Annotated in this window: 89 protein-coding genes and 3 pseudogenes; 49 read left to right on the top strand and 43 right to left on the bottom strand. The window is 72.3% G+C overall.

Going from position 1 to position 110,132, the window contains the following annotated elements; genetic code table 11:
* A pseudogene (locus IE274_RS39850) lies at nucleotides 1–358 on the bottom strand (hypothetical protein); the annotation flags it as partial.
* Between the two features lie 235 nt (nucleotides 359–593).
* On the opposite strand from IE274_RS39850, the gene IE274_RS36285 reads away from it, so the two are divergent.
* The 3 genes from IE274_RS36285 to IE274_RS36275 all read left to right on the top strand — a co-directional run bounded on the left by IE274_RS36285 (nucleotide 594) and on the right by IE274_RS36275 (nucleotide 4,787).
* Nucleotides 594–1,577, top strand: coding sequence for an SCO0930 family lipoprotein (locus IE274_RS36285; RefSeq protein ID WP_190120206.1), 984 nt, complete (start codon nucleotides 594–596; stop codon nucleotides 1,575–1,577).
* A 223-nt stretch (nucleotides 1,578–1,800) separates the two neighbouring features.
* Complete coding sequence (locus tag IE274_RS36280) at nucleotides 1,801–2,613, top strand: SAM-dependent methyltransferase (protein WP_190120205.1); 813 nt, start codon at nucleotides 1,801–1,803, stop codon at nucleotides 2,611–2,613.
* Nucleotides 2,610–4,787, top strand: a complete 2,178-nt coding sequence (locus IE274_RS36275; protein WP_190120204.1) for a putative bifunctional diguanylate cyclase/phosphodiesterase — start codon at nucleotides 2,610–2,612, stop codon at nucleotides 4,785–4,787. Before IE274_RS36280 ends, IE274_RS36275 begins: the two co-directional genes overlap by 4 nt.
* Before the next feature lie 235 nt (nucleotides 4,788–5,022).
* Here IE274_RS36275 and IE274_RS36270 read toward each other — a convergent pair whose 3' ends face one another.
* Together IE274_RS36270 and IE274_RS36265 are read right to left on the bottom strand one after the other, a co-directional pair.
* Complete coding sequence (locus tag IE274_RS36270; RefSeq protein WP_190120203.1) at nucleotides 5,023–7,854, bottom strand: hypothetical protein; 2,832 nt, start codon at nucleotides 7,852–7,854, stop codon at nucleotides 5,023–5,025.
* A 162-nt stretch (nucleotides 7,855–8,016) separates the two neighbouring features.
* Nucleotides 8,017–8,892 carry a LysR family transcriptional regulator gene (locus tag IE274_RS36265; RefSeq protein WP_190120202.1) on the bottom strand — a complete coding sequence of 292 codons (876 nt, stop codon included), beginning with the start codon at nucleotides 8,890–8,892 and terminating at the stop codon, nucleotides 8,017–8,019.
* 95 nt (nucleotides 8,893–8,987) lie between these two features.
* Between IE274_RS36265 and IE274_RS36260 the strand changes: the two genes are divergently transcribed.
* The 3 genes from IE274_RS36260 to IE274_RS36250 are packed head-to-tail and all read left to right on the top strand — an operon-like array spanning nucleotide 8,988 to nucleotide 12,388.
* Nucleotides 8,988–9,695, top strand: a complete 708-nt coding sequence (locus IE274_RS36260) for a succinate dehydrogenase (RefSeq protein WP_190120201.1) — start codon at nucleotides 8,988–8,990, stop codon at nucleotides 9,693–9,695.
* A gap of 3 nt (nucleotides 9,696–9,698) precedes the next feature.
* Nucleotides 9,699–11,648, top strand: coding sequence for a fumarate reductase/succinate dehydrogenase flavoprotein subunit (locus tag IE274_RS36255; RefSeq protein WP_190120200.1), 1,950 nt, complete (start codon nucleotides 9,699–9,701; stop codon nucleotides 11,646–11,648).
* Nucleotides 11,645–12,388 (top strand): succinate dehydrogenase/fumarate reductase iron-sulfur subunit, encoded by a 744-nt coding sequence (locus tag IE274_RS36250; RefSeq protein ID WP_190120199.1) that lies wholly within the window; start codon nucleotides 11,645–11,647, stop codon nucleotides 12,386–12,388. Before IE274_RS36255 ends, IE274_RS36250 begins: the two co-directional genes overlap by 4 nt.
* A gap of 32 nt (nucleotides 12,389–12,420) precedes the next feature.
* Here the strand turns inward: IE274_RS36250 and IE274_RS36245 are convergent, their stop codons facing one another.
* From IE274_RS36245 to IE274_RS36190, 12 genes are all read right to left on the bottom strand, one after another.
* Nucleotides 12,421–13,437 carry an MBL fold metallo-hydrolase gene (locus tag IE274_RS36245; RefSeq protein WP_229910041.1) on the bottom strand — a complete coding sequence of 339 codons (1,017 nt, stop codon included), beginning with the start codon at nucleotides 13,435–13,437 and terminating at the stop codon, nucleotides 12,421–12,423.
* Between the two features lie 122 nt (nucleotides 13,438–13,559).
* Nucleotides 13,560–13,778: a winged helix-turn-helix transcriptional regulator gene (locus IE274_RS36240; RefSeq protein WP_307822189.1), complete on the bottom strand. Its 219-nt coding sequence runs from the start codon at nucleotides 13,776–13,778 to the stop codon at nucleotides 13,560–13,562.
* Between the two features lie 268 nt (nucleotides 13,779–14,046).
* Nucleotides 14,047–16,428, bottom strand: coding sequence for an excinuclease ABC subunit UvrA (locus IE274_RS36235; RefSeq protein WP_190120198.1), 2,382 nt, complete (start codon nucleotides 16,426–16,428; stop codon nucleotides 14,047–14,049).
* Nucleotides 16,429–16,515: 87 nt separating this feature from the next.
* On the bottom strand, nucleotides 16,516–17,640 hold the full coding sequence (locus tag IE274_RS36230; RefSeq protein WP_190120197.1) for an LLM class flavin-dependent oxidoreductase: 1,125 nt from the start codon (nucleotides 17,638–17,640) through the stop codon (nucleotides 16,516–16,518).
* A 70-nt stretch (nucleotides 17,641–17,710) separates the two neighbouring features.
* Nucleotides 17,711–18,922, bottom strand: coding sequence for a cytochrome P450 (locus IE274_RS36225; protein ID WP_190120196.1), 1,212 nt, complete (start codon nucleotides 18,920–18,922; stop codon nucleotides 17,711–17,713).
* A gap of 112 nt (nucleotides 18,923–19,034) precedes the next feature.
* Nucleotides 19,035–20,150, bottom strand: a complete 1,116-nt coding sequence (locus IE274_RS36220; protein WP_190120195.1) for a methyltransferase — start codon at nucleotides 20,148–20,150, stop codon at nucleotides 19,035–19,037.
* A gap of 60 nt (nucleotides 20,151–20,210) precedes the next feature.
* Nucleotides 20,211–21,902, bottom strand: coding sequence for a serine hydrolase domain-containing protein (locus IE274_RS36215; RefSeq protein ID WP_229910040.1), 1,692 nt, complete (start codon nucleotides 21,900–21,902; stop codon nucleotides 20,211–20,213).
* Nucleotides 21,899–22,840: a class I SAM-dependent methyltransferase gene (locus IE274_RS36210; protein WP_190120194.1), complete on the bottom strand. Its 942-nt coding sequence runs from the start codon at nucleotides 22,838–22,840 to the stop codon at nucleotides 21,899–21,901. Before IE274_RS36210 ends, IE274_RS36215 begins: the two co-directional genes overlap by 4 nt.
* A complete protein-coding gene (locus IE274_RS36205; protein WP_190120193.1) occupies nucleotides 22,837–24,012 on the bottom strand; it encodes a Gfo/Idh/MocA family protein in 1,176 nt (391 codons plus the stop codon). The genes IE274_RS36210 and IE274_RS36205 overlap by 4 nt, the downstream gene beginning before the upstream one ends.
* Before the next feature lie 5 nt (nucleotides 24,013–24,017).
* Nucleotides 24,018–25,328: a B12-binding domain-containing radical SAM protein gene (locus tag IE274_RS36200; protein WP_190120192.1), complete on the bottom strand. Its 1,311-nt coding sequence runs from the start codon at nucleotides 25,326–25,328 to the stop codon at nucleotides 24,018–24,020.
* Nucleotides 25,325–26,443, bottom strand: coding sequence for a Gfo/Idh/MocA family oxidoreductase (locus IE274_RS36195; RefSeq protein WP_190120191.1), 1,119 nt, complete (start codon nucleotides 26,441–26,443; stop codon nucleotides 25,325–25,327). Before IE274_RS36195 ends, IE274_RS36200 begins: the two co-directional genes overlap by 4 nt.
* Nucleotides 26,433–28,163, bottom strand: coding sequence for a Rossmann-fold NAD(P)-binding domain-containing protein (locus tag IE274_RS36190; RefSeq protein WP_229910039.1), 1,731 nt, complete (start codon nucleotides 28,161–28,163; stop codon nucleotides 26,433–26,435). The genes IE274_RS36195 and IE274_RS36190 overlap by 11 nt, the downstream gene beginning before the upstream one ends.
* Before the next feature lie 307 nt (nucleotides 28,164–28,470).
* Between IE274_RS36190 and IE274_RS40160 the strand changes: the two genes are divergently transcribed.
* The 3 genes from IE274_RS40160 to IE274_RS36175 all read left to right on the top strand — a co-directional run bounded on the left by IE274_RS40160 (nucleotide 28,471) and on the right by IE274_RS36175 (nucleotide 34,834).
* Nucleotides 28,471–31,383, top strand: coding sequence for a helix-turn-helix transcriptional regulator (locus IE274_RS40160; RefSeq protein WP_190120189.1), 2,913 nt, complete (start codon nucleotides 28,471–28,473; stop codon nucleotides 31,381–31,383).
* Nucleotides 31,384–31,578: 195 nt separating this feature from the next.
* Nucleotides 31,579–31,890: a trypco2 family protein gene (locus tag IE274_RS36180; RefSeq protein WP_190120188.1), complete on the top strand. Its 312-nt coding sequence runs from the start codon at nucleotides 31,579–31,581 to the stop codon at nucleotides 31,888–31,890.
* The gene (locus IE274_RS36175; protein ID WP_190120187.1) at nucleotides 31,880–34,834 is read left to right on the top strand and encodes a trypsin-like peptidase domain-containing protein; all 2,955 of its coding nucleotides are present in this window, start codon (nucleotides 31,880–31,882) and stop codon (nucleotides 34,832–34,834) included. Before IE274_RS36180 ends, IE274_RS36175 begins: the two co-directional genes overlap by 11 nt.
* A 20-nt stretch (nucleotides 34,835–34,854) precedes the next feature.
* On the opposite strand, the gene IE274_RS36170 is transcribed toward IE274_RS36175, so the two are convergent.
* Nucleotides 34,855–35,322 (bottom strand): nitroreductase family deazaflavin-dependent oxidoreductase, encoded by a 468-nt coding sequence (locus IE274_RS36170; RefSeq protein ID WP_190120186.1) that lies wholly within the window; start codon nucleotides 35,320–35,322, stop codon nucleotides 34,855–34,857.
* A 224-nt stretch (nucleotides 35,323–35,546) separates the two neighbouring features.
* On the opposite strand from IE274_RS36170, the gene IE274_RS36165 reads away from it, so the two are divergent.
* From IE274_RS36165 to IE274_RS36145, 5 genes are all read left to right on the top strand, one after another.
* Nucleotides 35,547–36,371: an SGNH/GDSL hydrolase family protein gene (locus IE274_RS36165; protein WP_190120185.1), complete on the top strand. Its 825-nt coding sequence runs from the start codon at nucleotides 35,547–35,549 to the stop codon at nucleotides 36,369–36,371.
* A 127-nt stretch (nucleotides 36,372–36,498) separates the two neighbouring features.
* Entirely contained in the window at nucleotides 36,499–37,656 is a 1,158-nt protein-coding gene (locus IE274_RS36160; protein WP_372447258.1) for an acyltransferase family protein, read from the top strand.
* Nucleotides 37,657–37,852: 196 nt separating this feature from the next.
* Nucleotides 37,853–38,551, top strand: a complete 699-nt coding sequence (locus IE274_RS36155; RefSeq protein ID WP_190120183.1) for a response regulator transcription factor — start codon at nucleotides 37,853–37,855, stop codon at nucleotides 38,549–38,551.
* Nucleotides 38,548–40,056 (top strand): sensor histidine kinase, encoded by a 1,509-nt coding sequence (locus IE274_RS36150; RefSeq protein WP_190120182.1) that lies wholly within the window; start codon nucleotides 38,548–38,550, stop codon nucleotides 40,054–40,056. Before IE274_RS36155 ends, IE274_RS36150 begins: the two co-directional genes overlap by 4 nt.
* 26 nt (nucleotides 40,057–40,082) lie before the next feature.
* The gene (locus tag IE274_RS36145) at nucleotides 40,083–40,616 is read left to right on the top strand and encodes a hypothetical protein (RefSeq protein WP_229910037.1); all 534 of its coding nucleotides are present in this window, start codon (nucleotides 40,083–40,085) and stop codon (nucleotides 40,614–40,616) included.
* Between the two features lie 5 nt (nucleotides 40,617–40,621).
* Here the strand turns inward: IE274_RS36145 and IE274_RS39835 are convergent, their stop codons facing one another.
* Nucleotides 40,622–41,335, bottom strand: a complete 714-nt coding sequence (locus IE274_RS39835; RefSeq protein WP_198897921.1) for a styrene monooxygenase/indole monooxygenase family protein — start codon at nucleotides 41,333–41,335, stop codon at nucleotides 40,622–40,624.
* 632 nt (nucleotides 41,336–41,967) lie between these two features.
* On the opposite strand from IE274_RS39835, the gene IE274_RS36135 reads away from it, so the two are divergent.
* Nucleotides 41,968–42,486, top strand: coding sequence for a phosphatase domain-containing protein (locus tag IE274_RS36135; protein ID WP_190120180.1), 519 nt, complete (start codon nucleotides 41,968–41,970; stop codon nucleotides 42,484–42,486).
* A gap of 88 nt (nucleotides 42,487–42,574) precedes the next feature.
* Here IE274_RS36135 and IE274_RS36130 read toward each other — a convergent pair whose 3' ends face one another.
* Entirely contained in the window at nucleotides 42,575–42,790 is a 216-nt protein-coding gene (locus tag IE274_RS36130; RefSeq protein ID WP_190120179.1) for a dodecin, read from the bottom strand.
* A 275-nt stretch (nucleotides 42,791–43,065) separates the two neighbouring features.
* On the opposite strand from IE274_RS36130, the gene IE274_RS36125 reads away from it, so the two are divergent.
* Entirely contained in the window at nucleotides 43,066–44,340 is a 1,275-nt protein-coding gene (locus IE274_RS36125) for an extracellular solute-binding protein (protein ID WP_443732150.1), read from the top strand.
* 101 nt (nucleotides 44,341–44,441) lie between these two features.
* Here IE274_RS36125 and egtD read toward each other — a convergent pair whose 3' ends face one another.
* From egtD to egtA, 4 genes are read right to left on the bottom strand one after another with little or no spacing between them, the layout of a single operon-like run.
* On the bottom strand, nucleotides 44,442–45,404 hold the full coding sequence (gene egtD / locus IE274_RS36120) for an L-histidine N(alpha)-methyltransferase (RefSeq protein ID WP_190120178.1): 963 nt from the start codon (nucleotides 45,402–45,404) through the stop codon (nucleotides 44,442–44,444).
* Nucleotides 45,401–46,156 (bottom strand): ergothioneine biosynthesis protein EgtC, encoded by a 756-nt coding sequence (gene egtC / locus IE274_RS36115; RefSeq protein WP_190120177.1) that lies wholly within the window; start codon nucleotides 46,154–46,156, stop codon nucleotides 45,401–45,403. Before egtC ends, egtD begins: the two co-directional genes overlap by 4 nt.
* On the bottom strand, nucleotides 46,156–47,520 hold the full coding sequence (egtB, locus tag IE274_RS36110) for an ergothioneine biosynthesis protein EgtB (RefSeq protein WP_190120176.1): 1,365 nt from the start codon (nucleotides 47,518–47,520) through the stop codon (nucleotides 46,156–46,158). The genes egtC and egtB overlap by 1 nt, the downstream gene beginning before the upstream one ends.
* Nucleotides 47,517–48,893, bottom strand: a complete 1,377-nt coding sequence (egtA, locus tag IE274_RS36105) for an ergothioneine biosynthesis glutamate--cysteine ligase EgtA (protein ID WP_190120175.1) — start codon at nucleotides 48,891–48,893, stop codon at nucleotides 47,517–47,519. The genes egtB and egtA overlap by 4 nt, the downstream gene beginning before the upstream one ends.
* 149 nt (nucleotides 48,894–49,042) lie before the next feature.
* On the opposite strand from egtA, the gene IE274_RS40155 reads away from it, so the two are divergent.
* Both IE274_RS40155 and IE274_RS36100 read left to right on the top strand, forming a co-directional pair.
* Nucleotides 49,043–49,171 carry a hypothetical protein gene (locus tag IE274_RS40155; protein ID WP_268255607.1) on the top strand — a complete coding sequence of 43 codons (129 nt, stop codon included), beginning with the start codon at nucleotides 49,043–49,045 and terminating at the stop codon, nucleotides 49,169–49,171.
* Complete coding sequence (locus IE274_RS36100; protein WP_190120174.1) at nucleotides 49,168–50,010, top strand: TIGR02452 family protein; 843 nt, start codon at nucleotides 49,168–49,170, stop codon at nucleotides 50,008–50,010. The genes IE274_RS40155 and IE274_RS36100 overlap by 4 nt, the downstream gene beginning before the upstream one ends.
* 36 nt (nucleotides 50,011–50,046) lie before the next feature.
* Here the strand turns inward: IE274_RS36100 and IE274_RS36095 are convergent, their stop codons facing one another.
* Entirely contained in the window at nucleotides 50,047–50,382 is a 336-nt protein-coding gene (locus IE274_RS36095) for a hypothetical protein (protein ID WP_190120173.1), read from the bottom strand.
* A 206-nt stretch (nucleotides 50,383–50,588) separates the two neighbouring features.
* Nucleotides 50,589–52,010: an amidase gene (locus tag IE274_RS36090; RefSeq protein WP_190120172.1), complete on the bottom strand. Its 1,422-nt coding sequence runs from the start codon at nucleotides 52,008–52,010 to the stop codon at nucleotides 50,589–50,591.
* A gap of 363 nt (nucleotides 52,011–52,373) precedes the next feature.
* On the opposite strand from IE274_RS36090, the gene IE274_RS36085 reads away from it, so the two are divergent.
* Complete coding sequence (locus IE274_RS36085; RefSeq protein WP_229910036.1) at nucleotides 52,374–53,459, top strand: LacI family DNA-binding transcriptional regulator; 1,086 nt, start codon at nucleotides 52,374–52,376, stop codon at nucleotides 53,457–53,459.
* A gap of 101 nt (nucleotides 53,460–53,560) precedes the next feature.
* Here the strand turns inward: IE274_RS36085 and trxA are convergent, their stop codons facing one another.
* On the bottom strand, nucleotides 53,561–53,944 hold the full coding sequence (gene trxA, locus IE274_RS36080; protein WP_190120171.1) for a thioredoxin: 384 nt from the start codon (nucleotides 53,942–53,944) through the stop codon (nucleotides 53,561–53,563).
* 117 nt (nucleotides 53,945–54,061) lie between these two features.
* Between trxA and IE274_RS36075 the strand changes: the two genes are divergently transcribed.
* Nucleotides 54,062–55,504: a dihydrolipoyl dehydrogenase family protein gene (locus IE274_RS36075; RefSeq protein WP_190120170.1), complete on the top strand. Its 1,443-nt coding sequence runs from the start codon at nucleotides 54,062–54,064 to the stop codon at nucleotides 55,502–55,504.
* Between the two features lie 689 nt (nucleotides 55,505–56,193).
* On the opposite strand, the gene IE274_RS36070 is transcribed toward IE274_RS36075, so the two are convergent.
* Together IE274_RS36070 and IE274_RS36065 are read right to left on the bottom strand one after the other, a co-directional pair.
* Nucleotides 56,194–56,853 carry a hypothetical protein gene (locus tag IE274_RS36070; protein ID WP_190120169.1) on the bottom strand — a complete coding sequence of 220 codons (660 nt, stop codon included), beginning with the start codon at nucleotides 56,851–56,853 and terminating at the stop codon, nucleotides 56,194–56,196.
* A 149-nt stretch (nucleotides 56,854–57,002) separates the two neighbouring features.
* A complete protein-coding gene (locus tag IE274_RS36065; RefSeq protein WP_190120168.1) occupies nucleotides 57,003–57,287 on the bottom strand; it encodes a WhiB family transcriptional regulator in 285 nt (94 codons plus the stop codon).
* A gap of 136 nt (nucleotides 57,288–57,423) precedes the next feature.
* On the opposite strand from IE274_RS36065, the gene IE274_RS36060 reads away from it, so the two are divergent.
* Complete coding sequence (locus tag IE274_RS36060) at nucleotides 57,424–57,747, top strand: plasmid stabilization protein (RefSeq protein ID WP_190120167.1); 324 nt, start codon at nucleotides 57,424–57,426, stop codon at nucleotides 57,745–57,747.
* A gap of 60 nt (nucleotides 57,748–57,807) precedes the next feature.
* On the opposite strand, the gene IE274_RS36055 is transcribed toward IE274_RS36060, so the two are convergent.
* Complete coding sequence (locus IE274_RS36055) at nucleotides 57,808–58,818, bottom strand: aminoglycoside phosphotransferase family protein (protein WP_190120166.1); 1,011 nt, start codon at nucleotides 58,816–58,818, stop codon at nucleotides 57,808–57,810.
* Between the two features lie 223 nt (nucleotides 58,819–59,041).
* On the opposite strand from IE274_RS36055, the gene IE274_RS36050 reads away from it, so the two are divergent.
* Together IE274_RS36050 and crcB are read left to right on the top strand one after the other, a co-directional pair.
* A complete protein-coding gene (locus IE274_RS36050) occupies nucleotides 59,042–59,479 on the top strand; it encodes a FluC/FEX family fluoride channel (protein WP_190120165.1) in 438 nt (145 codons plus the stop codon).
* The gene (gene crcB, locus IE274_RS36045; protein WP_190120164.1) at nucleotides 59,476–59,850 is read left to right on the top strand and encodes a fluoride efflux transporter CrcB; all 375 of its coding nucleotides are present in this window, start codon (nucleotides 59,476–59,478) and stop codon (nucleotides 59,848–59,850) included. Before IE274_RS36050 ends, crcB begins: the two co-directional genes overlap by 4 nt.
* A 44-nt stretch (nucleotides 59,851–59,894) precedes the next feature.
* Here crcB and IE274_RS36040 read toward each other — a convergent pair whose 3' ends face one another.
* A complete protein-coding gene (locus IE274_RS36040; RefSeq protein ID WP_190120163.1) occupies nucleotides 59,895–60,827 on the bottom strand; it encodes a glycoside hydrolase family 18 protein in 933 nt (310 codons plus the stop codon).
* A gap of 157 nt (nucleotides 60,828–60,984) precedes the next feature.
* Nucleotides 60,985–61,329 carry a tetratricopeptide repeat protein gene (locus IE274_RS36035; protein ID WP_190120162.1) on the bottom strand — a complete coding sequence of 115 codons (345 nt, stop codon included), beginning with the start codon at nucleotides 61,327–61,329 and terminating at the stop codon, nucleotides 60,985–60,987.
* 298 nt (nucleotides 61,330–61,627) lie between these two features.
* Between IE274_RS36035 and IE274_RS36030 the strand changes: the two genes are divergently transcribed.
* A complete protein-coding gene (locus IE274_RS36030; RefSeq protein ID WP_190120161.1) occupies nucleotides 61,628–61,993 on the top strand; it encodes a PRC-barrel domain containing protein in 366 nt (121 codons plus the stop codon).
* Nucleotides 61,994–62,085: 92 nt separating this feature from the next.
* Nucleotides 62,086–63,051, top strand: coding sequence for a pirin family protein (locus IE274_RS36025; RefSeq protein WP_190120160.1), 966 nt, complete (start codon nucleotides 62,086–62,088; stop codon nucleotides 63,049–63,051).
* Nucleotides 63,052–63,459: 408 nt separating this feature from the next.
* Here IE274_RS36025 and IE274_RS40495 read toward each other — a convergent pair whose 3' ends face one another.
* The gene (locus IE274_RS40495) at nucleotides 63,460–63,801 is read right to left on the bottom strand and encodes an STAS domain-containing protein (protein WP_190120159.1); all 342 of its coding nucleotides are present in this window, start codon (nucleotides 63,799–63,801) and stop codon (nucleotides 63,460–63,462) included.
* A gap of 862 nt (nucleotides 63,802–64,663) precedes the next feature.
* Here IE274_RS40495 and IE274_RS36015 point away from each other — a divergent pair.
* From IE274_RS36015 to IE274_RS35985, 7 genes and pseudogenes are all read left to right on the top strand, one after another.
* Nucleotides 64,664–65,005, top strand: coding sequence for a CBS domain-containing protein (locus IE274_RS36015; protein ID WP_307822188.1), 342 nt, complete (start codon nucleotides 64,664–64,666; stop codon nucleotides 65,003–65,005).
* A gap of 138 nt (nucleotides 65,006–65,143) precedes the next feature.
* Nucleotides 65,144–65,427: pseudogene (locus IE274_RS36010) on the top strand (SDR family oxidoreductase); the annotation flags it as partial.
* A 439-nt stretch (nucleotides 65,428–65,866) separates the two neighbouring features.
* Nucleotides 65,867–67,966: a catalase gene (locus IE274_RS36005; RefSeq protein ID WP_190120158.1), complete on the top strand. Its 2,100-nt coding sequence runs from the start codon at nucleotides 65,867–65,869 to the stop codon at nucleotides 67,964–67,966.
* 121 nt (nucleotides 67,967–68,087) lie between these two features.
* Complete coding sequence (locus IE274_RS36000) at nucleotides 68,088–68,513, top strand: CBS domain-containing protein (RefSeq protein WP_229910035.1); 426 nt, start codon at nucleotides 68,088–68,090, stop codon at nucleotides 68,511–68,513.
* A 713-nt stretch (nucleotides 68,514–69,226) separates the two neighbouring features.
* On the top strand, nucleotides 69,227–70,108 hold the full coding sequence (locus IE274_RS35995; protein WP_190120157.1) for an SDR family oxidoreductase: 882 nt from the start codon (nucleotides 69,227–69,229) through the stop codon (nucleotides 70,106–70,108).
* A gap of 102 nt (nucleotides 70,109–70,210) precedes the next feature.
* Nucleotides 70,211–71,092 (top strand): non-homologous end-joining DNA ligase, encoded by an 882-nt coding sequence (gene ligD, locus IE274_RS35990; protein ID WP_190120210.1) that lies wholly within the window; start codon nucleotides 70,211–70,213, stop codon nucleotides 71,090–71,092.
* 236 nt (nucleotides 71,093–71,328) lie between these two features.
* Complete coding sequence (locus IE274_RS35985; protein WP_190120209.1) at nucleotides 71,329–72,795, top strand: aminotransferase class I/II-fold pyridoxal phosphate-dependent enzyme; 1,467 nt, start codon at nucleotides 71,329–71,331, stop codon at nucleotides 72,793–72,795.
* Between the two features lie 95 nt (nucleotides 72,796–72,890).
* Here IE274_RS35985 and IE274_RS35980 read toward each other — a convergent pair whose 3' ends face one another.
* Nucleotides 72,891–73,112 carry a hypothetical protein gene (locus IE274_RS35980; protein WP_190120156.1) on the bottom strand — a complete coding sequence of 74 codons (222 nt, stop codon included), beginning with the start codon at nucleotides 73,110–73,112 and terminating at the stop codon, nucleotides 72,891–72,893.
* Nucleotides 73,113–73,126: 14 nt separating this feature from the next.
* Nucleotides 73,127–74,947: a thiamine pyrophosphate-requiring protein gene (locus IE274_RS35975; protein ID WP_190120155.1), complete on the bottom strand. Its 1,821-nt coding sequence runs from the start codon at nucleotides 74,945–74,947 to the stop codon at nucleotides 73,127–73,129.
* A gap of 543 nt (nucleotides 74,948–75,490) precedes the next feature.
* Between IE274_RS35975 and IE274_RS35970 the strand changes: the two genes are divergently transcribed.
* Nucleotides 75,491–76,450 (top strand): TIGR03557 family F420-dependent LLM class oxidoreductase, encoded by a 960-nt coding sequence (locus IE274_RS35970; RefSeq protein WP_190120154.1) that lies wholly within the window; start codon nucleotides 75,491–75,493, stop codon nucleotides 76,448–76,450.
* Nucleotides 76,451–76,522: 72 nt separating this feature from the next.
* On the opposite strand, the gene IE274_RS35965 is transcribed toward IE274_RS35970, so the two are convergent.
* Together IE274_RS35965 and IE274_RS35960 are read right to left on the bottom strand one after the other, a co-directional pair.
* The gene (locus IE274_RS35965; protein ID WP_190120208.1) at nucleotides 76,523–76,849 is read right to left on the bottom strand and encodes a plasmid stabilization protein; all 327 of its coding nucleotides are present in this window, start codon (nucleotides 76,847–76,849) and stop codon (nucleotides 76,523–76,525) included.
* Between the two features lie 217 nt (nucleotides 76,850–77,066).
* Nucleotides 77,067–77,596 (bottom strand): annotated as a pseudogene (locus IE274_RS35960) (DUF6328 family protein).
* A 179-nt stretch (nucleotides 77,597–77,775) separates the two neighbouring features.
* Between IE274_RS35960 and IE274_RS35955 the strand changes: the two are divergent.
* From IE274_RS35955 to IE274_RS35945, 3 genes are all read left to right on the top strand, one after another.
* A complete protein-coding gene (locus IE274_RS35955) occupies nucleotides 77,776–78,021 on the top strand; it encodes a DUF6479 family protein (RefSeq protein ID WP_190120153.1) in 246 nt (81 codons plus the stop codon).
* Between the two features lie 518 nt (nucleotides 78,022–78,539).
* A complete protein-coding gene (locus IE274_RS35950) occupies nucleotides 78,540–80,666 on the top strand; it encodes a xanthine dehydrogenase family protein molybdopterin-binding subunit (protein WP_229910034.1) in 2,127 nt (708 codons plus the stop codon).
* Nucleotides 80,667–80,676: 10 nt separating this feature from the next.
* On the top strand, nucleotides 80,677–81,132 hold the full coding sequence (locus IE274_RS35945; RefSeq protein ID WP_190120152.1) for a (2Fe-2S)-binding protein: 456 nt from the start codon (nucleotides 80,677–80,679) through the stop codon (nucleotides 81,130–81,132).
* Between the two features lie 36 nt (nucleotides 81,133–81,168).
* Here the strand turns inward: IE274_RS35945 and IE274_RS35940 are convergent, their stop codons facing one another.
* Nucleotides 81,169–81,549 carry a hypothetical protein gene (locus IE274_RS35940; protein WP_229910033.1) on the bottom strand — a complete coding sequence of 127 codons (381 nt, stop codon included), beginning with the start codon at nucleotides 81,547–81,549 and terminating at the stop codon, nucleotides 81,169–81,171.
* A 127-nt stretch (nucleotides 81,550–81,676) separates the two neighbouring features.
* Between IE274_RS35940 and IE274_RS35935 the strand changes: the two genes are divergently transcribed.
* Complete coding sequence (locus tag IE274_RS35935; RefSeq protein WP_190120150.1) at nucleotides 81,677–82,270, top strand: sensor histidine kinase; 594 nt, start codon at nucleotides 81,677–81,679, stop codon at nucleotides 82,268–82,270.
* A gap of 104 nt (nucleotides 82,271–82,374) precedes the next feature.
* Here the strand turns inward: IE274_RS35935 and IE274_RS35930 are convergent, their stop codons facing one another.
* Nucleotides 82,375–83,034 carry an MSMEG_1061 family FMN-dependent PPOX-type flavoprotein gene (locus IE274_RS35930; protein WP_190120149.1) on the bottom strand — a complete coding sequence of 220 codons (660 nt, stop codon included), beginning with the start codon at nucleotides 83,032–83,034 and terminating at the stop codon, nucleotides 82,375–82,377.
* Between the two features lie 453 nt (nucleotides 83,035–83,487).
* Between IE274_RS35930 and IE274_RS35925 the strand changes: the two genes are divergently transcribed.
* The 5 genes from IE274_RS35925 (at nucleotide 83,488) to IE274_RS35905 (ending at nucleotide 88,502) form a co-directional block, all read left to right on the top strand.
* The gene (locus tag IE274_RS35925) at nucleotides 83,488–84,090 is read left to right on the top strand and encodes a carbonic anhydrase (RefSeq protein ID WP_190120148.1); all 603 of its coding nucleotides are present in this window, start codon (nucleotides 83,488–83,490) and stop codon (nucleotides 84,088–84,090) included.
* A 78-nt stretch (nucleotides 84,091–84,168) separates the two neighbouring features.
* On the top strand, nucleotides 84,169–85,701 hold the full coding sequence (locus IE274_RS35920; RefSeq protein ID WP_190120147.1) for a SulP family inorganic anion transporter: 1,533 nt from the start codon (nucleotides 84,169–84,171) through the stop codon (nucleotides 85,699–85,701).
* A gap of 292 nt (nucleotides 85,702–85,993) precedes the next feature.
* Complete coding sequence (locus IE274_RS35915) at nucleotides 85,994–86,275, top strand: hypothetical protein (protein WP_190120216.1); 282 nt, start codon at nucleotides 85,994–85,996, stop codon at nucleotides 86,273–86,275.
* An 82-nt stretch (nucleotides 86,276–86,357) separates the two neighbouring features.
* Nucleotides 86,358–87,599, top strand: coding sequence for an FAD-dependent monooxygenase (locus IE274_RS35910; protein WP_190120146.1), 1,242 nt, complete (start codon nucleotides 86,358–86,360; stop codon nucleotides 87,597–87,599).
* Between the two features lie 168 nt (nucleotides 87,600–87,767).
* Nucleotides 87,768–88,502 carry a S1 family peptidase gene (locus IE274_RS35905; RefSeq protein ID WP_190120145.1) on the top strand — a complete coding sequence of 245 codons (735 nt, stop codon included), beginning with the start codon at nucleotides 87,768–87,770 and terminating at the stop codon, nucleotides 88,500–88,502.
* Nucleotides 88,503–88,635: 133 nt separating this feature from the next.
* On the opposite strand, the gene IE274_RS35900 is transcribed toward IE274_RS35905, so the two are convergent.
* Nucleotides 88,636–89,394 (bottom strand): YqjF family protein, encoded by a 759-nt coding sequence (locus IE274_RS35900; RefSeq protein ID WP_190120144.1) that lies wholly within the window; start codon nucleotides 89,392–89,394, stop codon nucleotides 88,636–88,638.
* Nucleotides 89,395–89,542: 148 nt separating this feature from the next.
* On the bottom strand, nucleotides 89,543–90,226 hold the full coding sequence (locus IE274_RS35895; RefSeq protein WP_190120143.1) for a GntR family transcriptional regulator: 684 nt from the start codon (nucleotides 90,224–90,226) through the stop codon (nucleotides 89,543–89,545).
* Between the two features lie 239 nt (nucleotides 90,227–90,465).
* On the opposite strand from IE274_RS35895, the gene IE274_RS35890 reads away from it, so the two are divergent.
* The gene (locus IE274_RS35890) at nucleotides 90,466–90,888 is read left to right on the top strand and encodes a VOC family protein (protein WP_190120142.1); all 423 of its coding nucleotides are present in this window, start codon (nucleotides 90,466–90,468) and stop codon (nucleotides 90,886–90,888) included.
* A gap of 11 nt (nucleotides 90,889–90,899) precedes the next feature.
* Nucleotides 90,900–91,646 carry an SDR family NAD(P)-dependent oxidoreductase gene (locus IE274_RS35885; protein ID WP_229910032.1) on the top strand — a complete coding sequence of 249 codons (747 nt, stop codon included), beginning with the start codon at nucleotides 90,900–90,902 and terminating at the stop codon, nucleotides 91,644–91,646.
* Between the two features lie 116 nt (nucleotides 91,647–91,762).
* Here the strand turns inward: IE274_RS35885 and IE274_RS35880 are convergent, their stop codons facing one another.
* Nucleotides 91,763–92,338, bottom strand: a complete 576-nt coding sequence (locus tag IE274_RS35880) for a helix-turn-helix domain-containing protein (protein WP_190120140.1) — start codon at nucleotides 92,336–92,338, stop codon at nucleotides 91,763–91,765.
* A gap of 214 nt (nucleotides 92,339–92,552) precedes the next feature.
* Here IE274_RS35880 and IE274_RS35875 point away from each other — a divergent pair, with 214 nt between their 5' ends.
* Genes IE274_RS35875 through IE274_RS35865 form a run of 3 tightly spaced genes read left to right on the top strand, consistent with a single transcriptional unit; the run spans nucleotide 92,553 to nucleotide 94,987 of the window.
* Nucleotides 92,553–93,350, top strand: a complete 798-nt coding sequence (locus IE274_RS35875) for an aldolase (protein ID WP_190120139.1) — start codon at nucleotides 92,553–92,555, stop codon at nucleotides 93,348–93,350.
* Nucleotides 93,350–94,282, top strand: coding sequence for a dihydrodipicolinate synthase family protein (locus tag IE274_RS35870; protein ID WP_190120138.1), 933 nt, complete (start codon nucleotides 93,350–93,352; stop codon nucleotides 94,280–94,282). The genes IE274_RS35875 and IE274_RS35870 overlap by 1 nt, the downstream gene beginning before the upstream one ends.
* Before the next feature lie 39 nt (nucleotides 94,283–94,321).
* Complete coding sequence (locus IE274_RS35865; protein ID WP_190120137.1) at nucleotides 94,322–94,987, top strand: nitroreductase; 666 nt, start codon at nucleotides 94,322–94,324, stop codon at nucleotides 94,985–94,987.
* A gap of 33 nt (nucleotides 94,988–95,020) precedes the next feature.
* On the opposite strand, the gene IE274_RS35860 is transcribed toward IE274_RS35865, so the two are convergent.
* On the bottom strand, nucleotides 95,021–95,470 hold the full coding sequence (locus IE274_RS35860) for an SRPBCC family protein (RefSeq protein ID WP_190120136.1): 450 nt from the start codon (nucleotides 95,468–95,470) through the stop codon (nucleotides 95,021–95,023).
* 57 nt (nucleotides 95,471–95,527) lie between these two features.
* Entirely contained in the window at nucleotides 95,528–96,568 is a 1,041-nt protein-coding gene (locus IE274_RS35855) for an alpha/beta fold hydrolase (RefSeq protein WP_190120135.1), read from the bottom strand.
* A 623-nt stretch (nucleotides 96,569–97,191) separates the two neighbouring features.
* Between IE274_RS35855 and IE274_RS35850 the strand changes: the two genes are divergently transcribed.
* Nucleotides 97,192–98,820 carry a class I adenylate-forming enzyme family protein gene (locus IE274_RS35850; RefSeq protein ID WP_229910030.1) on the top strand — a complete coding sequence of 543 codons (1,629 nt, stop codon included), beginning with the start codon at nucleotides 97,192–97,194 and terminating at the stop codon, nucleotides 98,818–98,820.
* Nucleotides 98,821–98,852: 32 nt separating this feature from the next.
* On the opposite strand, the gene IE274_RS35845 is transcribed toward IE274_RS35850, so the two are convergent.
* On the bottom strand, nucleotides 98,853–99,938 hold the full coding sequence (locus IE274_RS35845; RefSeq protein ID WP_190120133.1) for a methyltransferase: 1,086 nt from the start codon (nucleotides 99,936–99,938) through the stop codon (nucleotides 98,853–98,855).
* Between the two features lie 929 nt (nucleotides 99,939–100,867).
* Here IE274_RS35845 and IE274_RS35840 point away from each other — a divergent pair.
* Nucleotides 100,868–110,132: non-ribosomal peptide synthetase (locus IE274_RS35840; RefSeq protein WP_190120132.1), on the top strand; the 9,265-nt coding region annotated here is incomplete at its 3' end.

The raw sequence follows: 110,132 nt of genomic DNA, 5'->3' as shown, positions 1-110,132 counted from the left end.
GTGACGGCTCGGGTGGCGGCGTGGGTGCGGGGGGCGGGGTCGGGGTGGGTGAGGGGGTCGGCTTCGGGGGTGTCGGCTTGGGGGTGGGCGTGGGTTTGGGGGGATGCGTCGGCTTGGGGGGTTTCGTGGTGGGTTTCGGCTTCGGCGGGAGTGTGGGCGGCGGCGTGCACCACGAGCCGCTGCCCGCGATGGCCGTCGCGGTCCCGCCCGGGCCGGTCGACGCGGACGCGCACGCGTCGGCGGGCGCCGCCGCGGCACCCGCCGGTGCGCCGAGGAGCCAGGCCAGAGTGAGGGTCGCGAGGGCGCGCGTGACGGGGGCCGTACGGCCCCTGGAGGATCCGGGCACGATGGAGATCATGGCCCGCGCGCCCCCTCGCGCGGGCGCGAGCGGGCGGCCAATCGTCCGAACGTGGGAGCGGCCGTACGCGGGTTCGCGCGCCCCCGGTCGCGCGAGGGCGGCGCCGCACCCGTTTCCGTACCGCCGGAAAGATTTTTGAGGCCGCGTTGAACGCTGCGCCCGGTCCCACCCGTACCTAGGGCCATGGGTGACGCAGCAGGCGTCGCAACAGCCAAGCAGATCACGGGAGTTCACAATGAAGACCTGGCGGAGCGCCTCGCTCGTAGCGACAGCTGCGGCCATGCTGGCGCTGACGACGGCGTGCGGTCAGGAGAAGGGGGAGCAGACCCCCAAGGGCCAGAACGTGGGCAACGAGGCCCCGGTCAAGGACGGGGCGGGCGCGGGCGACGGCTACGGCTCGGGCGGTGACTACGGCTCGGACTCCGGCAGCGGCGCGGGCAAGGCGAAGTCCGCCGGGCAGCTGGCCGTGTGGGACAGCAAGAAACTCGGCAAGGTCGTCACCGACAGCGCGGGCTTCACGCTCTACCGCTTCGACAAGGACACCGCACAGCCCCCCAAGTCCACCTGCGACGGCGCCTGCGAGAAGGCCTGGCCCGTGGTGGCCGCCAAGGGCGCCGAGGCCGCCCCCGGCGTCGACAAGTCCCTGCTCGGCGAGGTCACCCGGTCCGACGGCACCAAGCAGCTCACCATCGACGGCTGGCCGATGTACCGGTTCGCCAAGGACGCCAAGCCCGGCGACGCCAAGGGCCAGGGCGTGGGCGGCACCTGGTACGCCGCCGCGCCCGACGGGAAGAAGGCCGCGCCCGCCGCCGACTCGGGCGCGGACACCGGCGGCGACGCCGCCCAACCCGCCGACCTGGCCGGACTCTCCACCCGCAACGACCCGAAGCTCGGCGAGATCGTCGTCGACAAGAACGGCATGACCGTCTACCGCTTCACCAAGGACTCCGCCTGGCCCATGAAGTCCGCCTGCACCGGCCCCTGCCTGGAGAAGTGGCCCGTGGTCAAGCCGGTGGCGAAGAACGACACCAAGGGCATCCTGAAGAAGGGATTCGTCACCTTCAACCGTCCGGACGGCCTCAAGCAGCAGACGATCGACTGCTGGCCGCTGTACACCTTCGCCGGTGACAAGAAGCCCGGCGACACCAACGGTCAGGGCGTCGGCGGCACCTGGTACGCCGCCGCCCCCACCGGCAAGGCGGTGGGCGCCACGAAGTAGCCAATCCCGCAGCGGCAGCCGCCCCCCGCGCCGACCGGTCCGTTCCTTCCGTACCAAAGGGAAGGAATGGACCGGTTCTTTGGGCTGTGTGCGGCACTTGCCAACGGCAGTGACCGAGAACGGACGGCCAATTTCCGTTTTGACTCGCTCCGTTGGCTGACGATCAGTAGCCTCACCTTCGAACACCGGCTCGCCTTGACTACGCCTAAGCCTTGGAGTGTTGATGGAGCGTCCCGACTGGGCCCCGCCGGGCATCGACATCACGATGCCGAGCGTGGCCCGGATGTACGACCACTATCTGGGCGGCTCGCACAACTTCGAGGTGGACCGGGAGGCCGCCCGCAGGGCGATGGAGTTCATGCCGGGGCTCCCCAAGATCATGCAGGCGAATCGTGCCTTCATGCGCCGAGCAGTGCGTTTCTGTGTCGACGAGGGCGTCTCGCAGTTCCTCGACATCGGCTCAGGGATCCCCACGTTCGGCAATGTGCACGAGGTCGCGCAGCGGGCCGACAGCGCCGCACGCGTCGTGTACGTCGACCACGACCCGGTCGCCGTGGCGCACGGGCGTGCGGTACTCGAAGGCAATGACCAGGCCGCGGCGGCCTACGCGGATCTGCGGAAACCCCGCGAAATCCTGGGCAGTTCCGAGGTCGCGGCCCAGTTGGACCTCGAGCGGCCGGTGGCGCTTTTGCTGGTGGCCATACTCCACTTCGTCGAGGACGCGTACGATCCCTACGCGGCGGTCGCCGAGCTGCGGGACGCGCTGCCGCCCGGCAGCCTGATCGCCGTGACGCACGCCTCGTACGAAGGGATACCGGTCCCGCAGGAGCAGGCCGACGGGACCGTCGGCGTGTACAAGGACATCCGCAATCCATTGATCATGCGATCGCGTGCAGAGATCGCGCGGTTCTTCGAGGGATACGACATGGTGGAACCCGGCCTCGTGCCGATGCCGCACTGGCGGGCCGACACGGAGCTCGCGGAGGAGGACCCCTGGTCCTTCTCCGGGTTCGCCGGCGTGGGGCGCAAGCGTTGAGCGCGGACCAGGACGGGCCGGAGGACAGACTGCGCAGGTTCGCCACGATCTGGAGCCGCGCGCTGTTCCCGGTGACCGCCACCTCGCTCACCCGCCCCGAGTTCGAAAGCCAATTGACGCCGCTCGCCCAGCAGTTGCGGGCGGCCCTGGGCGAGCGGGTGTTCCGCGCCGCCGACAGCGAGGCCGTGGGCGCGGCCCTGGTCGCGACGCACTGCACCGAGCCGGAGGCGCTCAGCCGCACGCTCGACGTCGTGGACGCCTATCTGGTGCTGTACTGCGGCGCCTCCGCCGCCGACGGGACAGCCGCGGCGGAAGCCGGTGCCGGTGGGCGCGAGGAGCTGCGGGCGCGCTGCTCCCGGATCCAGCACGCCGTCGCCGCCGGGTTCGCCCGGGCGCTGCGCGAGCGCACCCGCACCGAGCAGGAGGCCATATCCCGGGCGGCCCTCGACGCGCGCGGCACCGTCGCCGAGGCCCTGCACGCCAGCGAGGCGCGGTTCCGCGCGGTCTTCCACGGCGCCGCCATCGGCATCGGCATCGCCGACCTCCGCGGCACCGTCCTGGAGGTCAACGACGCCCTGATCCGCATGTTCGGCGGCCTGGAGCACCAGCTGCGCGGGCGCAACGTGGCCGAGTGGACGCACCCCGACGACTCGCCGCACGTATGGCGCCTCTACGAGGAGCTGGTGCGCGGCGACCGCGAGCACTACCGCGTCGAGAAGGCCTTCTACCGCCCCGACGGCACCGTCCTGTGGACCAATCTGACGGTGTCCCTGCTGCGCGACGCCGACGGCGTGCCGCAGTACCAGCTCGCGCTGATGGAGGACACCACCGAGCGCCGCCTGCTCAACCTGCGCCTGCGCTACGAGGCCACGCACGACGCGCTCACCGGACTGCCCAACCGGACGCTGTTCTTCGAGCGCCTGGAGAAGGCCCTGTCGGCGGGCGAGGGCGCCCGGTTCGGGCTCTGCTACCTGGACCTCGACGGCTTCAAGACCGTCAACGACAGCCTCGGGCACGCGGCGGGCGACCGCCTCCTGGTCGAGGTCGCCGACCGCCTGCAGTCCTGCGCGACCGCGCCCGGCGAGATGGTGGCGCGGCTCGGCGGCGACGAGTTCGTCGCGCTGACCACCGGCCCGGACACCGAGCACGAGGTCGACGAGCTGGCCGGGCGTATCATGCACGCGCTCGCCACCCCCATCCGCGTGGAGGGGCGCGAACTGACGGTGCGCGGCTCCATCGGCATCGTCGAGGGACCCGCCGCCGAGCGCGGCGCGGCCGAGGTGCTGCGCAGCGCCGACATCACGATGTACCGCGCCAAGCACGCGGGCGGCAACCGCTACGAGCTGGCCGACCCGGAGGCCGACGCCCGCGCCATCACCCGGCACGGCCTGACCACGGCCCTGCCGGTGGCCCTGGAGCGCGGCGAGTTCTTCATCGAGTACCAGCCGCTCGTGCACCTCGGCGACGGCAGCGTGCGCGGCGCCGAGGCGCTGGTGCGGTGGCTGCACCCGCAGCACGGCGTCATCAGCCCGGACCGCTTCATTCCGCTCGCCGAGCACACCGGTCTCATCGTGCCGCTCGGACGCTGGGTCCTGGAGCAGTCGGTACGCCAGGCGCGCGCCTGGGAGGCGGGGGCCGGGGCCGATCCGGCCGCGGGTCCGCTGCGCGTCAACGTGAACCTGTCGCCGTGCCAGCTCACCCACCCCGGCCTGGTCTCCGACACCGTCGAGATCCTGGAGCGCGCGGGCCTCGCGCCCGGCTCGCTGTGCCTGGAGGTCACCGAGTCCGCGCTGATCGGCGCCGACGACGACCTGCTCAAGCCGCTGCGCAGGCTCGCCGAGATGGGCGTGGACATCGCGCTGGACGACTTCGGCACCGGCTACTCCAACCTCGCGAACCTGCGCCGCCTGCCCGTCAGCGTCCTCAAGCTCGACCGCGCCTTCACGCAGGGCATGCAGCACTTCCCCGCCGACCCCGTCGACCTGAAGATCATCGAGGGCATCGTGTCCCTCGCGCACAGCCTGGACCTGGCCGTCACGGTCGAGGGCGTCGAGACCGGCGCCCAGGCCGACCAGCTGCGCGAACTGGGCTGCGACACGGCCCAGGGCTGGTACTACGCCCGGCCGGGCCCGCCGGACCGGCTGCACGAGCTGGCGCTCGCGGACGCCACCTGAGCCGGCGGGGCGCCTTGGGGGTGTGGGGCGTTTCCCCGGTGCCGGGGGCGGCTCCGCCCCGGCGCTGACGTTGCGTGGCCCTGGCGCTGGGGGCTGCCGCTTGGTCCTGTGAGCGCGGCTGCGGGCGGTCTGTGGTTGTGCGCGCAGTTCCCCGCGCCCCTTCGGAGGTTGCCCGCCGTCGCGGGTGACGCGTGGGTTGTGGGCGCAGCCCCGCCCCTTCGGGGCCTTCCCGCTGTCACGGATGTTCGGGTGCCGACGATGTCGCCGATGGTGACGGGCTGGGGTTCTCGACGGGGGACGTGACGTTGTTCGCCCAGGTGGTCGCGAGCACGGTGGCCACGGCCGCCATGGTCGCGACCAGGACGGCGCTCAGCGGCGTGGCGAGCGACGACAGACGGCGGAAGTTGCGGATGTGGCCCCACAGCAGGTCCGCGCGGCGCACCAGGCGTATCTCCCAGTACAGGGCGAGCGCGAGGGCGAGGACGGTGCTCTGCGCGAGCAGCAGGAACACCGAGAGCGCGACCGGCCCCTGCGGCACCCGCAGCCGCGGCACGAGCAGCAGCACCTGCACCGAGGACATCACCAGCCACAGCCAACCCGCCTTGCCCACGGGGGTGTTGCCCCGCAGCCACGGATACAGGTATCCGTACACGAAGCCGTGCGCGAGCCACACGCAGGTCGGCGCGCCCGCGACGGTCACCGCCTCCGGCACCCCGCTGTAGCCCTGGGCCTGCCATGCTGTCCACGCCGTCCACGGCAGGGTGAGCAGCGCGGTGGCGGCCGCCGCGGTCAGGCCGTTGTTCCAGGCGGTGCGGCCCCCGGAGCCGCCGAGCGCGACTCCCTTGAGCCGCGCGGTCTCGTCCGCCGCGTCCCCCGCGGTGGGTCTGCGCAGGCTCTGCCACTTGTCCTCCCAGTCGTCGGCGGGCAGGGACGTGTCGGCGAGGGTGCCGCGGGACGACGTCAGGAAGCGGTGGCGGCCCTCGGCGAACAGCAGGGCGCGGGCCAGGGAGTTGAGCAGCCGGGCGTGCGCGGCGCCGGTCAGGCGGTGCAACCTCTTCGCGTGCTCCGCGCGGGCGGGCGGCAGTATCAGATGGGCGCCCGCCCAGGCCATGAACAGCGCGGCGGCGGTGGTCCAGTAGGGCAGCCAGCTGTCCGGGGCGCCGATCACGGTCGAGGCCGCGGCGAACAGGAGCAGGGTGACGCAGTCGCGGCGGGCGCCGGGGCCGAGGCGGCGCGGCTCGGTGCCGGTGGCGTAGAGGTGCGCGACGAGCACGACCACGGCCGCGCACCACATGATCTGGGCGCCGGGCGCGATGGTGCGCACCCCGTAGATGAAGTCGTCGCCGGGCCACTGGCCCGCGAGTTGGGCGAAGAGGTCGCTGGTGGGCGGGCGCTGCGGCTTGTGCAGGGTCGTCCACCACGGGAGCAGGGCGGTGACGAAGACCGCGCCCAGGGCGAGGCGGCCCCGCCAGCCGGGCCGGATCAGCGGCGGCAGCAGCGGGCAGGTCAGCAGGAGCAGGGCGGTCACCCAGGGCACGGGCAGCAGGAAGGCCAGGGGCCAGGAGACGCCGACGGTGCGGTCGTCGATCGTCCAGGCGTTGTCGGTGGGCGACCACTGGAAGTCCCAGGGCAGGACCTGCAGGACGACGGAGGTGGCCACGGCCGTCCAGGCCGCCACGGCGAGCGGCGTGGCCCAGGGGCGCGCGCCGCTCCCGCACAGGCCGAGCCGCAGTGCCGCGTACACGGCGCCGGCCGCGAGGGACGCGGTGGCCAGACAGGTCAGCACCGCCCGGGTCCAGCCGTCGGCGCCCATGAGCCAGGCCATCAGGACGAGGGCCACGGCGGGGGCGGCGAGCATGCACAGCTCCCCGGGGCGCGGGAAGCGTCCGGCGCGCAGGTGCAGGGTGACGGTGACCGCGAGTACCGGCAGGACGAACAGGACGGTGCCGAGGAGCGTGCCCTGGGTGCGGGACTCCAGCGGCAGGGTGTTGGGGATCAGCGCGTTGTGCGGGTAGCTGACGGACCCCCACAGCCAGAACAGGACCCGCCACTTGGCGGAGTAGGCGTGCAGGAGCAGCGCCCCGACGGCGAGGAGAAGCGCGGTGACGGTGACCGCGATGGCGGCGCGGGTCCGCCGGGGGCTCGCCGCGGAGCCGCCCGGCGCGGTGAGGAAGGCCGTGAGCGCCCCGCCGGTGACGGCGCCGAGGGCGAGCAGGGACAGCAGGGCCTCGGGGCTGCTGCCGGGGCGGACCTGCCAGACCGGCGGGCTCGTGTCCTTCTTCGGGGGCGCGGGGCGCACGAACTGGGCACCGACGACCGCCTGCTTCTTGCGCGGCTGGGGAAGGGCGAACTCGACGGTGCGGGCCGTCTGGAGGGAGGGCTGGCCGAAGGCGCTGAATCCCCAGCCGGGCGGTGCGTCCAGGCTCCAGCGCCATGGGCCCGGGGGGTTGGGCACCGGGCGCCCTTTGCTGTCGGGGGCCCGGGAGCTGAGCTGGAAGGAGAGCTGACGGCCGGGCACGACATCGGCGAGCGTGACGCTGTATGCGGCGGTGACCGTCACATTGCCGCGCGCGGACGCCTGGCTGACCGTGCAGCGCACGGGGTAGGCGGCGCCTTTGGCGGCGGGCTGCATCGCCAAGAGGGTGCCGTATCCGCCCGGGATGAGGACGGACACCCGGCTGAAGAGGCTCGGTGTGGCCCGGAGTCGTCCGGCGAGCGGGTCCGATTCGCGAAGGCGGAGCCGGTAGCGCGCGGTGACCTGCCAGTCGTCCCCCTTCGCCCGGCTGACGCGGACGGCGATCTCGCCGCTGCTGCCCTTGCCCGGCAGGTATTCCGCCGCTGCCACGGGCACGCCGGCGTTGCCCGGGGGCGCGGTCGCACCTGGCTGCGGCTGCGCGCGTTCGCGCAGCTGCGCGACCACCTGGCGACGAGTGGTGTCGCCCCACTCGTCCGACGCCCACACGGCACACCCCACGACCACCGCGCACAGCAGCACCACCGCCGCTGTCCGGCGCGCGGCGACCGCCTTCTGCCCCGTCGTCGTGCCCCCGCCCGCAGCTGTTGCCATGGGCGCCCCCTCCCGCTCACGGACGGCCAGGTTAGAGCCGGGCGCACACCTTGGGGGACCCGTCGGGTGGCCTGAAATACCCGGCGCACAGGGCAGGTTGGGGGCGCGTACTCGCGCTCGCGCCCCTGCGGGCGCCCCTCTCGCGGAGGGACCGAGGCTCGGCTACCTCGCCAGCAACATCCGTTGCAGCTCCCGCGCCGCTCGCGGCGGCGCCACGTCGCTGCGGTGGGCCAGCGCGATGGTGCGGCGCAGGCGCGGCCGGGACAGCGGGGTCATGCGCAGGCCACTGCCCGCGCGCTCCGCGACCATGCGGGGGACGACGGCGACGCCGAGGCCTGCCCGGACGAAGCCCAGCACGGCGTCCATCTCGCCCCCCTCGACCGCGAATTCGGGCTCGAAGCCCTCCGCGCGGCACGCGGCGACCGTCAGCTCCCGCAGGTCGTAGCCGTGCCGGAACATCACGAGGCGCTCGCCCTGGAGGTCGGCGACGCGCGCGGACGCGCCGAGGCCCGGCGCGTCCGGCGAGGACACCACCACCAGGTCCTCGCGCAGCAGCTCCACCGTGGTCAGAGCGGGCGACGGCGTCGGCAGCGGCAGCACCACCAGGGCCAGGTCGAGGGCCCCGCGCGCGAGCTGCCGGACGAGGTCGTGGCTGCCGCCCTCCTCGATCAGGAGCTGGATGCCGGGGTGCCGGTCGTGGAAGTCGCGCAGGACCTGCGGAAGCAGTCCCGTGCAGACGCTCGGGGTCGCCCCGAGCCGCACCCGGCCCCGGCGGAGCTGCGCCAGCTCCTGCACCTCGATGCGGGCCGTGTCGGCGTCGGCGAGGATGCGGCGGGCCAGCGGGAGCAGCGCCTCGCCCGCGTCGGTGAGCGCGATGTTCCCGCGCGCCCTGCTGAACAGTTCGGCGCCCAGCTCCTTCTCCAGGGCCCGCACCTGCTGCGAGAGCGACGGCTGGGAGACGTGCACCTGCTCGGCGGCGCGCGTGAAGTGGCGGGTCTCGGCGACCGCGACGAAGTACAGGAGCTGCTGGAACTGCATACGGGCCACGATACGGCACCGATAGGCCAAGCCTATGGAGATGAGCGCCACCATCTCTTGGACTGATCGGGACCTTCGGCCGTAGCGTTCCTGGCATGGCTCTGGCAACGCGGACGGACCGACGGCCGTCACTACCGCGCACGGTGTGGGACTCCACCGTCGGCAAGAAGACCGTGATGGCGGTGAGCGGCCTGATCATGCTGCTCTACCTGGTCGCCCACATGGTCGGGAACCTGAAGATCTTCTTCGGCCCCGGGGACTTCAACCACTACGCGCACTGGCTGCGCACCCTCGGCGAGCCCGTGATGCGCTGGGAGTGGACCCTGTGGGTCGTCCGCGTCGGCCTCGTCGCCGCCGTCGTCGCGCACGCCGTGTCCGCGTACCAGCTCAGCCGCCGCGACATCAAGGCGCGCCCGAGCAAGTACGTGCACAAGAAGCCGCGCTCCAGCTACGCGACCCGCACCATGCGCTGGGGCGGGATCATCCTGGCCCTGTTCATCGTGTGGCACATCCTCGACCTGACCACGGGCACCGTGCACCCGGGCGGCTACGAGCACCTGCACCCGTACCAGAACGTGATCGACACCTTCTCCACCTGGTACGGCAACGTGATCTACATCACGGCCGTCGTCGCCCTCGGCTTCCATGTCCGGCACGGTTTCTGGAGTGCCGCCCAGACCCTCGGCGTGGGCACCGCGGCCCGTGACCGCTTCCTGAAGACCTGCGCCAATGGCCTCGCGCTGCTGCTGACCGCGGGCTTCGTCTCCGTACCCGTCGGTGTCATGACCGGAGTGGTGAGCTGACCGATGAACGACTTCGCCGAATACACCACCGGTGCGCCCGTCGCCGACACCAAGGCGCCGCAAGGGCCCGTCGCCGACCGCTGGGACACCCGCCGCTTCGAGGCCAAGCTGGTCAACCCCGCCAACCGCCGCAAGCACACCGTGATCGTCGTCGGCACCGGCCTCGCGGGCGGCTCCGCGGGCGCCACGCTCGCCGAACAGGGCTACCACGTCGTGCAGTTCTGCTACTCGGACTCGCCGCGCCGCGCCCACTCCATCGCCGCGCAGGGCGGCATCAACGCCGCGAAGAACTACCGCAACGACGGCGACTCCGTGCACCGGCTGTTCTACGACACCGTCAAGGGCGGCGACTTCCGCGCCCGCGAGTCCAACGTGCACCGCCTGGCGCAGATCTCCGTCGAGATCATCGACCAGTGCGTGGCGCAGGGCGTGCCCTTCGCCCGCGAGTACGGCGGTCTGCTCGACACGCGTTCCTTCGGCGGCGTCCAGGTCTCCCGGACCTTCTACGCCCGCGGCCAGACGGGCCAGCAACTGCTGCTCGGCGCGTACCAGGCGCTGTCGCGGCAGATCGCGGCGGGCAACGTCGAGATGCATTCCCGTACGGAGATGCTGGACGTGATTGTCGTCGACGGCCGGGCCCGCGGCATCGTCGCCCGCGACCTCGTCACCGGGAAGATCGACACCTACTTCGCCGACGCCGTCGTCCTCGCGTCCGGCGGCTACGGCAACGTCTTCTACCTGTCGACGAACGCCATGAACTCCAACGCCACGGCCGTGTGGCGGGCCCACCGGCGCGGCGCGTACTTCGCCAACCCCTGCTTCACACAGATCCACCCCACCTGCATCCCGCGCACCGGCGACCACCAGTCCAAGCTCACCCTGATGAGCGAGTCGCTGCGCAACGACGGCCGCATCTGGGTGCCCAAGGCCAAGGGCGACACCCGCCCGGCGAACGAGATCCCCGAGGACGAGCGCGACTACTACCTGGAGCGCGTCTACCCGTCCTTCGGCAACCTCGTGCCCCGCGACATCGCCTCCCGCGCCGCCAAGAACGTCTGCGACGAGGGCAGGGGAGTGGGCCCCGGCGGCCAGGGCGTGTACCTGGACTTCGCCGACGCCATCCAGCGCATGGGCCGCGCCAAGGTCGAGGAGAAGTACGGCAACCTCTTCGACATGTACGAGCGGATCACCGCGGAGAACCCCTACGAGGTGCCAATGCGGATCTACCCCGCCGTGCACTACACGATGGGCGGCCTGTGGGTCGACTACGACCTCCAGACCACCGTCCCGGGCCTGTTCGCGATCGGCGAGGCCAACTTCTCCGACCACGGCGCGAACCGCCTCGGCGCCTCCGCCCTCATGCAGGGCCTCGCCGACGGCTACTTCGTCCTGCCGTCCACCATCAACGACTACCTCGCGCGGAACCCGCACAAGGACGAGGTCGGCGCCGACCACCCGGCCGTCCGCGAGGTGGTGGCGGAGACCGAGGACCGCCTGAACCTCCTCCTGGCCGTCGACGGCGACCGCACCCCCGACTCCTTCCACCGCGAACTCGGCGAGCTGATGTGGGAGTTCTGCGGCATGGCCCGCACCGACTCGGGGCTGCGCAAGGCCCTGGAGCGCATCCCGCAGATCCGCGAGGAGTTCTGGCGCCGCATCAAGGTGCCCGGCACCGGCGAGGAGTTCAACCAGTCCCTGGAGAAGGCGAACCGCATCGTCGACTACCTGGAACTGGCCGAGCTGATGTGTCTCGACGCGCTGCACCGCGCCGAGTCCTGCGGCGGCCACTTCCGCGAGGAGTCGCAGACCCCGGACGGCGAGGCCGCCCGCGTCGACGAGGCGTTCTCGTACGCCGCCGCCTGGGAGTTCACCGCGACCGGCGACGCCCCCGTCCTGCACAAGGAAGACCTCGTCTTCGAGTACGTCCACCCCACTCAGCGGAGCTACGCATGAAGCTCACCCTGCGCGTCTGGCGCCAGCAGAACCCCGACGCCGACGGCGCGATGTCCACGTACGAGGTGGACGACATCTCCTCGGACATGTCCTTCCTGGAGATGCTCGACACCCTCAACGAAGAGCTCATCGTCAAGGGCGAGGAGCCGGTCGCCTTCGACCACGACTGCCGCGAGGGCATCTGCGGCGCCTGCTCGCTCGTCATCAACGGCGACGCGCACGGCCCCGAGCGCACCACCACCTGCCAGTTGCACATGCGGTCCTTCAAGGACGGCGACACCATCGACATCGAGCCGTGGCGGGCGGCCGCCTTCCCGGTCATCAAGGACCTGGTAGTCGACCGCTCCGCCTTCGACCGCATCATCCAGTCCGGCGGCTACGTCAGCGCCCCCACCGGCGCCGCCCCGGAGGCCCACGCGACGCCGGTGCCGAAGCCGGACGCGGACTTCGCCTTCGAGCACGCCGAGTGCATCGGCTGCGGCGCCTGCGTCGCGGCCTGCCCCAACGGCTCGGCGATGCTCTTCACGTCCGCCAAGGTCAACCACCTCAACGTCCTTCCGCAGGGCGCCCCCGAGCGCGAGACCCGCGTCCTCGACATGGTCGCCCAGATGGACTCCGAGGGCTTCGGCGGCTGCACCCTCACCGGCGAGTGCGCGACGGCCTGCCCGAAGGGCATCCCGCTGCCGTCGATCGCGGCCATGAACAAGGAGTGGCTGCGGGCCACGCGCAAGGTGCGCTGACCCGGCTTCGGGGACGGCGTGCTGACGGTACGTCAGGGGGTGGGCCTGCGCGGTCGCAGGTCCGCCCCGTACGCCGTCTCGTAGTCCGGCACCACGAGCCGCGACGCGGGACTCGCCGCCCGCACCCGCGCGACGAAGTCGTCCAGCGCCGTGCCGTCCGCGCGCGGCGGCTCGCTCAGCGGCCGCTCGAAGTCGTCCCAGTGCACCGGCACGACCACGCCGGGACGGCCGAGCGCTGCGAGCAGGCGCGGCACATAGCGGTACGTCGACTCGGCCGACGCCACCGCGATCATCGCCAGGTCCGGCGCGAGCCCCGCGAAGGACCGCTCGTCGAAGTCGCTCGCCCCCATGAACAGCGCCGACGGCGCGCCGTCCGGCGTCACCTTGAAGGCCAGCGTGTCGCCCTCCGGCAGGTCCGCGACCGTCCGGGGCGCGGTCGCGGGCGGCGCGTTCAGGGTGCCGGGCGCGAAGTAGGAGTACGCGGCGTTGCGGCTGTGCCGCGAACTCGCGACCTCCACCACGTACCCGTCGAAGTCGAGTACCTCACCGCCCTTGACGACGCAGAGCTGCGCCGCGTCCACGCCGAAGGACCGCAGCACGTGGTACGTCGTCTCGGTCCCGATGACCCGGGCACCCGTGGCCCGCGCCAGGAAGGGCACGTCATTGAGGTGGTCCCAGTGGGTGTGCGTCACGCAGATGACCTCCGGTGTCCCCGCGTGCCTGCGGACCAGCGGCTTGTCGGTGCGCAGCCGGGTGGCGGGGTCGAAGGCGCCGCTGAACAGGCCGGTGGGGAAGCGCGTGACGTACGGATCGACGAGCACCGTCCGGTGCCGCCCGGCCCTCTTGCCCGCCGCGCCCAGGTCGACGCGCCAGCCGGACGTGCCGAGCCACCGGTACGTGACCTCGGAGCTGCCCCCGCCCGAGCGCGCGGCCGGTGCCGGGCTGTCGGCGGAGGCGGCGGCGGGTGTCAAGGGCGCGGCCGCGCCGAGGGCGGCGCCGCGCAGCAGGACCCGGCGGCCGGGTCGGATGGATCTCCCGTTGGTGTTCACGGCGGCAGCGAAGCAGGTGACACACCATCATGTCCAAGAGTGAAGAAGGCGCGGATCGATATGAGTTGAGATATCGCCGCAGGCCGGACGGGTTCGCGAGGCGCGGCCTACGGCCCGTGGCCCTAGGGAATCTCCGGTGCGTCCGTGGCGGCGGTGCCGGATTCGGCGGAGGGCTCGGTCAGTTCGGCGGCCCAGGTGACGGACCAGTCCACGAGAGGGGTGAGCGCCGTGTGGGCTTGTCGGCCCAGTGCGGTGAGGACGTAGTGGCCGTCGGGCGTCTGGTGCACCAGGCGTGCCTCGATCAGCTCGACGAGGCGTTGCCGCAGCACGCTGGAGGACATGTCGGCGCAGGGCACGGAACCCCGAGGCGCCTTCGCGCAGTTCCCACACCACGCGCAGACTCCCACGCCGCCCGAACAGATCGAGCGCGGCCATGTGCGGGCTTCCGGTGGCCGAGCCGCGCACCGGCCGCCCCGGTGTCGGTGTGGACACCGCGCCCCTCCCGCTCCTGGAGCCCTCGGCCCCTGGTGATGCGGATTTCGAAACACTGGCATCGCCACGCGATTCCCGGTGCGGGCGCGGGTGCCGGTGCCGGTACGGGGTGCTGGGCTAGCGCCCCAACGCCCGCGCCAGATACGGCCCCGTCCGGCTCCCGGTGGCCCGGGCCGCGTCGGCGGGTGTCCCCGTGGCGACCACCCGCCCCCCATCGGCGCCGCCCTCCGGCCCGAGATCCACCACCCAGTCCGCTCCGGCCACGACAGCCATGTCGTGCTCGACGACCACCACGGAATTGCCGCCGTCGACCAGCTCGTGCAGCCGCCCCACCAGGACCTCCACGTCCGCCGGGTGCAGCCCGGCGGTGGGCTCGTCCAGGAGGTACAGGGTGTGGCCGCGCCGCACCCGCTGCAGCTCGCTGGCCAGCTTGATGCGCTGGGCCTCGCCGCCGGACAGCTCCGTCGCGGGCTGCCCGAGGCGCAGGTAGCCGAGGCCGACGTCGAGGAGCGTGCGCAGGCTGCGCAGTGCGGCGGGGGTGTCGGCGAAGAAGTCGGCGGCGGCCTCGACGGTGAGGTCGAGGACGTCCGCGACGGTCAGCCCGGCATGCGTGACCTGCAGGGTCTCAGGGTTGTAGCGGGCGCCGCCGCAGTCGGGGCAGGGGGCGTACGTGCTGGGCAGGAACAGCAGTTCCACGCTCACGAAGCCCTCGCCCTGGCACGTCTCGCAGCGCCCGCCCGTCACGTTGAACGAGAAGCGGCCCACGCCGTAGCCGCGCGCCCGCGCCTCGTCCGTCTCCGCGAAGACCTTGCGGACGACGTCGAACAGGCCGGTGTACGTGGCGAGGTTGGAGCGTGGGGTGCGGCCGATCGGCTTCTGGTCCACGCACACCAGGCGGTCCACGCCCGCGAGGTCCGCCGGATCCTCGGCGAGCGCCCCGATCAGCGTGGACTTGCCCGAGCCCGAGACCCCCGTGACGGCGGTGAACGCGCCGAGCGGGAACTCCGCTGTCACGCCCCGCAGGTTGTGCCGCGTCACCGGCCCCACCTTCAACCAGCCGTGCGGCTCCCGTACCTGACGTACCGTCATCGGAGTCCGGTCGAAGAGGAAGCGGGCCGTCGCGGACTCCGCCACCGCCTCCAGGTCCGCCACCGGGCCGCTGTGCAGCACCTGCCCGCCGTGCTCGCCCGCGTGCGGGCCCACGTCGACGAGCCAGTCCGCGTGCCGCATCACGTCCAGGTGGTGCTCGACCACGAACACCGAGTTGCCCGCGGCCTTCAGCCGGTCCAGGACGGTGAGCAGCGACTCCGTGTCGGCGGGGTGCAGGCCGGCCGACGGCTCGTCCAGGACGTACACGACGCCGAACAGGCCGGAGCGCAACTGCGTGGCCAGGCGCAGGCGTTGCAGCTCACCGGAGGAGAGGGTGGGGGTCGGGCGGTCGGGGGAGAGGTAGCCGAGGCCCAGTTCGGTGATGGTGCCGATCCGCGCCAGGAGGTCGCCGGTCAGCACCTCGGCCGTCTCCGCCCCGGCCGCTCCCGCGCCCGAACCGGCCGCCGCTTCGAGGTGCTTGGTCAGCTCGGCGAGCGGCAGCGCCGAAAGATCCGCGATGGTGCGGCCCGCGAACGTGACCGCGAGCGCCTCCGGGCGCAGCCTGCTGCCGCCGCACGCCGGGCACGGCTCACTGGCCAGGAAGCGCTCGGCCTTCGTGCGCAGCGTCTGGCTCTTGGAGTCGGAGAACGTCTTCATGACGTAGCGCCGGGCGCTCATGTACGTGCCCTGATAGGGGCGTTGGATGCGGCCCGCCTCGCGCACCGGGTGCACGGTCACGACTGGCTGCTCGTCGGTGAACAGGATCCAGTCCCGGTCGGCCTGCGGCAGCTCCCGCCACGGCCGGTCCACGTCGTGGCCGAGGGTGTCGAGCACGTCCCGCAGGTTCTTGCCCTGCCAGGCGCCGGGCCAGGCGGCGATCGCACCCTCGCGGACGGACAGCGAGGGGTCGGGGACCAGCAGCTCCTCGGTGGTGCGGTGGACCCGGCCCAGGCCGTGGCACTCGGGGCAGGCCCCGGCCGCCGTGTTCGACGAGAACGCGTCGGAGTCCAGCCGCTCGGCGCCCGCCGGATAGTCGCCCGCGCGTGAGAACAGCATTCGCAGCGAGTTGGAGAGCGTCGTGACCGTGCCCACCGACGAGCGGGAGGTCGGCGCGGCGCGGCGCTGCTGGAGCGACACCGCGGGCGGCAGCCCGGTGATCTCCCCGACCTTCGGCGCGCCCACCTGGTGGATCAGACGGCGCGCGTACGGGGCGACCGACTCGAAGTAGCGCCGCTGGGCCTCCGCGTAGATCGTCCCGAAGGCCAGCGAGGACTTCCCGGAGCCGGACACCCCGGTGAAGACGGCGAGCACGTCACGCGGGACGTCCACGTCGACCCCGCGCAGATTGTGCTCGCGGGCACCCCGGACCCGTACGAAGGGGTCGTGCTCGTGGGCCGGGCGGCTGTGCATGGGCGGGCTCCGTACGAGGTCGGGGGCAAACCCCACGATTCTAGGCCGGAGCCCGTTCCGCACCCCGGGGCGGATCGGTCCGTGGCGTCACGGGGCCCCGGGGCCCCGCAGTCCGGTGATCCGCGCGAGCCGCCGGAAGGAGTCGCTGAGGCCCTCGCGGTCGTACGTGCTCGTGGTCACCAGGACCTCCTGCGCGCCGCTCTCCTTGATCAGCGTCTCCAGCTCGGCGGCGACCCGGTCCTCGGTGCCGTGGAGGTGTCCGCGCAGCCCCGACTCGTAGAAGCCCCGCTCCTTGTCCGTCATCGCCCCCGTCGCGGCGCGCTCCTCGACGCTCTCGGCGGACGGCAGCGGCGGGAACGTGCCGTGCGTGCGCGAGTACGCCAGGGACCAGGCCTCCGGTATGAGCAGTCGGCGCGCCGCCTCCTCGGAGCCGGCGACGGCGATGGAGCCCGAGATGACCACGTACGGCTCGTCGGACCAGGCGGAGGGCCGGAACGCGGCGCGATAGCGCTCGATGGCGGCGAGCATCTTCGCGCGGCTCCGGATGTCGCCGACGACCATCGGAAGCCCCGCCTCCGCCGCGATCCGGGCGCCCTCACCGATGGCGAGGACGTACGGCGGGACGCTCAGCCCCTCGGCCGGACGCGCGTGCACGCCCGTGTCCGAGGTGCCCCGGAACCAGCCGAGCAGTTCGTGCAGGTGCGCCGCGAAGTCGTCCGCGTCGTGCTTGTCGCGGCCGAGCGCCTTGCGCACCCCGTCCGTGAACCCGACCGAACGGCCGAGCCCCATGTCGATCCGCCCCGGGAACAGCGCCTCCAGTACCCCGAACTGCTCGGCCACCACCAGCGGTTGGTGGTTGGGCAGCATCACCCCGCCCGTGCCCACCCGGATCGTCCTGGTGGCCCCGGCGACCGCCGCCGCGAGCACCGTCGGCGCGGAACCCGCGACTCCGGGCACGCCGTGGTGCTCGGACACCCAGAAGCGGTGATAGCCGAGCGCCTCCAGCTCCTGGGCGAGCGCGACGGTGTCCCGCAGGGGCTGCGTGGGGTCGTGCCCCTCGCGGGTGCGGGAGCGATCGAGTACGGAGAACCGCGTCGCCCCCACGTCCGCTCTCGGAGCCTCTGACGCGTCTTGTCGCTGCTGGTCTTCCACGGCTGCTCCGGGTGAGTCGTTTCCGGCGGTGACCCGGATGATCTCCTCTGCTGTTTCCATGATCCGTCAGGTCCCCGGGGCGGGCAAAGTGATTCTGCTCTCCGTGGTGCGGAATCCTCCTGGGGCACCGTCACCCGGGAACGGCCCCCGCCCGGGTGGCGGTCAGGTGTACGGGCAGGGCGAGCGGGCCGCGCACGACCGCCTCGGGCTGCCGCCAGCGCAGGGCGGACAGAGGGGTGCGGGGCGTGAGGCCGGGGGCCGCCGCGGCCAGTTCCGCCAGGGCCACGCGCAGCTGGGTACGGGCCAGCTGGGCTCCCAGGCAGATGTGCGCGCCGTGGCCGAACGTCAAGTGGCGGGCGGGGCGGCGGGTGATGTCGAGGCGGGTGGGGTCGCGATGGGCGCGCGCGTCGAAGTTCGCGTGCAGCAGCGACACCACGAGCGCCTCCCCGGCCCGCACCACGACCGTGCCGAGCCGTACGTCCTGCCGGGCGACGCGTGTGAAGCTCATCGGCACGACCGGCGTGTGGCGAAGGAGCTCCTCCACCGCCGCGGCCGCCTCGCGGTGCGGCGCCGCCGCCAAGCGGTGCCACTGTTCGGGGTGTTCGAGCAAGGTGACGACAGCCAGGCCCAGTTGGCCGATGGACGTCTCGTAGCCCGCGTTGAGCAGCAGCTCGACCAGCGCCGTCAGCTCGTCGTGGCTCAGCGTGCCGTCTTCGTCGTACGCCGTGGCGAGGGCGCCGAGGACGTGCTCGCCGGGGGCGCGGCGGGCCCGGCTGATCAACTCGCCGATGTAGGCGCGCAGCGCGTCGCGGGCCGGGCCCTGCTCCGCGAAGTCGCCGGTGGTGACGCCGAGCGCGCGGTCCGCGAGGTCGGCGAAGTGCGTGTGCTCGGCCTTGGGTACGCCGAGGACGCGGCAGATGGTGGCGGCGGACAGCGGCATCGCGTACTGCGAGACGAGGTCGATCCGGTCCCGCCCGGCCAGGAGTCGGCGGGCCTGGCGCCGGATGCCCTCCTCCAGACCGGCCACGGCCCGGGGCGTGAACGGATGGTTCACCAGGCGCCGCAGCCGGGTGTGCTGGGGCGGGTCGAGACTGGTCAGGGCCGCCGGGTCCGGGCGCATCGGGTGGCTGGCCGGGGCCTCGGGTGCGGCGGCCGCGGCGCGGCTGAACCGCTCGTCGGTGAGGACCGAGCGGCCCAGGTCGAAGGCGGTGACCAACCAGATGCGGTCACCGGTGGGCGCGACGACGGGCACGACCTCGGCCGCGCCGTCCGCGGTGGGCAGGAAGTCGGGAAGCGGCCCGTGCTGGTGGGCCGTCCCGCTCGGCAGGTGCGGAGGATTCATCAGTCCGTGTGTGCTCCCGCTCAAGGGAGGGCGGCCGGTGCGGTACGGGAGTTCGCCCGGCCCGGCACCCGCCGCCCCTCCGGTGCTTCGTCAACTGGCGGCCAGGTGCGCGCTAGTCGGCCCTCTTGGTGCCGACGACGAGGTACTCCGGGCCGTCGAGATGACGTACGGACGTCTCGGCGAAACCGGATTCCGCCAGCCACGACCGGCAGTCGGCGCCCGTGTAGCCGAGGCCCCCGGCGGAGACCAGGGACACGTTCAGACTGATCAGCAGGCCGGTGGTGCGGTCCCTGCGGTCGTCGTCGATCAGGGACTCGTAGATGAGCAGCGAACCGCCCGCGGGCAGGGCCTCGTACGCCTTGCGGATCAGCATCTTCTTGATGTCCAGGTCCCAGTCGTGCAGGACGTGTCCCATGACGAGGACGTCGGCCGTGGGCAGCGGGCCGGTGAAGAAGTCGCCGCCCTCGAAGCGCGCCCGGTCGGCGATGCCCAACTGCTTGGTGTGCGCCGTGAATCCCTCCTCGACCACGGGCAGGTCGAAGCCGATGCCCTCCACGTGCTCGTGGCGGGTGAGGATCTGGGCGAGGAGGGAACCCTCGGCGCAGCCCACGTCCGCCACCGTGCGCACGTTCCGCCAGTCGTGCGTCTCGGCGAGCGCGTGGTTGGCGCCCATGCTGTAGCCGGTCATGGCCCGCAGGAATCCGCTCACCTGGTCCGGCGCGGCGAAGGCCTCGCCGAAGGTGTCGCTGTCGGCGTCGGCCTCGACCAGGGCGGGCTCGGTCGGCGCTTCGCCGGAGCCGTCGGTGTTGCCGGACGCGGCGAGGGCGCGGGTGAAGTCGAGCCGCCCGCCCGTGCGCAGCCCCTCCGTGAGACCGGCCCAGCAGGGGAAGCCCGCGTTGAGGAACTCCAGGTAGCCCGAGATGTCGGTGGCGGGCTTGGCCGGGTCCAGGTGCCGGTCGGCGAGCGGGGCGTTCTGGTACACGCCGTCCCGCCGCTCCAGGAGGCCCATCGAGACCAGGGCGTCGAGGAAGTCGGCGCCGCCGCGCCCGGTGATGCCGAGGCGGGCGCGCAACTCCGTGCCCGTCGCGGGCCGTTCGGCCAGGGCGGCGAAGACCTTCAGCTCCACGGCACTCAGCAGGACCTTGGACTTCCAGAAGGCGACGGCGAGATCGATGATGGCGTGCGGCGAGTCGGGCGCGCCGGGCCCGGGTGCGGCGGGGTCGGTCATGCGGAACTCCATTCAGGGGGAGGGGTGTTGGGGGTATTGGGGGGCGGCTGAATTGGTGGTCTACGTCAGGCCCAGATCCTTGTAGAGGGCGTCGCCGATCGCGATCATGCGTGTCTGGTGCTCCTCCTGCCAGGTCTTGCCGTTGAGGTGCAGTGCCACGACGAGCCCGGCGTCGGGGTCCGCGAAGGCCGACGAGGTCCACAGGCCGTAGTGGCCGAAGGTGCGCAGTGAGGCGTGGCGGCTGAAGGCCGTGCAGATCTCGCCCAGGTGGTGGGACTCGTTGCGGAAGCCGAGCCCCCAGTCCGCGTTGCCGAAGGCGTCGACCAGGCCCACCCGGTGGCGCGCGGTGAGCGCCAGCACCGTCTGGGGGCGAAGCACGCGGCCCTTCCGGCCCTGCCCGCCGTTCATCAGGGCCTCGAAGAACAGCGCCAGATCGGACATCGGGCCGCGGATGTTGAGTCCCGGGATGGGGCGGGTGCAGGACGCCTCGGTGGCGTACCAGTGCGTGGCCTGGACGGGGGCGCCGCCGCCGGCGAGGTGGATGAGCGGCAGCCGGTCGGCCGTGTCGCGGTACTCCCGCGGGCTGAGCACGACCCGGGTGGCGTCCATGCCGCAGGGCGCGAGGACCTCCTCGGTGAGATAGCGCTCGTAGTCGCGCCCGTCGAGGGCCCGGACCACCTCGGCGATCAGGAACCACGCCCACCACGGCGCGTACGCGATCCGGGTGCCCGGCCGCGCGTCGGGCGGCACCGTCATCGTGCGCAGCCGCTCCCGGCGCAGGGCGAGGGGAGCGGCCATGGTGCCGTGCAGCGGATCGAGGCCCATGGGCACGGCCGAGGTGTGGGTGAGGAGCTGGTACAGCGTGACGGTCTCCCGGCCGTCGCCGGTGAACCACGGCAGATACGCGCAGACGGGCGCCAGCGGATCGAGCAGGCCCCGCTCCCACAGCTGGCCCACGGCCACGGCGCCCACCGACTTGGAGCAGCAGTACCAGATGGGCAGGGCGGCGCGGGTGAAGGGGACACCGGGGCGGCAGTCGCCGAGCGCCACGGACAGGCGGGTGCCCGACGCGCGGTGGACGACGGCGAGCTGGGCGCCCGGGGTGCTGCGGCCGAGTTCCGCGCGCAGGACGGCCAGCGTGCCCGGCAGGATCCGCTCGGCCTGGCGGCGGGCCTCCTCCTCGTGCTCCTTCTCCTCGTACTCCTCCTGGGTGGCGTCGGCCCGGCCCGGCGCCGGGTGCGGGCGGCGGCCGTGCGGCGCGGCGTCCCCGGCCGGGGGCAGGCCCGCGGTCACCGCGCGCAGCCGCGCCAGGACACCGGACCGGTCCTGTTGGAGCATCCGGTCCAGGAAGAAGACGAACAGGAACACGCCCTCGAGGCGGACCCCGGCACGTTCGAAGAGCCGCACCCGCCGCACCCCGTCGCCGAAGAGGAACACGGCGGCGTCCGCGACGCTCAGCGTGAGCACCAGGGCGGGCCGCTCGCCCCAGTCCCCGTCGCTGAACCGCAGCCGCCCGGTGGGCAGGTCGGCCCGCACGAGGACCCGCTCCGCGGTCCCGGCGGGAGCGTCGGTCAGACACAGGCCGAGGCGCACCGCCGAGTCCCCGTCCGGCGGCTCGGCGGCCGTCACGTCGGCGGCGCACCGCAGCCACCGCGCGGAGAAGAGCGGGCTGGGCGCGGGCACGTCCACCCCCGTCCCCCTGTCGGCCCGCGGCGCGGCGTCGGCCCGCACCACGTCACCGACCCCGCTCACCGCATCGCCCCGGAGCCCGGCGACCGCTGCGCCCGTGCGACGGTGAAGCGCACCGCGGAGGTGCTGGTCAGGCTGCCGTCGGGGGCCCGGAGCCGGTCGAGTTCGGCGTTGACCGCCGCCTCGGCCCGCTCGCGCGACTCGGCGGGCACGCCCTCCCAGAACATCCGCCCCGCGGTGGACCAGACCCAGTCCCACCACTGGTGCGGTCCCCGGAAACGGGTCACGCACGGCTCCTCCACGGTCTCCACCGAGGCGTAACCGGCCTCCTCCAGCATCGCGTGCAGCGCCGCCACGGAACGGAAGGGGCTGTCCTCGGGCAGCGCGTGCGAGGAGCCTCCGCGCCCGTAGGGGGCGCTGGCCGCGAAGACCGGGTCCCAGCGGGGGTCGGGCCGTCCCCACCAGGACACGGCCAGGCGGCCGCCGGGGCCGAGCAACTCCCGGTAGCGGGACACGGCTTGGCGCGGGTGGGGGAGGAAGAACAGCGAGATGCCCGCGCACACGACGTCCAGCGTGCCGTCCGCGGGCGGGTGCACGCCGCCCTGGGCGTCCCAGTCGATCGTCTCGGCGTCCGCGACCACGGCGTGGGCGTGGGTGAGACCTGCCTCGCGCAGCGCCGCACGGGAGCGCGCGACCATACCGGCCGACAGGTCGACACCGACCGCGCTGCCGGTGGTGCCGGTGGCCCGGGCCGCGGGGACGAGCACGGCGCCGGTGCCGCACCCGATGTCGAGGATCCGGTCGCCGGGCAGCACGTCGGCGTGGCCGATCAGACGCTGCCCGAGGTCGGCGAAGTGGTTGACACCCACCCGCTCGTACGTGGGCGCGCTGCGGTCGAAGAGACCGGCGAGCGCGGCCTTGCGCTCGTCGGCGGTGGCGGGCCGCGCGACGGTCCGGGCGGAGCGGGTGGCGGGCGGGGGAGAGGCGGCGGTCTCGGTCACGGCGAGGTCCCTTCGGGGGCGGGCGAACCGCTGGGCGGAGCGGCACGGTTGGCGGGCACGGGCGTACTGGTGCGTGGGGGTGTGCCGGCGTGGACGGGGGCACCGGTGCGGACGGGCGTGCCGGTGCGGGCCGAGGCGTAGACGGCGGTCACCACCTCCAGGGCGCGGCGGGCGCTGTCCCCGTCGGCCAGCGGCGGGCGGCCCGCGCGCACGGCGGCGCAGAAGTCGGAGAGCTGGTCACGGTGCGGCTGGTAGAGCAGTCCGCCCTGGTCGCGCCGCGGCTCGGCCCGCTGCGGCGGCAGCACGTCGGCGACCTGGTTGCCCGCACCGAACGCGCCGTAGGCGGCGGCCCGTTCACCCTCGCGCGCCGCGTGGAAGTACACCAGCTCGTCGTTGTCGAGCACCGCGCTGCCGCGGTCCCCGTGCACCGCGAGGCGGGCGGTGCGCCCCGGGTAGGCGGCCGTGGTGGCGAGCAGCACCCCCAGGGCGCCCCCGGCGAAGCGCAGGCTGGCGCTGGCCACGTCCTCGACATCGATGTCGTGGTGGGCGAGCAGGCCGGTGTGCGCGGCCACCTCCGCGACCGGACCGGCCAGGTGCTGGGCCAGGTCCACCAGATGCACCGCCTGGTTGATCAGCGCGCCGCCGCCGTCCAGGTCCGGCGTGCCGCGCCAGGAGCCGGACGCGTAGTACGACTGCTCGCGCCACCACGGCAGCTCCACGACCAGGGAGGTCAGCCTCCCGAACCGGCCCTCGGCCACGGCGGACCTGACGAGGCGGACGGCCGGGTCGAAGCGGTGCTGGGAGACGACCCCCAAGGTCAGGCCGCTGCCCTGCGCGGCGGTGAGCAGCCGGTCGGCGGCGTCGAGCGTGACCTCGACCGGCTTCTCCACCAGCACGTGCTTGCCCGCCCGCAGCGCCCGCACGCCCAGGTCGGCGTGCGTGCCGCTCGGCGTGCAGACCACCACGGCGTCGACGTCGGTCCTGGCGAGCAGGTCGGTGACGGTCAGCGGATCGCAGCCCAGGGCCGCGGCTGTGTCCTTGGTGCGCCGCGGATCGCGACCGGCCACCGCGACCAGGCGGGCCACGCCGGGCAGGCCCTCCTGCTCGTGGGTGAGGAGACGCCCCAGGAACGAGCCGAGCACACCGCAGCCGATGATGCCGAAGCGCAGCACGTGCCTCACCCCGCCGTCGGGACGATGGAGTTGCCCAGGAAGTTCGGCAGCTCCGTCAGGCGCTGCTGCTGGGCGTCCAGGTCGATCGGGTAGGTGGCGCGGTAGTGCCGGGTGACCTCTTCCACCTCATGCCAGGTGGTCGGCATCCGGCCGCCGTTGTGCTCGGGCGCGAGCTGGTCGTACAGCGTGGTGCCGGGGCGCAGGTAGAGCTGGTTGATGCCGAACCAGGCGGGCATCTCGGCGGCCCAGTCGACGAGTCGGCCGGAGATGCACGCCTCGTCGCCCGGCAGGCCGATCAGGACGAACGCGAACGGCACGATGCCCGCGTCCCGCAGCTTCAGGACCGCCTGCTTGATCTGCTCCTCGGTGACCCGCTTGTGCACGCCGGTGTCGGCGATCGCGGGTGACTCGGCACCCAGCCACATGCCCTGGCAGCCCGCCCGCGCCCACTGCGTCACATCGCTCTTGAGCACGATCTCCGCCCGGGTCTGCCCCACCCAGCCCAGACCGCGACCGTCGAGGCGCTCGCACAGCCCGCTGTAGAAGCCGCGGTTGATGCCGAAGACGTAGTCCAGGAAGAACACGAACTCCAGGCCCGCGTTCTGCTGGGCGTCGATCTCCGCGACCACCCGGTCCAGGGGCTGGGTGCGCATGCGGGTGCCGAACGGCAGGTGGCAGTAGGTGCAGCCGTACGTGCAGCCGCGGGCGGCCAGGACCATGCCGCACGGGCCCGGCAGCGGCAGGCCGCCGGAGATGACCTCGGCGGTGTAGTCGGCGGTGGGCACCAGGTCGAAGGCGGGGAAGGCGAAGGAGTCCAGGGGCACGGCGGGGTAGGGCTTCGGGCGCGGCGCGGGGGAGTCGAGCAGGTTGTGCGGCGCGCTCCGGTCGCACAGGACCGGCTCCGTGACTCCCGCCAGCAGGTCGGTGACGGCGCCGACGGTCGCCGAGTCGGTCTCGCCGACGGCCACGTGGTCCACGGCGAGGTCGGCGCGGGTGGATTCGGGCAGTTGGGTGCCGTGCGGGCCGACCGCGACCGTACGGGCGTGCGGGAAGCGGGCGACGGCCCGCTCCACGGCCGCCCGCACCGGGCCGAGGTCCAGGGGGTAGCACTGGGCCCGGTCCGCGATGGCGCTGTAGACGACGAGGACGTCGAACGGTTCCGCGGCGGCCGGAGCGTCCTGCAGGCGCTGGTCCCAGATGGTCACGGAGTGGCCCGCGGCCCGCAGTTGCCCGGCGGCGGTCACCGCGTCCAGGGGCAGTTGGATGAAGTACCGGTCGAAGGGATTGCTGGGGATGACGAGGCAGACGCTGCTCATGACGGGTTCACTTCCACGGTCGGGGTTCGGAGCACCGGTGACGGCGCGCCGACGGGCAGCTGCTCCTGGGCGCGGGCCCGGTCCGCGAGCCGGCTGATGCGGGCGATGCCGCGCAGGTCCGGTGCGGAGCGCGGGCCCGGGGCGAAGAGCGTGGACAGGGCCCAGCGCAGGGCGTTCTCCATGGGCGAGTCGTGGATGAGCCACTCGCGGGCGCCCTCGGCCCGGCGCATGGTCAGGCGGTGCGTGTTGCGCGGCAGGGGAGTGCCGCCGGGCAGGCCGACCGGGTCGAGGTCGAGGCGGAAGGAGACCGGACCGGCGTCGACCCGGACGAGGCGCTGCCTGCTCTCCGCGCCGGTGGCCGTCCGCGGGTACCAGGCGGGGGCCGGGCAGCCGGGCCCCGCGTGCGGGCCGACGATCGTCGAGTACAGCTCCACCGCGGGCCCGCCCGGCGGGCGGGTCCGGTCGTGGGCCGCGACGCTCGTCAGCTCCGGCTCGTGGGCGACCCCGAGGTCGTGGCAGCCGGGGTCGGTGGCCAGGTAGCGGTCGTGCACGGCGGGCGGCAGGACCGTGCCGAGCAGGGCGAGCATGTGCAGCCACTCATAGCCGAACACGCCGTAGTCGCGGTCGACGAAGCGGCCCGAGGCGATGTCCGCGCGCCGGTCCTTGCCGAAGGCGACCCGCACCGCGTCGATCGGGTGGCCCGGCGCCCACTCCTCGCGCGCGGCCCTGAGGATGTCGGGCGCCGTGGCGTGCGCGTACTGGTCCATGACCACCAGGCGGCTCTCGTCGTACTTGGCGAGCAGCGCGGACAGGTCGGGGGCCTCCCAGGAGCGGCACACCGGCTTCTCGACGAGGAGACGGGCCGACGGGTCCCGGTCCAGGACGGCGGCGGCCGTCTCCACGTGTGCGGCGGTGGGCGTGCACACCGACCACACGTCGACCGGAGGATGGCGTGGCACGTCCTCGATCCGGGCATACGCGGGCAGGGACGGCGCGAGCCGGGCGGCCGCCGGGTCGACGACCGAGACGCGCACGCCGAGCCCGCCGAGCAGCCGGTGGTGCAGTTGTCCCGCGACGCCGTAGCCGACGATGCACACATGCGTCCTAGCGGACATAGGCGTCCCCCACGGGTGTCGTGGTGTCGTACGGGCCGGTGCCCGCTGGCCGCCCTTCGCGCAGGTAGCAGTCGTAGTACGCGGGGAAGAGACCGGCCTCGTCGATGAGTTCGTCGACGACGTCGAGGTGCACTCCCGGGGTGAGGGAGTCCACGTCCCGGCACAGGCGCTTGGCCGCGAGCAGGGTTCCGGCCCGGTAGGCGTCGTACCCGCGGTTGGCGATGCCCTCGTACTCGTACAGGTTGAGCGAGCGGCCGTCGCCGAGGAGCGTGACCGTCGCGCCGTGCGGCAGGTGGTGGCGCACGCCCACGTAGGGCACGGGCGTCGAGGTCGCGCCGCAGCGGCCCTCGCTGAGCACGCTGAAGTCCTTGGTCGCGAAACCGGCCAGGAGCGTGCCGTCGGCGAGCAGCGGGACGTCCCGCTCGGTGACGGCCGTGCCGCCGCTGCTGCCGATGACGAGGAAGGGGCGGTGGTCGGTGAGCGCCTCGGCGATGGTGCGGTGCGTCTCGAAGCCGTCCTCGGCGGCCGTGATGAGCGCCAGGATGTCGGTGTCCACGACGTGCACGCGACAGCCGAGCGCGCGCAGGGCGTGGGCCACGCGGTTGCCGAGCGTGCCGTAGCCGAGGACCAGCACATGGCGGCCGATGAACTTCTCGCCGGGCACGATGGCGCGCAGCCGGCGCACGCACGAGTCGGCGATCTCGTTGTAGCCCAGGCGCGACTTGAGCTGCGAGCGGGCCAGGTTCAGGACGGGCACGGCCAGTCGGCCCGGCGCGTCGTGGATGCGCTTGAGACCGCTGACGGTCAGCTCGATGGCCGCGTCCACCGGCTCGACCAGACCGTTGTCGCTGCCGCGCCCCTGGGCGAGCAGCCCGCCGTCGTCGATGACGAGGACCTTGCGGCCGACGGCGTGCGCCCGGCGGATGAAGTCCTCCACGCGGGCGTCGACGGCCAGCGCCTCGGCCCGGGCGGCCTCGTCCGCCGTCCCGTTGATCACCGAGTTGTCCAGCACGTCGCTGGCGTAGCCGCGGTGCAGGAACCAGGTGTGCACCCGGTCCCGGTGCAGCGTGCGGTCGCCCTTGGAGAGGGCGTAGATCCACTCGGGTGCGATTCCGGCCCGCTCCATGGCGAGCAGCAGGCCCACGCTGTTCTCCACGTAGTGGTCGCGGAAGATCAACGCCCAGTCGGCGAAGGCCGGTTCGGGAGCGTCGTAGCGGCCGAGCAGCGGCATCGCCGCCACGATCGTGTCGGCCTCGGCCTGGGTGTAGCACTGCGCGCGCCGCCCCAGCTCCGCGACGAGCGCGGCGAACACCGACTGTGCGCGCGGCGGCAGCGGTCCGGACGCCGACACCAGCACCCGGTGCGCGTACGCGGCGGATGCCACGGATCCTGTGTGCCCCGCGGACGCCACGGATCCCGTGTGCCCCACGGACGCCACGGACCCCGCGGGCCCTGCGGACGTCACGGCGTCGAGCGTTCCCGGTGGTCCCGCGGGCAAGGGGGCGCTGCGCACCGTCAGGACGACGCCCTCGACGCGCACCGTGCACCGGCCGGGCCCCTCCTCGTGCAGGCGGGCCGGTTCCCTGGGCCAGGTCTGCCCGGCGATGACCGTACGCACCGCCGTCAGGACGGCGTCGGGATCGAGACAGCCGTCCACCACTTCGAACGGGCCGGACGGCCCGCACTGCGACACCTCCTCCTCGTGTTGAACGTGATTCAAACCCACTTCAGATAGCGACATATGTCCACCCATGCCAGGCGTGCATTCCTTGTGAGAACAGCCTCACGCGGCCCCGCCGTTGCGCTGTGCGCAGCAGTTGCGGTCGGCCTCGGCGGTCAGTCTCCGCCGGGTGCGGGTGTCCGGGCATCTGTCGGGCGACGAGCTTCCCGCAAGCGACAAAAGGGATAAAAATTCCCCCAGTTGGTGGCATATACCTTCGGCCATCCGTCATACGGACGGGATAGATCGCGGAGCATCAGTCAATGCATCAGTCGATGGGGGCGGTCACAGCGGAGGGCAATCTGGCATGTTCGTCGGTCGGGAGCGGGAACAGCACAAACTCGGGCGCATCGCCGCCGCGTTGAACGAGGGGAGCAGCGGGTCCCTCGTCGTCCGAGGGGTGGCCGGGATCGGCAAGAGCGCGCTGCTGCAGCACCTGCGGAACACCCTGAACCCGGAGGTGCAGGTACTGACCGCGGTCGGCGTCGAGAGCGAGACCGAGCTCTCCTTCGCCGCCCTGCACCAGTTGCTGCTGCCCCTGCTCCCCGACGCGGACCGGCTGCCGCCGCCCCAGAGCGCCGCCCTGCGTTCGGCCTTCGGCCTGCAGAGCGCCCCCGCCGACCGGTTTCTGGTCGCCCTCGGCGCGCTGACCCTCCTGTCCGAGGCCTCCCGCGGCAACCCGCTGCTCGTCCTGATCGACGACGCGCAATGGCTCGACACCCCCTCCGCGGACGCCCTGCGGTTCGTCGCCCGCCGCCTGGGCGCGGAAGCCGTCGGCATCGTCTTCGCCGCCCGGGACGGCATCCGCCCCTTCGCCGCACCGGGCCTGCCCGAACTGCGCGTGGGCCCGCTGGACACGTCCGCCGCCCGCACCCTGCTCACCCACCACCTCCCGGCGGCCGCCCCCGTCACCCGCGACCGGCTGCTGCGCGAGGCCCACGGCAACCCCCTCGCCCTGGCCGAACTCCCGCGCGCCCTCAGCCGCCCCCAGCTCGACGGCGCCGCGGTCCTGCCCGAGGAACTCCCGCTCACCGAACGCCTGCAGCGCCTCTACCGGCACCGCGTCCACGGCCTGCTCGCCCGGCCCGGCAACGCCCTCGTCCTCGCCGCGACCGAGGGCGACGGCGACCTGGCCGTCATCCTGCGCGCCGCCGAGGACACCGACCGGGCCATGGACGAACTCGGCGCCGCGGAGAGCGCCGGACTGCTCGACCTCGACCAGCACCGCCTGCACTTCCGCCACCCCCTGGTCCGCTCCGCCTTCTACCAGGGCACCCCCCTCAACCACCGCCGCGCCGCCCACATCGCCCTGGCCGAGGCCCTCGACCCCGGCGACGACCGCCACGTCTGGCACCGGGCCGCCGCCGCGATGGCCCCCGACGGCCAGGTCTGCCACCTCCTGGCCGACCTCGCCGACCGGGTCCGGGACACGGGCGGCGTCGCCACCGCCACCAGGGCGCTGCGCCGCGCCGCCGACCTCGCGCCGTCCAGCCGCCTGCGCGCCCACCTGCTCATCGATGCCGCCGACTGCGCCTGGACCGCCGCCGAAACCACCCAGGCCCACGCCCTGCTCACCGAGGCCGAGCCGCTGGCCGACCACCCCACCCTGCGGGCCCGCCTCATGCGGGTGCGCGGCGCCATCGCGCACGCCTCCAGCGACCCGGCCAGGGCCTGCGCGACCCTCCTCGAAGGCGCCGCCCTCGTCCAGGACACCGACCCGCACCTCGCCCGCGAGTCCCTGGCCATGGCAGCCCGCGCCGCGTGGGTCGCCGACGACCCCGGACGGCTGGCGCAGATCGCCGGGGTCCTGGACGACCTGGCGGCGGCGGACGCCGCCGGTGTGGACGCCGCTGGAGTGGACGGCACCGGTGTGGACGGCACCGGTGCGGGCGCCGCTGGACTGGACGGCATCGCACCCGGCGCCGCTCGACTGGATGGCACCGCGCCGGGCGCCGCCGCACCGGGCGCCCCCGCAGAGGCCGCCCTCGCCGCGAGCGCCCCCCACGACGCCTTCGTCTCCCACCTGCGCTACCTCAGCGGCCTCGCCACCGACTCCACCACGGAGCTCGGGCCCGCTAGCCCGGAGGGCGCCGCCGACGTGCGCGGCGCCCGTATCCCCGAGACCTGGCTCGACCCCGACGACCCGCACCCCTGGGTGTGGCCCCCGACCTTCCTGCCCCACCTCCTGAACGCCACCCTGTCCTGGCGCGACGACCTGGAGCGGGCCGTGGGCACCCTGCGCCGCCACGGCGCGGTCGGCGCCCTGCCCATGTCCCTGGCCCCCCTCGTCGCCCTCCAACTGGTCACCGGACCCTGGCTCGAGGCCACCGCCCAGGGCAGCGAGGCGCTCGCCCTCGCCCAGGAGACCGGCCAGCTCGGCGCCGCGAGCCATCTGCGCGCCATGCTCGCCTGGATGGCCGCCGCCCAGGGCGACAGCGCCCGCTGCCAGATCCTGGCCCGGGAGTGCCTCGACGTCGCCGTGCCGCGCCGCATCGCCAGCGCGGTGACGCTCGCCCACTGGGCCCTCGGCCTGAACGGCCTGGCCGAACGCCGCCCCGGACACGCCGCTCAAGCCCTCGGCGAAGTCTGCAGCCCGGGCGGCGCGGCCCCACACTTCATGCTGCGCCGACTGGTCCTCCCCGACTACGTGGAGGCCGCCACCCGGGCGGGCCAGCACCAGCGTGCCGAGGAGGCGTTGCGCCGCCTGGGCGGTCCACAGGCACACGACGGACCGCACCTGCTCGCCGCCCGGCTGCGCTGCCAGGCCCTGCTCGCCCAGGGAGACCGGGCCGAGGAGCTCTTCACCACCGCCCTCGAAAAGGCCGACACCTCACCCTTCGAGGCGGGCCGCACCCGTCTCCTGTACGGCGAACGGCTGCGGCGCGACCGTCGCATCAAACTCGCCCGCGAGCAACTGCGCCTGGCCGAGATCCAGTTGCACCGGATCGGCGCGAGGCCCTGGGCCCAGCTGGCCCGCATGGAACTGGCCGCGGCGGGCGACCGGTCCGCCCAGGCCGCCGCCCCCGCCAGGACCTCCGACCACGCCGCCCTCACCGTCCGCGAACAACAGGTCGTACGCCTGGCGGCCCAGGGCCTGAGCAACGGAGAGATCGGCGCCCGCCTCTTCCTCAGCCCCCGCACCGTCGGCTACCACCTCTACAAGGCCTTCCCCAAGCTCGGCGTGACGTCCCGATCCCAACTCCTGCGTACGACGCAGTAACGCTCGCCGAGGACCGGCCCACGCCCCCTCCCTCCCAGAGCCCACGACTCGCTCGCCTAGGATCGCGGGAGCTCCTCCCCGTCGCTGGCAAGCCAGGCTGCTCGGCGCGCAGTTGACGGTCCGTAGGTATGCTCAGCGAGCGTGTGGCCGGTGGGGCCGGTCGCCGGTCGGTGCCTACGAGACGGGGAGCTGAGCGTGGACGACGCGGTGGAACTGGAGGTCATGATCGCCCAGTTGCGCGCCGCGTTGGGCCGGGCCATGGCCGACGGGGACGGCGAAGGAATTCGGTTCCAGGCCGAGAAGCTCGAACTCGAACTCACCGTGGGCGTGGAACGCAGCAAGGAGCCCGGCGCCAAGGTGCGGTTCTGGGTGTTCGACGTCCACCACTCCGCGCGCTCCGCGCACACCGCCACCCAGCGGATCACGCTCACCCTCCAGCCGGTGCGTGCCGACGCACCCGACCGGCCCGCGCTGATCTCGGACGCCGAGCTGCCCGATGAGCGCTGAGGCCGCGGACCCCGGGCCCGGGATCGACCCGCGGCGGATCGCCGAGATCATCGTCGAAACCGGAAGCGGCGGGCGGCGCGGTTCCGGCTATCTGATCTCCTCCGGCAGCGTACTGACCGCCGCCCATGTGGTCGCCGACGCGACCAGGACGGTCGTGCGGTGCTGCGCCGACCGCCCTGGCGAATGGTCGGCGCCGGCGGCCGTGACCTGGGCGCATGAGGACACCGACCTCGCCGTGCTGACCGTTGTGCCACCTGCGGGAGGTCTCCCGGTCACCGACCCGGCTCGTTTCGGGCGCATCGCCGACGACCGGCACGGCGTGGTCGGCGTGCACGCCGTCGGATTCCCGCTGTGGAAGCGGCGCCACCGTGACGGTGCGTACTTCCGTGAGCTGCACCAGGCGGACGGGACCGTGGCGGCCTTGTCCAATCTCCGTACCGGCACGCTGGAAATGACCGTGAAACCGGCCGATGCCGATCCCGACCCCGCCACATCGCCGTGGGCGGGCATGTCCGGCGCCGCGGTGTGGGCAGGCGGCACCATCATCGGCGTGGTCGCCGAACACCACCGCCCGGAAGGCCCGCGTCGGCTCACCGCTGTCCGCCTCGACTACGCGTTGCGCAGGCTCGGCGCCGCAGTCCGCGCAGAGCTCGCCCGGCTGTTGGGGCTCGCCGACCCCGAGGACCTGCCCCTCGCCCTGCCCGGGGACTCGGGCGACGAGGAGCCCGCTGCCGTCCGAGTGGTCGGAGTCCCCGTCGCGTACGGCATCGAGCTGTTCAAGAACCGCACCCGCGAACGCGACGAGATCGCCCGCCACTTGAGCGATCCCACCATCCGGATGGTGACCGTCATCGGACGGCGCGGTATCGGCAAGAGCGCGCTCGCCGCGAAGGTCATGGATCTCCTCGACCGAGGTGAATGGCCCGGCCCCACCCCGGGTCCGCAGCCGTCCGGCCTGGTGAACCTCTCCACCCGTACGTCCGGGATCTCCCTGGAACGCCTCTACTTCGGCTGCGCCCAGCTGCTCGGCTCCGAGCGGGAAGCACACCTGCGCACGGTCTGGGCCGCCGACGGGACGACACAGGACCGGCTCGACGCACTGCTCGCGGCCATGGGCGACCGGCTGATCGTCATCCTCATGGACAACCTGGAGGACCTGCTCCATGACGACTGCACCATCGCCGACGAGGAGCTGGCCGTCTTCCTCGACTGGCTGTTCCGGGCTCCCCGAGCCCCGCTGCGCCTCCTGGTCACCAGCCAGGAACCGGTGCGCCTCGCGCCCGAACTGCGTCGCTTCGCCGCCCACGTGGAACTCTCCGAGGGCCTGATGCCCGCTGAGGCAGCGGCGCTGCTGCGCGAACTCGACCGCGACGGAAGCCTCGGCATCGCCGGCCTGTCCGACGACGAACTGCTGCACGCCGCGGTCCGCGTGCACGGCGTCCCCCGCGCGCTGGAACTCCTCGTCGGTGTGCTCGCCGACGAAACGGAGCTGCTGCCCAGCCTGCGGGACGTACTCGAGGACTTCACCCGCCGCGAGAACGTCGTCGCGGACCTCGCCCAGGATCGCTACAAGCAGCTCGACGAACCGGCGCGTGCCGTCCTCGGCGTCCTGGCCGCGCTGCGCGCCCCCGCTGCGCCGAGCGCGGTCGAAGAGATCCTGCACGGCCTCGACCCGGATCTGCCCGCGTCCCCTGTCCTCACGTCCCTGGTGCGCGCGCATCTCGTCTCCCTGGACCGGGCGAGCCGCACGGTCGCCCTGCACCCTCTGGACGCCGACATAGCCTGCGCACGGATGCCCTGGCACGGACCCCTCGGGAGGCAAGCAGTGGAACGAGAGATCGCATCCTGGTACGCGCGCCAGGCCCGGCCCCAGGGCACCTGGCGGACACTGGAGGACATCGAGCCGCACCGGCGCCGGTTCGACCACCTCGTGCGGGCCGGTGACCACGACGCCGCCGCACGCGTGCTGTGCGACATCAGCGAATGGCTCGTCTGGCACGGCTCGGTGCTCGCCGCGGTCAAGATGCACCATGACGTCGACGGCCACATCGGTGACGAGCGGGTACGTCTCGCGCACACCGTCGCGTATGGACATGCCCGGCTCAGCGCGGGACCGATGAGGCAGGCGGCCGAGCTGTTCGCCGAAGCGGTGACCCTCGCCGAGAGTCTCGGCGACCGGCCCGCGCTCCAGAACGCGCTGTTCGGCCTCGGGGACGCCCACCGGCAGCTCGGCGATCTGGCGGCCACCGTCGCCTCGCTGGCCCGTGCCACCGAGCTGGCCCGTGAACTCGGCGACACCGAGCGCGAAGTGCACGCGCTGCTCTCCGCCAGCCTCGCGCACAGTTACCTCGGCGACGGCGAGCGTGCGCTGACCTGCGCCGACCAACTGGGCGCGAGGGCCGAGGCGAGCGGCGACCCGCTCACGACCGCCCGCGCGGGCAACGCGCGCACCATCGCCCTGCTCACGCTGGGCCGCTGGCGGGAGACCGCCGACGCGGGCGCCGAGACGGCCCGCGCCTACCGTGCCGCGGGCAGCCAGGAGGCGATCGCCTACGCGTTGAACGCCAGGGGCATCGCTCTGCTGGCTCTCGACGACGCGGCTCAGGCAGCCTCGGTCCTCGAAGAGGCCCGGCACGAGGCTTCGTGCATGGAGAACCCCCGGGCCGAAGGCGTCTGCCTGTTCAACCTCGCCTGGGCGTTCTGGTGCGACGACCGTCTGGAGGAGTGCGCCACGACCGCCGACCGCGCCTCGACCGCTCTGGAGATCGCCGGAGCGACCCAAGCCGCCGCGGCCCGTTCCCTGGCCGCGGCCGCCCGCGCCTGCCCCGACGACCCACGGTCCGCCGCCGAGTCCCTGACGCGAGGGGCTGCCGCACTCGACGGCAACGCCGAGGTCATCGCCCCCGCCTGGCTCGCCGACCACGCCCGCCGACTGGCGGGCTGAGCTCGCGCGGTGGCGGGAGGTCAGGCGGGGCCGTCCGGCCCTTCGGCGGGCACGGGCTCCAGTACGAAGACGGGGATCTCACGGTCGGCCTTCTCCTGGTACTCGGCGTACGGCGGATACGCGGCGACCGCGCGTTCCCACCACGCGGCCTTCTCGTCCCCGGTGACCTCACGGGCCGTCATGTCCTGGCGTACGGCCCCGTCCTGGAGCTTCACGTGCGGGTCGGCCTTGATGTTGTAGTACCACACCGGGTGGGTCGGGACGCCGCCGTTCGAGGCGACGGCCGCGTACCGCCCCTCGTGCTCCACGCGCATCAGCGGGATCTTGCGGATCTTGCCGCTGCGCACGCCGCGCGTCGTGGCGACCACGATGGGCAGACCGGTGTCCCGCAGCGTTCCGCCCTGCGCACCGTCCGAACTCTCGTACAGCTCGACCTGCTCGCGCACCCAGTGCACCGGACTCGGCTCGTACTCGCTCTCAACAGGCATCGTGGTCCCTTCGTCGTCGCTTGCCTTCGGCTCCTGCTAGGGCTTGCCTTCGTCGACCCGTCGACCACTGGGGTAACAGGGGGCGCGTGTTATTTCTTCCGAGCGGGTGCCGACCGCACGTGCCCCGGGGCGGGCGGCGGCCTTTATGAGCGCTCCTTGCCCGGAGTATGAGCAAACGATGACGGCGGACGGTCGGGCACTCGGGGGCTGTTGTGCTGGGAGGCATGAACAGCAAGCGCACGTTCCGTACCCGTTCCTCCCGCCGCTCGGCCCGCCACGCCTTGAGCGGGGTCGCCGCCGTCGCCGCGCTCGGCCTCGCCCTGGTCGGATGCGGGGGGAAGGACTCCGGCACCAGGGACGAGGGGAAGAGCAGGGCGACGGCGAGCACCGACACGAAGGTGCTGTGGCTGGGCGACTCCATCGCGGGTGCCGAGGCCCCCGCCCTGGGTGCGGCCCTGAAGGCCAGTGGGGTGGAGTTCAAGGACTCCTCCTCGGACGGCGGGGGCACGATCGTCGACAGCGGCGAGAAGATCACGCAGATGATCTCCGGCGACACCTGGAAGCAACTGGCCAAGGACATCAAGTCGTTCCGCCCCACCGTGGTCGCCTACCAGGTCACGACGTACGACTGGGGCAGCCCGGCGCGGCAGCGGGCCGCCTACGAGAAGGCCGTCGGCACGGTCGAGGACGCCGGGGCCAAGCTGGTGTTCGTGGCGCCCCCGCCCATCAAGATCGACGGGTTCTACAAGCCGCACGAGGCCCAGATGCGCACCGCCCCCAAGGTGGCCGCGGAAGTCGCCGGGAAGAGCGGTGGCGCGGCGGCGTTCTTCGACGCCTCGCAGGTGTGGGGCACCGACCACGCGGCGCAGGAGGCGCTGCGTGCCCCGGACGGGATCCACAACTGCCAGCAGGGCGCGGCCGCCTTCGCCAGGTGGTTCACCGGGACGCTGGGCAAGCAGGAGAAGTTCACGCCGGCGTCCGTGGACTCCTGGGCGCAGAAGTCCTGGACCGGCGACAAGCGCTACGGCAACCTTCGCTGTGCCGCGTGACGGAACGGCCACCGACCCCATGCCCGCGCGTCGTCCGTTGCCAGCGCCCACGCCCACGACCGCGCAGGACCGCACGGTGCCGGGTCGGCACCGTGCGGCGCGCCCCAGTGGCGTGGGCCGTGCCCATATCGCCGCCCTCGACGGGCTGCGCGGCTTCGCGGTCGTCGCCGTCCTGCTCTTCCACGCCGGGTACCTGAACGGCGGGTTCCTCGGCGTCGACCTGTTCTTCGTGCTCTCCGGATTCCTGATCACCGGGCTGCTGCTCGGCGAGGCGACGGGGCGCGGCCGGATCCCCCTGGCCGCGTTCTGGGTCCGCCGGGCCCGGCGGCTGCTGCCCGCCCTCTGCTGCGTGGTGGTCGTGACCGTGCTGGCCACGTGGGCGTGGGGGAGCACGGCGCAGCTCCGCTTCGCGCTCGACGACCTGCCCTGGGTCGGGGCCCAGGCGGTGAACTGGCACTACATCGCCGAGCAGGTCGGCTACTGGAACGCCTCCGACACCCGCGTCTTCGCCCACCTGTGGAGCATCGGTGTGGAGTGGCAGTTCTATCTGGCCTGGCCGCTGGTGGTGGCGGTGGCCGCCCGGGGCCGGTTCGGCGAGCGGATCGTGGCCTCGCTCGCCGGGGCGGGCGCCCTGGTCTCCCTCGCCCTGACCGTGTCGCTCGGCGCCGCGGTGGACACCACCCGCGCCTACGAGGGCACCGACACCCGCGCCGCGGCCCTGCTGCTCGGCGCGCTCGTGGCCACCGCGCCGGTACGCGACCTCGCGCGCCGGGTGCCGCGCCGTGCGGCCGACCTGGTGTGCCTGGCCCTGGCCTGCGGCCTCGCCGTGGCGTGGGCGGTGACCGAGGGCGAGAAGGCGCCCCTGCTCTTTGAGGGCGGGCTCTTCGTCCACTCGCTGGCCGCGGCCGTGTTGATCGTCCTGATGGCCCGGGTGCCGGGCACCTGGGCGGCCCGGATCGCGGGCAGCCGCCTGCCACGCGGCCTGGGCAAGCTCTCGTACAGCCTGTATCTGTGGCACTGGCCGGTGTACCTGCTGCTGTTGCCGAGGCTTTCGGCGCTGGGGGGCCCGGGCGGGACCGCCGTCGCCATCGGGGTTTCGCTGGTGGCCGCCGCGGTGACGACGCGGTTCGTCGAGGATCCGGTGCGGGCGCGGGCGGGGTGGGCCCGGGGCGGGCGGGGATGGATCGCGGTGGTCGCGCCTGCCGTGGCGGGAGTCGTGCTGTGGGCGGCGGTGCCGGAGCCGGTGACGGGGGCGGGGACGGTCGACGTCGATCAGTTGCGGTGACGCCCAGGAAGCCCACGCCTAGGAAGAGCCCAGCGGTACGCGTCGGCAAGCAGCGCCGAGCCGTGCGGCTCGCGCCGAGCCGCGCCGCCCGCGCCAAGCCGCGCACGCCCCGCCTCCCACCCGCCCGTACATTGGGCGATCCACCGGATGGCCCACCCGAGGCCGGGAAACCCGCCCACCGTGGAAGGACCCCTGTATGACCCGTGTCCTGCTGATCGAGGACGATCCGGCCGTGCGCCGCGGTGTCGTCCTGGGCCTGTCCCGCAACGGGCACGAGACCGAGGCGGTCGGCACCGGCGAGGACGGCCTGGAGGCACTGGCGGCCTTCAAGCCGGACCTCGTGCTCCTCGACCTGATGCTCCCCGGCATGAGCGGCCTGGACGTGTGCCACCGCATCCGCGAGACCAGCCGGGTCCCCCTCGTCATCCTCTCCGCACGCGGCGACGACATGGACGTCGTGATCGGCCTGGAGGCGGGCGCCGACGACTACGTGGTCAAGCCCGCCGGGGCCGCGGTCATCGAGGCCCGGATGCGCGCGGTGCTGCGCCGCGTCGCCCCCGCCCAGCCCGCCACCGCACCCGGCGCCGGACCCACCCGAGTGGGCGAACTCGAAATCGACCGCGACGCACTGATCGTCCGCAAGCGGGGCGAGGAACTCCCGCTCGCCCCCTCCGAGTTGAAGCTGCTGCTCTTCCTCAGTGCCGCCCCGGAGCGGACCTTCAGCCGCCAGCAGTTGCTGGAGGACATCTGGGAGCACAGCTACTACGGGGACGCCCGCCTGGTCGACGCCTGTGTGATGCGCCTGCGCGCCAAGGTCGAGGAGGACCCGCGCAGTCCGGTGTACGTCCAGACGGTGCGCGGCTTCGGCTACCGCTTCGGGCCGCTGCCCGCATGAAGCTCGCCCTGCCCCGCGGCCTGCGCCCGCGCCTGGTCGTCGCCTTCGTCCTCGTCGCCGCGCTCAGCGCGCTGATCACCGCCGCGCTCACCTTCCGGCAGGCCCGCAGCGCGATCCTGGACCGCACCCAGAACAGCGCCGTCCACGATCTGCGCCTCCAGATCGACTCGCTCGCCCCGAACCTGCCGCCCGACCCCACCGACACGGACCTGCGCACCTTCGCGCGCCAGCTCGACCGGGCCTCGGGCTCGCGCGCCTGGCACACGGCTGTCTCCCGCGACGGCGGGCCGCTCATCGGCACCGCGGGCGGCATCAGCGGCTCCCTGCGCGACGCGACCAGGAGCGGCGATGCCACCTTCTACGAGCGCGTGGAGCACGACGACGGCCCGCGCCTGCTGATCGGCATGCCGGTGAGCTACACCGGCGTCGGCAAGGAAACCGACCAGGGCAAGGGGACCGACCAGGGCAAGGGCAAGAGCACCGGCCAGGGCGAAGCCGCGGAGAAGCCGTCGGGCCTCGTCGCCTACGCCGTGCTCTCCCTGAAGGGCGAACGAGCCGACATCTCCGCCCTGATCACCGCCGCCTGGGCGGGTGCCGTCCCGGCCCTCGCCGTCGCCGTCGTACCCGCCCTGTTCGCGGCCCGCCGGGTGCTGCGTCCGGTACGCCGGTTGCGTACGGCCGCCGAGAAGATCACCTCGGGCGCCCTGGGCACGCGCCTCGACGTCGTCGGCAAGGACGAACTCGCCTCGCTGACCGGCACGTTCAACACCATGGCGGCCACGCTGGAGCGGGACGACGCCGAGCTGCGGCGGATGGAGGCCAACGCCCGCCGGTTCGCCGCCGACGTGTCGCACGAACTGCGGACCCCGCTCGCCGCGATGGCGGCCGTCACGGACGCCCTCGACGAGGACGCCCGCTCCGACACGCTGCCCCCGGACACCGCGGAGGCGGTGCTGCTCGTCAGCGGCGAGACCCGCAAGCTGACCGCCATGGTCGAGGACCTGATGGAGATCTCCCGCTTCGACGCGGGCGCGGCCGTGCTGCGCCTGGACGACGTGCGGCTCGGCACCGTCGTCCACAAGACGCTCCAACTGCGCGGCTGGCGCGAGCCGGACGAGGTGGTCACGGAGCTGCCCGACGAGGACCCGCGGATCCGGGTGGACGCGCGGCGCATCGACGTCGTCCTCGCCAACCTGATCGGCAACGCGCTGCGCCACGGCGCCGCTCCCGTCACCGTCCGGGCGACCGCCACGCGGGAGTTCCTGGTGATCGACGTCGCCGACGAAGGACCCGGCATCCCCGACGAGGTGCTGCCGCACGTCTTCGACCGCTTCTACAAGGCGGACGCCGCGCGCGTCCGATCCGAGGGCAGCGGTCTCGGCCTCGCCATCGCGAGGGAGAACGTACGACTTCACCACGGCACCCTCGTCGCCGCCAACCGCCCGGGCGGCGGCGCGGTGTTCACCCTCACCATCCCGCGCGCGCTCCGGCAGGAGGATCAGTAGTGAGGTGTCAACTTGCCTGTGTTGCCGTGGTGTTGGGTGTCCTTTCGGCGGGCTGCGGTGTCGGTTCCACCGGTCCGGTCCGGGCCGGGGCCCCGGCATCCGGCCTGCGCGAACCGGGATCCGCGGGCCACTTCGTCCAGCTCTACTTCGTCAGCCCGTACGGCATCCAGGCCGTCACCCGCGAGACCGACACCTCCGCGACCCCGCAACAGGCACTCGACCTGCTCCTCAAAGGCCCCGACGCCGCCGAACGCGCCCGCGGCCTGATCACCGAAGTACCCCCGATCCACGGGCGGTTGCTCGCGCGGGTCGCCGACGGTGCCGTGGATCTGCGGCTGCCGGTGCCGGTGGCACAGACGACCGGTGGCGGCGGTCTCGGCCTCAGCCAGATCATCTGCACCGCGGCCAACGCCCGGGTCGCCGACGGCAGACAACCCCCCGACGTGGACGTACGGGTCTACGAGGAGGGCTATGACGCGCCCTGGACCGTCCGCTGCAACGCGGCGGGCAACGTCGTTCCCGTATCCGAACCCACCCCGAAACGTGGGTCCACCAGGTAGGGCGGCTACGTGTCGAACCGGCCCGGATAGGCGGCGGCGCCGTCCGGATCCAGCAGCCACTCGCGGTACGTCGACGGATCGGCGTAGCCGTTGGCGAACCGGTGGGCGACCTCCGGGTGGTCGAAGGCGGTCTCGATGGCGCGCCGCACCTGCTCGGGCGGCGGCTCGCGCAGCATGAACTCGGTGAAGGCGTGCGTGTGCCGGGCGTCCGCCCAGTAGGTGGCGAAGGCCGCCCGCATCCACGGCTCGTCGAAGGGGCGGTCCCCGCGATCGAGGATGGCGGTGAGGTAACAGGCCGCCGCCCGCGCGGCGTTGTTCGCGCCCTGGCCGGTGATCGGGTCGTGGACGGCGAGGGCGTCCGCCATGCCGAGGACCGGGCGGCCGCCGTCCACGTGGGCCACGGGGCGGCGGACCGTCGGGGTGATCGCGCCGTACAGGGCGGCGCCGGGGTCGGTGGGTTCGGTGCGGCGGAAGCGCTCGCACTCCCACGGCGCGTACGTACGCAGCAGGTCGAGGGCGCGGCGCCGGCCCTCGGCGGCGCCGGGGCGGTCGCTCCAGCAGTCGTAGGCCCCGTCCCACCGTCCCTCGAACAGCACGATGTCGCAGGGCCCGCTGACCGTGAGCGCCCGCATGATGATGATGTCGCCCGCGGGCGGCACGCCGGTGGTCCGGACGCGGCCCGCGGCCGGGTCCGATGCGTCGTGTGCGACGCCGCGCACGTAGAAGCAGGCGAGGGTGCGCGGCGGGCGGTCGTTGGACCGGCCAGGACGGGTCCTGGCCGAAGAGCGCGGAGAGCTGCCCGCGCCCGGTGGCGAGCACGGTCAGGTCGTGGGCGGCGGCGAGGGCGGCCACGTCGGCGGGGCCGACGGACCGGTACTCCGCGCGCCCGCCCCGCTCTTCGAACAGTTCGAGCCAGGCGGCCGGCTTGACCCGCTGATCCACGGAGCGCACCTCGTCGTCGAACGGCGCGGTGAACCGGTGCACCGGCGCCTCCGGTTGCCCGTCCGGCTCCCAGTGGCTGAGCTCGAACCCCGGCATCACGGGCGCGGCGTCGTCCCAGAGCGCGAGCCCTGCCGCCCGTTCGATGCGCAGGGCCGGGCCGAACATGAGCTGGGTCGAGGTGACCCGCCCGCCCCGCACCTCCTCCGGGTGTCGCTCGGCGACCAGCGTGACCCGATGTCCGGCCGCCAGCAGCCCGAGCCCCAACTGCAGCCCCGCCTGCCCCGCCCCCACAATGGCGATCCCGCGCACCTCGTCCTCCGTCCCGCTCCCGCCGCGCCTGCCGGAGCACGGTTCAGTCGTCCCCACGCTCCGGGGCCACCAGCTGCGTTTCGTTCCGTACGCTGACGCCGTGACGCACGACAAGAGCCCGAAGCCCGACGGCACCGCGGCCGAGCGGCCCCTGGCCGTGTTCGACCTCGACGGCACCCTCGCGGACACCGCGCACCGCCAGCACTTCCTGGAGCGTCGGCCGCGTGACTGGGCGGCGTTCTTCGCCGCGGCCCCGCACGACCCGCCGCTGCCGCGCGGCGTGCGGCTCGCCCTGGACAGCGCCGAGGAGTGCGACCTCGTCTACCTCACCGGGCGGCCCGAGCGCTGCCGCGTCGACACCGAGGCGTGGCTGGCCGCGCAGGGGCTGCCCGCCGGGCCGATCCGGATGCGGCCCGACCACGACCGGCGGCCCGCGCGCCGCACCAAGCTGGAGGCGCTGCGCCGGCTCGCCCGCGACCGCGAGATCCGGATGCTCGTGGACGACGACGAGTTGGTGTGCGTCGATGCCGAGCGGGCCGGGTTCGCGGTGGTGCGGGCGCGGTGGGGCAGCGCGTCCGCGGAACTGCGGGACGCACAGGAGCGCGACGGCCGTACGTGACGGGCGGGCTGTACGTGACGCCCGGGCTGTACGTGATGTGCAGGCCGCGGGTGCGGGTGCGGGGCGGGTCGTGCCGGGGCCCGGTGGCTCAGGCCGAGTCCTCCAGGCGGAAACCGACCTTCAGGCCGACCTGGTAGTGCTTGATCTGACCGTCCTCGATGTGGCCGCGCACCTGGGTGACCTCGAACCAGTCCAGGCCGCGCAGGGTCTGTGAGGCGCGTTCGATGCCGTTGCGGATGGCCTGGTCGACGCCTTCGTGCGAGGTGCCGACGATCTCGGTGACCCGGTAGGTGTGGTCGGACATGAGCGGGCTTCTCCTCTCCGCGGCGTTGCGGTGCCCTCCACGGTAGTGCCGGGGGCGGGTGGGGGCCTGTCGGCGGACGGGCCGGATGTGTGTGGGGGACTCACGACGGAACTGCCGGGAATCTGTGTGCGCCTGTCCACCGAAGTGTCACGGATCGGTGCACACCCCTTGACCGAGGGGTTGGTCCATACCAAAATCCTGCACACCCGTTCGAGCTTCTGCTCTTCCCCACGTCGGGCTTCCCCCGCCCTGTCCGCAGGCAGAAAGTGACCGACGTGAACCGCCGCCGCCTCCGCATCTCCCTGTCCCTGACCCTGGCCCTCGCCGCCACCGCCCTGCTGCCCGGCTGCGGCCATCTGCCCGGCGGCGGGGACGACCGCAGCACCGTGCAGGTGTGGCTCATGCGGGGCAGCGCGTCGGACGCCTTCGTGAAGCGGTTCACGGCGGACTTCGAGAAGCGGCACGGCAGCCTCGACCTCGACGTCCGCGTCCAGGAGTGGACCGGCATCGGCGAGAAGGTCAAGGCCGCCCTGAAGGACGACGACGGGCCGGACGTCATCGAGGTCGGCAACACCCAGGTCGCCCAGTACGTCGACCAGGGCGGCCTGGAGGACCTCACCCTGGAGTCCGCCCGCGACCTCGGCATGGAGGACTGGCTGCCCGGCCTCGCCGAGCCGGGCCGCTACGACGGCGGCCAGTACGGCATCCCCTGGTACGCCGCCAACCGCGTCGTCATCTACCACAAGGACCTGTTCGCACAGGCCGGGATCAAGCAGCCCCCGAAGACGCGCCAGCAGTGGCTCGCCGACACCCGGCGGCTCGACTCCGGCGGCACCCAGGGGCTCTACCTGGCCGGTCAGGACTGGTACACGCTCGCCGGATTCATCTGGGACGAGGGCGGTGACCTCGCCAAGGGGGAGAAGTCCGGCTCCTGGCAGGGCACCCTCGACACGCCCGCCGCGCTGCGCGGGATGGAGTTCTACCGGCAGCTCCAGGCGCTCGGCGACGGGCCGCCCGACGCCGACGAGGAGCATCCGCCGCAGTCCGGGGTGTTCGCCAAGGGGGACGTCGCCCAGATCATCGCCGTGCCCGGCACCGCGCGTGCCATCGAGGCCAAGAACCCCGAGCTCAAGGGGAAGCTCGGGTACTTCCCCATCCCCGGCAAGACCGCCGGCAAGCCCGGTGCCGTCTTCACCGGAGGGTCCGATCTCGTCGTGCGTGACGGGACCGATGAGCGGAAGGGGGCGGTGGAGGTCGTCAAGGCCCTCGCGGGGGAGAAGTGGCAGACGGATCTGGCCCGGACGATGGACTACGTGCCGAACAAGACGACGTTGGCGTCCGTCGTCTCCGGGGAGGCCGGGGTTGCGGCGATGGCCGCGGGGGCGGCCCGGGGGCGGGCCACGCCCAAGTCGCCCGCGTGGGCGGCCGTGGAGGCGGACAATCCGATCAAGGCTTATATGTCCAAGGTGCTGGGCGGGGGTGATCCGGCCCGCGAGGCCAAGCTGGCCTCCGGCCGGATCACCAAGGCGTTGGACACGACCGGGTCGTGAGGCCGGTCAGCCGGGCGTGGCACGTGCCGCGCCCGGCACCGGCGGCTGTGCCCACCCGTGCCGCTCTGCGGCACGACTGCCCACCACGGTCGGCGGCAGAGCTACGCCGGTGTGCTCAGCGACAGCGCGAAGCGCGCGCGTTCGTCCGTCCACCAGTGCGTCAGCGACAAGTCCGCAGCCGCCAGTTCCGACTTCACCACCTCCTCGCGGAACTTCGCTGAGATCTCCGTGCGGAGGTCCTCGCCCTCCTCGAAGTGGACTGCCAGGTCGAGGGCCGGGACCTTGACCGTCTGGGCGGCGCGGGAACGCAGGCGCATTTCGATCCACTCCCGGGCGCGGTCCCAGACGGCGACGTGGGCGTACGCGTCGGGGTCGAAGTCGGCGCCCAGTTCGCGGTTGATGACGTGCAGGACGTTCTTGTTGAAGGCGGCGGTCACGCCCGTCGTGTCGTCGTACGCCGCTACGAGGACCCCCTCGTCCTTGACCAGGTCCGTGCCGAGGAGCAGCGCGTCGCCGGGGGAGAGGAGGCCGCGTACCGACGTCAGGAACGCGGCGCGCTCGGCGGGCAGGAGGTTGCCGATGGTGCCGCCGAGGAACGCGACCAGGCGCGGGCCCGGCGTGCCGGGCAGGGCGAGGCCGCGGGTGAAGTCGGCGATGAGGGCGTGCACGTCGAGGGCGGGCCGCTCGGCGATCAGTGTGTTCGCCGCGCCGGTGAGGGCGGACTCACTGACGTCGACCGGCACGTAGGTGTGCAGCTCGGGCATCGCGTCGATCAGGTGCCGGGTCTTGTCGGAGGAGCCCGAGCCCAGTTCGACCAGGGTGCGCGCGCCCGTCGCCGCGGCGATCTCGGCGGCCCGGTCGACCAGGATCTCCCGCTCGGCGCGCGTGGGGTAGTACTCGGGCAGGGTGGTGATCTCGTCGAACAGGGCGCTGCCGCGGGCGTCGTAGAACCACTTGGGCGGCAGCGACTTGGGGGTCCGGGTGAGGCCGTGCAGGACGTCGGCGCGCAGGGCCGCGCCCGCGGCGTCCTCGGGCAGGGTGCGGGTCAGCAGGAACGGGCTCACGCGGTGGGCTCCTTGAGCGGGGTCAGCAGGATGTCGGTGCTCGTGGCGGCGAGCAGGGTGCGGTCGGGCACCTCGCGCCAGGCCGGGTCGTCGTCGTACGGCTCGGAGGCCACCACGGTGCGGCGGCCGGGCTCCGTGAGGTACCAGAGGGTGTCGCCCCAGGCCGTCGCGGCGATCGTCTCGCCGTCGGTCAGGAGCAGGTTCAGGCGCGAGGCGGGCGCCGCGCGGGCGACCTCCACGGTGATGTCGCCGAGCGCCTGCGCGGCCTCGTCGCCGCGCCGCAGGCGTTCCAGGACCAGCGCCCACACCAGCGCCGAGTCGCAGCGCGCCTCCAGGGACAGCAGGTCGGCGGGCGGCAGCGTGGTCGCGACCGCGGCGAGCGAATCCGGCCAGCCGGACACCGCGCCGTTGTGGCTGAACAGCCAGGGCCCCGCGGTGAACGGCGCCGCCGCGGCCTCCCCGTCCGCGCCCGCCTCGGTGGCGTCCCGCACCGCGGCGAGCACCGCGCCCGAGCGCACCACCCGGGCCAGGTCGGCGAAGGACTGGTCGCCCCAGATCGGCACGGACCTGCGGTAGCGCGCCGGCACCGGATCGCCCTGGGCGTACCAGCCCACGCCGAAACCGTCCGCGTTGACCGTGCCGTGCCGCTGTCTGCGCGGCGCCCACGACTGCCGGAACAGGCTGTGTGCGGGCTCCACGAGAAGGGCGCCGAGGGCCTCGGGCTCGCCAAGAAAGGCGAGATGACGGCACATCAGAGCGCTCCTTCGGCGGTCTCGGCGGCCGTGACGTCGCGCGCCGTGCGGAAACCGGAGAAGATCTGCCGCCGCACCGGGTGGTCCCAGTTGCGGAACGTGCCCCGGCACGCCACCGCGTCGACGGAGAAGGCGCCGCCGCGCAGCACCTTGTAGTCGCCGCCGAAGAACACCTCCGAGTACTCGCGGTAGGGGAACGCGACGAAGCCCGGGTAGGGCAGGAAGTCGCTCGCCGTCCACTCCCACACGTCGCCGATCAACTGCCTTACGCCGAGCGGTGACGCGCCCAGCGGGTAGCTGCCCGCGGGCGCCGGGCGCAGATGCCGCTGGCCCAGGTTCGCCCGCTCCGGGGTCGGGTCCGCGTCGCCCCAGGGGTAGCGCAGCGACCGGTCCTCGCCCGGGTGGTGCCGCGCGGCCTTCTCCCACTCGGCCTCGGTCGGCAGGCGCCGCCCGGCCCAGCGCGCGTACGCGTCCGCCTCGTACCAACTGACGTGCAGCACCGGCTCGTCGGCCGGTACCGGTTCGAGTGCGCCGAACCGGCGCCGCAGCCACTGGCCCGCCTCGCGCCGCCAGAACAGCGGCGCCGTCAGCTTGCCCCGGCGCACCGCCTCCCAGCCGCGCTCGTGCCACCAGCGCGGCTCGTCGTACCCGCCGTCGTCGATGAACCGCTGGTACGCGGCGTTGGTGACCGGCGTGGTGTCGATGAAGTACGGCGGTACCAGGCGCCGGTGCGCGGGGCGTTCGTTGTCGAGCGCCCACGGCTCGGCCGACGTGCCCATCATGAACGGGCCGCCGGGCACGAGGACTTCGGACGGGCCCGGGAACGGCGGCGCCGGTTCCGGGTCCGGTGCGGTGAGCGCGGGGGCGCCCGCCCGGAGCTGATGGGTGATCAGCATCGTCTCGTCGTGCTGCTGTTCGTGCTGCGCGATCATCCCGAAGGCGAAGCCCGCGTCGGTGAGCGGCGAGCCGTGGAACGGCGCGCTCTCCAGCAGGTCGAGCGCGCGGCCCCGCACGTCGGAGGCGTACCGGCGGGCCTCGTCGGGTGCGAGCAGCGGCAGCGAGGGCCGGGCGGCCCGGGGGTGCTCGAACGCGTCGTACAGCGAGTCGATCTCGGGCCGCAGGGCCGCACGACCGCCGACGGCGCGCAGCAGCCACTGCTCCTCCTGGTTGCCGATGTGGGCGAGGTCCCACACCAGCGGGGACATCAACGGCGAGTGCTGCGCGGTGAGTTCGTCGTCCTCGACGCAGGAGGTGAGCAGCGCGGTGCGCTCGCGCGCGGCGAGCAGCGCGCTCTGCGCGCGGGTCCGCAGCACCTCGGGGTCGGTCGGGGAGCCGTCCTTGGGTCCCGTCGTGGAACCGGTCATCGGTGTGCGTCCTTCCCGAAGAGAGGGGTCCCGTCCGCGTGCGTCCCGTCCGGGGGCACGCCGTCCGGGTGCGTGCCGTCCAGGCCTGCGCCGTCCGGATGTGTCCCGTCGAGCAGGTCGTCGGCGGGGCAGCGGCCGCGGGCCACATAGCGGTCGGCGTGCGCCGCGACGACCGACAGGACGTGACTGTCGGCGCCGAGCCTCGGCAGCGCGTCGAGCGCGGCGGCGAAACAGGCCGTGGCGGCCTCGTGCAGCTCCGGGTCGGCGAGACCGTGGCGGGCCGCGTCCAGCCACAGCGGGCTGTGCGGCGCCGGAGTGGCACCCGCGCGCTCGGCCAGCGGCTTGACGGTGCGGTAGGCCGTCTCGGCGGCGCCCGCGTCGTCGAACAGCGCGCTCGTCACCGCGAGCGGCACGATCCAGCCGTCCTCGCCCGGCTGCGCGTCGACCATCCGCAACTCCAGGTGGCCGCGCGGCCTGACCGGCGGGAACAGCGTGGTGAGGTGGTAGTCGAGGTCCGCCCGGGTGGGCGGGCGCGGCGCGCAGGAGCGGGCCCAGGCCCGGAAGCTCAGGCCGTCCGGAACCAGCCACGGCGTCTCGTCGGCGGGTTCGCCGCGCACGCACATCACCGGCGCGTCCAGGGCGTGCCGGGTCCACGCGGCCCGTGGCTCCTCGTCGAGGGCGGGCGCCCCCGACCGGCCCGGGTCGATGCCCGCCCACACGGCCTGGCGCGTGGAGCGCCAGCCGGTGCGACGGCCCTCCTGCAGCGGGGAGTTAGCGAACGCGGCGACCAGTACGGGGCCGAGCAGATGGGCCAGGCGCCAGCGGCGCGCGTAACCCAGCGGCCCGGGCTCCTCGTACCCGGCGTCCAGGCAGATCTGCACGGACGCGGTGGAGCACATCATGCGCCGGCCGGCCTCGCCCGTACGGTCGAACCACGACTCCATCGCGTCGTAGCGCGGCTCGTTCAGGATCCGGGCGGGCGCGCGCCAGGGGTCGGCGCCGAGGCCGGTGAGGGTCAGATCCAAGGAGCCGAGCGTGTCGCGGACGACGGCCAGATCGGCCGCTACGGCTGACACGCACTCCATGAGGGACGCGGCGGGAAGCGAGCTGAGCTCCAGCTGGCCGCCGGGTTCGACGGTGACCGTCGAGTGCAGTGGCTTGGTCCGCAGTGCCGCGCGAGCTGCTTCGACACGGGCGGACGACACGGGCGTACGGGGCGCGTCCGGGGTGTGCAGGAGCCATTCCAGCTCCACACCGGTGACGGCGGGCGGGCCCGTCTTGAAGCAGATGCCGCGCACCAGGGCCTCTATCTCGGCCTCGGTCACGGCCTCGCCGAGGCGGGCTCGGCGTTTCGTACAGTCTCCCTCTGGCATGTCGCGGGTCCTCCTGTTCGGCCTGCGCGGGCGGACTGCCCGCGCAGCGCTCGTAACACCCAAGACCTTCAACCTATTTCGCACAAGACTGCACTCATGGCCGGGAAATACCGTTGCGATGGCCGACAGGCACGGCACACCATCTGTTCATGTTCGACACGGGGTACGTACGCGGGCACGGCATCGGGGACATCCGAAACGGGGCCATGTCCAGCATGGGGGACGGTGCCGCACCCGGCACGCGGAGCACGGCGGCGCCCGCCGCGGGGCGCCGGTGAGCGCGCGGCTGCGCGGCATCGCGCAGGACACGGTGGACATCGTCGCCCTCGGGGCGTACACCGCGCCGGACGGGCGGCGCGTCGAGCTCGCGGACGCGGTGGCCGCCGCGCGGGCCGGGACCCGGCTGTACGGCCCCGACCCCGTGGAGGTGCCGCCGCGCGCGCCCGGCCCGACGACCGTCGAGGTCACCGGGGAGTCCAGCCTGGCGGCCGCCCACCGGCTGCACGCGGCGGGCGGCGGTCCCGTCGCCGTCCTGAACTTCGCCTCCGCCCGCAATCCGGGCGGCGGCTTCCTGAACGGCGCACAGGCGCAGGAAGAGGCGCTGTGCCGCTCCTCCGCGCTGTACGCCTGCCTCCTGGAGCGGCGCGACTTCTACGACCACCACCGCGCCCACCGCGACCCGTTCTACAGCGACCGCGTCATCCACGCGCCCGCCGTCCCCGTCTTCCGCGACGACCGCGGCGGCCTCCTCGGTGCCGCGTACGAGGCCGGGTTCCTCACCTCGCCCGCGCCCAACGCCGGAGTGGTGCGGCGCACGGCGCCCGGGCGGGCCGACGCGCTCCCCGCCGCCCTCGCCGCCCGCGCCGCCCGCGTCCTGGAGACCGCTGCGGCCTGCGGCTACCGGCGGCTGGTGCTCGGCGCGTGGGGCTGCGGGGTGTTCCAGAACGATCCGGCGCAGGTGGCGGAGGCGTTCCGGGCGCCGCTTGCGGAGGGCGGCCGGTTCGCGGGGTACTTCGAGCACGTGGTGTTCGGGGTGCTCGACCGGAGCCGGGGGGAGACGACGCGCCGGGCATTCGAGCGGGTCCTCGGGGCGGTGGGGCGGACGAGGCCGGTCTGACGGCGCGCGGGTCCGGCGAACGGGTGGGCGCCCGCCTCAGTCCTGGCCCTGCTCAAGGCGGTACTGCTCCGCCAGCTCGTCGAACGTGTCCGTGGCGGCCTCGCCGAGGACCGTCGGATGTGCCCCGCCCACGAACGCCCGCACCCGGTCCCTGACCTCCGCCGCCTTCTCCGCGCTCGCGAAGACGCCGAGGACCAGGACACTCCCCGGGGCGTCCGCGGCCCGCGCGTCGCCCAGCGTGAAGCCCCACGGCACCTCACAGGGCCCGTCGTGGTCCTCGACGGGACACAGGAGCCGGGCGAGCGGCTCCTGGAGGGCGAGCGCGGCGTCGGTCCCGGCGAAACCGTGGATTCGGATCTCGTAGATCTGCACGTGTGGGACGGTAGGCGGGCGGGGCGACGGCCGCACGGGGTTTTCGGCGGACGGCGTCTCAGCCCTGCCGCACGTGCCCGGCCGGTGGGGCCCGCCGAGCGTGCCAGGACCTCCGCACACGCCGGGCCGTTGGGGCCCGCCGAGCGTGCCAGGACCTCCGCGCCTGCCGGGCGCAGGCCACGTACGGTGTCAGGGCGCGTGCACCCTCACGGCGCCGCCTGCGCGTCGGCCAGCGGCGACGGCCAGTCCTCGTGCCAGCGCAGGTCGTCCTCCAGCTGCGCCGCCAGCGAGATCAGCAGCGGCTCGCTGCCCGCCGGGCCGAGCAGTTGCGCGCCGACCGGCAGGCCGCTCCCGACCCGGCCCGCGGGCACGTTCACGCCCGGCCAGCCGAGCACGTTCCACGGCCACGCGTACGGGCAGGCCGCGATCATCGCCTGGTCGGTGCGCCAGCCGCTGAGCGCGGCCATGGTGCCGACGGCCGGGGGCGGGGTCGCCGTCGTGGGCGCGAGCACCACGTCGTACGTGTCGAAGACCGCGCCGACCCTGCGGTGCAGCGTCGCCTCCGCGCGGCGCGAGAGCCGCAGCGGCGCGCCGCCGAGCAGCCGTCCCAGGCGCGCGGCCTCCCGGGTGCGCGGGTCGAGCAGCGACGGATCGGGCACCCGCCGCACCCAGTCCGCCACCCCGGCCGTGGCCCGCGGTACGAAGGCGAGACCGATCTGGCCGTAGCGCGGATCGGCCTCGGACACGTCGTGGCCCAGCGCGGCCAGCCGCTCCGCGAGCGCCACGACCTTGCCGCGCACCAGCGGATGCAGCCGCTTCGGCGTCGCCGTGAACGGCATGCCGAGGGAGAGGGCGATCCGCAGCCGCCCCGGCTCGCGCGTGGCCGCCTCGGCGGCGCGGATCGCGGGCGGCTGGTGCAGGTCGTCGGCGTGGTTGCCGCTGGTCATGTCCAGGAGCAGGGCGGCGTCGGCGACGGTGCGGGCCAGTGGGCCGTTGACGGTGATGCCGTTGAAGGCCTCCGGCCACGGCCACGTCGAGATCCGCCCGCGCTGCGGCTTGATGCCGACCAGGTGCGTCCACGCCGCCGGGATCCGCACCGAGCCCGCGCCGTCCGACCCGAGCGCCGCCGGCACCAGACCCGCGGCGACGGCCGCCGCCGACCCGCCCGACGAGCCGCCCGGCGTGTGCCCGGTGTGCCACGGGTTGCGGGTGTCGCCGAAGGCCGGGCCCTCGGTGAACGGCCACTGCCCCAGCTCGCAGGTGTTGGTCTTGCCGACGATCACCGCTCCTGCGGCCCGCAGTCTGCGGACCGCCTCGGCGTCCTCGGTCTTCGCCGGGAAGTCCCCGGGGCAGCCGAACGCGGTGGGCTCGCCCGCCACGTCGGTGTCGTCCTTCACCGCCACCGGCACCCCGAGCAGCGGCAGCCGCTTCCCCGCCGCCAACTCCCGGTCGGCCGCGTCCGCTTCGGCCGTCGCGGCCTCGGCGCGCACCAACCGGAACGCGTTGAGCCGGGGCTGGGCCGTCTCGATCCGGGCGAGCGTCCGCTCGGCCAACTCCCGTGCGGACACCTCGCCCTCGGCGAGGGCACGGGCGGTCTCCGCGAGACCCGCGGAACGGTCGGCGGTCATGTGGGGGGCACCTTCCATCGGTCGGCGGGCGCGGCCTTGCGGCGGGGCAGTGGGAGGGAGCGGGCCGACCCGTCGGCGGCGGCCCGGTCGGGCATGTGGCCGAACGGTAGCCTCCGGCGGCCCAACGCGGTATCCGGCCGGGGGAGTTCACGCCGCTCACCGGGTGTGCCCCGGCACCGTGGCGGCGCGCGGGGGAGGCGTGCAACGCCCCCTCGGGGACGTGCGTGCGCCGTCGCGGGCGTGCGTGCCGAGCCGCGCGACCAGGCACGACGGCGTGCGCGGCCGTGCCCCGCCGCCTGCCCGGCAGCGCCCCCGCGCCCGCCTGGGTGCGCCCCGGTGCCGTCTGGAAGGATTGCGAGCGTCATGGTGCAGATACCGAAGCAGCAGCCCGCGCCGGTTCCGGCGCCGGACGCGCCGAACTCCCCGCCCGACTCCGTGCCCCAGGGCACCCCGCAATCCGTCCCGACGAGCGCCGACGTCGCCCGCCTCGCGGGCGTCTCCCGCGCCACCGTCTCCTACGTCCTGAACAACACCAGCGCCGTCCGGATCAGCGAGCCCACCCGCCGCCGCGTCCACGCGGCCGCCAAGGAACTGGGGTACGTCCCGCACGCCGCCGCCCGCAGCCTGCGCGCCGGGCGCAGCCGCATGGTCCTCATGCCCACCCCGCAGATCGCCGTGGGCCCCCTGTTCAGCGAGTTCATCAACGAACTCCAGTGGGCGCTCAGCCGGTTCGACTACACCGTGGTGCAGTACGGCAGCCTCGGCCTGACCGGCGAGGAGGCCGCCCGCGCCTGGGCGGAGCTGCGCCCCGTGGCCGTCCTCGCGCCCGACGCGATCGCGCTCGGCGCCCGCGGCGTGGCCGTGCTCAAACGCTCCGGCGCCAAGGCCGTCTTCACCCTCGGCCCGCAGCGGGCGGACGGCGCGCACGCCCTGCTCATGGACCAGCGCCTGGTCGGCCGCGCAGCCGCGGCCCACCTGCTGGCGCGCGGCCGCCGCCGCATCGGCGTCGTCGTCCCCGAGGAACCCGGCCTCGAAGCCTTCTCCCGGCCACGCCTGGACGGCGTCCGCGCGGCCGCCCGCACCGTCGAGGGCGCCGCGGTGACCGAGCTGCCGCTGGCCTACACCGAGGACTCCGCGGCCCGCCTCGTCGACGGCTGGCGCTCGCTGGGCCTCGACGCGGTCTTCGCGTACAACGACGAGTACGCCATGCTCCTGACGCGCGCCCTCCAGGACGAGGGAATCACCGTCCCCGACGACATCGCCGTCGTCGGCGCGGACGACCTGATGCTGGCCCGGCTGCTGCGCCCCCGCCTGAGCAGCGTGCGCATCGAGCTGCCGTCGGGCCGGAGCCTCGCGGAACTCGTCGACCGGGTGGTGCGGGAACCGGGCGGGCCGCCTGAGGTGCACGACGTACTCGGTGCGGGCGTGGTGCACCGGGAGTCGAGCTGAGGCGGGCCGCTCCGAAACGCCGAGGGCGCGGGCGGCAGGGGTCGTGCACCCCTGCCGCCCGCGCCCGGAGCCGCGTTCGTACTCCCTGACAATGCCCCCGGTTACGCCCCCTGCTCCTTGGCCTGCTGCTCCGCCACGGACTTGCGGACCTCGTCCATGTCCAGCTTGCGGGCCTGGCCGATGACGTCCTCCAAGGCCTCCGCGGGCAGCGCGCCGGGCTGCGCGAACACCGCCACCTGATCGCGGACGATCATCAGCGTCGGGATCGACTGGATGCCGAACGCGGCCGCCAGCTCCGGCTGGGCCTCCGTGTCGACCTTGCCGAAGACCAGGTCCGGATTGGCCTCCGCGGCCTTCTCGTACACCGGGGCGAACTGGCGGCAGGGCCCGCACCAGGACGCCCAGAAGTCGATCAGGACGAACCCGTTGTCCGTCATGGTCTGGTCGAAGTTTTCCTTCGTGAGCTCCACTGTCGTGCTGCTCATGGTCTGTCTCTCTTCCTGATGAGGGCGAAGCCGTCGTGCACAACGGCCGGGGCGACGGCCGTATTCCGCGCGCGTACCCGTGTGGCCACGCCGCACACCTGGGACCAGACTGTCCCCATGACGGATGCCACGGAAGCCAGCGAAAACCTCACCTACGACGTCGTGGTCCTCGGCGCCGGACCGGTCGGCGAGAACGTCGCCGACCGGGCCCGCGCGAACGGCCTGAGCACGGCGATCGTGGAGAGCGAGCTAGTCGGCGGCGAGTGCTCGTACTGGGCCTGCATGCCCAGCAAGGCCCTGCTGCGCCCGGCCGTGGCCCGCGCCGACGCCCGCCGTGTACCGGGCCTGCGCCACCTCGTCGAGGGCCCCCTCGACGCGGCCGCGGTCCTCGCGCACCGCGACTACTACACGTCGAACTGGAAGGACGACGGCCAGGTGGGCTGGCTGGACTCCATCGGCGTGGACCTCTACCGCGGGCACGGCCGCCTCGCGGGCGCCCGCCAGGTCACCGTCACCGCCGGGGACGGCACGCTCCGCAGGCTCACCGCCCGGCATGCCGTGGCCGTGTGCACCGGCAGCCGCGCCGTCGTCCCCGACCTGCCGGGCGTCGCCGATGCCAAGCCCTGGACCAGCCGCGAGGCGACCAGCTCCGACCACGTGCCCGGACGCCTCGTCGTGGTCGGCGGCGGCGTGGTCGGCGTGGAGATGGCCACGGCCTGGCAGGCCCTCGGGTCGCAGGTGACGCTCCTCGTACGCGGTGAGGGTCTGCTGCCCAAGATGGAGCCGTTCGCCGGGGAGCTGGTCGCCGACGCGCTGCGCGAGGCGGGCGCCGACGTGCGCACGGACACCTCGGTGCGCGAGGTGCGCCGAGCGGGCGCCACGGTCACCGTCACCCTCGGCGACGGCACCACCGTCGAGGCCGACGAGATCCTCTTCGCCACCGGCCGCGCCCCGCGCACCGACGACCTCGGCCTGGAGACGGTCGGCCTGGAACCCGGCTCCTGGCTGACCGTCGACGACAGCTGCAAGGTGCCGGGCAGTGACTGGCTGTACGCCGTCGGCGATGTGAACCACCGCGCGCTCCTCACCCACCAGGGCAAGTACCAGGCCCGGATCGCGGGCGCCGCCATCGCCGCCCGCGCCCAGCAGCTGCCCCTCCTGGAGACCGACCGCTGGGGCGCCCACAGCGCCACCGCCGACCACGACGCGGTCCCGCAGGTCGTCTTCACCGACCCCGAGGCCGCCTCCGCGGGCCTCACCCTCGCCGCCGCCGAGGCCGCGGGCCACCGCGTCCGCGCCGTCGACCACGACCTCGCGTCGGTGGCCGGCTCGGGCCTGTACGCCGACGGCTACCGGGGCCGGGCCCGCATGATCGTCGACCTCGACCGCGACATCCTCCTCGGTGTGACCTTCGTCGGCCCCGGCGTCAGTGAACTCCTCCACTCCGCCACGATCGCCATCGCCGCCGAGGTCCCCATCGAGCGCCTGTGGCACGCGGTCCCCGCGTATCCGACGATCAGCGAGGTGTGGCTGCGGCTGCTTGAGACGTACCGGGGCTGACGGCCTGGCGCCGCGGCGCGAACTGGCCAGGAGGCGGCCGGAAGTTGACCTTGCCAGGCCTCGCGCGCCGCTCGGTGCTGACCGTGTCGGCGGGCGCCGATACTGTTGCCTGCCAGTAGCGGGGCGTGACGGTGCGCGGACTCGGGGAGAGCGGGGGCAGGGCGGATCCCATATCGCTGGGGATGATCACGGCGACGCTGGGGGCGGTGGGGTCCGGCATGGCCAACGAGGCCGGGAAACAGCTGTACGCCCTCGTCGGCGGGCTGTTCGGCGGCCAGACCCAGGCGCCCGACCGCTCGGCCGAACTGGCGGCCCTCGCACCCCAGTTGCTGGCGGTGGCCCAGCGCGACCCGGTCGTGGCCGCACGGCTCCTGGAGGTGCGGGGGCTGGCCCTGCGCACCTTCCAGCAGCCGTCGGCGCTGTCCGTGGCACCGCCGCCCGGCGCCGTCCGGACGTTCGTCGACCGGCAGCAGCCCCTGCGCCGACTGCGGCGCGAGGCCCGGCGCAAGGACGACGGCCGGCCCCGCCGGGCCCTGCTGCACGGGCCCGAGGGCATGGGCACCACCGGGCTCGCCGTGCAGTTCGCGGCGAGCGAGCGGACCGCCTTTCCCGACGGGCGGCTGTACGTCGACCTCGCCGACGGCCACCCGGGCACGGGACTCGACTCCGAGACGGCCCTGCGGTCGGCGTTACGCGGCCTCGGCGTGCCGGACCCGGACATCCCGCCCGGGCCCGGGGACCGGGCGGCCCTGTTCCAGCGGCTCGTCGACGGACGCCGGATGCTCGTCATCCTCGACCACGCCCACTCGGCCGCACAGGTCGGCCCGCTGCTCGCGTCCTGCCCCGAGGTGTTCACCGTCGTCGTGGCCCGCCGCCGGCTCCCCGCCCTCGACGCCGAGCCGATCGAGGTCGACCCGCTGTCCCGGCGGCACTCCCTGCAACTCCTCCAGGAGGCGGCGGGCAAGGACGCGGTGGCGCGGATCGGCCCGGCGCTGGACCGGACCCTCGCGCGGTGCGCAGGCTCGCCGTACGCCCTGTGGATGGTCGCGGCGCAGTGGGAACAGAGGCGGGGCGCGGCGGATCCCGATGGCGCGGCCGGGCGTGCCGACGCGACGGACGGGAGCCCGGTGAGCGGCGACGACCCCCTGCTCGACGACGTCTACCGCACCCTCGACCCCGACCTCGCCCGGCTCTACCGGCGCGGGGCGCTGTGGCCCTGGCCCACCGTCACCGCCGGGCCGCTGGCCGCCGCGGCGGAGACCACGGAAGCGGCCGCGAGCGCCGGGCTCGACCGGCTCGTCGAGCTGAGGCTCGTCGGGGGAGCCGGTCCCGGGCGCTGTCGATTCCACTCCACCCGCCCCATGGGCCCCGCTTCCCCCTCGCGACTCCGTGCGCCCCGCGGGTACGCAGCGCACCCGCCAGCCCGCAACGATAGCCGCGCCCGAGGCCCGTGCGAACGGGACGTACAGGCCCTCCGCCAGGACCCCGTGCCCCGCCGTCATCCCGCGCGCCGTGCCTCCCACCGCTCCGCCGCCCGCCGCTTCCGCCGCAGTGCCGCCAGTTCCCCCTCGTCCTTGCCGCCCCACACGCCCGAGGTCTGGCCGGACCCCAGCGCGTACGCGAGGCACTGGTGCGCCACGGGACAGCGCTCGCACACCCGTTTGGCCTCCTCCTGGTCCCGTTCGGCCGGGCCGGTCGTCCCCACCGGGAAGAACAGCTCGGGATCGGCGTCCGCACACGCGGCCCGATGGATCCACTCCTGTCGCAGCGGTACCTCATCCATGCGGCGGCGGGTGCCCGGGGCGGGCGTGGACAAACAACCCCGGTTTGCCGATTCCGCCGAGGGGTTACACGTGGAGTTCCTGCCCCGGGCCCGGACCACGCCGCGGCCGGGGCCCGCCGAGAAGGGAGATCCGGCCGTGCCACGAGGGTCGAACGCCAAGCGTGAGCGTCAGTACGAACACATCAAGGAGAGCGCCGAGCGGCGCGGTGAGAAGCCGGAACGGGCGCGGGAGATCGCCGCCCGCACCGTGAACAAGGAGCGGGCACGCAGCGGCGAGGCGAAGACCGCGTCCCGTACGTCGACGCGGGACATCTCGTCCGGACGCAGGGGCGGCCTGCGCTCGCACACCGGCGCGCAGGGTCCGACCCGCGACCAGCTCTACGAGGAGGCCAAGCGGCGCGGGGTGAAGGGCCGTTCGTCGATGACGAAGGCGCAGTTGGCACGGGCCGTCGGCCGCTGAGCCGCGGGGCGGGCGCGCGGACGGCCGACATCGGCCCCCGGACCTCGCCCCGCGCACCCCTCACCCCGCGAGAATCCCCTCCAGATGCCGCAGCGCCGTCGTCACCCGGGCCGGATCCTGCTGGAAGAACGGGTCGTCCGGCACCGGCAGCGATCCGGCCAGGGCGATCCCGCGGCCCCGTGCCCACATCGCGTCGTCGGCGCCGACCGCCTCGCGGAAGGTGGCGCGGGCCGTCGGAGGCAGGAACATCCAGGCCGGTATCAGGTCGCACGCGGGGTCGCCCACGGCCAGCGTGCCGAAGTCGATCACCGCGGTGAGGCGGCCGTCGACGGCCAGGAGGTTGCCGGTCGCGAGGTCCCCGTGCAGCCACACCGGCGGCCGGTCCCACGCGGGGGCGGCCAGGGACTCCTCCCACACGGCGGTGACCGCGTCCGTGTCGACCATGCCCCGCAGTTTCGCGATCTTGGCGCGGACGAGGGAGTCGGCGGTCAGCGCGTCGCACTCGGCGCCGACCCGAGCACCGCGGAAGGCGTTGCTCCACTGCGGTTCAGGCCCGCCCGTGGCATCGATGGACCGCAGCGCCGTCACGAACTCGGCGAGCTCCACGGCCGTACGCCGGGGATCGGCCAGGCCGTCCGTCGTCGCGGGCTCGCCGTCGAGCCACCGGCAGACCGACCACGGGAACGGATAGCCCTCGCCCGGCTTCCCCTGTGCCACGGGCCGGGACACGGCGAGCGGCAACTGCGGCGCCAGCCACGGCAGCCAGCGCTGCTCGCGCTCGACCTGCCCGACCCAGCGTTCGTAGCGCGGCAGCCGCAAGGTCAGGTCGTCGCCCAGGCGGTACGTGACGTTGTCCATGCCCGAGCGCGGCACGGGCCGGATCGGCAGCCGCGCCCACTCGGGGAACTGCGCGGTCAGCAGCCGCCGCACCAGCGGTTCGTCGATGCGGACATCGCCGTCGTCGCCGTCCCCGCTGTCTCCGTGATCTTCGTCATCCTCGTGGTCTTCGAAGTCGTCGTGATCCTCGTACTCCTCGTACGCGAACGGCTTGCCGGCACCACCTGTTGACACGGACTCTCCTCGACGCGACTCGACCGAACCGGGCCCGGCGGCCGTGGCCGCCGGATCCGCAAAGACCTCATCCCACCCACCGGACGATCCGTTGTCCACCGAGTTTCCGCACGCCACAGGCGTCCCGAGGCGCTCACGGGCCTCGGCGCGCGCCACAATGTGGCTGTGGCCGGGAGTACGGACGGCGCGCGGGTGACGGCAGGGCCGGGAGAGCGGGAGAGGTATGAGCGGGACGGTGGCGGCGCCGCGCGCCGGGTGGCCGGTCCTCGCCGCGGTGGCCACGGGCGGCGCGGCCGGGGCGTCCGCCCGCTACGGCGCGGCCCTGCTGTGGCCGGTCGCGGAGGGCGGCTTCCCGTGGACGACGTTCGCCGTCAACGCCGTCGGGTGCGCGCTCATCGGCGTACTGATGGTGCTGGTCACCGCGGCCCGGAGGCGCGTCCACCACCTGGTCCGGCCGTTCCTCGGCACCGGGGTGCTCGGCGGCTTCACCACCTTCTCCACGTACGCGGTGGACACCGAGCGCCTGCTGGACGGCGGCCACCTGGGGACCGGCCTGGTCCATCTGGCGCTGACGCCGCTGACCGCGCTCGCGGCGGTGGGCGCGGCGACGGTGGCGACGCGCCGGGTGCTGGCACTGCGGCGGGAGGCGGGCGAACGGTGAACTGGCTGTGCGTGGTGGCGGGGGCGGCGATCGGCGCGCCGCTGCGCTACCTGACCGACCGGACGCTGCGCGCCCGGTACGGCCCCGCCTTCCCCTGGGGGACCTTCACCGTCAACGTGCTGGGCTGCCTCGTGCTGGGCCTCGTCGCCGGCGCGGCGAGCGCGGGCGCCGCGTCCCCGCACACCCAGCTGTTCCTCGGCACGGGCCTGTGCGGTGCGCTGACGACGTACTCGACCTTCGGGTACGAGACGTGGCAGCTGGCCGAGGGCCGGATGCCGCTCGCGGCGGCGGCGAACGTCGTCGGCAGCGTCGTGGCGGGCCTCGGGGCGGCCTTCCTGGGCGTGGCGGGCGGGGAGGCGCTGTGGGGATGAGGGTGCCGCACCCCTGGGGAGGCACGGCACCGGGACCCACCCGCCTAGCGCACCCGCGCCAGCGCCGACGACACCTCCGCGGCCCACCGCCACGGCTGCGCGGTCCCGCCCGGCTGCGCGTTGAAGTACTCCCAGCCCATGACGCCGCCCATGTCCGGGTACTTGGCGACCAGGCTGCGGATCGTCGTCTTCAGCCGGGCCGGGTCGACGTAGCCGCTGCCGCCGTTGGACGGGTCGGTCAGCGTGCCCGCGACCACCTTGGACGCCGGTATCAGCTTGCGCCGCATCACGGCGTCGTAGCTCGACGTGGAGGTCATGCTGCCCCAGCCGTTGTAGAACTGCGCGTTGAACCAGGCGATGTCGCCGCCCCGGTCGCGGTACAGCCGCTCGTAGTCGAAGCCCGAGAGGTTCCCGCCCCCGCTGAGCGCGGACCCCACCGGGGAGAGCGTGATGAGGAACCCGGGACCGAAGTCGACGCGCAGCGCGTCGATGACGCGCTCGATGCCCGCGAGGGACATCCGCTCCTCCACGTCCAGGTCGACACCGTCGAGCCCGTACTGCCGAATGAAGTCGCGCAACAGCGGGTAATACGTGTCGAATTCGGTGTCGAGCCGAGTGAAACTGCCCGGCGCCGCGCCACCCACCATCGCCAGGACGTGCACGCCCTGCCCCTGCATCTCCTTCAGATCACGCCACATCTGGTCGTACTTCGCGGCGCTCGGCGGATCGTCGTTCAGGTGCACCGGCGCGTACGGACCATGGAGGTCGTTCAGATGCACGGCGGCGACCAGCACATCGGTCACACCGGTCTTGTTCCTGGTCAGGTCCAGGGGCGAGACGTATCTGCCGCTCGTGTACTGCGTCTGGTAGTAGACGACGACACGCTTGCCCGCCGCGGCCCGGGGCGCGGCCGTGGCCGCCGCACCCGACGCCACCGTCAGAGCGAGGGCGCCGAGAAGGACGCTCCGTCTCTTCATCCTGAACTCTCCTCCAGGTTCGTCGAATTACCCGGACAATGCAGTTCCGGGTGCGGCAATTGTGGCCAGGGAGGAGAGCGCAGGCTAGAGCGCGGCGGGAACTAATGCGCTTTAGTTGCCGCCGCGCTCCGCGTTCGGCGGTCCGTGTTCGGCCGGACTAGGCCGCGAACTCGCCCGCCAGCGCCGCCGCCATCCGCAACTGCGGCGCGGCCTCGGCGTCCCGGCCCTGCCGCTCCAGGGTCCGGCCCAGCATCAGGCGGGCGTACCCCTCGGCGGGGTCGAGCTCCAGGACCGTGCGCAGTGCGGCCTCGGCGCGGCGGAGCTGGGCCGAGTGGTAGTAGGCGCGCGCCAGCAGCAGTCGCGGGGCGACCTGCGCGGGGACCTCGTCGGCGAGCGGGGCGAGGATGCGCGCCGCCGTCGCGTACTCCTTGGCGTCGAAGAACTGGCCCGCGCGCTCCCAGCGCTCGGCGGCGGTGCCGTGGTCGAAGTAGGTGGACTCCACTGTGTGCCTCCTTGACCGCTCACAACCCCACTAGAAGGTTGAATATTCCACTACTGACGTGCGCGGCCCAGGACGGGATACCGGATGGGGGGAGCCCGGATGCGCGGGAGCTCGGATGTCTGGTCGAACATCGGCGCGGGAGGAGCTTGCGGGGTGGACAATGGGCGACTCTCAGCACCCAGTCGTACAGCGAGAAGCACGGACGTAGCGGCAGTAGCGGTACCAGCGACAGCGGCGGACGAGGCAGCGGGCGAAGTGGAAGCGGCTGCCGACGGCCCGAGTAGAGGGAGCACATGCGGTGAAGGACATCTGGGCCTATCCGCCCGACAGCGGCCATCACGGCGCGCGGCAGGAGTCCATGACGGGATTCACGGTCGAGGCGACCGACGGCGTCATCGGCCAGGTGGACCGGCACGTGGACCAGCCGGGCCGCCAGCATCTGGTCGTGGACACCGGAGTGTGGGTGTTCGGCAAGAGCGTGCTGATTCCGGCCGGGGCCGTCACGCGGATCGACCGCGAGGCCGGGACGGTGACGGTCGGGCACTCCAAGGACCAGGTGAAGGAGGCGCCGCAGTTCACCACCGACAGCCAGACCACGGATCCCGCGTATCTCAACGAGGTGGGCGCGTACTACGCCACGCTGGACACCGGCTCCGAGCGCTGACTCCGGCGCCGCCACGCGGTGGCGGCGCCGGTCGGGCCCGGGTCGGGGAGTTGCCCTGTCCGCTCCGGGTGCTCGGGGCTAAGTTGTGCCCTATGAGCAATCTTGATCGCGAGGCGGTGCCCGCGCTGTGCGGCGGCCGCGGGTTCGTCGTCGCGGAACCGGTGCGGGAACTCCTCAGCCCACGGCGCGTGCGGCTCGGTGCGACGACCGAGGTGCGGCGACTCCTTCCGAACCTCGGCCGCCGGATGGTCGGCGCCTGGTGCTTCGTCGATCACTACGGCCCCGACGACATCGCCGACGAGCCCGGCATGCAGGTGCCGCCGCACCCGCACATGGGCCTGCAGACCGTGAGCTGGCTGCACGAGGGCGAGGTGCTGCACCGGGACAGCGCCGGCAGCCTGCAGACGATCCGCCCCCGCGAACTGGGCCTCATGACGTCCGGCAAGGCGATCTCCCACTCCGAGGAGAGCCCCAAGTCGCACGCCCGCCTGCTGCACGGCGCACAGCTGTGGGTCGCGTTGCCGGACGCCCACCGGCACACCGAGGCGCGCTTCGAGCACCACGCCGACCTGCCGGTGGTGACCGCGCCGGGCGTCAGCGCGAAGCTGCTCCTGGGCGCGCTCGACGGCGCCGAGTCCCCCGGTACGACGTACACGCCGATCGTCGGTGCGGACCTGACCCTCACGCAGGGAACGGACGTACGCCTTCCGCTGGAGCCCGACTTCGAGTACGCCGTCCTGTCCATGGCGGGCGAGGCCCACGTGGACGGAGTCCCCGTCCTCCCCGGCTCCATGCTGTACCTCGGCTGCGGCCGCACCGAACTCCCCCTGCGCGCCGACTCCGACGCCAGCCTCATGCTCCTCGGCGGCGAGCCGTTCGAGGAGGAGCTGATCATGTGGTGGAACTTCATCGGGCGCACCCAGGAGGACATCGAGCAGGCGCGTGCGGATTGGATGACGGGCTCGCGGTTCGGCGAGGTCAAGGGCTACGACGGCGCCCCGCTGCCCGCGCCTACGCTGCCTGCGGTGCCGTTGAAGCCGCGGGGGAGGGTGCGCTGAGTCGGGGTGACTTGCGGCGACAGACTCTCGGAGCGGTGGGTGCCAGGTGATGGGCCGAACCGTCGTCGTCCTTCGGCGACAGTGCCTCTGCTTACTCTGCGGCACCGTTGTTCGCGTCGTTCGTGATTCCAGTCCGTAGGTACGTGCAGGAGGTTTTGGTAGGCCTCATGCTGACCCAACGCCGACTTTGCTGACGGGGTGTCATGTGCTGTCTGGAGCGCGTTGCGGCTGATGGCGGGTGTGTGGGGAACGTGCTGGGAGGGCAGCGGTGCGACCCGTGCTGACTCTGCTGGGGCGAGGGATCTGGGCACGCCTCATCGCGATGCCGCCGCGTTGTGTCTACTCGACAACGTTTGGCCTGTGTGCCAGAGCAGACAAGGCGCCACACCCCGGCGGACACGCCCTAGTTCAAGAGGGACGTGGATGCTTCGGTGGGCCGGTGTCAGGCCAGAAGAGATGAGCGACCCCTGTGATGTTGAGGATGGTGCAGACTGGCCGGGAGGCGCCGACCAGGCGGACTGTGCCACCTTGGGCCCCGGCACGGCGGTGGTGGCCTACGAGCAGTCCCAGTATGGTGGAGTCGGCGAACGTGACCTGTGAGAGGTCGAGTTCGCAGCGCCGGTGTTCCACACGTTCCAAGGCAGTGGCCAGCTGGGGAGCAGTGGCTAGGTCTGCCTCACCGCAGACGCGGACGAGAACGGTGTCAAGGACATCGATGACATCAACTGTGAACGACTTCGGTGACGGCATACGCGTGCGGCCCTTCGGAGACGCTGTGCTCTGCAATTTCCGCAGTAGACCGCAAGCGCGCGAGGCCCACGGTGGCCTGGCGGAAAACATACGCTCACTAAGGCTTACCCAGGTCTGCCTTACCCCATATGGGGAATAGGCTCGGCTAGCTCTTGACAGTTTGCTACCGCGGCACCTGCCGGTCTCTACCTGAGCACCACAGTCCCCGTGAGTAACGTGACTAGACAGGCGCGGAGCATCACCAGGGAGTGCCCCGCAGCAGGGTGTGACGGGGCGGGCCGAGGTGGAGTACTGCACTGCAGTGAGGGCTTGGGGAAGTATGGGGAATCGAGCCAGTACGCATCGACGAGGCAGGCGTGTACAGGAGACGCGGCATCCACAGGATCCATGCTCCGTCCAACGCTCTGGTGGAGAGTGCAGCCACGGTGCGGTCAACGAATACGGTCGAAGCCCACGCATGCGACGGATAGTTCCACAGGCGCGCGTTTGGGATGGAACCTTTGGGGCAGCAGATATCGCCCAGATTGCATAACCTGGCGACGGCCATTACGCCGCCCACCACGGTCGACCAAATGAGGCTTCTCCACGCCGCCCTCGATGAGCACGGAGGTGGTGTGCCGCCGTGCTCGCGCCGGGTGCCCAGCCCCCGCCGCATGACACTCACGGCCGACGCCGTTCCGGCCCGCCGAAAACCGTCCGAATTGAAGGGCGCGGAGCGGTTGCCCGGGAGCCATTCCCTCGCTGCGGCACACCTGCGGGCCCCAGGTGCGCGGCGTACTCACAGGCCCGCCAGGCGGAGCTCCTGACCGCAGGGCCGCACGACGACCGCACTGACTTCGAGCCGAAGGACGAGGCACCACTCATGCCGCACCTGGTACGGGACTTGATGACACCGAACGTCACTTCAGTCACCCCCGGGACTCCCTTGGCGCAGACCGCGCAATTGATGCGTGACAAGAACATCGGCAACGTACTGGTCTGCGACGACGGCCACCTCCTCGGCGTGGTCACCGACAGGGACATCGCCTTGGGCGTGGTCACCGACGGGGCCGACCCGAGCATCATCGACGCCGGCACGGTATGCACGCCGGACCCCGTGTGCGTGGGACCGGACGAGGAGGCGGACCACGCGGTGGGCCGGATGCGACGGCATGCGGTGCGCCGCCTCCCGTCGTCAGCGACGGTCGACCGGTCGGCGTGGTGAGCATCGGCGACCTCGCCAGGGAGCGCGACCCCGGATCCGCACTCGCGGACATCAGCAGGGCCGAACCCAGCCCGGGTCAGGGAACCGTCTCGCCCTGAGCGCAGAGATGCCGGGACTGCCGAAACCCGTACAGGCACGTACACGGGAGCCACCCATGGTCGACGCGGACAGCCCGGCTTCACCTCCGCGCTGCGCCTTGAGCTGATGCACCGACACAGCCGGGTTCGCGTCACCGTCGTCCAGCTGTCGGCCGTGAACACGCCCCAGTGCTCTTGGGTCCGATCCGCCCTGCCGTGCCACCCCAGCCCCCGATCTACCAGCCGGAGGTGGCGGCCTGCGCCGTGCTGCACGCCGTCGGCCGTCCTGGACGCAAGCAGTACGTCGTGGGCGCCGGTACCTGGGCCAACCGCCTGGCACCCGCCGACGAGACCCTGGGCAGCGACCACGGCGCCCACTGCGGCGGCCGGGGCGGTCACCATGGGCATCGCACGCAAGCAGGAAGCTCCGTCCCGTGCGGTCGGCGCGCCTGACCACACGCGCAGTGCCCGGAGAGAACCCTGCTGTGGCCTCGGTCGGCGTCGCCGCAGTTTCGTGATGGCGGCCCCCGATCCGGGGCGCGGAGCCTGCCTCCCTGGCATGGCCCGACCATCGATGGGTACTCCGGCGGCATGCAGATGATCGTGGTCGACGTTGGTTCCCATGCGGTGCGGCCGGCGGACGCGCTGAGCGGAGGGGCCCCGTCGGCGTGGTCAGCATCGGCGGGTTGCCCGAGCGGAACGATCCCGACTCAGCGCTCGCCGAGATCGACAGGGCCCGCCCGATCCGGAGCAGGGCTCCGTACCGACCCGTAAGGAGCGACAGGTGACCGACCACAAGCAGGACCAACGCGACGCGGCACGCGCCGAGGGCCCCACCACAGGGCCGCTCACGACCGATCAGGGCGTGGCGGTCGACCACACCGACGACGCGCTGGCCGCGGGCGAACGCGGCCCGACGCTGATGGAGGACTTCCACTTCCGGGAGAAGCTCACCCGCTTCGACCACGAGCGCATCCCCGAGCGCGTGGTGCACGCACGCGGCGCCGGCGCCTACGGCTACTTCGAACCGTACGAGTCGTGCGCGGAGTTCACTCGGGCCGCCTTCCTCCAGGACCCGGCCGTGCGCACCCCGGTGTTCGTACGGTTCTCGACCGTGCAAGGCCCCAAGGGCTCGGCCGACACGGTGCGTGACGTGCGCGGTTTCGCGACGAAGTTCTACACCTCGGAAGGCAATTACGACCTGGTGGGGAACAACTTCCCGGTGTTCTTCATCCAGGACGGCATCAAGTTCCCCGACTTCGTGCACGCGGTGAAGCCCGAGCCGGACACGGACATCCCGACCGGGGCCTCGGCCCATGACACGCTCTGGGACTTCGTGTCGCTTCAGCCGGAGACACTGCACGCGATCATGTGGTTGATGTCGGACCGGGCGATCCCGCGCAGTTACCGGATGATGCAGGGCTTCGGCGTGCACACGTTCCGCTTCGTGGACACGGCCGGGCGTGGCACCTTCGTGAAATTCCACTGGAACCCGAAGCAGGGTGTGCACTCCCTGGTGTGGGACGAGGCCCAGGAGTGCCAGGGCCGCGATCCGGACTTCAACCGGCGCGATCTGTGGGACAGCATCGCGGCTGGCGAGTACCCGGAGTGGGAACTGGGCGTCCAACTCGTCCCGGAGGAGGACGAGTTCGCATTCGACTTCGATCTGCTGGACGCCACGAAGATCATTCCGGAGGAGCAGGTGCCGGTCCGGCCGATCGGCCGGATGGTCCTCGACCGCAACCCGGACAACTTCTTCGCGGAGACGGAGCAGGTCGCCTTCCACACCGCCAATGTGGTCCCCGGCGTCGACTTCACCAACGACCCGCTGCTCCAGGCCCGCAACTTCTCCTATCTGGACACGCAGTTGATCCGCCTCGGCGGTCCCAACTTCACGCAGATCCCGGTGAACCGGCCGGTGGCACCGGTGCGCACGAACCAGCGCGACGGCTACCACCAGGACGCCCTGCACACCGGGACGAACTACTCGCCGAACTCTTTGGGCGCGGGCTGCCCGGCCGTGTCAGGCGCCGACGGGTCCGCCTACACGCACTACGCGCAGCGGGTCGACGGCGCGACGATACGGCGCCGCAGCCCCAGCTTCCAGGACCACTACAGCCAGACGGCGATGTTCTGGAACAGCATGGCGGACTGGGAGAAGGAGCACATAGTCCAGGCGTTCCGCTTCGAGCTCGGCAAGGTGGGGGCGCTGAAGGTCCGGTCCCGGACGGTCGACGAACTTGCCCATGTGGACCTTGAGCTGGCGCGTTCCGTGGCGCGGGGCATCGGGGTGCCCGAGCCGCAGGACGGCGTGGAGCCAGGCCGATACAAAAGTTCTTCGCCGGCTCTGAGCCTGGAGGCGCTCCGCGGCGGCAGCTCCGTGCGGACCCGGCAGATCGCGGTGCTCGTCGCCGACGGGGTGGATGCCGCACAGGTGACCTCTGTGCGCGAGGCGCTCACCGTCGAGGGCGCGATCGTGGAGGCGATCGCACCGACGGACGGCACGGTCACCGCGTCGGACGGCGAGGCTTACCAGGTCGACCGGGCGCTGCCTACGGTCGCCTCCGTGCTGTACGACGCCGTGCTCGTGCCCGGCGGGCCGGTCGGCACGCCGGGACTGGCCTCCGACCCGGACGCAGTGCGCTTCGTACGGGACGCCTACCGGCACGGCAAGCCCCTGGCGGCTCTCGGCTCGGGGGTGGGCATGCTGGAGCGGATCGTGCCGGACGAGGTGCGTCGTACGACCCAGTCCGGTCAGGTCGTCACCCATCACGGTGTGGTGACCGACGCGAGGACCGGTGTCGCGCAGTCGGAATTCGTGCGGAAGTTCACCGACGCCGTGGCCGCCCACCGGCACCCGACGCGGCCGACGGTTCGCGCATGAGCGGGGCGGCGCGTGCGACGGCTACGGCCTCAGGGACTCGAACCTGAAACGGCGCCCCATCTCCCCTGCGGCTGCGCCGGGCAATCGGACATGCCCGGCGGGAACTCCCAGGGAAGAAGGGATGACGTTCACCATGACTACGGTTCCAGAAATCATGGCCGGTGGCGCGCAGCGCATCGGGGCACACGAGACCGTGCTGGCGGCAGCCCGCAAACCAATAAGAGACCTCCAGGTCGGCGCGCTGTCCATGTGCGGAGACGACAACCGTCCCATCGGCGTGATCACGGACCGCGACATCGTCGTCAAGGTACTCGGCACAGGTCTCGACCCCAGCGAGGGGGGGGAAGTCGGCACCCTCGCACAGGGCGAGGCCGTGACGATCGGCGCTGACGATGACGCGGACGAGATCTTCGCAACCCTGACCCTGCACAAGGTGCGGTGCCTGCCCGTCATCGACCCCGTCGGCATGGTCGCCCTCGCAGACGCCGCCCGTGCTCGGAAAGATCCTGAAGCGGGACGGCTGATCGAAGCACTCGCCACGGACTGATCAGCCCGAAGAGCGCAGCCGAAGAGGGCATGACGCATCTGGCGTGCCTGGGGGCATCTCGCCACCGACGTAAGCAGATGTCCTTAGCTGAGGAAGGCGCCAGCCCGGATCACCGATTGCCGCAGCATGGGGGTCACAGGCGCGCGCCCAGGCGTCAAGTGTGTCTTCAGTCGCGTAGTCGCCGTGTACGGCCCGGGCTCGCTGTGGCCCGGTGGGTTCGAGTACACCGGGGCGCAGTCGCATGTGTGCGGCCTGCTACAGCCTGCCAGCTGTCATCGCCAGGTAGCTGCGGCATCGGGATGAGCGCGCCCTGGGGCCCGCCGCAACATCCAGCTCGCCGAGAATGGCACCCTTCGGATGGAAAGACACCACGCCCACCCGCAACTGTTCACCGGCTACCTCGCGTTCGTCGACGACGGCACCTCTTGCTCCCAGGCAGCCACCGGCCTACGCCAGGTCACCGTGCGCGGCATCTGCAGCGCGGCCGATGTCTTCGACGAGGTAATCCGTCGGCTGGCCCACCGCATGCCCCCGCGACTGTCAGGGAGGTGCCGGCATACCTCGCTCCCCATGTGTGGGATCGCAGATCGCAGGACACCCGGCATTCCGATGAACTGCACAGCCTTGGGCGGTCCGCCGCGAGCCGTGGTCGTTCGCGCGCCCCGGAGGTCCGGGCCAAGCTGGAGAAAGCGACCCAGAAAGGAACCGTACCGATGGGTGAGACCCCGCAGGATCCGACGGCGAAGCACCCGCAGCCGGAATTCGCTCAGCAGGACCAGGAGCCGCCGGGCTGGAGCGGCCCGATGGACCCGCCACCCGACCACGGCGAGGACTCCTACCGGGGGAGTGGGCTGCTGCAGCATCGTTCGGCAGTCGTCACCGGCGGCGACTCCGGTATCGGACGGGCCGTCGCTCTGGCCTACGCCCGGGAGGGCGCGGATGTGCTGTTCACCTACTTGCCCTCGGAGGCGGAGGACGCCCAGGAGACGGTGCACCTCGTCGAGAAGGCAGGGCGCCGCGGAGTGGCTGTGCCGTGCGACGTCCGAGAGGAGGAGCAGTGCCGTCGGCTCGTCGGGAGGGCCGTGGCCGAGTTCGGACGCATCAATGTGCTGGTGAACAACGCGGCGTACCAAATGTCGCAGCCCGAGGGCATCGCGGAGATTTCCACGGAGCAGTTCGATCGCGTCGTGCGCACGAACCTGTACGGCATGTTCTGGCTGTGCAAGATGGCCGTGCCGCACATCCCGTCAGGCGGGTCGATCATCAACACCACGTCGGTGCAGGCGTACAAGCCGAGCCCTCATCTGCTCGACTACGCGATGACCAAGGGCGCCATCGTCACGTTCACCCAGGGCCTCGCGAAGATGCTGGTCGAGGACGGAATCCGGGTCAACGCCGTTGCGCCGGGGCCGGTGTGGACGCCGTTGATCCCGGCCACGCTGCCGGACACCAAGGAGTTCGGCAAGCAGGCTCCGATGGGCCGGCCGGCGCAGCCCGCCGAGATGGCTCCCGCGTACGTGTTCCTGGCTTCGGAGCACGCGAGCTTCATCACCGCGGAGATCATGAACGCCACTGGGGGTACGCCGCTGCCGTGATCCGGCCAGGGGAGCGAAGGAGGCTCTCGACAGCACAGGTGCGAAGGAGGCAGTGACGTGAGCTCTGACGTCGAGCTACGGGTAGGACGACGCAACGTTCACATGAAGCGGCCCGACAAGAAGCTCTTCCCGCAGGACGGCATCACCAAGGCCGATCTCGCCGAGTACTACCGGCGCGTGGCGCCGCGCATGCTGCCCGAGTTGCGCGACAGGCCCCTGATGCTCGAGCGCATGCCGGACGGCATCGACGGAGACCGCTTCTACCAGAAGGAGATCTCCGACTACTTCCCCGACTGGATCCATCGCACGACGGTGCCCAAGGAGGGCGGCGAGGTGACGCACGTGGTCTGTGACGACACGGCGACCTTGGTCTATCTCGCGGGCCAGGCATGCATCACTCCCCATCGCTGGCTCAGCCGAGGCGACCGGCCGCGTCGCCCCGACCGCCTGGTCTTCGACCTCGACCCGCCCGCCCAGGATTTCGAGCCCGTGCGCCGTGCCGCGCATCGTCTGCGTGAACTGCTCGATGAGCTGGAACTGCCGTCGGGTCTGATGACCACGGGCTCACGTGGTCTGCACGTGGTCGTTCCGCTGAACCGGCGTGATGACGTGGATGACGTGCTCGCGTTCGCCCGCGCCGCCGCGGAGACGCTGGCGGCGCGGCACGCGAAGGAGCTGACGGCCGAGCCCCGCAAGGAGGCCCGCAAGGGGCGGCTGTATCTGGATGTCGCGCGTAACGGCTACGCCCAGACCGTGGTCGCACCGTTTGCCGTCCGGTCCAGGCCGGGCGCGCCCGTGGCCGTGCCCTTGGGCTGGGAGGAACTGGACGACCCGGCGCTGACCGCCCGTCGTTGGTCGGTGACCGACCTTGGCGACCGGCTCGAGAAGGACCCTTGGGAGGGGCTCGCGCGTCGTGGCCGCGTCGTGGCCGCGGCGAGCCGGCGCCTGCGAGGACTGGCAAAGAGCGGCGGTGGTGCGAAATGACGGACGATCGCGCTCACGCTCGTCGCCCACATTCCCGCCCCGCACTCCTCGTCATCGACATGATCAATGACTACGAGCACCCCGACGCGGACCTGCTCCTGCTCAGCCGGTGTTTCAGGCAGCGCTCTCGGTGCGGGGCTGGACGTGGCCGAGCGCGTTGATGAGTTCGTCCCGGCTCGTCTAGGAAGGGTCGGCGACGCGTGACAGCAGCCTTCGTGCGGGGAAGGGTGGACGGCATGTCACTGGATCATTCGCGGGCGCCGGTGCTGGAAGCTGTCGATGCTTTCCGGCGCCAGGGCATGCTGTCCTTCTCGCCGCCCGGCCACAAGCAGGGCCTGGGCGTGGACCCCGAGGTGCGGCGCATCCTCGGGGCATCGGTCTTTGAGCATGATCTCCTGGCCTCGGGCGGTCTGGACGACCGGCGCATGCGCGGTCAGTATCTGCAGGAAGCCGAACGCCTCATGGCGGACGCCGTCCACGCGGATCACACGTTCTTCACGACGTGTGGCAGTTCCCTGTCGGTCAAAGCGGCGATGCTGTCGGTGGCGGGTCCCGAGGAGCAGCTGCTGCTGGGACGCGACGCCCATAAGTCGGTGGTGTCCGCACTGATTCTTTCCGGTATCGAGCCCGTGTGGGTCGAGCCGCGATGGGACCCGGAGCGGCATCTGGCCCACCCGCCTTCCGCACAGGACTTCGCCGACGCGTTTGCCGCCCACCCGAACGCACGGGGCGCCCTGGTGACCAGCCCCACCCCGTACGGCAGTGCCGCCGATCTGCGCGGCACCGCGGACATCTGTCATCAGCACGGCCGCCCCCTGATCGTGGACGAGGCATGGGGCGCGCATCTGCCCTTCCACCGGGACCTGCCCTCGTGGGCGATGGACGCGGGCGCCGACGTCTGCGTGACCAGCATCCACAAGATGGGTACCGGCCTCGAACAAGGATCCGTCTTCCACCTGCAAGGCGACCTCGTCGAACCTGAAGTGCTGCAGAACCGTGCGGACCTGCTGGGGACCACCAGTCCCTCCGTGCTCGTCTACGCAGCCCTGGACGGCTGGCGCCGCCAGATGGCCCTGCACGGCCACGAACTCGTCAGTCACGCTCTCGAGACCGCTGCTGAACTGCGCGTCGGAATCGAGAAGATCGACGGATTGCACGTCAACGGCGCGGCGGACTTCTGCGGACCCGGCCTGGCCGATTCGCTCGACCCGCTGCCCGTCGTCATCGACCTCGCGGGCCCCAGACTGTCGGGGTATCGGGTTGCTGACTGGCTGCGTGAGCAGCGCTCCATCAACGTGCACCTCGCCGACCATCGCCGCATCAATGTCCAGATCACCCACGCCGACAGCTCGGCCACGACGGCGCCGCTGTTGGACGCGCTGCGTGACCTCGTCCGCACGGCACAGAGCTGGGACGAGGCCTCGGTGGTCGCGGTACCGCCGCCCGCCGAGTTGAGGATGGAGCAGGCGTGCCTGCCGCGCGATGCCTTCTTCGCTGCCACCGACGACGTGCCGATCAGCGAGGCCGCAGGCCGAGTTGCCGCTGAAACGGTGACCCCTTATCCGCCGGGAATCCCGGTGATCCTGCCCGGTGAACGTCTGACGGAGCCGGTCCTCACCTATCTGCGGACAGGCGTACGCGCCGGCATGAATCTGCCCGATGCTGCCGATCCCGACTTCCGTACCGTGCGCGTGGTCAGGTGAGCAACAACCTCGCACGCGAGGTGCACAAACCGCCATCACTCACGAGGAGATGATGGAGTGGCCCGCGTTGCGTACGGTGCGATACTTCGCCTCGTTCATTCGCGGCATGTCGAAGGCGTGCGCTCCGGCGACGACGCCCGCGAGCAACTCGTTTGCGATGCCTGCCGCGGGGTGGCGGGCGCGTAGGTGTAGTCGAGCCCCGTGACCGGCCCGCACTCCACGCTGACCAGGATCATCGTGGTGTTCCAGGTCAGGGTGCCGTCCGCCTCCGGGGCGTTGGTGGGCACGCGGTACACGGCCGTGTGTACGGTGCCCACCGTCGGTTCGTCAGCTACTTGCCGTCTTCGGTGCCGCCCTTGACCCCTCGGTGGTGGCTGCCCGGCAGCATCTCCTGGACCTTGGCCTTGAAGCCCTGGCGGACCATGGCGGCACGGTCGCTGTCGCCCTTGAGGACGGAGGCGGCGGCCTCGATCTGGTCGAGGGTCGCGTGCGGCGGGATCGGCGGGACGGCGGGGTCGGTGCGGAAGTCGAGGACGTAGGGTCGGTCGGCGGCGAGGGCCGCCTCCCATGCGCCCTGCACGTCCTGCGGCTTTGCCACGCGCAGTCCGCCCAGGCCCAGCGAGCGGGCGAAGCCGGCGTAGGCGACGTCGGGCAGTGCCTGCGAGGGCAGGAACTGCGGGGCGCCGGACATCGCGCGCATCTCCCAGGTGACCTGGTTGAGGTCGTGGTTGTTCAGGACGGCGACCACCAGGCGCGGATCGGCCCACTGCTCCCAGTACTTGGCGATGGTGATCAGCTCGGCAAGGCCGTTCATCTGCATCGCGCCGTCACCGACGAGTGCGATGGCCGGGCGGTCGCCGTGGGCGAACTTCGCTCCGATCACGTACGGGACGCCGGACCCCATCGTGGCGAGCGTGCCGGACAGAGAGCCGCGCATGCCCTCGCGCAGCCGCAGGTGCCGGGCGTACCAGTTGGCGGCGGAACCGGAGTCGGCGGCCAGCACGACGTTGTCGGGCAGCAGCCCGTTCAAGGAGTGGGCGACGTACTCGGGATTGATCGGATCCGCGTCCACGGCCGCCCGCCGCTCCATCACCTCCCACCAGCGTGCCGTGTTCTTCTCGATCTTCTTGCGCCAGCCGGTGTTCTTGTTCGGTTCGATATGCGGAAGCAGCGCTCGAAGCGTCGCGCGCGAGTCCCCGACGAGATTGATCTCGAAGGGATAGCGCAGGCCCACCATGTGCGGGTCGATGTCGATCTGCACGGCGCGTGCCTGGCCGAACTCGGGCAGGAACTGCGTGTAGGGGAAGCTGGATCCGATGACCAGGAGGGTGTCGCAGTCCCGCATCAGCTCGTACGAGGGGCGTGTGCCCAGCAGGCCGATGGAGCCGGTGACATAGGGCAGCTCGTCGTCGAGAACATCCTTGCCGAGCAGTGCCTTGGCCACCCCGGCACCGAGCCGGTCGGCGATTTCCATGACTTCCTGGCGGGCGCCGCGCGCGCCCTGGCCGATGAGGACGGCGACCTTCTCGCCCTCGTTGAGCAGCCGTGCCGCGCGCTCGATGTCGTCGGGGGCGGGCACGGGGGCGTAGGAGGAGAGGCCGAGGCTGGAGGGCACCATCTTGAAGGCGTGTTCGGGGGCCGAGTAGTCGAGTTCCTGTACGTCGGCGGGGACGATGACGGCCGTCACCGAGCGGCGCGCGTAGGCGGTGCGGATCGCCCGGTCGAGGACGTTGGGCAACTGCTCGGGGACCGTGACCATTTCGCAGAAGTCGGATGCGACGTCCTTGTAGAGGCTCAGCAGGTCGACCTCCTGCTGGTAGGAGCCGCCCATCGCACTGCGGTTGGTCTGCCCGACGATTGCGACGACCGGGACGTGGTCCAGCTTGGCGTCGTACAGCCCATTGAGCAGGTGGATGGCTCCGGGCCCCGAGGTGGCGGCGCACACGCCGACGCGCCCGGAGAATTTCGCGTAGCCGACCGCTTCGAAGGCGGCCATCTCCTCGTGCCGGGCCTGGACGAACTCGGGCCTGTTGTCCGCCCGGCCCCAGGCGGCGAGCAAGCCGTTGATGCCGTCGCCCGGGTAGGCGAAGACGTGCTCGACCTCCCAGACCCGCAGGCGTTCGAGGATGTGGTCGGAGACCTTCGTTGCCATGTGAACTGTCCTTTCAGGCGGAGAGTCTGGAGCCGTGCGCCTGCGAGAGCGGCGCCGACGGCGAGTGCTACGGTCTCCGCGGTCACCGCCAGGTGTCCCGCGAGGGAGGGGCCGGACGGGGCCGGTGGACCATGTGCTCGGGGCGCACCCTGGGCAGGTTCCCGTAGAGGCCGAGGGCAATCTCCTTCGCCAGCCGCGGTGCGCCGCGTCCGGCACGGCCCTGCTCGATCTGGGCGCAGCGTGGGGCGCCGCCGTCATGCGGGGCCCTATAGCCGGCCGAGGGCGCAGGCCCGGTCGCCTTGTGCCCCTCGTCTTCGTCGAGAGCTCCATGACTTGCATGGCAGCCATGGGGTACACGGGCCGATCGAAACCGCTCGTGTGGTGCCCCCTTCCGGGAGCGCGCAGGCTGGCGAGGGCGGCGAAGAGCACACGCTGGGCCCCGCGCCGGGCCGAGCCGGGAACCGTGTGAGGCCGCGCGAAGAGCTGGCGAGGCGGAGGCATCGGTGTGGCGCGCGACGATGCAGAGAGGAAAAAGTGCAGGTCATGACCAGTTTCGGATACTTCCTGGCAAGCGAGGAGTTCACCCCCGCCGAGCTGTTGGAGCAGGCGCGTGCCGCAGAACAGGCGGGATTCACCCATCTGGCCATCTCCGACCACTACCACCCGTGGACGGGGGAGCAGGGGCAGAGCCCCTTCGTGTGGTCGATGATCGGTGCGCTCGCCCAGGTGACGTCCCTTCCGGTGACGACGTTCGTCACCTGCCCCACCGTTCGTATGCACCCGGCCGTCAATGCCCAGGCCGTCGCCACCTCGGGCGTGCTCACCGGCAACCGCTTCCGGTTCGGTGTGGGCAGCGGTGAGGCCCTCAACGAGCACATCCTCGGCGACGCCTGGCCGGCCGTCGACGTACGTCTGGAGATGCTGGAGGAGGCCGTCCACGTCATCCGGAGGCTGCAGAGCGGCGACGAGATCACTCACCGCGGCAAGCACTACACCGTGGAGAACGCCCGCCTGTACACGGTGCCCGACGAGCCCGTGCCGATCTACGTATCCGGGTTCGGGCCCAAGGCCGCCGCGCTGGCCGGGCGGATCGGGGACGGGTTTGTCACGATGACGCCGGACGCCGACCTGGTGGGGCAGTTCCGGCGCGCCGGAGGCGGCCAGAAGCCCGTACTCGGCGGCGTGAAGGTGTGCTGGGGCACCGACCGCGACCAGGCGGTCACGACGGCCCACCGGCTATGGCCGACACAGTTCCTGCCCGGGGAACTCGGGCAGGTACTGCCCGACCCCGCCCACTTCGAGCAGGCAGCGACGCTCGTGACCGAGGAGGCCGTCGCCGACGGCATGGTCTGCGGCGCCGACGCCGACGAACACGTCCGCGCCGTGGCTGCGTATGTCGATGCGGGATTCGACGAGGTGTACGTCGGCCAGATCGGGCCCGACCAGCAGGGCTTCTTCGACTTCTGCCGCAGCGACGTCCTGCCGAGGCTGGACGCCCGATAACGGGGGGGCGCGGGCCGCGCCACGCTCCCGCCCGGACAGCGTCCGGAGCAGGCCCGTCCGTGGCCTGCCTCCTCAGCGCCCGAGGGCCCTGGCCAGCTCCTTCTTGTTCATCGACGAGCGGCCTTCGATCCCCTGCTTCTTCGCCTCCGCGTACAACTGGTCCTTCGTCGGGCCCTGAGAGCCACTGTGGGAGCGTTCACCGTCGCGCTGCGACGCCGACTTCTTGTCACGTGTGGACGTCTTGCTCGCTGTCGAGGATTCCCCTGACCGAGCCCGTTCCTTGTTGACGGTGCGCGCGGCTATCTCCTTCGCCCGCCCCTTCGACATGCCGCGCTTCTCGGCGCTCTCCTTGATGTGCTCGTACTGACGTTCGCGCTTGGCGTTGGACCCTCGGGGCACGGAACTTCCCTTCTTCATCGCACGAAAGGACTCGGGCACCCCTCATCGCCGCCCTTCGGCTACTCCTCGTCGGCGCAGCGCACCAGGCGAGCGGGGCCCTGATCTCATGTGACGATCAGGCTGTTCGGTCTGCGAGCAGGAAGCCGCCGAACGGATGAGCCCCTGAGGGCGGTGCGGCAGGGGAGTGGAGAGAGGAGCCCGGTGCCCGCACTGGGTGTCATTGCCCGTTGTCGACGGCTGCGGGCGCCTCGGAGTCCGCGTCGGAGTCCGTGTAGCGCCTCTTTGCCCACAAGGGCAGGCCGAACCAGCACCGCAGGTACCAGACGAGGATGACTGCCACGAGGGCCGGGGCAGCCCAGTCGTGCGTCGCGACGCGCAGGATCAGCAAGAGAGCCGAGGCCAGGGTGCACAGCAGCAGGATCAGGCCGACCACGGTGAGCCGGGATGCCCAGATCACTGCCTGGGGTTTGATGCGTCGGCCGCTGACCATGCGATGGAAGACGACCGGTCCGATGAGGGCGCCCGTCGACGCCGACCTGAGGAACACGGTCACGATGTAGATCGTCCGGTCGGTGGCGCGGCGAGGTCGGGGAAGCGCGGTGTGAACACCACGGTGAGCAGGAACCCGAAGAGGATCTGCACGCCGGTGAGCGCGACCCGCATCTCCTGTATGAGGTCCGTCCATTGTCGGTCTGCCCGCTGTTCGGCCGTCTCGTCGCGCCCTCTCCGGGGCTGGTCCTTGTCCACGGTTTCCTTCTCGGCCCTCGCCGGTCCGCCGGACTGAACTGCGGAGTGCTCCCCACGGGCAGGGCACCTTGCGAACCCGTCGCGAGAGCCCGCACTCGCCGCTGGGCAGCCGCATCGGGCCCGTGACCACCACCCGTCCGGCCCTGCGATTTCTGCCACCGATCGGGTACACGACCGGAATGCACACTCACAGCAATATTGTCCTGGCCGCGTCCAGTGGCGCCTCGCTGGCCCTTATCCTCGTGGGCGTCGTCGTCGTCCTCGGCCTCATCGCCATGTTCATTGCCGGACGGCGCCGCGCCGCCCGCCGCACCCGAAGCAGCACACCTGCTCACGGGGCCGGGCCCGCCAGCGGCGAGGCCCAGCGCGGTGACACCTGGCAGGCCCCCGACGATGACCCTGAACAGGGCAACCCCCACCGCTGACCGGAGGATACGAGCGGCAGAGTCCGCCCACGACAGGTCGGTGCCCTCGACACCGCGCTCTGATCCAAAAGCCGGTATGAACGTGAAGGCGAGTGGGCACCTGAGGCAGCGGGCGGGGGCGCGTCACTTGGTGAGCTGGCCGAGGGCCTCTCGGCGGCTGTCTTTCCTACGAGGGCCGCCGCACTGCCCGGCAGGCGCTACAGACGCAGCAGCAGCTCCGTTGTCTCCTTGTACTGCCCCAGCGCGAGCCGTAGTTCCTCTGTCTGCGGGTCCGTGATCATGCCCAGGTGCCCTCAGACCGACACTCGGACCGGCCCGCACCCAACCACCTCGGAGCCGAACAGGAACTACGGAATCAAACGCTCAGTCAGTGGCCGTAGGCCTCCTGGGTACGGGAGCTCCCCGCTACGGGCCGCTCAGGAGCCGCCCCCTGAAACTTCGCCTCCCCAGTGAACCGCGCGGGGCCATGGCGCCTCATACCGGTCGGACCATCCGAAGTGCTCGGGAAGGAACGTCCGTTGGCCGGTCAGCTGTCCCGCCGGAAGTTCGTCGTCTACTCGCTCGCGGCGTCCACGCTGACCCTCGCCGCACCGCTCGGCTGTGACGGTGCGAGGGCGGATGCCGACGAACCCGCCTCGTCGGCGAGCCGTCGTCCCTTGGACGTGCTGGCGAGGGGCGCCGACGAGGAGATGCTGGTCCTGGAGGTCACCGCCGCCAACAAGGTCGTCGTGCGGCTGCCGCGCGTCGAGGTCGGCCAGGGCGTCACGACCGCGGCCGCCATGCTGGTCGCCGAGGAACTGGACGCCCGGCTCGTCGACGTCGACATCCCGCTTGCCGGTGCCCGCGCCAAGGGCAACCAGTACACCGGCGGTTCGAGTTCGGTCAGTTCGCTGTACGGTCCGGCCCGTGAGCTGGCCGCCCTGGCGCGCGCCAAGCTGGTGACCGCGGCCGCCCGGCGCTGGCACCTGCCCGCGCGCAGCCTGCGTACCAAGGACACCAGGGTGTTCGCTCCGGACGGGCGGTCTGCCACCTTCGGCTCGCTGAGCGCGAGCGCCGCCGGGATCCAGCGGCCGGACGTGTCGAGCAAACCCAAGCCGGCGTCCCGGCACCGGGTGATCGGGCGGCCGACGACCCGGATCGACGCGCGGGACATCGTCACCGGCAAGGCCAAGTACGCCGGCGACCTGGCGGTGGCCGGGGCGAAGCCGACCGTGGTCGCGCGGCCGCCGACACTCGGCGGGAAGGTCGTCTCGGTCGATGACCGGGCGGCGCGAGCGATGCCCGGCGTCCACGCGGTCGTCAGGATCCCCGGTGGGGTCGCCGTGGTGGCGGAGTCCTTCCACCATGCCTTCAAGGCCAAGGATGCCTTGCGGATCAAGTGGGCTCCTGGCCCGCTGGTGTCCTTGTCGGACGCCGCGATCCGCTCGCGGCTGCGGGCGGCCGTGCCGCGCCTCGGCAGTCCGCCGCGCGGGTCGGCGCAGACGCAGGAGGAGTTCGAGTTCGCCTTCGTCAGTCATGCGCCGATGGAGGTCCTGACCGCGGTGGCGGACGTACGCGCCCATCGTGCCGAAATCTGGTTCTCCTCCCAGACGCCGATGGACGCGCGGGTGAGCATCGCCTCGGCGCTCGGGCTGCCCAAGGCGAAGGTCGCCGTCCATGTCCTGCGCGGCGGCGGCTCGTTCGGACGCCGGCTGAACTACGACGCCGCCATCGAGGCGGCCCTGATCTCAAAGGCGGCACGGCGGCCGGTCAAGCTGATGTGGAGTCGCGGCGACGACATCCGGCACGGCCGGATGCGCCCGGCCAGCCACCACCGGATCCGGGCCAGCCGCGTGCGGGGCAAGGTGGTGGCCTTCGCCCACTCGACGGCGTCGGTGAGCGAGGCCGACAAGCAGTCGGGGGCCTCTGCTCAAGGTGGTGCGGGCCCGGCCGTCGCGCCTGCCGCGGGCCCGCTGCCCAGTGACCGCGGCCTGTACGACTTCGGGCGTGTCTCCGAGAGATCAGGTTCGGTGGAGCTGGCGATGCCGCTGGGCGCGTGGCGGTCGGTGGACTCCGGGACGGTACGGACCGCCGAAGAGATCGTCGTCGACGAGGTGGCCAAGGCTTTGGGCAAGGACCCGGTCGCGTTCCGGCGTACGACTCTCAGGAGCAAGGCCGTCAAAGCCGTGCTCGCCAAGGTCGCCAACGCCGGGAAGTGGGGCCGCGCCATGCCCCCCGGGCAGGCGCAGGGGGTCGCCGTCCACGAGGAGTACGGCTCGTGCGTGGCCTGCTTGGTCGAGATCGACGCCACCGACCCGAAGAGCCCCCGGGTGACCCGTGTGGTGATGGCCGCCGACGTCGGAACCGCCGTCAATCCACGCGGACTCGAGGCCCAGCTCATGGGCACCGCGATGGACGGCATCTCCACCATCCTGCAGGCCGGACTGCACATCGACCGGGGCGCCGTCCGCGAGGGCAGCTACGCCGACTTCCACTACGCCCGGCAGCGGCACGCCCCACCGCGCTTCGAGGCACACATCATGCCGTCCCGAAGACAGCCGGGCGGGGCGGGCGAGCTCGGCGTTCCGGCCGCGGCAGGGGCCGTCGCCAACGCCTACGCCCGGGCGACCGGTTCCCAGCCCCGTCGCTTCCCCCTCAACTTCTGAGAAGGTGCCGATGCCGTCGTACTCCTTCGTCCTCAATGGGAAACCGGTCACGGTCGAGGCCCCGGCCGACATGCCGCTGCTCTGGGTGCTGCGCGACCTGCTGAACGTCACCGGCCCCAAGTACGGCTGCGGCGTGGGCGTCTGCCGTGCCTGCACGAGCCACCTGGACGGCGACGAGATCCAGCCCTGCGTCGTGCCGATAGCCGACTGCACGGGCCGCGAGATCACCACGATCGAAGGCCTGGCCGACGGCGACAGACTGCACCCCGTGCAGCAGGCCTGGCTCGACCGGGATGTCGCGCAGTGCGGCTTCTGCCAGCCCGGCCAGATCATGGCCGCGGTGGCCCTCCTGAAGAGGACCCCCCGGCCGAGCGACGCCGACATCGACCGGATCGAGAACGTGTGCCGCTGCGGCACCTACTGCCGCATCCGCGAAGCCATCAAGCAGGCCTCACGGAGCAGGTGACGGCCCACCCTCCAGGCGTCCTGACGCCGCTACGGATCAGGAGACCTGCGGCGCCCAGCGACGCAGAGCATCGATCGTTGTTTCCGGTGAGGTGTTGAAACAGAAGCGGATCCCCGGGGCCTGCGCGACGAGCAGGTTGATCAACCGTTCGAACAGGACGGTGTGCTCGGCCGCCATGCGAACACCGGCACCGAACATGGCCAGGGCCACGGAATCCTCGCCGACCACTGCGCGCACCGTCTTCTCCGCCTCGTCCGGATCCACGCCGACCAGGCAGTGCTCGGCGTCGAAGCCCGCCGCCCGTACCGCCGCTAGGCCCTGCTCGATCCGTGCGCTCAAGGTGGCCTCATCCAGGTCCGGATACGGGCTGTAGTCGATCGCATTCGGGTGGAGCCCAACCATCAGAATCTTTGCCACGTTCATCATTCCTCACAGGAGACAGAACCATGTCGATCGAAGAACCCGCCGGCCCGCTCGTCTGATTCCACGGTGGCCAACGGATGATTACGGCGCTGCCTTCAGCAAGGGGGTGAAGGCCAGTGTGATGGTTCATGCCGGCAGACCCACGGAACTGGTCACTACCTCCGCCGCGGCCCTGCGCGACCTCGTCGAGGACGTCCTCGAAGTCGCCCGCCTGGACACACCGGGTGTGGAGCAGGCCCACCTGCAGAACGTGTCCATCAGCGCACTGGCGTGCCGTGCCATCGCGTGCGGCGGCCGCGACGCAGAGCTGCGCGTGTGCCGGGACGCTACGGTGCGCGCCGACCCCCGCCGTGCCGAGCGCGTCCTGGTCAACCTGATCACGAACGCCTACCGGCACGCGGCCCCGCCCGTCACGGTGGAAGTCGACGGACCGAGGATGCGCGTGCGCGAACACGGGCCGGGCTTTCCCGCCACCCTGCTGAACCACGGACCGCAGCGCTTCCACACCACAGCATCAACCAGAGGCTTGGGGCTCGGCCTCACCATCGCCGTCGGCCAGGTGCGGGTCCTGGGAGCCGACCTCCGGCTCGAAAACCCGGCTGACGGCGGGGCCCAGGCGACGCTCGCCCTCACCCCCGCCGCGCACGGTCCGGACACCAGTGGAGAGCACCCGTCCCACCCCGGGGACGAAGCCATGAGGTGCCGTGTGAAGTGAGACTCGCGGACTGCCCCGCGATCGACCTTGGATGATGCTGATCCGGGGGTCCGGTGGGCTGGTGGTTCAGCGATCGCGGGTCGGCCCGTTACTCGTACCGGTACCTACTCGTACCGGTACTTCAGCGAGTCCGCCTCCGCCTGCTCGATGTCGGCGATCGTCAGATCCGGCATGCGCAACTGGGCCAGCGTCACCTCGGCCGAGGCGGGCTGGGCGTCCGCCGGGAGCCACTGCTCCGGCTTCCAGGCCCCGCTGCGCAGGAGCGACTTGGGGCAGTGCGGGTAGACCTCCTCGATCCCAAGGACCAGCGCACTGGCCGGTGGCTTGCCCACGGCGGTCAACTGCGAAAGCAGCTCCGGGCGGGTGGAGACGCAGGCCCGGCCGTTCACCCTGAGCGTCGTGGTGCGCCCCGGGATGACGAACAGCAGCCCGGCCCGTCCGGTGGCGATGACGTTCTGCAGGGTGTCCAGACGCTTGTTGCCGGTCGCGTCCGGGATCGCCACCGTCCGTGCGTCCAGGACGGCGACGAACCCTGCGGGGCCGCCGCGCGGGGAGACGTCACAGTTGCCCTCGGCGTCCGCGCTGGCGACCAGGACCAGCGACGAGCAGCCGATCAACCGTCGGGTCTGCTCGGTGAGTTCGGTCATCTGCTTGCGCACGGCCGCGGCGCCGGGGAGTTCGTAGGCCTGGCGCAGCGTCTCCTGGTCGGGCACGGCGTCGAGGCGGAGCGAGTCGAATGCGCTGCTGGCAAGGGATGTCGTCATGCCCCCGACACTAATGGGCCGACCTGCGATTGATCTTGGTCGGGCGGCAGTTGCGCGCGTTGGCCGCGGAACTCGCCACCGGCTCCTGGTGGCACTGGTCCCTCCACGGACTGGGCTCACCCGTGAGGACCGTCCCGCCCTCTCCGGTCGGAGCCCGCCCGTCGACGCGGCTGTTGGTGTTCACGCCGCGGAGCACGCAGGGGAGGCCGGAAGGAAGCTGAAGAAGTCTTCAGGTTCCTTCAGGAAAGCTTCAGGAACGATCAGGCAGTGTGCTCCGCACCGGAACGATCAAGGCCGGCCGCCCGGGAGGGAACCCTCACCTCTGCGAGTGCGCGCCCGCGCCGAGAGCATGAACACCACCTGGGAACAGCGGTGTTGGTGACGCCAACACACCATCGACATTCGATCGCTGACCGGACCCCCCACATCGACAACCCAGGAGGCGTCTTCGCCATGGAGACCTTCATCACGCATGCCCGCGGGCTGACCGCCCGCATCGCCGAACGGCGCGAGGACCAGGAGACGTTCGGGCGCCTGGCGGCCGGACAGTCGCCGCTCGCCCTGTTCATCACCTGCTCCGACTCCCGGGTCGTGCCGTCCCTGATCACCGGCGCCCGCCCGGGTGACCTCTTCGAGCTGCGCACCGCGGGCAACGCCGTGCCCTCTTACGAAGCTGACCGGCCCGCCGGCTCGGAGGCCGCCACCATCGAATACGCGATGCGCGTGCTGGGCGTCGCCGACATCGTGGTCTGCGGCCACTCGCACTGTGGCGCGGTCGGCGCGAAGGCGCGCGGCGAGGACCTCGCCGAGCTGCCCGCCGTACGCGACTGGCTGGACCGCCAGCTGTCCAGCGAGCTGCCCGCCGACGACGGGCCCACGTTCGGCGCCGCCGTTCAGCGCCATGTGCGCGAGCAGCTGGCGCGTCTGCGTGGTCACCCCTGTGTCCGCGAGCGCCTGGAGGCCGGCGAGGTGCGCCTGCACGGCTGGTACTACGAGGTCCACACCGGCCTGGTCGCGGCACACCACCCGGAGACCGACCTGTTCCTTCCCCTCTGACAGTTCTGGCAGTGCCAAAGCTGTGAAGCCCTCTGCGAAAGCCCTTCCGTGAACTCTGCGAAAGCTGACGTACCAACCATGAAAAGGCCCTCAGTACGTGACCTGTCCACCTGGCGCGCGGACTTCACCGCGTCGATCGTGGTCTTCCTCGTCGCCGTCCCCCTGTGCGTGGGGGTGGCCGTGGCATCCGGTGTACCGGCCGAGCTCGGCCTGGTCACCGGCATCGTCGGCGGTCTCCTGACCGGCCTGCTGCCCGGCAGCAGCCTCCAAGTCAGCGGTCCCGCAGCCGGATTGACCGTCCTCGTGTACGAGGCCGTGCAGGAGTACGGCCTCACGGCACTCGGCGCCCTGGTGCTGGTCGCCGGGCTCCTCCAAATGGCGATGGGTGCCCTGAAGTTGGGCCGCTGGTTCCGGGCGATCTCGGTCGCGGTGGTGCACGGCATGCTCGCGGGCATCGGCCTGGTCCTGATCGCCGGGCAGCTGTACACGCTCGTGGACGCCGAAGCGCCCGCGTCCGGCCTCGGCAAGCTGGCCGAGCTGCCCCGGCTCGCGGCCGACACCGCCGGTTCGGGCGACGCCCTGGCCGCGTTCGCCGTCGGCACCGGCACCATCGCCGTCCTGGTGCTGTGGCCGAAGTGGCGGAAGGCCGCCCAGGTGCTTCCGGCGCCGCTCGCGGCGGTCGCCCTGGCCACGCTTGCCGTCTTCGCCCTCGACCTGCCGGTGGCCAAGGTCGAGGTGCGGGGCTTGGCGGATGCGGTGCAGCCACCGGGCGGCGACGCGTTCTCGGCGCTGGTGGAGGGCGGCGCGCTGCTCGGCGCGCTCGGCACCGTCCTCGCCTTCACGCTCATCGCGTCGGCGGAGTCGCTGTTCAGCGCGGCGGCCGTGGACCGCCTGCACGACGGTCCGCGCACCGACTACGACAAGGAGCTGATGGCGCAGGGCGCGGGCAACACGGTGTGCGGGGTGCTCGGCGCGCTGCCGATGACCGCCGTGATCGTGCGCAGCGCCGCCAATGTGCAGGCCGGGGCCAGGACCAAGGCGTCGCGGGTGCTGCACGGGGTGTGGCTGCTCGCGTTCGCCGCGGCGTTCCCGGCAGCGCTCGGCGTCATACCGGTGGCGGCGCTCGCCGGAGTGCTCGTACACGCGGGCTGGAAGCTCATGCCGGTCAAGGAGTTCGGGCCGCTGTGGCGCGAGCACCGCGGTGAGGCGCTGGTCCTCGCCGTGACCGCGCTCACGATCGTGGTGACCAACATGTTCGAGGGCGTCCTCATCGGCCTGGCACTCGCCGTGGCCAAGACGGCGTGGGACACCTCCCATGTGCACCTGGAGATCGAGGGCCTCGACGGCACCGGCACGATCCATGTCCGGGTGGTCGGCAATGCCACGTTCCTGCGGCTGCCCAAGATCCTCGACCAGTTGGAGGCGCTGCCGCGAGACCGCGGGACGCGCCTCGACCTGACGGGCCTGCGGCATCTGGACCACGCGTGCGGGATGGCCCTCTCGGCGTGGGCCGAACGTCACGACACGACCACGACCACGACCGACGCTCCGGCACCGTCCGCCGACGGCGGCCCATCCCGACCCGAGCGGGAGCCCGCCAGGACTGGCTGACCGGTGCCTGCTTCGGTGAGGTGAAGGACTACGACGGGGATCCGCTCCGAGGTCGTCGGCAGAGTCCAGGTGCTCCCGCCCTCCGGCGGTACGTGACGGGCGAGCAGCACCCGCCCCTCCTCGACACACACGGCGTACGCCGCCAACCGGAAACTGACGTGCGGCCCCGGGTGGCGCACCCGGGGCGGCTGTGACAGGGGTGCCGCCTCACGAATCGTGGGGGTGCGTCGTCGTACTGCATGAGGCCGCGGCCAGCAGGCCGTAGCGGCCGCGTTCGATGCAGGAGGTGCTCATGAAGATGGTCGTGGCAGGGGCCGGGTACGCGGGGACGCCGGCGGCGAACCGGGTGGCCAAGAAGGTGCCGGGGGCGGAGACGGCCGCTGAGATCGCCGACGGGCGGCCCGACCTGGGCGTGCGGCTGGTGGGGAACCGGCTCGCGGCCGCCTGCTCCGACAGCGCGCGACGGCAGTACCTCGCGGGCCGTCCGGCGGTCGTCGTCGAGGAAGGCGCGACCTTGGGAGCCGAGTACGGCTCCCGTACCGCCACCGTCCCCTGGTTGCGCGGGCCCAAGTGACGCTCCAGCACGCCGATGTGACGCGGCACGGATGTCCGCTCAAGCCCGTGAACCAGGAACGTGAACCAGGAAAGGGACCGTCATGCCGCCAGCACGCCTGCCGCACCCACGCGAAGGGGGCCGGGCACTCGTGGTCGGGCTCGGGATCGCCGGCATCGCCACCGCCGTACGGCTGCGGCAGATCGGCTGGGATCCGGTGCTGGTCGAGCGGGCTCCCGCCCGGCGCTCGGGCGGGTACTACATCGCCCTGTTCGGCTCCGGAGTCGCCTCGGCGCGACGGCTCGGCGTGCTGGAGCGGATCGGTGACCGGGGCGGCCCGCGGATCACTCTGTACGACGTCGACCGCAGCGGCAACCGCCGTCCCAGAGTGAACCTGGGAGCCCTGGCGGGAGGCCCCCGCCCGCTGCTGCGCGGCGACGTGGAACACGGCCTCTTCACGGCGCTGCCGGACGACGTGGAGATCCGCTACGCCACCGTGCCCACCCGCATCGACCAGGACGGGTCCGGCGTACGGGTCGCCCTGCACGACACGGCGGCCGACACCACCGTCGACGAACGCTTCGCCCTGGTCGTGGGCGCGGACGGCATGCGCTCCACGGTGCGAGGCCTGGCCTTCGGCCCCCGGCGGTATCTGCACCCGATGAACTACATGATCGGCGCCACCCTCCTGGACGGGCCGGTCGACGGATTCGCCCTGTCCGAGGGTCTCGTCCTGGCCGAACCGGGCCGCTCGGCCTGGGCCTTCCCCTTCGCCGACCGGGCGCCGAGCCTGCTGTTCTCGTACCGCACCCATGACGTGGACGCGGAGTTCCGCCGTCCACCGATCCAGTCCGTCCGCGCCGCGTTCGGCCCCGAGCCGACCGGCCCGCTCCTGGAATGCCTCCTGGACCGCTACGAGCGGGCTCCGGACGCCCTGTTCGACTCGGTGCAGCAGGTGCGCATGCCCCACTGGCACCGCGGCCGGGTCGTTCTCGTCGGCGACGCCGCCTGGTGCATGACGCTGTACTCGGGCATGGGGGTCTCCAGCGGTCTGGCCGGTGGGGAACTCCTGGGCACCATGCTCCAGCGCCACGACGGTGATGTGCCCGGCGCACTGCGGGCCTGGGAGGCGCGCATGCGGCCCTTCATCCGCACCCAGCAGGAGAGCGCGCTGGTCTCCGGGCGGCGGATGTTCACCCCGCTCGACCGCAAGGAGCTGATCGTGCGCGCGGGGATCAGTCGCCTGATGCGCGCGCCCGGCCTGGGGAAGGCGGTGTGCAGGAAGCTGCTCGACAGCAAGGACATGCGAGCCAAGAACGCCGATGTCGCCGCGCCCTGGGGATAGGTGGTGGATGGGGTGACTTGAGGGGGTTTGTGATGCCGCTACGGCGCCAGGTACTCCCCGCAGGTCCATGACCTCATAACCCGTCGCCTTCCGACGGAACCTTCTTGCCCGGCCAGGTATCTCATGACCTGGAGGGCGCGTGGCCCCCGATGAGAGGAGCTGTTCCGCATGGTGCGTCGAGTCCGGGTGCTGCTGTTGGCCGCCCTGCTGTCGGTGTCGGGCTCGGTGATGTCGAGTGCGCCGGCCGCTGCTGTCATCGGTGGGTCGAAGAGCGCCTATGGTCCGTGGGCGGTGCGCATGTTCGTCGACGGCAAGCCCGCGTGCACCGGAACGGCGATCACCACCCGATGGATCCTCACCGCCTCGCACTGCTTCTACGAGCAGGCGCGGCCGGTCGCCGACAAGCGGATCTCGTTCCGGGTCGGCGACCTCGACGTGCGCAAGGGCACCAAGGTCCGCCCGGTGCCCGGCAAGCGCGTGGGCAGCGCGCACGCCGACATGATGCTCATCAAGGTGGGACGCATGGACGTCCGCCCGGCGCGCCTGGCCACGGCCCCGGTTCGCCTCGGCCAGACCGTACGGCAGTACGGGTGGGGCGCCACCTGTGCCGGGGACGAGAGCGCCTGCCAGTCCCGCGTGCTCAAGCAGTCGACCCTGCGGGTCGTGTCGGCGGAAACTCCCCGGTGCAAGGGCTATGTCACGGCGGGCGGCCCGGACTTCTGCATGAAGAAGGTGTCCGGGATTCCTGCGGGTGGCGACTCCGGGGGCCCGGTGATGAGCATCGGCCCACGCGGCACCGAAACCCTCCTCGGCGTGTTCAACGGCTCTGACCGGGAGCAGGTCGCCCAAGCCGGAAAGATCTCCAAGCAGCGCGCCTGGATCCGTTCCGTCACCCGGCGATAGCCCAGGGACGAAACCGGATACGACAGCCGGCGCCGTCGAGTCGGAGCTGCTCGCCTGCACACCGCGGGCGAGCAGACGGCCAACAAGCCCGGCCGCGCAGCCGCCGTCACCGGTGCGCACTTTCACCAGGACGTCACGGCCTTGTGCCCGACCGGGCGGGACGGCCGATGCGGACCGGCACGCCGGGGGAGTACAGCACGCTCATCGGTGGTCCGCCCGGTGCCGGTAGCCCAGCGGCGGACACCAAGTCGTCTTCGCAGCGCAGGAGTTCGGCCCGGTGCAGCGGCCAGCGCGGGTGGGCGTTGGGCAGGTACACCGACCGGCTGGCGAGCGCGTTGTGGATTCCCCAACGGGCGGTCAGGAAGTGCTCCAGAGCGGTCGGTTCCTCGATCCGCTCGCCGACCCGCACCATGAGCCGGCAGCGCAACCCGCGCGGCCCCGGCCAGCGTCGGCTGCTGGAGTAGGTGATCGTGTCGCCGTCACGGTCGATCGTCATCCTCGCCCAGGTGTAGCGCAGCCGGAAGGCGGCGCGGCCGATGGCCGCCGGGAGCAGCCGGGCGGCCTCCAGCGAGCGGAACACCACACCACGCCGACCGTGCCGGTCCACCGAGTAGAGGCGCACGTTGATCTCCGGGAAGGAGCCGAAGTAGGGGATTCCCGGAGCCCTGAACCAGCCCACCCGGTGCATCCGGAACGCCACGAGGCCGACGTAGGTAAGCCCTTCATGGGTGTCCGGCACCGTCCCGGCCGGCAACAGCGGTGCCACGTCCGCGGGATCGACGGCCCAGTGGAGGAACGACAGGTCGAGCCAGGACTGGGTGAGCAGCGTGCTCGCGACGGTGCGCGCCGGATCGGCTGATATCGGCTCCGGCGGGGCAGAGGTCAGCGACATCGGCATACTGTCGCACACGCAACAACAGACACTTCGTTCACTCGCGTCGCCCGGCTGAGAGCTCCATGCCGTCGGGGCGGAGCTGGGCGACCGGCTCGTCCCGGACGTTGACCAGGACGGCCTTCTCCCGGTGGTCGACCGGGTCCCGCTACGAGGGCGCCTCCTCCATGGTGGCCAGGAGCACACGGCGCGCGATGTCGACGTGCTCCTGGGCGTATCGGGCCAGGGCCGGCTCGTCGTCGCCGCGCAGGAGGTCGACGATCTTCCGGTGCTCCTCGACGACGCGCGCGCGGTAGTCGGCGGCGGCGTCGGCGATGCGGCAGAGGTGGAAGAGGCGGATCTGGGACCGGATGGTGTGCCATGCGGCCGTGAGACGGTCGTTGTCGGCCAGGTGGTAGATCTGGTCGTGAAAGGCGAGGTCCGCTGCCGCCAGCTCGCTGTCGCTCGCGCCGTCGCGGGCCCTTTCCTCCATGCCCGCGATCAGGCCGTCCAGCGCGTCGAGTCCGGCTTCGGTGGCCGCCCGCCGCGCGGTGGTCGCTGCGAGGCGATCGAGTGCGGCGCGTAGTTCATAGACCTCTTGTACGTCGCGAGGGGTGACGTCGATGACCGTGGTGCTGCGGTGCCAGCCGCTGCGGACCAAGCCTTCCTTCTCCAACTGGGCGAGGCCGTCGCGGACGGAACCGCGGCTGACGCCGAGCTCCTCGGCCAGGTTGACCTCCCGCAGCCGCGCACCCGGAGCGATGCGGCCCGCGAAGATGGCGTCGCGCACCAGGTCGGCTGCTTCGTCGGCAAGTCCCCGGCGCGTGGCCTTGGGCAGCATGGAGGCACTCATGTCCCAATGTTGACATTTGCGGATCGCTTGCGGCAAGCCTCGCGCCGGGCTGCCCCGGCCTGTCCGCGCCCACCTCGCCCGCCTCAATGTCGAATGTTGACATTCGATGGTCGGCGTTCCACGCTTGAGGGACTGCGGCGCTGTGAGGAGAGGCGCCGGGCCGTCTGGTCCGTGGCGTGCGGCCCCGCCATGCCCGAGTCCGCAACCAGTGACTACTCCGCGAGAAGGGAATCCCCGCCGTGCCCGATCGTCCTGCCGTACATCTCGCCATTCCCGTCGACGACCTCGCCGCCGCCCGCGGCTTCTACGGGCAGATCCTTGGCCTGTCCGAGGGCCGTTCGACCGACCACTGGATCGACTGGGACTTCGACGGCCATCAGCTCGTGACACACCTGGTCGCGCAGCCGTCGGTCCCGGCCGGGCTCAGCTCGGTGGAACGGCACGTGGTGCCCGTGCCCCACTTTGGCCTGCTGCTGACCCATGACCGATTCTGTGACCTCGCCGACCGGCTGCGCGCTGCCGAGGTCCCCTTCGACATCGAGCCCTGTCTGCGCTACGCCGGAGAACCGGCGGAGCAGTGGACGATGTTTCTCCGTGACCACGCGGGCAACGCCCTGGAATTCAAGGCGTTCACCCACGAGTCGGCGGTGTTCGCGCGGTGAGGGGCGTCCTGGTGACCGGTGCCTCGCGGGGCATCGGCCGCGCCGTGGCAGCGGCGTTCGCCGCGGCGGGCGATCGTGTGGCCGTGCAGTACGCCAGCCGCCGCGAGGACGCGGAGGAGACGCTGCGCCTGCTTCCCGGCAGCGGCCATGCGCTGATTCGCAGCGACCTGAGTGAGGCGGGATCGGCCGAGCGGGTGGTGGACGAGGCGGTGGCGGGACTGGGGCAGGTGGACGTCCTGGTGAACAACGCCGCCGTGGCGCCGTCGCCCGCCACCCACCACCCTGTCGCCACGGTCTCTCTCGATGCCTGGCGCACGGTGTGGCGTCAGATGATCGACGTCAACCTGCTGGCCGCCGCGGATCTGACCTGGGCCGTGGCCCGGCACCTGATCGACCGCGGGAGCGCCGGTCACGTGGTGAACATCGGCTCGCGCGGAGCCTTCCGAGGCGAACCGGAGTACCCCGCCTACGGAGCGAGCAAGGCCGCGCTCCATGCGTTCGGACAGTCGATGGCCGTCGCCCTGGCCCCGCACGGGATCAGCGTCACCGCCGTGGCGCCCGGCTTCGTCGCCACCGAACGCCAGAGCTCCAAACTGGCCGGTTCCCAGGGGGACGGACTGCGCGGCGAGAGCCCCTTCGGCCGGGTCGGCACCCCCGAGGAGGTCGCCGCCGCCGTGCGCTACCTCGCCGCGCCGGAGGCGACATGGGCCTCGGGGACGATCCTCGACCTCAACGGCGCCTCCCACCTGCGTACCTGACATCGGCCGAACCGGGAGAGGGCTGCCGCATGACCTCGACCACGCTGACCGCACCGGGCGCCGGTGCCCCGCTCTCCAGGGCGATCAGTCCCGGGATTCCAGGTCCTGGGACCGGGTCAGGGCAGGTGTGAGTAGAGGCCTTCGGAGCTCTCCTGATCGGCACAGACCAGCAGCAGAACCGATGCCCGGTCCTCGCTCAGCGAGCGAATCTTGTGGGGCGTGGTGGCCTTGAAATACACCGAGTCCCCCGGGGCCAGTTCGATGGCCCGGTGCGGGAAGAGGAGTTCGGCGCGGCCTGCGTGGACGAAGAGGAACTCCTCGCCCGGATGGTCCCGGAAGGGGGCGTGGTCCGCATCGTGGTCCGGGTGCAGCATGAAGGGCGTCATGCTCTTTCCGTTGGCCTGGAGCGCGATGCCCTCGTAGCGGGTGCCGTTCTCCTGGCCGGGGGTGAGCAGCTGGCGTTCCCCGGCCAGGGTGACGGTGATGTCGTCGCCGAGCTGTTCGGAGTCCGTGAAGAGCCGGTCGAGGTGCACGTCCAGTGCCCGTGCGAGCGCCGCGCCGACGGCGATGGAGGGGACGCTCTGGCCGCGTTCGACTTTGGACAGGTAGCTCTTGGTGACTCCGGCCCGCTCGGCGAGCGCCTCCAGGGTCATCAGCCGTTCCTTACGCAGCTGTCGTACCCGATTGATCACCGTTCGTTCCCTTCGCGACCCGAGGAGCCGTCGCCCTCACCAGCCGGAATCGTATGCGCCGCGCTCTGGCGCCGTCCCCGGACCGGGCTGGAGCCGGGGGTCTTCTCGTATGACACAGGGTGTCATATAGTTGTCTGTGTGTCCCAGGCCTGTCGGGGTGCCCGGTATCCGTCGACGAGGTGCCGAAGCGTCGGCACCCGGAAAGGGAGCAGAAATGGCAGATGCGCTGCGCGAGACGAGAGACGTACTGGTCGGCCGTGCTGAGCAGCAGATGCGCGCACACTTCGGCGACTCGAAGCTGACGACCAGGCAGAAGCTGGCCCTGACGTGCCGCATCCTGTTCGACGGCGGCCACGACTCGGGGCTCGCCGGACAGATCACCGCCCGCGGCCAGGAGCCCGGCACCTACTACACCCAGCGGCTCGGCCTCGGCTTCGACGAGATCGCCGAAACGAACCTCCTGCTGGTCGACGAGGACCTCAACCTCCTTGCGGGAGAGGGCATCCCCAACCCGGCGAACCGGTTCCACTCCTGGATCTACCGCGCGCGCCAGGACGTCAACTGCATTGTGCACACGCACTCCCTGCACACCGCGGCGCTCGCCATGCTGGAAGTCCCCCTCCAGATCTCCCACATGGACACAACGCCGCTCTACGACGACTGCGCCTTCCTCAAGGACTGGCCGGGCGTGCCCGTCGGCAACGAGGAGGGCGAGATCATCTCCGCGGCGCTGGGGGACAAGCGGGCCATCCTCCTCGCCCACCACGGGCAACTGGTGACCGGGGCGACGGTCGAAGAGGCGTGCAACCTGGCTGTCCTCATCGAGCGCGCCGCCCGGTTGCAGCTCCTGGCGATGGCCGCGGGAACCATCCAGCCGCTGCCCGAAGCCCTCGCCCGCGAAGCCCATGACTGGACGTCCACCGAGCGGCGCAACCAGGCCAACTTCGCCTACTACGCACGGCGCGCCCTCCGCAACCACCCCGACTGCGTCACGAACGAGGTGCAGATCTGATGGACCAGCCGCTGCTCAAGGGCATCATCTCCTACCCCGTCACGCCGTTCTCCGCGGCCACCGGCGAACTGGACCTGCCCGCGCTGCGCCGCCTGACCGACGATCTGGTCGACGCGGGCAGCCACGCCGTCGCCCCCCTCGGCAGCACGGGCGAGAGCGCCTATCTCGACGAGGCCGAGTGGGACGCCGTCTGCGACACCACGCTGCAGACCGTGGCGGGCCGGGTGCCGACCCTGGTCGGCGTCTCGCATTGGAGCACCGCCACCACCGTGCGGCGCGCCCGCGCGGCGGCACGCGCCGGAGCCACCGCCGTCATGGTGCTGCCCGTGACGTACTGGAAACTGACCGAAGCGGAGCTCGAACGGCACTTCGCGACGGTCGCGGCGGCAACCGACCTGCCGGTGATGCTGTACAACAACCCCGGCACCAGCGGAGTCGACCTCCCTCCCGAGACGATCGTCGCCCTCGCCGAGAAGATCCCCAACCTCACCATGGTCAAGGAGAGTTCGGGCAGGGTCGAGCGTTTCCGCGCCATCCGGGAGCTGTCCGGGAACGCCCTGTCGGTCTACAACGGCAGCAACCCCGTGGCCCTCGACGCCTTCCAGGCAGGAGCGGCCGGCTGGTGCACCGCGGCACCCTGCCTGCTGCCCCAGTGGTGCCTGGAGCTCTACGCCGCCGTGCGGCGCGGCGCGCAGGGGCAGGCCAAGGACCTCCTCGCGGCCCAGCTCCCGTTCCTCCAGTTCATCGTCGCCCAGGGCCTGCCCCGGGCGATCAAGGCAGGCCTTGAGCTCCAGGGCAAACCAGTCGGCCCGCCGCGTGCGCCGCTGCTGCCGTTGCCCGACGTGGAGGCGGACCGGCTGCGGGACCTGCTCGACGGGCTCGCCACGCATCCACTGCTGGATCACGGTGCGGCACAGACCTCGGCCGATTGAGTTCCCCTTGAGGTCCAGTAGACGGGGTGTCTCGCGGACGTGGACGTGTATGAAGCTGTGAACAGTCGCCGGGCCGTGCGGGCGTTCAGCGATGAGCCGGTGTCCAAAGAGACACTCGAACGCGTGCTGGCCGCGGCGACGCGGGCTCCGTCGAGCGGGAACCTCCAGCCGTGGCAGGTGTACGTCGTGACCGGCGAGCCCTTGGCCGAGCTGAAGAGGCGCGCGACTGCCAGGGCACTGGCCGGAGACCCGGGGGACGAGCGGGAGTATCCGATGTACCCGGCCGAGCTGACCTCGCCGTACACGGACCGGTTCGCCGCCGCGGCTGCCCAGCGGTACGCGGCGCTCGGGATCGACCGCGACGACCCCGACAGGCCCATGAAGATCGCTGCCCTGAACTCGGAGGCGTTCGGGGCGCCGGTCGTGCTGTTCTGCTACCTCGACCGGACGATGGGGCCCGGGCAGTGGGGGGACGCGGGCATGCACTTGCAGACGGTCATGCTGCTGCTGAGGGCGGAGGGGCTGCACAGCTGCCCTCAGGTGATGTGGACGATGTATCGCAGGACGGTCAGCCAGATCGTCGGAGCCGACGACGGGCTCGTGCTGTTCTGCGGTGTCTCGGTGGGATTCGAGAAGGAGGGTGCGCCACAACTGCGCACCGCGCGGGCTGACATGACAGAAACAGTGCGCTTCATCGGAGGGTGACCGGGCATGCCGGTCCGGCGTCGGCCCCGACCCTCACCGCGCCGACTCGCGCTCCTCGGCGTAGCGGGCAAGGCCGTCCGCCATGCCCCGCATGAACTTCTGGAGGTAGCGCGGCATGATCAGGCCCATGAGCCAGCTCGTTTCGTACGTGCCGTGCCAGTGGATGACGGTGCCCGCGCTCGCTGTCGGCTCCAGCTCGATGCGGGCGTGAAGGTGGTGGATCGGCGTGTTGAACGCGTCTTCGTACGCGAGGAGGCGTTGCTCGACCTTCTCCGTGATCCGCTCTCCGGTCACGGTGCGTCCCGTCCGGAACGCCCGGACGGCACCGACGCCGTCGTCGCCGCCGGGATCGAGGTCGACCGACCGTGCCGTGTCCAGGCTGTCCACCTTGGACCACAGCGGCCAGGTCGTGGCGTCGACCAGTAGCTTCCAGACGGTTTCCGGGGAGGCGCCGGTGGTCACGGTGACGTCGTACTCGTGCATGGTCGAAGGCTCCTTGAGTGGATGCGGGCGGTGTACCGGGTCGCCTCGGCGGTGTGGTCAGCCGTCGAGGAAACGCAGTAGTTCGGCGGTGACGAATCGGGGGTTCTCCTCGACGAGCCAGTGCCCGGCCTTCGGCACGTCCACCGCCCGCTTGATGTTGGCCAGGCGCGGGGCCACCGTGTTCCGGATCGCCTTGAGTTGCCCTTGGGCGGTCATGAGGAGAGTCGGGACCCGTGTCGGTGCCGCTGCCACGGTGTCGCGGACGTCTTCGTCGAGGGCGCGGTAGAGCTCGAAGCCGCCCGACAGGACCTTGGGTCGACTGTACGTTCGCGCGTACTCGTCGATCTCGGCGCGGGTGAACGGGGACCGTTGGGAGGTGCCGCCGAACGCCGTTCCACCGAAAGAGACTTGGGGATAGAACAGGGCCAGGTACGCGCGGACATCGTTGCCCACGACCGCCTCGGGGACCCGTCGCTGGGAGTGAAAGGCGATGTGCCAGCTCAGTGAGCGGTACGTACGGGCGTTGATCGCGGGACCGGGCAGCGGCAGGTCGAGGTAGCCGAGGCGGTCGGTGTCGTCGGGGAACTGGCTGGCGTACTGGAAGGCCACCGCCGCGCCGAGGTCGTGCCCGATGACACGGGCGTCGCCCACCTTGAGCCGATCGGCGACCAGCTTGTGCACGTACCGCGCCAGCGTGGCCTTGTCGTAGCCGGTCGGTGTGCCGGTGCTGTCGCCGAGGCCGGGAAGGTCGACGGCGTAGACCGTGTGGTGCTCGGCGAGTTCCGGCATGACCGGCCACCAGCCGTACCAGGTCTGCGGCCAACCGTGCAGCAGCACGACGGGCGGGCCGCTGCCCCCGGTCACGTAGTGCATGCGGACGCCGTCGACGTCGGCGAACCTGTGCCGGAAGGTCTTCGCGAACCGGGGATCGTCGTGGGTGGCGGCGGCGTAGGCGGGAACGTCGCCACCGCTGTCCTCCGATGCCGGTGTGGAGCAGGCCGCGGTGGCGATCGTGAGGAGGGCGGTGAGCAGGACGGTTGCCACCGTGTGCGCGGATCTGAGGAAGCGGCGCGGCGGCGGCCCTGGTGCTGTGATCATCTGTTGCCGTTCTGGAGAAGGTGGATCGATGGCCGGTCGTGCCGTCGACGAGTGCGCGGAGGATGTTCGTGCGGCCCGCGCCTCGGTAGGTGGGTGACGGCATCGGCCACGCTGTCCGCCGATGCGGCACGCAACGTTGCTTGCCGGTCGGTGACTTCGTTCCGGCTCCTTGTGCCGGGGTGCGCCCAGTCTTGGCAGGCACCTCACGACCCGGCACGGAATCTTGCGGTTTCCGCAAGACGGCCTGGTGCACGGCGAGACGGGTGACGACGTACTCGAGGCGGTGGCCGAAAAGGCGGCCGCGCCTCGCATCCGCGAAGCCCACGCGACCGGCGTTCCGCCGCTCCCCGAAGGTGATCGGAGCACTCGGCGCGCGTGCTGAGCCGGTCGTGAGCCCACGTCCTGAGCCCACGCTCTGAGGCCGCGTCACTGTTGTGCGGGTCACATCGGAAGGAACGATTCCTCGCCATGCTGCGGGGACGTTCGGGGTGCTCTCTCGGGTGGTCTGCTGATCTGCGCATGCCCGATCCCCGGCAAGGTGCGGGCAGGAGGCGCCGTCAGATGATGGCCGAAGGTGGCCCCTGTGGGACAGCGGCCTCCGGGCAACGTGTTTGCATGTGCTGATGATCGTTAACGCGCAGGGCGCAAGCGCGCCGCGGACATACGTGGACCGCATCCTGGAGCACTGGTACGAGGACGAGAGCGCCGAGGCGCTCGTCCAGGGTGCGCAACGGCTGACCAGGGGAGAGGCCCGGCGGCGGCTGTTCAGGCTGGGGCACGCGCTGCGCGGGCAGGGGCTCGCTCCCGGCGACGGAGTGGGCCTGTTCCTGGCCAACCGCGTGGACTCCGTCCTGGTGCAGCTCGCGGTCCATCTCATCGGCTGCCGCGTCGTGTTCCTGCCGCCCGAGCCGGGGCCGGGTGAACTCGCCGCGCTGGTCGAGCAGTCCCGGGCGCGTGCCGTGGTCACCGACCCGCTCTTCGCGCGGCGGGCCGCCGACGCGGCCGGCAGCAGCGTCCACGCGCCCGTGCTGCTCAGCCTCGGCCCCTGCGAGGAGCCGTCCGCGGACCTGCTGGCCCTGGCGGCCGACTGCCCGGCGGAGCGCCCCGAGGGGGTGCCCGCCCCGGCGGCGGACGAGGCCGTCACGGTCCTGTACACCGGCGGCACCCTGGGCCGCCCCAAGCTCGCCGCGCACAGCCACCGGCTCTACGACACGCTGGTGGGCCTGTTCGACGAGGCTCAGCAGGACTCCGGCTCCGCGTTCTTCCCGGCCATGGACCCGGCCACGGACCGGGTGCTCGTCGCCACGCTCCTCACCCACGGCAGCGGCCACCTCACCTCGCTCCAGGCGCTGGTGACGGGGTCCGTCCTCGTGGTGCTGCCCGAGTTCGAAGCGGGCGCGGCGCTGGCGGCGCTGCGCGCGGAGCGGATCACCACCACTATGTTCGTACCGCCCATGCTGTACGCGCTGCTCGACCACCCGGAGTGCGTACCGGGCGCCCTCCCCGCGCTGCGGCGGATCGTCGTCGGCGGCGCGGCCTCGTCGCCCAGCAGGCTGCGGCAGACGGCCGAGGTCTTCGGTCCCGTGATCAGCCAGGGCTACGGACAGTCGGAGGCGCTCGGCATCGCCGCGTTCGGCGCGGAGGAGCTCGCCTCGGAGGGGGCCCGGCGCCCCGAGCTCTGGCGCAGCTGCGGGCGCGCCATATCCGGCACCGAGATCGAGATCCGCGCCGAGGACGGCACGGCGGCGCTGCCCGTCCGGCAGGTCGGCGAGGTGTGCGTCCGGGGCAAGCCGGTGATGCTCGGCTACTACGAGGACCCGGAGCGCACCGCGGAAGCCCTGCACGACGACGGCTGGCTGCGCACCGGCGACCTGGGCTACCTCGACGCCGAGGGCTACCTCTACCTCGTCGACCGGGCCAAGGACATCATCGTCACCGGCAGCACCAGCGACAACGTCTACTCCAGGGTCCTGGAGGACTTCCTGCTCACGCTGCCCGGCGTGCGCAACGCGGCGGCGCTGGGCGTGCCGGACGAGGAGTACGGGGAGGCCGTACAGATCTTCCTGGCCACGGCCGAGGGCGCCGACGTCGTCCCGGAGGCCGTCGGCGCGGCGGTGACGGCCGAGTTGGGGGAGCTGTACCGGCCCCGGAAGACGGTCCTCCTCGACGAGCTGCCGACGACCAAGGTCGGCAAGGTGGACAAGAAGGCGCTGCGTGCCGCGTGGACGAGCGGAGCCATGGGCACGCCGTAGGCGGCGATGTCGGGTCGGGGTGCCGGAGCTGGTCAGCGTCCGGAGGCTCGCGGTTCGCCCGACCCGTCGTCCATGGCCTCGGCCTCGACGATGCTCAGGACGGTGGGCGTGCGAACGACGCGGGTCAGGCGCAGGCCCGCGTCGGTCAGCAGGGCACGGAAGTCCTCGTGCGTCCGCTCGCGGCCGACCAGCGAGGCCATCATCAGGAGGTCCAGGTCCTTGGCTTGATGCGGGCGGTTGTCCGGGGCGATGACCGCGTCCACCACGAGGATCCGGCCGCCCGGAGCGAGCGCGCGGCGGCAGGCCCGCAGCAGGCGGACGCACTGGTCGTCCTGCCAGTCGTGCAGGATGCGCTTGAGGACGAGGATGTCGCCCTGGGGCACGTCGGCGAAGAAGTCGCCCGCCGCCGTGGACCACCGCCCGGCGAGCGCCGCGTCGGCGCCCAGTTGCTGCCCGGCCAGGACGTGGGCCCGGTCGTACAGCACACCGCTGAGACCCGGTCCCGCGCGCAGGACCGCGGCGAGGAACCCGCCCTGGCCGCCGCCGACGTCCACGACGGTGCCGGTCTTCGGGAAGTCGTAGGCGCGCGCGATCGGCCCGTTCTCCACGCCGGACATGGCGGCCATGCCGACGTGGAACACCGCGGCGGTCTCGGCGTCCTGGGCGAAGTGGTCGAAGAACGGCTGGGTGAAGATGTCCTCGAAGACGGATCCGCCGGTGGTCAGGCAGTGGTCCATCCGGCCCGCCGGGAGCCAGAACGTACGGTCAGTGATCATGAGGATCGCGTCCCGTACGGAACCCGGGGCATCGGACCGCAGCGCTCGGCCCGTGGCTTCCAGCCGGAACCGCCCCTGTTCGTCCTCGCCGAACAGACCCCGCGTGGCGAGCAGCCGCAGCACCCGGGTCAGGGCCGCCGGATCCGTCTCGGTGGCGGCGGCCAACTCGGCGGGTGCGCGGGGCCCTTCGGACAGGTGGTCCGCCACGCGCGCGAGCGCGGCCGCCCTGAGTGCGGCCGGGAACACGAAGCCGAGCGACGCCTCGATGAGCGCGGCACCGCCCCCGTCTCCGCCGTGCGCGCCGTCGACCGCCGGTTCCCCAGCAGGGCCCGTGTCGCCCATCGCCGCGGCTCCTTCCACTCCCGATCCCGGTCGAGCACACCCGTGCCCCACGGCCCGCGCCCTCAACCCCGGTATCCCACGGGCGGGTTACCCATGGCGCGTAGTGAGCGGTCACCGCGTCAGTTCGGTCCCGGCTTCTCCGGTCCCCCGCGTCGCACGGGCGGTTCCCGTTCTCCCGCGCGTCGGGCATCAGCACGTGTCAATGGGCATGGGCACACCAATCCAAGTCGCCGATCGGGATGCGCTGAACCCGATCGCTTTCGGATCCTTCACCACCTGCTGAGAAAGTTCGGACGGGCGGCATCCTCAATCTGTTCGGACTTGAGGCTGTCTGTATGCGTGCCCATACAGGCTGTCAGGTTTGCGGCTGAGGCGGCCTCGGTGAATCGTGCCGCCGTCGAGAGCGCGGACCGCTGGAATTTCGCGTGCGGCGGCGGTAGCTGGCGGGTGCACGCGGTGGTTCCCGGCTGTCCGGTGACTGCCATGAGGCCGAGCGGGCGGCAGAACCGGTAGCCCTCTCTCCGCTCCTCCTCCTTCGCTTCGGTGGACCGGGCATGCCCAGGTGACGGGCCATTGTCGGCCTTCGGTGCGCTCGTCGCGGATGATCTTGGCGCGTTCTCAATGCTGGCGCCGGGGGTCCGCCGCCGCCCCGGTGAGGGTAATCAAGATGAATCGCGCTTAATAATTGCTCGCTGCGCTCCAACGCTTCCGACTTCGCGCCCCGTGCGCCGTCTGTCGGGCCCGGTTTCTGATTCCGGTTAACTCTGGCTGATTCCTTGCCGGTTGATTCACGGCTGCGGTAAATGGCTGTGTCCCGTTGCCCGGACAAAATCCTTGGTCCTGTGGGGGAGTTGGGATATCGAGTAGGGAGTACGAAGGTCGCCCGCTCTCGGGGCCGGCCGGCAATCCAGAGAGACGGAGCTTCCGGAATGTCAGATTCCGCAGTGGTCGAGAAAATGCCGATGACGACGTTCTGCGAGCTGTTCGACCGGCAAGCGGCCGCGTCACCGGACGCGGTCGCCGTGGCATTCGGCGCGGAACGACTCACGTATCGGGAACTGGACGCCCGGGCGAACCGGCTGGCGCGGCTGCTCGTCGCGCGCGGTGTGGGGCGCGAGTCGATCGTCGGTGTCGCGCTACGGCGCTCGTCGCGCTTCTGGGCCTCGGCGCTCGCGGTGCTCAAGGCGGGCGGGGCGTACCTGCCGCTGGACCCGGAGTATCCCGAGGAGCGGCTCGCCTTCATGGTGGCGGACTCCGGGACGGGGCTCGTGCTGACGGACACCGCGACCGCCGGGCGGCTTCCCCGGCTCACCGCGCCCGTCCTGTGCCTCGACGGGGACCTCGACACGGCCCTCACCGACGCGGACGCCTCCCCGCTGACCGACGCGGACCGCCCCCGCCCCACGGCCGCCAACACCGCGTACGTCATCTACACCTCGGGCTCCACGGGCCGCCCCAAGGGCGTCGCCGTCACCCACACCGGCCTGGCCGCCCTGCGCGCGACGCACCGCGAACGCTTCGCCGTCACGCCCGATTCACGGATCCTGCAGCTCGCCTCACCGAGCTTCGACGCGGCGGTCTGGGACGCGCTCATGGCCCTGACCAACGGCGCCACGCTCGTCGTACCGGAGCAGACCCGCCTCGTCGGCGACGACCTCGCCCGCATGCTCGCCGGGAGCCGCGTCACGCACGCCACGCTCCCGCCGGCGGTCGTCGCCACCCTCCCCGCCGACGCCCCCCGGAACCTCACCGACCTCAAGGTCCTCATCGTCGCCGGTGAGGCATGCCCGCCCCACCTGGCGGCCCAGTGGGCCCCCGGCCGTCTCTTCATCAACGCCTACGGCCCCACCGAGACCACCGTCTGCGCCACCCTCAGCGAGCCCCTGACCTCCGACCGGGCCCCGATCGGCACTGCCGTCGCCGGTTCCCGCGTCCATGTGCTCGACGACCGCCTCGAACCGGTGGGGCCGGGCACGGCGGGGGAGCTGTACGTGACGGGCCCGAGCCTGGCCCGCGGCTATCTGAACCGGTCCGCGCTGACCGCGGAGCGGTTCCTCGCCGCCCCGTTCGGCGCCGCGGGCGAGCTGATGTACCGCACCGGGGACGTGGTGCGGTGGGGCGACGACGGCCAGTTGGAGTACCTGGGCCGCAGCGACGACCAGGTGAAGGTCCGTGGTCTGCGGATCGAGACCGGGGAGATCGAGGCGGCCCTCGCGGCCCACCCCCGGGTGGCGCACGCCGTCGTCACCACGCACGACGGGCGCGACGCGGGGGAGGAGCAGGGCAGCCGGGGAACGCAGCTCATCGGGTACGTGGTGCCCGCCGAGGCGGACGCGCAGGAGCAGGCCGGACGCGGCACCGGGCATCTGGCTCTCGACGCCGGGTTCGGGCCGGGTGAGCTGCGGGCGTTCGCCGCCGCGCGGCTGCCGGAGTTCATGGTTCCGGCGCGGGTCCTCGTACTCGACCGGCTGCCGCTGACGACGAACGGGAAGGTGGACAAGGCGGCGCTCCCCGAGCCGGTGTTCCAGGGGAGCGCGTACCGGGCGCCGCAGTCGGGGGCCGAGGAGGCGCTGGCGCTCCTGTTCTCCGAGGTCCTCGCGGTCGACCGGGTCGGTGTCGACGACGACTTCTTCTCACTGGGCGGCGACAGCATCCAGTCCCTCCAGCTGGTCTCGCGGGCGCGCGCCCAGGGCGTGGAGATCACCTCCCGGCAGGTCTTCGCGTGCCGGACGGTGGCCCGCCTCGCGGAGGCGGCCACCGCCGAGGGGGACGCGGCACCGGTCCTAGAGGAGCTGGACGGCGGCGGCACGGGCTGGATGCCGCTGCTTCCGGTGGCGAGCTGGCTCAAGGACCGGGGCCCGGGCTTCGAGCGGTTCCTGCAGACGATGGTCCTCGATCTGCCCCCGGGCATCGACGAGCAGGGCCTGAGCAGGACGCTCGCCGCGGTGATCGACCGGCACGACCTGCTGCGGTGCCGCCTGACGGACGAGGGCGACGGCGGTCTGGTGGTCGCCGGACCCGGCACGGTGGACGCCGCGTCGCTGGTGCGCCGCGTCGCGTGTGACGGCGACTGGGCGGAGCGGGCCGACGCGTGGCGGACCCTCGTCCTCGGCGAACTGGACGCGGCCGCAGGCCGGTTGGACCCGCACGCGGGCGTGGTCGTGCAGTGCGTGTGGTTCGACGCCGGGCCGCGGACGGCCGGGCGGCTTCTCGTCGTCCTGCACCACCTGGTCGTCGACGGCGTGTCCTGGCGCGTCCTGCTGCCGGACCTCGCGGCCGCCTGGAGCCAGGTCCGCGAGGGCGGCACCCCGCGGCTGCCCGCTGTCGGCACGTCGGTGCGGCGCTGGGCGCACGCCCTCGCCGAGGAGGCGATGAGCCCCGGCCGGGTGGCCGAACTCGGCCTGTGGCGGTCCATCGTGGACGCCCCCGACCCGCTGCTCGGCACCCGCCTGGTGGACCCGGCGGTGGACGTCCGCGCCACCGTGCGGGAGACACGCGTCGAACTGCCCGTGGAGGTGACCGAGGCCGTCCTGACCGGGCTGCCCGCCGCCTTCCACGGCGAGGTCAACGACGGGCTCCTCGCCGCCCTCGCCCTGGCGCTGGCCAAGTGGCGGCAGACGCGCGGCGTGCGGGACTCGTCGGCCCTGATCCGGCTGGAGGGCCACGGTCGCGAGGAGGCCGCGGCGCCGGGCGCCGATCTGGCCCGTACGGTGGGCTGGTTCACCAGCGTCTACCCCGTACGCCTCGACCTGGCGGACACCGACCTGGGCGACGCCTTCACGGGGGGCGCGGCGGCCGGGCGTGCGGTGAAGGCGGTCAAGGAGCAGCTCCGCGCGATCCCGGACAAGGGCATCGGCTACGGCCTCCTGCGCCATCTCAACCCCGACACCGCGCTGTCCCTGGCCCCCCACCCCGGCGGCCAGGTCTCCTTCAACTACCTCGGCCGCTTCTCCGCCGCCGGCGACATGCCCGCCGAGCTGCGGGGCCTGGGCTTCACCCAGGCCCACGACGTGGCCGACCTGGCGGTCCTCGACGCCGCCCACGACCCCCGCATGCCCGCCCTGGCCGAACTCGACATCAACGCCGCTGTCACCGACACCGCCCAGGGCCCCTGCCTGAGCGCCGTGTTCGCCGCCCCTGAGGGTGTGATCGCCCCCGAGTCCGTACGCGAACTCGCCGACCTGTGGTGCCAGGCCCTGGGGGCCCTCGCCCGCCACGTCGCCCACGGCGGCACGGGCGGCCTGACGCCCTCCGACGTCCCGCTGGTCTCCGTCACCCAGACCGACATCGACCGCTGGGAGGGGCGCTACCCCGGCCTGTCCGACATCTGGCCCACCTCTCCCGTCCAGTCCGGCATCCTCTTCCACAGCCAGCTGCACGCCGCGGAAGACCCGTCCGGGGCCGACGACAGCGACTCCTTCGACACCTACCAGGAGCAGTACACGCTCCACCTGTACGGACCGGTCGACACCGAGCGGATGCGGGCGGCCGGACAGGCGCTCCTCGACCGGCACCCGGCGCTGCGCACCGCCTTCGTCCCGGACGCCGACGGCCACCTCGTCCAGCTCGTCGTCGACGGCGCCCGGCTGCCGTACGCGTACACCGACCTCGGCCACCTCACCGAGGCGGCCCAGGACGAAGCCTTCGAGGACCTCCTCGCCGCCGACCTGACCGCGCACTTCGACCCGGCGGACCCGCCCATGCTGCGCCTGCACCTGGTGCGCCTCGGCGACGAGCGCTTCGAGCTGGTCCTGTCCTCGCACCACGTCCTGTTCGACGGCTGGTCGGTACCGCCCCTCGTGGGCGACCTGCTGCGCTGCTACGCCGACGACGGGCACGCGGGCGGACAGCCGGGCGCCCGCGGCTTCGGTGACTTCCTGGCCTGGCTCGCCGAGCGGGACACCGACGCGTCGGCACGCGCCTGGCGCCAGGAGCTCGGCGGCCTGGAGGAGCCGACGCTGCTCGCCCCCGTCACGGGCTCCGGCGGCAGTCTCGGCATCGGCCAGGTCGACGTACCCCTGTCCACCGAGCAGGCCCGTGACCTCACGCGCACCGCCGCCGAGCTGGGCCTGACCCTCAACACCCTCGTCCAGGGCGCCTGGGCGCTGCTCCTCGCGCAGGTGACGGGCCGTCAGGACGTGGTGCTCGGCTCGGGCGTCGCCGGGCGGCCGCCCGAGCTGCCCGGTGTGGACTCGATCGTCGGCATGTTCCTCAACACCCTTCCGGTACGGGTGCGGTGCGCGCCCTCGGACACGCTCGCCGACCTCCTCACCGGCCTGCAGGACCGGCAGGGCGCGCTGCAGGAGCACCACCATCACGCGCTCAGCGAGCTGCACCACCTGACCGGCCACAAGGCCCTGTTCGACACCGTCATCGGCTTCGAGTCGTTCCCGATGGACCGCGCGGCCATCGCCGAGGCGAGCGCGGCGGCCGGGATCTCCGTCACCGGCATTCGCGCGTTCACGCCCAGCCACTATCCGCTGGTCGTCTTCGTCTACCCCGACGGCCCGCACCCCCGCCTGCACATCCAGTTCCAGCGGCACGCCTTCGAGCAGGCCACCGCCGACGACTACGCCACCCGCTTCGCCCGCATCCTGACCCGGATCGCCGAGGACCCGCGGGCCCAGGTCGGCCACGTCGACATCCTCGCGCCCGCCGAACGCCGCCAGCTCCTGGCGGACTTCAACGACACCGCCGCGCCCGTCGTGGCGCACACCATGGCGGAGGCCTTCGCCGAGCAGGTCGTGGCGGGCCCCGACCGGATCGCAGTGATCTGCGGTGAACAGGAGCTGACGTACCGGGAGTTGGACGCACGCGCGAACCGGCTCGCCCGCGTGCTCCTCGCGCACGGCGTGGCGCGGGACTCGGTCGTGGGCCTGGCCCTGCCCCGGTCGACGGAGCAGATCGTCACCGTGCTCGCCATCCTCAAGGCGGGCGGCTGCTATCTGCCCCTGGACCCCGAATACCCCGCCGAGCGCCTCGCGTTCATGATCAGCGACTCCGCTCCGGCCCTGGTCGTGACCCAGGCCCGGATCGCGGCGGACCTGCCGGAGAACGCCTGCCCCTATCTGGTCCTCGACGAGGCCGACACCCGAGCCGCCCTGGCCGACGTCCCGGCCGGACCCGTGGAAACCGCCGTCCCGACCCACCTCGACCAGCTCGCCTACGTGATGTACACCTCCGGCTCCACCGGCCGGCCCAAGGGTGTCGGCGTCACCCAGCGTGGCGTCGTACGGCTGATCTCCGACAGCGGCCACCGCGAAGGCGCGCACGAGCGGGTCCTGACGCACTGCCCGCAGGCCTTCGACGCCAACACGTACGAGCTGTGGTTCCCGCTCCTCAAGGGCGGCACGCTCGTCATCGCCCCGCCCGGACGGCTGGACGCCGCGACCCTGGCGCGGATGGTCACCGAGTACCGGCTGACCGCGATGATCTCGTCCGCGGGCATGTTCCGGGTGGTCGCCGAGGAGATGCCGGAAGCCTTCGCCGGACTGCGCGAGGCGTGGTCGGGCGGCGACGTCGTGCCCCGTACCGCCTACGAGCGCATCCTCGCCGCCTGCCCGGACACCCGCGTGATCAACGGGTACGGGCCGACCGAGGCGACCATGGCCACCAACATCCACCCCGTCACCGTGCCCGCGGAGATCGGCGTGACGGGGGAGGTCGGCCCGCCGATGGACGGCACCCGCCTGTACGTCCTGGACGCCGCGCTCCGCCCGGTCCTGCCGGGCGTGCCCGGGGAGCTGTACATCGCCGGAGACCGCCTCGCCCGCGGCTACCTCGGCCGCTTCGGTCTGACCGCCGAACGCTTCGTCGCCTGCCCGTTCGGCGCGCCGGGCGAGCGCATGTACCGCACCGGGGACGTGGCCACCTGGACTCCGCAGGGCAGTCTCGTCTTCCAGGGCCGGGTGGACACCCAGGTCAAGATCCGCGGCTTCCGGGTCGAGCCCGGTGAGGTCGAGGCGGTGCTCGCGGACCACCCCGGGGTCGCGCACGCGGTGGTGACGTTCGGCGAGGACCAGACGGGCGAGCGGCGTCTGGTCGGCTACGTGGTGCCGCACCCGGACGGCGCCGATCACGCCGCGGACGCCTCGCGGCAGGTCGGCCAGTGGGAGGAGATCTACGACCAGGTCTACTCGGCCGCGAACACGGTGTGGGGCGAGGACTTCACCGGCTGGGACTCCAGCTACACGGGGCGCCCGCTGCCGCTGCCCGAGATGCGGGAGTGGCGCGACGCCGCGGTCGAGCAGATCGCCTGCTGGGGCCCGCGCCGGGTCCTGGAGCTCGGCGTCGGCTCCGGCCTGCTGATGGCACACCTCCTGTCCGACGTGGCGGAGTACTGGGCGACGGATCTGTCCTCGCAGGTCATCGAGCGGCTCGGGCAGGAGGTCGCGCAGGCCGGACACGCGGACAAGGTCACGCTGCGCCACCAGCTCGCGGACGACGTGTCGGGGCTGCCGCGCGGGCACTTCGACACCGTGGTCCTGAACTCGGTGGTGCAGTACTTCCCCGACGCCGACTACCTGGACCGGGTCCTCGCGCAGGCCTTCGACCTCCTTGCGCCGGGCGGGCGCATCGTGGTCGGTGACGTGCGCAACGCGGCCACCCTCGGGCTGTTCCGCGTCGGCGTGCAGCGGGCCCAGCACCCGGACGCGGCGCCGTCGGTGGCGCGCGCGGCGGTGGCCCGCTCGATGCTGATGGAGCCCGAACTGGTCCTGGACCCGGACTGGTTCACGCACTGGGCCGAGCGGCACGGCGCCGCCGGGGCCGACATCCGGCTGAAGCCGGGCCGCGCGCACAACGAACTGACCCGCCACCGCTACGAGGTCACCCTCCACAAGGCGCCGGTCGAGCCGGTCGTGGCCGACGGGACACCCACCCTGCGCTGGGGCCGCCAGGTCGGCGACCTCACCGCCCTGCGCGAACGCTGCCGCGCCCACGGGGACACGCCGGTGCGGGTGGCGGGCATCCCCAACGCCCGGCTCACCGGCGAGGCCGAGGCAGCCGCCGCGATGGCCGTGACGGACGCTCCCGCGGCGGGCGTCGCCATGGACCCGCAGGAGCTGACCGACTGGGCCGCCGAGCAGGGCTACGGCCTGCTGCTGACCTGGTCGTCCACGGCCGCCGAGTGCTTCGACGCGGTCGTCTTCCCCGACGGCCGGCCGGTGGCCGGTCACCTGGTGCCAGGCGGGTACACCGCATCCGGCCGGGCCGACCGGACGCTGACCAGCGACCCCGCCGCCGCAGGCCGCATCGGGGCGCTGGTCGGCTCCTTGCGCGAGTACCTCGCCGAGCGGCTGCCCGCACACCTGGTGCCCGCCTCCGTGGTGGCCATCGCCGAGGTGCCGTTGAACGCGAGCGGCAAGCTGGACCGCAAGGCGCTGCCCGCGCCGGACTTCGCGGCGGTGGCGACGGGCCGGGCTCCGCGCACGCCGCAGGAAGAGCTGCTGTGTGGCCTCTTCGCCGAGGTCCTCGGCCTGGACCGGGTCGGCATCGACGACAACTTCTTCGACCTGGGCGGCCACTCCCTGCTCGCGACGCGCCTGGTCAGCCGGGTGCGGGCGGTACTGGGCGTCGAGCTGCCCATCCGTGTCGTCTTCAGCGCTCCGACCGTCGTGGAGCTGGCGGAACACCTGGGACGAGGCGACCGGGTACGCCCGCCGCTGACCCGCGTCACCCCGCGCCCCGAACGCGTGCCGCTGTCCTTCGCGCAGCGCCGCCTGTGGTTCATCGACCTGTTCGAAGGGCCCTCGGCCACCTACAACGCGCCGTTCCCCCTGCATCTGCGCGGTGAACTGGACGCGGTGGCGCTCGCCGATGCCATGCGGGACGTGGTGGCGCGGCACGAGAGCCTGCGGACCGTGTTCGCCGAGGACGAGGACGGCGTGCCCTTCCAGGCGGTACTGCCCCTCGACCAGGCCCAGTTGGACATGCCGGTCGTGGACGTGGAGTCCGAGGGCGTCGCCTCGGCCATCGCCGGGGTCGCCGCACACCGCTTCGACCTGTCCGCCGAGATACCGATCAGGGTCGTCCTGCTGCGCCTGAGCGCACACGAGCACGTGCTGGTGTGGCTGGTGCATCACATCGCGTGCGACGGCGCCTCGATGGCCCCGATGGCCCGCGACCTCACCACCGCCTACACCGCTCGGCTCGCGGGCCAGGCTCCGCGCTGGACCGAACTGCCCGCCCAGTACGTCGACTACACGCTGTGGCAGCGTGACCTGCTCGGCGACGAGAACGACCCGGACAGCTTCCAGTCCGCTCAGGTCGCGTACTGGCGCGAGGAGCTGGCGGAGATTCCGCAGCCGCTCCACCTGCCCACCGACCGTCCGCGTCCGGCCGAGGCCAGCTATCGGGGCGACTCCCTGGAGTTCACCCTCGACGCGCAGCTGATGGCCACGGTCGACGAGCTCGCCCGCGCACATGGAGCGACCTCCTCGATGGTCCTGGAGTCGGCCCTGGCCGTCCTCCTGCACGGTCTCGGCGGCGGTGACGACATCACGATCGGCTCGCCGATCGCCAACCGCACCGACGAGAACCTCACCGACCTGGTCGGCTTCTTCGTCAACACCTGGGTCCTGCGCACCCGCCTGGACGGCAATCCGACGTTCACGGACGTGCTCGACCAGGTCCGGGCCAAGTCCCTGGCGGCCTACGACCACCAGGACGTGCCCTTCGAACGGCTCGTGGAAGTACTCAACCCGGAGCGTTCCACGGCCTACGCGCCGCTGTTCCAGGTGATGTTCGCCTGGCAGAACAACAGCCGCCAGGACTTCGCGCTGCCCGGCGTGGAGGTGGAGCTGGAGTGGCTGCACAGCCGGTCGGCGAAGTTCGACCTGTTCTTCAACCTGGTCGAGGAGCCCGGCGAGGGAGTGGTCGGCCACCTGGAGTACGCGACGGACCTGTTCGACCGCGCCACCGTCCAGCGGCTCGCCGACCGGTTCACGCGGCTGGTCCGGCGGTTCGTCGCCGACTCCCGGCAGCGCGTCGGCGACGTGGAGCTCGTCGAACCGGACGAGCGGGAGCTCGTGCTGTACGGATTCAACGACACGGCCGCCGCGACTCCCGACGTGACCGTTCCGGACCTGTTCGGGCGCCACGTGGTGGCCGCGCCGGCCGCGACCGCTCTGGTGTGCGGCGAGGAGGAGTTGTCGTACGCGGATCTGGATGAGCGGTCGAATCGGCTGGCGCGGG

The sequence above is a fragment of the Streptomyces flavofungini genome, from assembly GCF_014650815.1.
Classification (GTDB): domain Bacteria; phylum Actinomycetota; class Actinomycetes; order Streptomycetales; family Streptomycetaceae; genus Streptomyces; species Streptomyces flavofungini.
This window is presented reverse-complemented; position numbering and strand designations above follow the sequence as displayed.

What these genes read in the sequence shown, in the direction of transcription:
- IE274_RS36285 (WP_190120206.1), top strand. Translation starts at nt 594, where the DNA reads ATGAAGACCTGGCGGAGCGCCTCGCTCGTAGCGACAGCTGCGGCCATG.
- IE274_RS36280 (WP_190120205.1), top strand. Translation starts at nt 1,801, where the DNA reads ATGGAGCGTCCCGACTGGGCCCCGCCGGGCATCGACATCACGATGCCG.
- IE274_RS36270 (WP_190120203.1), bottom strand. Translation starts at nt 7,854, where the DNA reads ATGGCAACAGCTGCGGGCGGGGGCACGACGACGGGGCAGAAGGCGGTC.
- IE274_RS36265 (WP_190120202.1), bottom strand. Translation starts at nt 8,892, where the DNA reads ATGCAGTTCCAGCAGCTCCTGTACTTCGTCGCGGTCGCCGAGACCCGC.
- IE274_RS36260 (WP_190120201.1), top strand. Translation starts at nt 8,988, where the DNA reads ATGGCTCTGGCAACGCGGACGGACCGACGGCCGTCACTACCGCGCACG.
- IE274_RS36255 (WP_190120200.1), top strand. Translation starts at nt 9,699, where the DNA reads ATGAACGACTTCGCCGAATACACCACCGGTGCGCCCGTCGCCGACACC.
- IE274_RS36250 (WP_190120199.1), top strand. Translation starts at nt 11,645, where the DNA reads ATGAAGCTCACCCTGCGCGTCTGGCGCCAGCAGAACCCCGACGCCGAC.
- IE274_RS36240 (WP_307822189.1), bottom strand. Translation starts at nt 13,778, where the DNA reads ATGTCCTCCAGCGTGCTGCGGCAACGCCTCGTCGAGCTGATCGAGGCA.
- IE274_RS36235 (WP_190120198.1), bottom strand. Translation starts at nt 16,428, where the DNA reads ATGCACAGCCGCCCGGCCCACGAGCACGACCCCTTCGTACGGGTCCGG.
- IE274_RS36230 (WP_190120197.1), bottom strand. Translation starts at nt 17,640, where the DNA reads ATGGAAACAGCAGAGGAGATCATCCGGGTCACCGCCGGAAACGACTCA.
- IE274_RS36225 (WP_190120196.1), bottom strand. Translation starts at nt 18,922, where the DNA reads ATGAATCCTCCGCACCTGCCGAGCGGGACGGCCCACCAGCACGGGCCG.
- IE274_RS36220 (WP_190120195.1), bottom strand. Translation starts at nt 20,150, where the DNA reads ATGACCGACCCCGCCGCACCCGGGCCCGGCGCGCCCGACTCGCCGCAC.
- IE274_RS36200 (WP_190120192.1), bottom strand. Translation starts at nt 25,328, where the DNA reads ATGAGCAGCGTCTGCCTCGTCATCCCCAGCAATCCCTTCGACCGGTAC.
- IE274_RS36195 (WP_190120191.1), bottom strand. Translation starts at nt 26,443, where the DNA reads ATGTCCGCTAGGACGCATGTGTGCATCGTCGGCTACGGCGTCGCGGGA.
- IE274_RS40160 (WP_190120189.1), top strand. Translation starts at nt 28,471, where the DNA reads ATGTTCGTCGGTCGGGAGCGGGAACAGCACAAACTCGGGCGCATCGCC.
- IE274_RS36175 (WP_190120187.1), top strand. Translation starts at nt 31,880, where the DNA reads ATGAGCGCTGAGGCCGCGGACCCCGGGCCCGGGATCGACCCGCGGCGG.
- IE274_RS36170 (WP_190120186.1), bottom strand. Translation starts at nt 35,322, where the DNA reads ATGCCTGTTGAGAGCGAGTACGAGCCGAGTCCGGTGCACTGGGTGCGC.
- IE274_RS36165 (WP_190120185.1), top strand. Translation starts at nt 35,547, where the DNA reads ATGAACAGCAAGCGCACGTTCCGTACCCGTTCCTCCCGCCGCTCGGCC.
- IE274_RS36155 (WP_190120183.1), top strand. Translation starts at nt 37,853, where the DNA reads ATGACCCGTGTCCTGCTGATCGAGGACGATCCGGCCGTGCGCCGCGGT.
- IE274_RS36150 (WP_190120182.1), top strand. Translation starts at nt 38,548, where the DNA reads ATGAAGCTCGCCCTGCCCCGCGGCCTGCGCCCGCGCCTGGTCGTCGCC.
- IE274_RS36130 (WP_190120179.1), bottom strand. Translation starts at nt 42,790, where the DNA reads ATGTCCGACCACACCTACCGGGTCACCGAGATCGTCGGCACCTCGCAC.
- egtC (WP_190120177.1), bottom strand. Translation starts at nt 46,156, where the DNA reads ATGTGCCGTCATCTCGCCTTTCTTGGCGAGCCCGAGGCCCTCGGCGCC.
- egtB (WP_190120176.1), bottom strand. Translation starts at nt 47,520, where the DNA reads ATGACCGGTTCCACGACGGGACCCAAGGACGGCTCCCCGACCGACCCC.
- egtA (WP_190120175.1), bottom strand. Translation starts at nt 48,893, where the DNA reads ATGCCAGAGGGAGACTGTACGAAACGCCGAGCCCGCCTCGGCGAGGCC.
- IE274_RS40155 (WP_268255607.1), top strand. Translation starts at nt 49,043, where the DNA reads ATGTTCGACACGGGGTACGTACGCGGGCACGGCATCGGGGACATCCGA.
- IE274_RS36090 (WP_190120172.1), bottom strand. Translation starts at nt 52,010, where the DNA reads ATGACCGCCGACCGTTCCGCGGGTCTCGCGGAGACCGCCCGTGCCCTC.
- IE274_RS36085 (WP_229910036.1), top strand. Translation starts at nt 52,374, where the DNA reads ATGGTGCAGATACCGAAGCAGCAGCCCGCGCCGGTTCCGGCGCCGGAC.
- trxA (WP_190120171.1), bottom strand. Translation starts at nt 53,944, where the DNA reads ATGAGCAGCACGACAGTGGAGCTCACGAAGGAAAACTTCGACCAGACC.
- IE274_RS36075 (WP_190120170.1), top strand. Translation starts at nt 54,062, where the DNA reads ATGACGGATGCCACGGAAGCCAGCGAAAACCTCACCTACGACGTCGTG.
- IE274_RS36065 (WP_190120168.1), bottom strand. Translation starts at nt 57,287, where the DNA reads ATGGATGAGGTACCGCTGCGACAGGAGTGGATCCATCGGGCCGCGTGT.
- IE274_RS36050 (WP_190120165.1), top strand. Translation starts at nt 59,042, where the DNA reads ATGAGCGGGACGGTGGCGGCGCCGCGCGCCGGGTGGCCGGTCCTCGCC.
- IE274_RS36040 (WP_190120163.1), bottom strand. Translation starts at nt 60,827, where the DNA reads ATGAAGAGACGGAGCGTCCTTCTCGGCGCCCTCGCTCTGACGGTGGCG.
- IE274_RS36025 (WP_190120160.1), top strand. Translation starts at nt 62,086, where the DNA reads ATGAGCAATCTTGATCGCGAGGCGGTGCCCGCGCTGTGCGGCGGCCGC.
- IE274_RS40495 (WP_190120159.1), bottom strand. Translation starts at nt 63,801, where the DNA reads ATGCCGTCACCGAAGTCGTTCACAGTTGATGTCATCGATGTCCTTGAC.
- IE274_RS36015 (WP_307822188.1), top strand. Translation starts at nt 64,664, where the DNA reads ATGCCGCACCTGGTACGGGACTTGATGACACCGAACGTCACTTCAGTC.
- IE274_RS36000 (WP_229910035.1), top strand. Translation starts at nt 68,088, where the DNA reads ATGACGTTCACCATGACTACGGTTCCAGAAATCATGGCCGGTGGCGCG.
- IE274_RS35995 (WP_190120157.1), top strand. Translation starts at nt 69,227, where the DNA reads ATGGGTGAGACCCCGCAGGATCCGACGGCGAAGCACCCGCAGCCGGAA.
- ligD (WP_190120210.1), top strand. Translation starts at nt 70,211, where the DNA reads ATGAAGCGGCCCGACAAGAAGCTCTTCCCGCAGGACGGCATCACCAAG.
- IE274_RS35985 (WP_190120209.1), top strand. Translation starts at nt 71,329, where the DNA reads ATGTCACTGGATCATTCGCGGGCGCCGGTGCTGGAAGCTGTCGATGCT.
- IE274_RS35975 (WP_190120155.1), bottom strand. Translation starts at nt 74,947, where the DNA reads ATGGCAACGAAGGTCTCCGACCACATCCTCGAACGCCTGCGGGTCTGG.
- IE274_RS35970 (WP_190120154.1), top strand. Translation starts at nt 75,491, where the DNA reads ATGACCAGTTTCGGATACTTCCTGGCAAGCGAGGAGTTCACCCCCGCC.
- IE274_RS35955 (WP_190120153.1), top strand. Translation starts at nt 77,776, where the DNA reads ATGCACACTCACAGCAATATTGTCCTGGCCGCGTCCAGTGGCGCCTCG.
- IE274_RS35945 (WP_190120152.1), top strand. Translation starts at nt 80,677, where the DNA reads ATGCCGTCGTACTCCTTCGTCCTCAATGGGAAACCGGTCACGGTCGAG.
- IE274_RS35935 (WP_190120150.1), top strand. Translation starts at nt 81,677, where the DNA reads ATGGTTCATGCCGGCAGACCCACGGAACTGGTCACTACCTCCGCCGCG.
- IE274_RS35930 (WP_190120149.1), bottom strand. Translation starts at nt 83,034, where the DNA reads ATGACGACATCCCTTGCCAGCAGCGCATTCGACTCGCTCCGCCTCGAC.
- IE274_RS35925 (WP_190120148.1), top strand. Translation starts at nt 83,488, where the DNA reads ATGGAGACCTTCATCACGCATGCCCGCGGGCTGACCGCCCGCATCGCC.
- IE274_RS35920 (WP_190120147.1), top strand. Translation starts at nt 84,169, where the DNA reads ATGAAAAGGCCCTCAGTACGTGACCTGTCCACCTGGCGCGCGGACTTC.
- IE274_RS35915 (WP_190120216.1), top strand. Translation starts at nt 85,994, where the DNA reads ATGAAGATGGTCGTGGCAGGGGCCGGGTACGCGGGGACGCCGGCGGCG.
- IE274_RS35910 (WP_190120146.1), top strand. Translation starts at nt 86,358, where the DNA reads ATGCCGCCAGCACGCCTGCCGCACCCACGCGAAGGGGGCCGGGCACTC.
- IE274_RS35905 (WP_190120145.1), top strand. Translation starts at nt 87,768, where the DNA reads ATGGTGCGTCGAGTCCGGGTGCTGCTGTTGGCCGCCCTGCTGTCGGTG.
- IE274_RS35900 (WP_190120144.1), bottom strand. Translation starts at nt 89,394, where the DNA reads ATGTCGCTGACCTCTGCCCCGCCGGAGCCGATATCAGCCGATCCGGCG.
- IE274_RS35895 (WP_190120143.1), bottom strand. Translation starts at nt 90,226, where the DNA reads ATGAGTGCCTCCATGCTGCCCAAGGCCACGCGCCGGGGACTTGCCGAC.
- IE274_RS35875 (WP_190120139.1), top strand. Translation starts at nt 92,553, where the DNA reads ATGGCAGATGCGCTGCGCGAGACGAGAGACGTACTGGTCGGCCGTGCT.
- IE274_RS35870 (WP_190120138.1), top strand. Translation starts at nt 93,350, where the DNA reads ATGGACCAGCCGCTGCTCAAGGGCATCATCTCCTACCCCGTCACGCCG.
- IE274_RS35860 (WP_190120136.1), bottom strand. Translation starts at nt 95,470, where the DNA reads ATGCACGAGTACGACGTCACCGTGACCACCGGCGCCTCCCCGGAAACC.
- IE274_RS35855 (WP_190120135.1), bottom strand. Translation starts at nt 96,568, where the DNA reads ATGATCACAGCACCAGGGCCGCCGCCGCGCCGCTTCCTCAGATCCGCG.
- IE274_RS35850 (WP_229910030.1), top strand. Translation starts at nt 97,192, where the DNA reads ATGATCGTTAACGCGCAGGGCGCAAGCGCGCCGCGGACATACGTGGAC.
- IE274_RS35845 (WP_190120133.1), bottom strand. Translation starts at nt 99,938, where the DNA reads ATGGGCGACACGGGCCCTGCTGGGGAACCGGCGGTCGACGGCGCGCAC.